107 protein-coding genes and 1 tRNA gene (2 of these 108 running past the window's edge) are annotated in these 114,248 nt (G+C 69.4%); 64 read left to right on the forward strand and 44 right to left on the reverse strand.

The window, feature by feature from the left end; translation table 11 throughout:
- A protein-coding gene (locus ACGFY5_RS01075; RefSeq protein ID WP_392715958.1) for a TadE family type IV pilus minor pilin crosses the window boundary here: on the forward strand, window positions 1–2 show a 2-nt sliver of it. 319 nt of this gene lie to the left of the window's left edge; a 2-nt sliver of its 321-nt coding sequence is all that appears in the window; the start codon falls outside the window, past its left edge; its stop codon straddles the left edge of the window (only 2 of its three bases are visible, at window positions 1–2).
- A gap of 86 nt (window positions 3–88) precedes the next feature.
- Window positions 89–424 (forward strand): Rv3654c family TadE-like protein, encoded by a 336-nt coding sequence (locus tag ACGFY5_RS01080; protein ID WP_392715960.1) that lies wholly within the window; start codon window positions 89–91, stop codon window positions 422–424.
- A 173-nt stretch (window positions 425–597) separates the two neighbouring features.
- Here the strand turns inward: ACGFY5_RS01080 and ACGFY5_RS01085 are convergent, their stop codons facing one another.
- From ACGFY5_RS01085 to ACGFY5_RS01105, 5 genes are read right to left on the reverse strand one after another with little or no spacing between them, the layout of a single operon-like run.
- The gene (locus ACGFY5_RS01085; protein ID WP_392715963.1) at window positions 598–933 is read right to left on the reverse strand and encodes a DUF4440 domain-containing protein; all 336 of its coding nucleotides are present in this window, start codon (window positions 931–933) and stop codon (window positions 598–600) included.
- A complete protein-coding gene (locus tag ACGFY5_RS01090) occupies window positions 930–2,315 on the reverse strand; it encodes a metallopeptidase TldD-related protein (RefSeq protein ID WP_392715965.1) in 1,386 nt (461 codons plus the stop codon). The genes ACGFY5_RS01085 and ACGFY5_RS01090 overlap by 4 nt, the downstream gene beginning before the upstream one ends.
- Window positions 2,312–3,832: a TldD/PmbA family protein gene (locus tag ACGFY5_RS01095; RefSeq protein WP_392715967.1), complete on the reverse strand. Its 1,521-nt coding sequence runs from the start codon at window positions 3,830–3,832 to the stop codon at window positions 2,312–2,314. Before ACGFY5_RS01095 ends, ACGFY5_RS01090 begins: the two co-directional genes overlap by 4 nt.
- A gap of 16 nt (window positions 3,833–3,848) precedes the next feature.
- A complete protein-coding gene (locus ACGFY5_RS01100) occupies window positions 3,849–4,553 on the reverse strand; it encodes a hypothetical protein (RefSeq protein ID WP_392715969.1) in 705 nt (234 codons plus the stop codon).
- A gap of 52 nt (window positions 4,554–4,605) precedes the next feature.
- Window positions 4,606–6,966 (reverse strand): DEAD/DEAH box helicase, encoded by a 2,361-nt coding sequence (locus ACGFY5_RS01105; RefSeq protein WP_392715971.1) that lies wholly within the window; start codon window positions 6,964–6,966, stop codon window positions 4,606–4,608.
- A gap of 130 nt (window positions 6,967–7,096) precedes the next feature.
- Here ACGFY5_RS01105 and ACGFY5_RS01110 point away from each other — a divergent pair, with 130 nt between their 5' ends.
- The 3 genes from ACGFY5_RS01110 to ACGFY5_RS01120 all read left to right on the forward strand — a co-directional run bounded on the left by ACGFY5_RS01110 (window position 7,097) and on the right by ACGFY5_RS01120 (window position 10,606).
- Window positions 7,097–7,435: an STAS domain-containing protein gene (locus ACGFY5_RS01110; RefSeq protein ID WP_392715973.1), complete on the forward strand. Its 339-nt coding sequence runs from the start codon at window positions 7,097–7,099 to the stop codon at window positions 7,433–7,435.
- A complete protein-coding gene (locus ACGFY5_RS01115; protein WP_392715975.1) occupies window positions 7,435–7,887 on the forward strand; it encodes an ATP-binding protein in 453 nt (150 codons plus the stop codon). Before ACGFY5_RS01110 ends, ACGFY5_RS01115 begins: the two co-directional genes overlap by 1 nt.
- 379 nt (window positions 7,888–8,266) lie before the next feature.
- Window positions 8,267–10,606, forward strand: a complete 2,340-nt coding sequence (locus ACGFY5_RS01120) for a sodium-translocating pyrophosphatase (protein WP_392715977.1) — start codon at window positions 8,267–8,269, stop codon at window positions 10,604–10,606.
- Between the two features lie 162 nt (window positions 10,607–10,768).
- Here the strand turns inward: ACGFY5_RS01120 and ACGFY5_RS01125 are convergent, their stop codons facing one another.
- From ACGFY5_RS01125 to ACGFY5_RS01135, 3 genes are read right to left on the reverse strand one after another with little or no spacing between them, the layout of a single operon-like run.
- Complete coding sequence (locus tag ACGFY5_RS01125) at window positions 10,769–11,146, reverse strand: response regulator (protein ID WP_392718591.1); 378 nt, start codon at window positions 11,144–11,146, stop codon at window positions 10,769–10,771.
- A gap of 56 nt (window positions 11,147–11,202) precedes the next feature.
- A complete protein-coding gene (locus tag ACGFY5_RS01130) occupies window positions 11,203–12,798 on the reverse strand; it encodes a CHASE3 domain-containing protein (RefSeq protein WP_392715979.1) in 1,596 nt (531 codons plus the stop codon).
- Window positions 12,795–14,039: a PP2C family protein-serine/threonine phosphatase gene (locus ACGFY5_RS01135; RefSeq protein WP_392715981.1), complete on the reverse strand. Its 1,245-nt coding sequence runs from the start codon at window positions 14,037–14,039 to the stop codon at window positions 12,795–12,797. The genes ACGFY5_RS01130 and ACGFY5_RS01135 overlap by 4 nt, the downstream gene beginning before the upstream one ends.
- A gap of 211 nt (window positions 14,040–14,250) precedes the next feature.
- Between ACGFY5_RS01135 and ACGFY5_RS01140 the strand changes: the two genes are divergently transcribed.
- The 5 genes from ACGFY5_RS01140 to topA all read left to right on the forward strand — a co-directional run bounded on the left by ACGFY5_RS01140 (window position 14,251) and on the right by topA (window position 19,949).
- Window positions 14,251–14,619 (forward strand): STAS domain-containing protein, encoded by a 369-nt coding sequence (locus ACGFY5_RS01140; RefSeq protein WP_392715983.1) that lies wholly within the window; start codon window positions 14,251–14,253, stop codon window positions 14,617–14,619.
- 95 nt (window positions 14,620–14,714) lie between these two features.
- Window positions 14,715–14,987, forward strand: a complete 273-nt coding sequence (locus ACGFY5_RS01145; RefSeq protein WP_392715985.1) for an STAS domain-containing protein — start codon at window positions 14,715–14,717, stop codon at window positions 14,985–14,987.
- 44 nt (window positions 14,988–15,031) lie between these two features.
- Complete coding sequence (locus ACGFY5_RS01150; RefSeq protein WP_392715987.1) at window positions 15,032–15,889, forward strand: GntR family transcriptional regulator; 858 nt, start codon at window positions 15,032–15,034, stop codon at window positions 15,887–15,889.
- Between the two features lie 119 nt (window positions 15,890–16,008).
- On the forward strand, window positions 16,009–16,848 hold the full coding sequence (locus ACGFY5_RS01155; protein WP_392715989.1) for a lysophospholipid acyltransferase family protein: 840 nt from the start codon (window positions 16,009–16,011) through the stop codon (window positions 16,846–16,848).
- 248 nt (window positions 16,849–17,096) lie between these two features.
- Entirely contained in the window at window positions 17,097–19,949 is a 2,853-nt protein-coding gene (topA, locus tag ACGFY5_RS01160) for a type I DNA topoisomerase (RefSeq protein ID WP_392715991.1), read from the forward strand.
- Between the two features lie 154 nt (window positions 19,950–20,103).
- Here the strand turns inward: topA and ppgK are convergent, their stop codons facing one another.
- Entirely contained in the window at window positions 20,104–20,841 is a 738-nt protein-coding gene (gene ppgK / locus ACGFY5_RS01165; RefSeq protein WP_392715993.1) for a polyphosphate--glucose phosphotransferase, read from the reverse strand.
- 445 nt (window positions 20,842–21,286) lie between these two features.
- On the opposite strand from ppgK, the gene ACGFY5_RS01170 reads away from it, so the two are divergent.
- Entirely contained in the window at window positions 21,287–22,210 is a 924-nt protein-coding gene (locus ACGFY5_RS01170) for an ADP-ribosylglycohydrolase family protein (protein ID WP_392715995.1), read from the forward strand.
- A gap of 33 nt (window positions 22,211–22,243) precedes the next feature.
- The gene (locus ACGFY5_RS01175) at window positions 22,244–23,152 is read left to right on the forward strand and encodes an alpha/beta hydrolase-fold protein (RefSeq protein WP_392715997.1); all 909 of its coding nucleotides are present in this window, start codon (window positions 22,244–22,246) and stop codon (window positions 23,150–23,152) included.
- Here the strand turns inward: ACGFY5_RS01175 and ACGFY5_RS01180 are convergent.
- The 3 genes from ACGFY5_RS01180 to ACGFY5_RS01190 are packed head-to-tail and all read right to left on the reverse strand — an operon-like array spanning window position 23,142 to window position 25,654.
- Entirely contained in the window at window positions 23,142–23,996 is an 855-nt protein-coding gene (locus tag ACGFY5_RS01180; protein ID WP_392715999.1) for a spermidine synthase, read from the reverse strand. The genes ACGFY5_RS01175 and ACGFY5_RS01180 overlap by 11 nt on opposite strands.
- A 9-nt stretch (window positions 23,997–24,005) precedes the next feature.
- Window positions 24,006–24,806: a hypothetical protein gene (locus tag ACGFY5_RS01185; protein WP_392716001.1), complete on the reverse strand. Its 801-nt coding sequence runs from the start codon at window positions 24,804–24,806 to the stop codon at window positions 24,006–24,008.
- 32 nt (window positions 24,807–24,838) lie between these two features.
- Complete coding sequence (locus ACGFY5_RS01190; RefSeq protein ID WP_392716004.1) at window positions 24,839–25,654, reverse strand: polysulfide reductase; 816 nt, start codon at window positions 25,652–25,654, stop codon at window positions 24,839–24,841.
- A 548-nt stretch (window positions 25,655–26,202) separates the two neighbouring features.
- Here ACGFY5_RS01190 and tmk point away from each other — a divergent pair.
- Both tmk and ACGFY5_RS01200 read left to right on the forward strand, forming a co-directional pair.
- Entirely contained in the window at window positions 26,203–28,344 is a 2,142-nt protein-coding gene (tmk, locus tag ACGFY5_RS01195) for a dTMP kinase (protein WP_392718593.1), read from the forward strand.
- Window positions 28,345–28,355: 11 nt separating this feature from the next.
- Window positions 28,356–29,543: a DNA polymerase III subunit delta' gene (locus ACGFY5_RS01200; protein WP_392718595.1), complete on the forward strand. Its 1,188-nt coding sequence runs from the start codon at window positions 28,356–28,358 to the stop codon at window positions 29,541–29,543.
- A gap of 29 nt (window positions 29,544–29,572) precedes the next feature.
- Here the strand turns inward: ACGFY5_RS01200 and ACGFY5_RS01205 are convergent, their stop codons facing one another.
- Window positions 29,573–30,772, reverse strand: coding sequence for an LPXTG cell wall anchor domain-containing protein (locus tag ACGFY5_RS01205; protein WP_392716006.1), 1,200 nt, complete (start codon window positions 30,770–30,772; stop codon window positions 29,573–29,575).
- Between the two features lie 236 nt (window positions 30,773–31,008).
- On the opposite strand from ACGFY5_RS01205, the gene ACGFY5_RS01210 reads away from it, so the two are divergent.
- Together ACGFY5_RS01210 and ACGFY5_RS01215 are read left to right on the forward strand one after the other, a co-directional pair.
- Window positions 31,009–31,842, forward strand: coding sequence for a stage 0 sporulation family protein (locus tag ACGFY5_RS01210; RefSeq protein ID WP_392716008.1), 834 nt, complete (start codon window positions 31,009–31,011; stop codon window positions 31,840–31,842).
- Window positions 31,843–31,937: 95 nt separating this feature from the next.
- The gene (locus ACGFY5_RS01215; protein ID WP_392716010.1) at window positions 31,938–32,462 is read left to right on the forward strand and encodes an NUDIX domain-containing protein; all 525 of its coding nucleotides are present in this window, start codon (window positions 31,938–31,940) and stop codon (window positions 32,460–32,462) included.
- A 224-nt stretch (window positions 32,463–32,686) separates the two neighbouring features.
- On the opposite strand, the gene ACGFY5_RS01220 is transcribed toward ACGFY5_RS01215, so the two are convergent.
- Together ACGFY5_RS01220 and ACGFY5_RS01225 are read right to left on the reverse strand one after the other, a co-directional pair.
- Window positions 32,687–33,064: a hypothetical protein gene (locus ACGFY5_RS01220; RefSeq protein WP_392716012.1), complete on the reverse strand. Its 378-nt coding sequence runs from the start codon at window positions 33,062–33,064 to the stop codon at window positions 32,687–32,689.
- A gap of 19 nt (window positions 33,065–33,083) precedes the next feature.
- Window positions 33,084–33,287, reverse strand: a complete 204-nt coding sequence (locus ACGFY5_RS01225) for a DUF1737 domain-containing protein (RefSeq protein WP_392716014.1) — start codon at window positions 33,285–33,287, stop codon at window positions 33,084–33,086.
- A gap of 108 nt (window positions 33,288–33,395) precedes the next feature.
- Here ACGFY5_RS01225 and ACGFY5_RS01230 point away from each other — a divergent pair.
- The 3 genes from ACGFY5_RS01230 to ACGFY5_RS01240 all read left to right on the forward strand — a co-directional run bounded on the left by ACGFY5_RS01230 (window position 33,396) and on the right by ACGFY5_RS01240 (window position 35,406).
- A tRNA-Thr gene (locus ACGFY5_RS01230) sits at window positions 33,396–33,469 on the forward strand.
- 157 nt (window positions 33,470–33,626) lie between these two features.
- On the forward strand, window positions 33,627–34,205 hold the full coding sequence (locus tag ACGFY5_RS01235) for a Uma2 family endonuclease (protein ID WP_392716016.1): 579 nt from the start codon (window positions 33,627–33,629) through the stop codon (window positions 34,203–34,205).
- A gap of 76 nt (window positions 34,206–34,281) precedes the next feature.
- Window positions 34,282–35,406: a Shedu anti-phage system protein SduA domain-containing protein gene (locus ACGFY5_RS01240; RefSeq protein ID WP_392716018.1), complete on the forward strand. Its 1,125-nt coding sequence runs from the start codon at window positions 34,282–34,284 to the stop codon at window positions 35,404–35,406.
- 14 nt (window positions 35,407–35,420) lie between these two features.
- Here ACGFY5_RS01240 and ACGFY5_RS01245 read toward each other — a convergent pair whose 3' ends face one another.
- The 4 genes from ACGFY5_RS01245 to ACGFY5_RS01260 all read right to left on the reverse strand — a co-directional run bounded on the left by ACGFY5_RS01245 (window position 35,421) and on the right by ACGFY5_RS01260 (window position 42,226).
- Window positions 35,421–38,528, reverse strand: coding sequence for a DUF3427 domain-containing protein (locus ACGFY5_RS01245; RefSeq protein WP_392716020.1), 3,108 nt, complete (start codon window positions 38,526–38,528; stop codon window positions 35,421–35,423).
- 132 nt (window positions 38,529–38,660) lie between these two features.
- Entirely contained in the window at window positions 38,661–40,427 is a 1,767-nt protein-coding gene (locus ACGFY5_RS01250) for a DNA methyltransferase (RefSeq protein ID WP_392718597.1), read from the reverse strand.
- 51 nt (window positions 40,428–40,478) lie between these two features.
- On the reverse strand, window positions 40,479–41,573 hold the full coding sequence (locus tag ACGFY5_RS01255) for a sensor histidine kinase (protein ID WP_392716022.1): 1,095 nt from the start codon (window positions 41,571–41,573) through the stop codon (window positions 40,479–40,481).
- Window positions 41,570–42,226, reverse strand: coding sequence for a response regulator transcription factor (locus tag ACGFY5_RS01260; RefSeq protein ID WP_392716024.1), 657 nt, complete (start codon window positions 42,224–42,226; stop codon window positions 41,570–41,572). The genes ACGFY5_RS01255 and ACGFY5_RS01260 overlap by 4 nt, the downstream gene beginning before the upstream one ends.
- A 126-nt stretch (window positions 42,227–42,352) precedes the next feature.
- Between ACGFY5_RS01260 and ACGFY5_RS01265 the strand changes: the two genes are divergently transcribed.
- Window positions 42,353–42,940 (forward strand): hypothetical protein, encoded by a 588-nt coding sequence (locus tag ACGFY5_RS01265; RefSeq protein WP_392716026.1) that lies wholly within the window; start codon window positions 42,353–42,355, stop codon window positions 42,938–42,940.
- A gap of 121 nt (window positions 42,941–43,061) precedes the next feature.
- On the opposite strand, the gene ACGFY5_RS01270 is transcribed toward ACGFY5_RS01265, so the two are convergent.
- Together ACGFY5_RS01270 and ACGFY5_RS01275 are read right to left on the reverse strand one after the other, a co-directional pair.
- Window positions 43,062–44,297: an acyl-CoA dehydrogenase family protein gene (locus tag ACGFY5_RS01270; RefSeq protein ID WP_392716028.1), complete on the reverse strand. Its 1,236-nt coding sequence runs from the start codon at window positions 44,295–44,297 to the stop codon at window positions 43,062–43,064.
- 42 nt (window positions 44,298–44,339) lie between these two features.
- A complete protein-coding gene (locus ACGFY5_RS01275) occupies window positions 44,340–45,164 on the reverse strand; it encodes a helix-turn-helix domain-containing protein (protein WP_392716030.1) in 825 nt (274 codons plus the stop codon).
- A gap of 89 nt (window positions 45,165–45,253) precedes the next feature.
- Between ACGFY5_RS01275 and ACGFY5_RS01280 the strand changes: the two genes are divergently transcribed.
- Window positions 45,254–46,279, forward strand: coding sequence for a phosphotransferase family protein (locus ACGFY5_RS01280; RefSeq protein ID WP_392716033.1), 1,026 nt, complete (start codon window positions 45,254–45,256; stop codon window positions 46,277–46,279).
- A gap of 307 nt (window positions 46,280–46,586) precedes the next feature.
- On the opposite strand, the gene ACGFY5_RS01285 is transcribed toward ACGFY5_RS01280, so the two are convergent.
- Both ACGFY5_RS01285 and ACGFY5_RS01290 read right to left on the reverse strand, forming a co-directional pair.
- Window positions 46,587–48,284, reverse strand: a complete 1,698-nt coding sequence (locus tag ACGFY5_RS01285) for a proline--tRNA ligase (RefSeq protein ID WP_392718599.1) — start codon at window positions 48,282–48,284, stop codon at window positions 46,587–46,589.
- Window positions 48,285–48,329: 45 nt separating this feature from the next.
- The gene (locus tag ACGFY5_RS01290; RefSeq protein ID WP_392716035.1) at window positions 48,330–49,298 is read right to left on the reverse strand and encodes a hypothetical protein; all 969 of its coding nucleotides are present in this window, start codon (window positions 49,296–49,298) and stop codon (window positions 48,330–48,332) included.
- 186 nt (window positions 49,299–49,484) lie between these two features.
- Here ACGFY5_RS01290 and ACGFY5_RS01295 point away from each other — a divergent pair, with 186 nt between their 5' ends.
- From ACGFY5_RS01295 to mgrA, 6 genes are all read left to right on the forward strand, one after another.
- Window positions 49,485–50,306, forward strand: coding sequence for a hypothetical protein (locus tag ACGFY5_RS01295; protein ID WP_392716037.1), 822 nt, complete (start codon window positions 49,485–49,487; stop codon window positions 50,304–50,306).
- A gap of 153 nt (window positions 50,307–50,459) precedes the next feature.
- Window positions 50,460–51,170, forward strand: a complete 711-nt coding sequence (locus ACGFY5_RS01300; protein ID WP_392716039.1) for a hypothetical protein — start codon at window positions 50,460–50,462, stop codon at window positions 51,168–51,170.
- Window positions 51,171–51,185: 15 nt separating this feature from the next.
- Entirely contained in the window at window positions 51,186–51,608 is a 423-nt protein-coding gene (locus ACGFY5_RS01305) for a hypothetical protein (RefSeq protein WP_392716041.1), read from the forward strand.
- Window positions 51,605–51,781, forward strand: coding sequence for a glycoside hydrolase family 2 protein (locus tag ACGFY5_RS01310; RefSeq protein ID WP_392716043.1), 177 nt, complete (start codon window positions 51,605–51,607; stop codon window positions 51,779–51,781). Before ACGFY5_RS01305 ends, ACGFY5_RS01310 begins: the two co-directional genes overlap by 4 nt.
- A 38-nt stretch (window positions 51,782–51,819) precedes the next feature.
- On the forward strand, window positions 51,820–53,271 hold the full coding sequence (locus ACGFY5_RS01315) for a purine-cytosine permease family protein (RefSeq protein ID WP_392716045.1): 1,452 nt from the start codon (window positions 51,820–51,822) through the stop codon (window positions 53,269–53,271).
- Entirely contained in the window at window positions 53,268–54,293 is a 1,026-nt protein-coding gene (gene mgrA, locus ACGFY5_RS01320; protein WP_392716047.1) for an L-glyceraldehyde 3-phosphate reductase, read from the forward strand. The genes ACGFY5_RS01315 and mgrA overlap by 4 nt, the downstream gene beginning before the upstream one ends.
- 107 nt (window positions 54,294–54,400) lie before the next feature.
- Here the strand turns inward: mgrA and ACGFY5_RS01325 are convergent, their stop codons facing one another.
- Window positions 54,401–56,446: an MMPL family transporter gene (locus tag ACGFY5_RS01325; protein WP_392716049.1), complete on the reverse strand. Its 2,046-nt coding sequence runs from the start codon at window positions 56,444–56,446 to the stop codon at window positions 54,401–54,403.
- A gap of 70 nt (window positions 56,447–56,516) precedes the next feature.
- On the opposite strand from ACGFY5_RS01325, the gene ACGFY5_RS01330 reads away from it, so the two are divergent.
- Entirely contained in the window at window positions 56,517–56,984 is a 468-nt protein-coding gene (locus ACGFY5_RS01330) for a MarR family winged helix-turn-helix transcriptional regulator (RefSeq protein WP_392716051.1), read from the forward strand.
- 46 nt (window positions 56,985–57,030) lie between these two features.
- Here ACGFY5_RS01330 and ACGFY5_RS01335 read toward each other — a convergent pair whose 3' ends face one another.
- The 4 genes from ACGFY5_RS01335 to ACGFY5_RS01350 form a co-directional block, all read right to left on the reverse strand.
- The gene (locus tag ACGFY5_RS01335) at window positions 57,031–57,681 is read right to left on the reverse strand and encodes a DUF4352 domain-containing protein (protein WP_392716053.1); all 651 of its coding nucleotides are present in this window, start codon (window positions 57,679–57,681) and stop codon (window positions 57,031–57,033) included.
- An 84-nt stretch (window positions 57,682–57,765) separates the two neighbouring features.
- Window positions 57,766–59,127 carry a PrsW family glutamic-type intramembrane protease gene (locus ACGFY5_RS01340; protein WP_392716055.1) on the reverse strand — a complete coding sequence of 454 codons (1,362 nt, stop codon included), beginning with the start codon at window positions 59,125–59,127 and terminating at the stop codon, window positions 57,766–57,768.
- Between the two features lie 52 nt (window positions 59,128–59,179).
- Entirely contained in the window at window positions 59,180–59,734 is a 555-nt protein-coding gene (locus tag ACGFY5_RS01345; RefSeq protein WP_392716057.1) for a hypothetical protein, read from the reverse strand.
- A gap of 41 nt (window positions 59,735–59,775) precedes the next feature.
- The gene (locus ACGFY5_RS01350) at window positions 59,776–60,537 is read right to left on the reverse strand and encodes a MerR family transcriptional regulator (protein ID WP_392716059.1); all 762 of its coding nucleotides are present in this window, start codon (window positions 60,535–60,537) and stop codon (window positions 59,776–59,778) included.
- A gap of 84 nt (window positions 60,538–60,621) precedes the next feature.
- Between ACGFY5_RS01350 and ACGFY5_RS01355 the strand changes: the two genes are divergently transcribed.
- From ACGFY5_RS01355 to ACGFY5_RS01365, 3 genes are all read left to right on the forward strand, one after another.
- Entirely contained in the window at window positions 60,622–62,430 is a 1,809-nt protein-coding gene (locus ACGFY5_RS01355) for an FAD/NAD(P)-binding protein (RefSeq protein WP_392716061.1), read from the forward strand.
- Between the two features lie 81 nt (window positions 62,431–62,511).
- Window positions 62,512–62,904 (forward strand): helix-turn-helix domain-containing protein, encoded by a 393-nt coding sequence (locus tag ACGFY5_RS01360; RefSeq protein ID WP_392716063.1) that lies wholly within the window; start codon window positions 62,512–62,514, stop codon window positions 62,902–62,904.
- 45 nt (window positions 62,905–62,949) lie between these two features.
- Window positions 62,950–63,357, forward strand: a complete 408-nt coding sequence (locus ACGFY5_RS01365; protein WP_392716065.1) for a hypothetical protein — start codon at window positions 62,950–62,952, stop codon at window positions 63,355–63,357.
- A gap of 13 nt (window positions 63,358–63,370) precedes the next feature.
- Here the strand turns inward: ACGFY5_RS01365 and ACGFY5_RS01370 are convergent, their stop codons facing one another.
- Both ACGFY5_RS01370 and ACGFY5_RS01375 read right to left on the reverse strand, forming a co-directional pair.
- Window positions 63,371–63,985, reverse strand: a complete 615-nt coding sequence (locus ACGFY5_RS01370; RefSeq protein ID WP_392716067.1) for a TetR/AcrR family transcriptional regulator — start codon at window positions 63,983–63,985, stop codon at window positions 63,371–63,373.
- The gene (locus tag ACGFY5_RS01375) at window positions 63,982–65,205 is read right to left on the reverse strand and encodes an acyl-CoA dehydrogenase family protein (RefSeq protein ID WP_392716069.1); all 1,224 of its coding nucleotides are present in this window, start codon (window positions 65,203–65,205) and stop codon (window positions 63,982–63,984) included. Before ACGFY5_RS01375 ends, ACGFY5_RS01370 begins: the two co-directional genes overlap by 4 nt.
- A gap of 84 nt (window positions 65,206–65,289) precedes the next feature.
- On the opposite strand from ACGFY5_RS01375, the gene ACGFY5_RS01380 reads away from it, so the two are divergent.
- Genes ACGFY5_RS01380 through ACGFY5_RS01390 form a run of 3 tightly spaced genes read left to right on the forward strand, consistent with a single transcriptional unit; the run spans window position 65,290 to window position 67,800 of the window.
- On the forward strand, window positions 65,290–66,081 hold the full coding sequence (locus ACGFY5_RS01380; protein WP_392716071.1) for an SDR family oxidoreductase: 792 nt from the start codon (window positions 65,290–65,292) through the stop codon (window positions 66,079–66,081).
- Window position 66,082: 1 nt separating this feature from the next.
- Complete coding sequence (locus tag ACGFY5_RS01385) at window positions 66,083–67,042, forward strand: zinc-binding alcohol dehydrogenase family protein (protein ID WP_392716073.1); 960 nt, start codon at window positions 66,083–66,085, stop codon at window positions 67,040–67,042.
- Between the two features lie 14 nt (window positions 67,043–67,056).
- Window positions 67,057–67,800 (forward strand): SDR family oxidoreductase, encoded by a 744-nt coding sequence (locus ACGFY5_RS01390; protein WP_392716074.1) that lies wholly within the window; start codon window positions 67,057–67,059, stop codon window positions 67,798–67,800.
- 105 nt (window positions 67,801–67,905) lie between these two features.
- Here the strand turns inward: ACGFY5_RS01390 and ACGFY5_RS01395 are convergent, their stop codons facing one another.
- The gene (locus ACGFY5_RS01395; protein WP_392716076.1) at window positions 67,906–68,418 is read right to left on the reverse strand and encodes a GNAT family N-acetyltransferase; all 513 of its coding nucleotides are present in this window, start codon (window positions 68,416–68,418) and stop codon (window positions 67,906–67,908) included.
- A 47-nt stretch (window positions 68,419–68,465) separates the two neighbouring features.
- A complete protein-coding gene (locus ACGFY5_RS01400; protein WP_051569607.1) occupies window positions 68,466–68,996 on the reverse strand; it encodes an inorganic diphosphatase in 531 nt (176 codons plus the stop codon).
- Between the two features lie 77 nt (window positions 68,997–69,073).
- On the opposite strand from ACGFY5_RS01400, the gene dacB reads away from it, so the two are divergent.
- The 14 genes from dacB (at window position 69,074) to ACGFY5_RS01470 (ending at window position 82,999) form a co-directional block, all read left to right on the forward strand.
- Window positions 69,074–70,474: a D-alanyl-D-alanine carboxypeptidase/D-alanyl-D-alanine-endopeptidase gene (gene dacB, locus ACGFY5_RS01405; RefSeq protein ID WP_392716079.1), complete on the forward strand. Its 1,401-nt coding sequence runs from the start codon at window positions 69,074–69,076 to the stop codon at window positions 70,472–70,474.
- A 40-nt stretch (window positions 70,475–70,514) separates the two neighbouring features.
- Window positions 70,515–71,600 carry a zinc-dependent metalloprotease gene (locus tag ACGFY5_RS01410; protein ID WP_392716081.1) on the forward strand — a complete coding sequence of 362 codons (1,086 nt, stop codon included), beginning with the start codon at window positions 70,515–70,517 and terminating at the stop codon, window positions 71,598–71,600.
- 4 nt (window positions 71,601–71,604) lie between these two features.
- A complete protein-coding gene (gene tilS, locus ACGFY5_RS01415; protein WP_392716083.1) occupies window positions 71,605–72,561 on the forward strand; it encodes a tRNA lysidine(34) synthetase TilS in 957 nt (318 codons plus the stop codon).
- A 68-nt stretch (window positions 72,562–72,629) separates the two neighbouring features.
- The gene (hpt, locus tag ACGFY5_RS01420; protein ID WP_392716085.1) at window positions 72,630–73,208 is read left to right on the forward strand and encodes a hypoxanthine phosphoribosyltransferase; all 579 of its coding nucleotides are present in this window, start codon (window positions 72,630–72,632) and stop codon (window positions 73,206–73,208) included.
- Between the two features lie 235 nt (window positions 73,209–73,443).
- Complete coding sequence (gene ftsH / locus ACGFY5_RS01425; RefSeq protein WP_392716087.1) at window positions 73,444–75,639, forward strand: ATP-dependent zinc metalloprotease FtsH; 2,196 nt, start codon at window positions 73,444–73,446, stop codon at window positions 75,637–75,639.
- Between the two features lie 26 nt (window positions 75,640–75,665).
- Window positions 75,666–76,277, forward strand: coding sequence for a GTP cyclohydrolase I FolE (folE, locus tag ACGFY5_RS01430; RefSeq protein ID WP_392718601.1), 612 nt, complete (start codon window positions 75,666–75,668; stop codon window positions 76,275–76,277).
- 23 nt (window positions 76,278–76,300) lie between these two features.
- Window positions 76,301–77,101, forward strand: coding sequence for a dihydropteroate synthase (folP, locus tag ACGFY5_RS01435; RefSeq protein ID WP_392718603.1), 801 nt, complete (start codon window positions 76,301–76,303; stop codon window positions 77,099–77,101).
- Complete coding sequence (gene folB / locus ACGFY5_RS01440) at window positions 77,098–77,460, forward strand: dihydroneopterin aldolase (protein WP_392716089.1); 363 nt, start codon at window positions 77,098–77,100, stop codon at window positions 77,458–77,460. Before folP ends, folB begins: the two co-directional genes overlap by 4 nt.
- Entirely contained in the window at window positions 77,457–77,963 is a 507-nt protein-coding gene (gene folK / locus ACGFY5_RS01445) for a 2-amino-4-hydroxy-6-hydroxymethyldihydropteridine diphosphokinase (RefSeq protein ID WP_392716091.1), read from the forward strand. The genes folB and folK overlap by 4 nt, the downstream gene beginning before the upstream one ends.
- A 6-nt stretch (window positions 77,964–77,969) precedes the next feature.
- Window positions 77,970–78,464, forward strand: coding sequence for a DUF3180 domain-containing protein (locus ACGFY5_RS01450; protein WP_392716093.1), 495 nt, complete (start codon window positions 77,970–77,972; stop codon window positions 78,462–78,464).
- Window positions 78,465–78,479: 15 nt separating this feature from the next.
- Window positions 78,480–78,764 (forward strand): hypothetical protein, encoded by a 285-nt coding sequence (locus tag ACGFY5_RS01455; protein WP_392716095.1) that lies wholly within the window; start codon window positions 78,480–78,482, stop codon window positions 78,762–78,764.
- 65 nt (window positions 78,765–78,829) lie between these two features.
- On the forward strand, window positions 78,830–80,074 hold the full coding sequence (locus ACGFY5_RS01460; RefSeq protein ID WP_392716097.1) for an ABC transporter permease: 1,245 nt from the start codon (window positions 78,830–78,832) through the stop codon (window positions 80,072–80,074).
- A 126-nt stretch (window positions 80,075–80,200) separates the two neighbouring features.
- On the forward strand, window positions 80,201–80,884 hold the full coding sequence (locus ACGFY5_RS01465; protein WP_392716099.1) for an ATP-binding cassette domain-containing protein: 684 nt from the start codon (window positions 80,201–80,203) through the stop codon (window positions 80,882–80,884).
- Between the two features lie 378 nt (window positions 80,885–81,262).
- Window positions 81,263–82,999, forward strand: a complete 1,737-nt coding sequence (locus ACGFY5_RS01470) for a hypothetical protein (RefSeq protein WP_392716101.1) — start codon at window positions 81,263–81,265, stop codon at window positions 82,997–82,999.
- A gap of 4 nt (window positions 83,000–83,003) precedes the next feature.
- Here ACGFY5_RS01470 and ACGFY5_RS01475 read toward each other — a convergent pair whose 3' ends face one another.
- Window positions 83,004–84,164, reverse strand: coding sequence for an NADH-quinone oxidoreductase subunit D (locus ACGFY5_RS01475; protein ID WP_392716103.1), 1,161 nt, complete (start codon window positions 84,162–84,164; stop codon window positions 83,004–83,006).
- A gap of 97 nt (window positions 84,165–84,261) precedes the next feature.
- On the opposite strand from ACGFY5_RS01475, the gene ACGFY5_RS01480 reads away from it, so the two are divergent.
- Together ACGFY5_RS01480 and ACGFY5_RS01485 are read left to right on the forward strand one after the other, a co-directional pair.
- Window positions 84,262–85,506: a cytochrome P450 gene (locus ACGFY5_RS01480; protein ID WP_392716106.1), complete on the forward strand. Its 1,245-nt coding sequence runs from the start codon at window positions 84,262–84,264 to the stop codon at window positions 85,504–85,506.
- A gap of 198 nt (window positions 85,507–85,704) precedes the next feature.
- On the forward strand, window positions 85,705–87,306 hold the full coding sequence (locus ACGFY5_RS01485; protein WP_392716108.1) for a Rid family hydrolase: 1,602 nt from the start codon (window positions 85,705–85,707) through the stop codon (window positions 87,304–87,306).
- Between the two features lie 40 nt (window positions 87,307–87,346).
- Here the strand turns inward: ACGFY5_RS01485 and ACGFY5_RS01490 are convergent, their stop codons facing one another.
- From ACGFY5_RS01490 to ACGFY5_RS01505, 4 genes are all read right to left on the reverse strand, one after another.
- Window positions 87,347–88,351: an SAM-dependent methyltransferase gene (locus tag ACGFY5_RS01490; RefSeq protein WP_392716110.1), complete on the reverse strand. Its 1,005-nt coding sequence runs from the start codon at window positions 88,349–88,351 to the stop codon at window positions 87,347–87,349.
- Window positions 88,352–88,413: 62 nt separating this feature from the next.
- Window positions 88,414–89,355 (reverse strand): ABC transporter permease, encoded by a 942-nt coding sequence (locus ACGFY5_RS01495; RefSeq protein ID WP_392716112.1) that lies wholly within the window; start codon window positions 89,353–89,355, stop codon window positions 88,414–88,416.
- Window positions 89,342–90,325 carry an ABC transporter ATP-binding protein gene (locus tag ACGFY5_RS01500; protein WP_392716114.1) on the reverse strand — a complete coding sequence of 328 codons (984 nt, stop codon included), beginning with the start codon at window positions 90,323–90,325 and terminating at the stop codon, window positions 89,342–89,344. Before ACGFY5_RS01500 ends, ACGFY5_RS01495 begins: the two co-directional genes overlap by 14 nt.
- Entirely contained in the window at window positions 90,322–91,506 is a 1,185-nt protein-coding gene (locus tag ACGFY5_RS01505; RefSeq protein WP_392716116.1) for an outer membrane lipoprotein carrier protein LolA, read from the reverse strand. The genes ACGFY5_RS01500 and ACGFY5_RS01505 overlap by 4 nt, the downstream gene beginning before the upstream one ends.
- 138 nt (window positions 91,507–91,644) lie before the next feature.
- On the opposite strand from ACGFY5_RS01505, the gene ACGFY5_RS01510 reads away from it, so the two are divergent.
- Both ACGFY5_RS01510 and ACGFY5_RS01515 read left to right on the forward strand, forming a co-directional pair.
- Complete coding sequence (locus ACGFY5_RS01510) at window positions 91,645–92,322, forward strand: response regulator transcription factor (RefSeq protein WP_392718605.1); 678 nt, start codon at window positions 91,645–91,647, stop codon at window positions 92,320–92,322.
- Window positions 92,319–93,737 (forward strand): ATP-binding protein, encoded by a 1,419-nt coding sequence (locus ACGFY5_RS01515; protein ID WP_392716118.1) that lies wholly within the window; start codon window positions 92,319–92,321, stop codon window positions 93,735–93,737. Before ACGFY5_RS01510 ends, ACGFY5_RS01515 begins: the two co-directional genes overlap by 4 nt.
- Window positions 93,738–93,806: 69 nt before the next feature.
- Here ACGFY5_RS01515 and ACGFY5_RS01520 read toward each other — a convergent pair whose 3' ends face one another.
- Window positions 93,807–95,336, reverse strand: a complete 1,530-nt coding sequence (locus ACGFY5_RS01520; RefSeq protein WP_392716120.1) for a DoxX family protein — start codon at window positions 95,334–95,336, stop codon at window positions 93,807–93,809.
- A gap of 223 nt (window positions 95,337–95,559) precedes the next feature.
- On the opposite strand from ACGFY5_RS01520, the gene ACGFY5_RS01525 reads away from it, so the two are divergent.
- The 9 genes from ACGFY5_RS01525 (at window position 95,560) to ACGFY5_RS01565 (ending at window position 106,183) form a co-directional block, all read left to right on the forward strand.
- A complete protein-coding gene (locus ACGFY5_RS01525; RefSeq protein WP_392716122.1) occupies window positions 95,560–96,495 on the forward strand; it encodes a Rossmann-like and DUF2520 domain-containing protein in 936 nt (311 codons plus the stop codon).
- Window positions 96,496–96,546: 51 nt separating this feature from the next.
- On the forward strand, window positions 96,547–97,425 hold the full coding sequence (panC, locus tag ACGFY5_RS01530) for a pantoate--beta-alanine ligase (protein WP_392716124.1): 879 nt from the start codon (window positions 96,547–96,549) through the stop codon (window positions 97,423–97,425).
- A 31-nt stretch (window positions 97,426–97,456) separates the two neighbouring features.
- Entirely contained in the window at window positions 97,457–99,103 is a 1,647-nt protein-coding gene (locus ACGFY5_RS01535; protein WP_392716126.1) for an L-aspartate oxidase, read from the forward strand.
- Window positions 99,100–99,951 (forward strand): carboxylating nicotinate-nucleotide diphosphorylase, encoded by an 852-nt coding sequence (nadC, locus tag ACGFY5_RS01540; RefSeq protein WP_392716128.1) that lies wholly within the window; start codon window positions 99,100–99,102, stop codon window positions 99,949–99,951. The genes ACGFY5_RS01535 and nadC overlap by 4 nt, the downstream gene beginning before the upstream one ends.
- 6 nt (window positions 99,952–99,957) lie before the next feature.
- Window positions 99,958–100,722: a type III pantothenate kinase gene (locus ACGFY5_RS01545; protein ID WP_392716130.1), complete on the forward strand. Its 765-nt coding sequence runs from the start codon at window positions 99,958–99,960 to the stop codon at window positions 100,720–100,722.
- Window positions 100,723–100,726: 4 nt separating this feature from the next.
- Window positions 100,727–101,365 (forward strand): TetR/AcrR family transcriptional regulator, encoded by a 639-nt coding sequence (locus ACGFY5_RS01550; protein WP_392716132.1) that lies wholly within the window; start codon window positions 100,727–100,729, stop codon window positions 101,363–101,365.
- Between the two features lie 27 nt (window positions 101,366–101,392).
- A complete protein-coding gene (gene lysS / locus ACGFY5_RS01555) occupies window positions 101,393–102,913 on the forward strand; it encodes a lysine--tRNA ligase (protein ID WP_392716134.1) in 1,521 nt (506 codons plus the stop codon).
- 111 nt (window positions 102,914–103,024) lie between these two features.
- Window positions 103,025–103,375: an Lsr2 family protein gene (locus ACGFY5_RS01560; protein WP_392716136.1), complete on the forward strand. Its 351-nt coding sequence runs from the start codon at window positions 103,025–103,027 to the stop codon at window positions 103,373–103,375.
- 276 nt (window positions 103,376–103,651) lie between these two features.
- Complete coding sequence (locus ACGFY5_RS01565) at window positions 103,652–106,183, forward strand: ATP-dependent Clp protease ATP-binding subunit (protein WP_392716138.1); 2,532 nt, start codon at window positions 103,652–103,654, stop codon at window positions 106,181–106,183.
- Window positions 106,184–106,284: 101 nt separating this feature from the next.
- Here ACGFY5_RS01565 and ACGFY5_RS01570 read toward each other — a convergent pair whose 3' ends face one another.
- Window positions 106,285–107,166 carry an A/G-specific adenine glycosylase gene (locus ACGFY5_RS01570; RefSeq protein WP_392716140.1) on the reverse strand — a complete coding sequence of 294 codons (882 nt, stop codon included), beginning with the start codon at window positions 107,164–107,166 and terminating at the stop codon, window positions 106,285–106,287.
- Between the two features lie 164 nt (window positions 107,167–107,330).
- Here ACGFY5_RS01570 and ACGFY5_RS01575 point away from each other — a divergent pair, with 164 nt between their 5' ends.
- Window positions 107,331–108,035 (forward strand): hypothetical protein, encoded by a 705-nt coding sequence (locus ACGFY5_RS01575; RefSeq protein ID WP_392716142.1) that lies wholly within the window; start codon window positions 107,331–107,333, stop codon window positions 108,033–108,035.
- A 38-nt stretch (window positions 108,036–108,073) separates the two neighbouring features.
- Here ACGFY5_RS01575 and disA read toward each other — a convergent pair whose 3' ends face one another.
- From disA to ACGFY5_RS01600, 5 genes are all read right to left on the reverse strand, one after another.
- Window positions 108,074–109,153 (reverse strand): DNA integrity scanning diadenylate cyclase DisA, encoded by a 1,080-nt coding sequence (gene disA / locus ACGFY5_RS01580; protein WP_392716145.1) that lies wholly within the window; start codon window positions 109,151–109,153, stop codon window positions 108,074–108,076.
- A 67-nt stretch (window positions 109,154–109,220) separates the two neighbouring features.
- The gene (gene radA / locus ACGFY5_RS01585; protein WP_392716147.1) at window positions 109,221–110,648 is read right to left on the reverse strand and encodes a DNA repair protein RadA; all 1,428 of its coding nucleotides are present in this window, start codon (window positions 110,646–110,648) and stop codon (window positions 109,221–109,223) included.
- 77 nt (window positions 110,649–110,725) lie between these two features.
- On the reverse strand, window positions 110,726–111,556 hold the full coding sequence (locus tag ACGFY5_RS01590) for a copper chaperone PCu(A)C (RefSeq protein WP_392716149.1): 831 nt from the start codon (window positions 111,554–111,556) through the stop codon (window positions 110,726–110,728).
- 119 nt (window positions 111,557–111,675) lie between these two features.
- Window positions 111,676–112,431 carry a UbiA family prenyltransferase gene (locus ACGFY5_RS01595; RefSeq protein ID WP_392716151.1) on the reverse strand — a complete coding sequence of 252 codons (756 nt, stop codon included), beginning with the start codon at window positions 112,429–112,431 and terminating at the stop codon, window positions 111,676–111,678.
- 71 nt (window positions 112,432–112,502) lie between these two features.
- Window positions 112,503–113,225, reverse strand: coding sequence for a hypothetical protein (locus ACGFY5_RS01600; RefSeq protein ID WP_392716153.1), 723 nt, complete (start codon window positions 113,223–113,225; stop codon window positions 112,503–112,505).
- A gap of 459 nt (window positions 113,226–113,684) precedes the next feature.
- Between ACGFY5_RS01600 and ACGFY5_RS01605 the strand changes: the two genes are divergently transcribed.
- Together ACGFY5_RS01605 and ispD are read left to right on the forward strand one after the other, a co-directional pair.
- Window positions 113,685–114,167, forward strand: coding sequence for a CarD family transcriptional regulator (locus ACGFY5_RS01605; protein ID WP_073254331.1), 483 nt, complete (start codon window positions 113,685–113,687; stop codon window positions 114,165–114,167).
- Window positions 114,157–114,248, forward strand: partial view of a 2-C-methyl-D-erythritol 4-phosphate cytidylyltransferase gene (gene ispD, locus ACGFY5_RS01610; protein ID WP_392716155.1) — the 5' portion only. The gene runs 643 nt beyond the window's last position; the window shows 92 of its 735 coding nt (coding positions 1–92); the start codon lies at window positions 114,157–114,159; its stop codon lies beyond the right edge, outside the window. The genes ACGFY5_RS01605 and ispD overlap by 11 nt, the downstream gene beginning before the upstream one ends.

Below are 114,248 nucleotides of genomic sequence, written 5' to 3' on the forward strand. Positions count from 1 at the left end.
GACCCGTCTCGCGTGGCAGCGTGCGATGGCTGCGGTCCGTTTCGGGTGGCTGCGGCGAACGGGTGCGAGTGCGTGGGGGAGTGCGTCGGTGTTGGGGCTCGGAGTGGGGTTGGCGTTGTTGATGGTCGGGCTCGGATTTCAGAGCGTTGGCTCGGCCGCCGTCGCCCGCCATCGTGCCGGGCTCGCGGCCGACATGGCCGCGCTCTCCGGCGCGCTGCACACCGCGGAAGGCGCGGCGGCAGCCTGCGACCGGGCCCGCGCAATCGCGGCGGCGAACGGCGCGACACTCATCGCCTGCGCGACGACCGCCACCGACGTCACGGTCACCACCGCGGTCACACCAACCGGCCCAGCCGCCCTCATCGGCCAAGCCACAGCCACCGCCCGAGCAGGCCCAACCATCCCACCCGCCCAAACCCCCTGATCCACCGCCGCCGCGCGCGCCCGCGCCCCTGCGCCGCGCCGCGCCGCGTCCGCGCCGCGCCGCGCCGCGCCGCGTCCGCGCCGCGCCGCGCCGCGTCCGTGCGGCCGTCCGTGGCAGGCGCCTGTGTCCGCGCGTCCGTGGGGGCGGCTGGGGCGCGCACGGCTCGGTAGGGGTCAGGTGTCTACTCGGCCGCCGAAGTAGACCTGGGTTTCTACCAGCTTTCCGTCCCGCACGCGGGAGACCTCCGCGTTGCGGTAGCGGCCGCTCTCGATCACGTACTCGTACAGCAGGAACACCTCGCCACCCCCGAGGTCCACGAGATGCACGATCTCCTGCTCCGAGAACCGATCCGCGGTCGGGAAGCACCGCTCCAGGAACGCGGCCTTGTCGATCTGGTCGTCCTGCGGACTCGTGAACACGTAGTCCTCGGCCAACAACGCCGAAGCTGCAGCAAGATCCTGCGCCCGGTATGCCGCCATCGAGGCACGCACGACGTCGAGATCGCTCATGACGCCGGCGAAACGCTGCTCATGTTGAAGTCCGGCACCCGCAACGCCGGCATCGCGGTCCGGTGGAAGTAGTCTCCCCACTCCCGCGAGAACGCTGGCCCCGTCGTCGAGGCACCCGTGAACCTCGACAACAGGTCCACCGGCGATTCGTTGAACCGGAAGTTGTTCACCGCACCGACCACCTCGCCACCCTCCACGAGGTACACCCCGTCCCTGGTCAACCCGGTCAGCAGCAGCGTCTGCGGATCCACCTCGCGGATGTACCAGAGACACGTCAGCAACAGTCCACGGTCCACACCGGCGACCAGGTCGTCGAGCCCACTCGACGCCCCACCGACCTCCATCACCAAGTTCCCGACCATCGGCGTCACCGGAAGCCCGGTGATCTCCGCGGAGCGCCGGGTCTGCATGAGCGCGGTGAGCGAGCCGTCCCGGATCCAGTCCGTCGGCTCGAGCGGCAAGCCGTTGTCGAACACGCTGCTCGTGCCCGACGACGCGTGGGCCAGGACGAACGGTGCCGACTGCAGTCCGGGAAGAGAGGGGTCCGAGCGCAGCGTCACCGGGTGCGGCGTCAGACGCTCACCCACGCGGGTTCCGCCACCCGGCCGGGAGAACACAGTGCGCCCCTCGTGAGCCGAGCGGGCGCTCATGTTCCAGTACGCGTAGATCATCAGGTCGGCCACCGCAGTCGGCGGCAGCACCGTGTCGTACCGCCCAGGCTCCAGGTCGATCCGCCGCGCGGACCACGCCAACCGCTGCGCGAGTGCAGCGTCCAGCGACGCGATCGACACGTCCGAGAAGTCCCGCGTCGCCTGGCCGACCCACGCCGAGCGGCTCAGGTCCGAGCCGATCTTGCCCGTGATCCCGATGTGCCCCTGCGGCTGGACGTGACGCAGCCGCAGCCCGGTCGAGGTGCCCAGGTAATAGGTGTCGACCTCGTGCTCCACGAACCCGTAGAGCAGCCGGTCGGCCCCGCGCGCGGCGCCGAACGCCTCGCCGAGCGCCGGTGCGATCGACGAGAACACGTCGATCGAGGTTTCTTCAGGAGCGAGATCCCAGTCCGGAGAGGTGCCCCCGGATACGAGGTCCTGCGCGTCGTCCGCCGCGCCGTTACCCCGCGCGGTCTCCTCCGCCGCCCGAACCAGAGCCTCCAGCTCGTCCGACGAAACCGACGTCCGCGACACCGCGCCGCTCGCCACCCCGGTGCCCACGCCCACCGTCGAGATCACGGTGATCGACCGCGACCGCATCACGCCGTTCGTCGTCAGCGTGTTCGTCGCCCACCGCAGATTCGCGCTGGTCGACTCACCGGCGATGACGATGCACCCGTCGCTCTTGGAGAGCGCCAATGCCTGTTCGACGAGATCCTGAGCCGTGGTCATCGCCCGCCCTCCTGCACCGTGTTGAGGATCGAGACGTCCCGGAACAGCGCGCTCGGGCAGCCGTGCGACACGGGCGCGACCTGACCCGGCTGAGCCTTGCCGCAGTTGAACGCTCCGCCGAGAACCCAGGTCGACGGGCCGCCGACGGCCTCCATCGAGCCCCAGAAGTCCAGCGTGTTGCTCTGGTAAGCGACGTCACGCAGCTGCCCCGCCAGGCGGCCGTTGCGGATCTCGAAGAAGCGCTGGCCGGTGAACTGGAAGTTGTAGCGCTGCATGTCGATCGACCAGGACTTGTCGCCGACCACGTAGATCCCGCGCTCGACCCCCGCGATCAGATCCGCGGTGGAGACGTCCGACGACCCGGGAGCCAGCGACACGTTCGCCATCCGCTGGATCGGCACATGTCCCGGCGAGTCGGCGAACGCGCACCCGTTCGAGCGGGACACCCCGAGCTGGGAACCGAGCAGCGCCGCCATCCGACGGTCCAGCTGGTAACCCACCAGGGTGCCGGTGCGGACGATGTCCCACGACTGCCCGGCCACGCCCTCGTCGTCCCAGCCGACCGTCGCCAGGCCGTGCTCGACGGTGCGGTCACCGGTGACGTTCAGGACGTCGGAGCCGTACCGCAGCGTCCCGATCTTGTCGGGCGTGGCGAACGACGTACCCGCGTAGTTGGCTTCGTAGCCGAGCGCGCGGTCGAGCTCGGTGGCGTGGCCGATCGACTCGTGGATCGTCAGCCACAGGTTCGAGGGGTCGACGACCAGGTCGTAGCGGCCAGGCTCGACGCTCCGCGCGGCCATCTTCGCTGCCAGCAGGGAAGGCAACGAAGCCAGCTCGGTGTCCCAGTCCCACCCGGTTCCGGTGAGGTACTCCCAGCCCCGGCCGGCGGGTGGGGCGATGCTGTCCATCGTCTCGAACCGGCCGCTCTCGGCGTCCACCGACAGCGCCTGGATGCTCGGGTTGATCCGGACGCGCTGCTGCGTCACGACCGTGCCGGCGGTGTCGGCGTAGAACTTGCCTTCGAGCACCTGGGAGAGCCCGGCGGTGACGTGGCTGATGCCTGCTGCCTCCAGGAGGCGCTGGGAGTACTCCGCCAGCAGCGCGACCTTCTCGGTCTCCGGCACGTCGAAGGGGTTGACGAGATACGAGGAGACCCACTGGACGTCCCGGTAGACCGGTTCGTCGGCCAGTTCGACCCGCTCGGTGCTCATCCGGGCGCTGACCTTCGCCACCTGCACCGCGGTCGAAGCCGCCGCGACGACCGCGTCGACGGTCAGATCGACGCCGGCGGCGAAGCCCCAGGCGCCGTCGTGGACCACGCGGACGGCGAACCCGACGTCTTCTCCGTCGTGGCTGCCTTCGAGGCGGCCGTCGCGCAGCGACAGCCCCTGCGAACGCAGCCGTTCGAGGCGGAAGTCCGCATGACTCGCACCGAGGTCACGGGCCCGCTGTAGGGCGGCGTCGGCGAGCACCGCGCGGGGCAGGGCGAGGAAACGCTGATCGATCTCGTGCGCCACTCGACTGACACTATCTCTAGTACGGACGCTGCCCGGGGTGCTGGGGGTTGTTCCCGTACGGGTCGTTGTCGGGATACGAGTGACCGCCGGACTGGTACACCGTTCCGGTCGAGCGCGGCGGCTCGTCGCGGTACGGATCGACGGTGGGGTACTCCTCGGTCTTGTGCTCACCCATCGTCGGGTAGGCGTCGGTGGGGGAGTTGTCCCCGCGGTACGGCTCCGGCGGCCGGTGGCCCTGTCCCGGGTACGCGTCGGGCGACGCCGGTGGGTACGGGTCGGGCTGGTGGCCCTCGGCGCGCGCCCGCAGCGCGGCGTCTTCCTGCCGTGCCGCCTCTTCCCGACGCTGTGCTTCGGCCCGCTCCCACGCGGCGAGCTCTTCCCGACGCGCGGCCTCGTGGTCGGGCTCGGGCTCCTGGCGGGGCCGGGCGTCCTCGGCCGGGTCGTGCTGGGCCGGATCGCGCTGGGCGTCCGCCAGGGCACGCTTGGCGGCCTTCCGCTCCCGGCGCCGACGCCGCGCGATCGCGAAGCCCCACCGGATGAGCGAGACGCCGACCATGAACAGGATCCCGATCGCGATCCCGATCAGGATCAGCGTCCGACCGTTGAGGTTCGGGATGTTCAGACCGAAGAAGTGGACATTGGCTGTGTCACCCGGCTGCAATGCCAGCCCCACCCCGAGGGCGATCGCCACTGCGGCGAGCAGCAGCCCCAGCAGAACCATGGTCCGCGTCCTCTCCGAATCAGCCCGGTCCCCGCGGCAACCGACCCGTCGGTCACCGAGGGTGTGACCCCCCGACCTGGAGGCCAAACGTACTCTGTCGGGGCTCGGCGCGCCGCACGCGGTCGACTACTGCTGTCAGCAACCTGACAGCACCCGCTTTGTCCAGCGGATCGTTGCCGTTGCCGCATTTCGGCGAGTACACGCACGAGGGGCATCCGGTCGCACATTCGCAGCCGGCGATCGCGTCCCGGGTGGCCGTGAGCCACTCGACGGCCGCCTCGAACCCCCGTTCCGCGAACCCCGCACCACCGGGGTGACCGTCGTACACGAACACGGTCGCCAGGCCCGTGTCCTGATGGGACGCGGTCGACAGGCCACCGATGTCCCACCGGTCACAGCTGGCCACGAGCGGCAGCAGCCCGATCGCCGCGTGTTCGGCGGCGTGCGCGGCCCCGCCGACGTCGAGAAGATCCAGGTCGGCGTGGGCCAATACCGAGTCGTCGAACGTGTACCAGACCGCCCGCGTACGCAGCTGCTGCGGCGGCAGGTCGAGCGGCTGCTCGTCGAGCACCTCGCCGGAGAGGATGCGCTTGCGCTGGAAAGACACCACCTGGTTGGTGACGTCGACGGTGCCGAAGCACAGCTGCACACCGGCGGCTTCGATCCGGTCTTCCTCCGACACCACGGAGAGGTCCGTGACGTCCTGCGACTGGGTGTACCAGTCCGGTTCCGCCCGGCGCACCAGCGCCACCAGGTCGTCCAAATCCAATTCTTCGACGACGAACGTCTCGCCGCGGTGCAGGTGCACGGCCCCCGTGTGGACGCTCGACGGCGCCGAGCCGGCGTCCACCGTGCCGAGCAGCCGCCCGGTCGAGGCCTCGACGATCGAGACCGGCTCCCCGCCCGTGCCGCGCAGATCCGCGTCCGGACGGCCACGGGAAGTCCAGTACCAACCAGCCGGGCGCCGCCGCAGCACCCCGGCGGCCACCAGGCCGTCCAGCGCGAAGCGGGCCGCGTCGCCGCCGAACAGCGGCAGGTCGGCCTCGGTCAGCGGCAGCTCGGCCGCCGCGCACGCCAGCTGCGGACCCAGCACGTAGGGGTTCGAGGGGTCGAGCACGGTCGCCTCGACCGGCCGTCCGAACACCGCACGCGGGTGGTGCACGAGGTAGCTGTCGAGCGGGTCGTCTCGGGCCACCAGCACCGCGAGCGCGTCCCGGCTGCCGCGCCCGGCCCGACCGGCCTGCTGCCAGAGCGACGCGATGCGTCCCGGGTAGCCGGTGAGCACGACGGCGTCCAGCCCCGTCACGTCGACGCCCAGCTCCAGCGCGTTCGTCGACGCCAGGCCGAGCAGCGCGCCGGAGCGCAGCGCGTTCTCCAGTTCGCGCCGGTCGTCGGCCAGGTAGCCGGCGCGGTACGCGGCCACCTGCTCGACCAGCTCGGGCACGGCCTCGGCCAGCGCTCGCTTGGCCCCCAGCGCCACGGCCTCCGCGCCCCGCCGGGAACGGACGAACGCCAGCGTCCGGGCACCTTCCGCGACCAGGTCGGCCAGCAGGTCAGCGGCCTCGGCCGTCGCGGACCGCCGGGTCGGCACGCCCCGCTCACCCACCAGCGGCGAGACGGGCGGCTCCCAGAGCGCGAACGTCGTCGCGCCGCGCGGCGAACCGTCATCGGTCACCGCCCGCACCGGCATGCCCACGAGCGAGAACGCCGACGTGCCCGGATCGGCCACCGTCGCGGAGGCCAGGACGAACACCGGGGCCGACCGGTACCGCGCGCACACCCGCCGCAACCGACGCAGGACGTGCGCCACGTGCGAGCCGAACACGCCGCGGTAGGCGTGGCACTCGTCGACGACCACGTACCGCAACCGCCGGAGGAACGACGCCCACGCCTCGTGCCGGGGGAGGATCCCGCGGTGCAGCATGTCGGGGTTGGTGAGCACCAGACGGCTGTGCGCGCGGACCCACTCGCGCTCGGAGTCGACGGTGTCACCGTCGTAGAGCGCGGGGCGGATGCCGCTGCCGAAGTCCAAGAGCCCGCGCAGCTGGTCGGCGGCCAGCGCCTTCGTGGGCGACAGGTACAGCGCCGTCGCCCGATCGTCGGCCAGCAGCGCCGTCAGCGTCGGCAGCTGGTAGGCCAGCGACTTCCCGGACGCGGTGCCGGTCGCGACCACCACCGACTCACCGGCGTGCGCGGCCTCCGCGGCCTCGACCTGGTGCGCCCATGGCCGCGACACGCCGCGCACCGCGTAGGCGTCGCGAAGCGACTGTGGCGTCCAGGACGGCCAGTCCACGTGGACGGCCGACCGCGCGGGCAGATGCTCGACGTGGGTGACAGGATCGGCCGTGCGGCCCCGCCGAATGCGCTGCAACCAGAGCGCGGGAGTGGTCTCGGCGGACAGCTGGGGGGACACGCAAGAACTGTGCCACGTATGTACGAACGCGCCCAACGCCCATTTAGCACTCTTCGTAATTGGATAATGACGGTGTGAGGCGTGGTTGAATCAGCACCGAGCTGGCCTTGGGCATCCTGGAGGGGTCTTCGTGGAGCTGTCGTTGACGACCCGGACCGTGGGACGCCACACGGTCCTCGCGGTCGGCGGTGAGATCGACGTCTACACCGCGCCGCAGCTCCGTGCGGAGCTGATCCGCCTCGCCGACGCCGGGTTCGCCCAGATCGTCGTGGACATGGAGCGGGTGGACTTCCTCGACTCGACCGGACTCGGCGTCCTGGTCGGTGCGTTGAAGCGGGCGCGGGCGGTCGGGGGCTCGGTCGAGCTGGTCTCGTCCCAGCCCAAGATCCTGAAGATCTTCAACGTCACGGGCCTGGAAAAGGTGTTCACCATCCATGCATCGGTGGATGAGGCGGTTGCGGCCGGTTGATGCGCACCGTGAGGTTGGCCTTCTCCCCGACCCCCGCGCACGTCCGTACGGCGCGCCTGGTCGCGGTGGCGACGGCGCGTAACGCCGGTGTGGCCGAGGAGATCCTGGACGAAATCAGGCTCGCCGTCGGTGAAGCCTGTTCCCGTGCGGTCGGCCTGCACGTTTCGCACAAACGATCCGAGCTGGTCGAAGTCGAGTTCACCGACGGGCCGCGGTTCGAGGTGGTGGTGCGCGATTCCGCGCCCGCCGATCAGGCGCTGCACGCCGACCTCGCGGTGACCAGCCCGTTCGTCGCCGGTCCCGCGTTCGCGGAGACCGAGTCCGAGGAGGAAGTCGCCGCCGGTGTCGGCCTGGCGCTCCTGACCGGCCTGGTGGACGACGTGACCGTCACCCCGGCGACCGACCGCGATGGCACGGTCGTCCGCATGACCTGGGAGAGCGCGGCCCGCTGAGCGCCGCCCTCAGCGGGCTCCAGGTTCAGACGAAGAGCTCGCGCCTGGCGGCGCTCTGACAGCAATCTCTTATTGCGGACGTTGGGTGCGATAGCACGCAGGAGTCACTTGCGGCGCACAGGGCTCAGAGGGCGCATTGCGCTCGCGTGCTACGGGTCACGCCTACGTTGCGTGAACGGATACGAGCGAACCGGATCGATTCCGACAGACTGGCCTTCGCGGCGTTAATGCCGGTCACGGTCAATGTGACTCATCTCGCACCGCAGGTCGCGATGCCACCTGTGGTCAACGTCACCTACACTCCCCCAATCCCGGCGGAGAGATCCCCCATCCCTGTTCGTTACTGCCGGGCCCTCAGCGCAGGTCTCTGGAGGACGCAATGGAACCGCCAATCCTCGCCATCGGCGGCGAGGGCGTGAACATCAGTGGCGACAACATCACTTACGTGGTGATTACCGCTGCTATCGCCCTAGTCGCTCTTGGCGTAGCCGCCGCCCTCGTGCGTGCGGTGCTCTCCGCCGGCCAAGGCACGGCGAAGATGCAAGAAATCGCCGCGGCGGTTCAAGAAGGGGCCTCGGCGTACCTGGCCCGCCAGTTCAAAACGCTCGGCATCTTTGTCGTCGTCGCCGTGATCCTCCTGTTCGTCCTCCCGGTTCCGGGCGACGACCTGGGAGTGAGGATCGGCCGCTCGGTCTTCTTCATCGTCGGTGCGCTGTTCTCGGCGTTCATCGGCTACATCGGCATGTGGCTGGCCACCCGGGCGAACGTCCGTGTCGCCGCGGCGGCCCGCGAAAAGGGCGGCGCGCCCGTCGCGGTGCGGATCGCCTTCCGCACCGGCGGCGTCGTCGGCTTCTTCACTGTCGGCCTGGGCCTGCTCGGCGCCGCGGTCGTCGTCCTGATCTACAAGGGCGACGCGCCGACCGTGCTCGAGGGCTTCGGCTTCGGTGCGGCGCTGCTCGCGATGTTCATGCGGGTCGGCGGCGGCATCTTCACCAAGGCCGCCGACGTCGGCGCCGACCTCGTCGGCAAGGTCGAGCAGGGCATCCCCGAGGACGACCCGCGCAACGCCGCGACGATCGCCGACAACGTGGGCGACAACGTCGGTGACTGCGCCGGTATGGCGGCCGACCTGTTCGAGTCGTACGCGGTCACGCTGGTCGCGTCGCTCATCCTCGGCCGGGTCGCGTTCGGCGAGGAGGGCCTGGTCTTCCCGCTGATCGTCCCGGCGATCGGTGTCGTCACCGCGATCATCGGCGTCTTCATCACCCGCCTCCGCGAGAGTGACAAGAGCGGGATGACCGCGATCAACCGGGCGTTCTTCATCTCCGCGCTGATCTCGGCCGTGCTGTGCTCGATCGCGGCGTTCCTGTACCTGCCCTCGTCGTTCGCCGACTTCAGCGGCGTCAGCGAGGCGATCGCCGCACACGACGGCGACCCGCGCCTGATCGCGGTCGTGGCAGTGCTCATCGGCATCGTGCTGGCGGCGGCCATCCAGCTGCTCACCGGCTACTTCACCGCGGTCGGCAGCCGTCCGGTCCGCGACATCGGCAAGACCGCGCTCACCGGCCCGGCCACCGTCGTTCTCTCGGGCATCACGGTCGGGCTCGAGTCGGCCGTCTACACCGCTCTGGTGATCAGCGCCGGCGTCTTCGGGGCGTACCTGCTCGGCGGTGGCGTCACCGTGATCTCGCTGTTCGCGGTGGCGCTGGCCGGTACCGGCCTGCTCACCACGGTCGGCGTCATCGTCGCCATGGACACGTTCGGCCCGATCTCGGACAACGCGCAGGGCATCGCCGAGATGTCCGGCGACATCGACGAGGCAGGCGCCCGGATCCTCACCGACCTGGACGCCGTCGGCAACACCACGAAGGCGATCACCAAGGGCATCGCGATCGCGACCGCCGTGCTCGCGGCGACCGCGCTGTTCGGTTCGTTCACCGACGCGGTGCGCACCGCGGCGGCCGACGCCGGCGAGGAGATCACCGGGGTCTACGCGGGCGTGCTCGACGTGGCCGACCCGAAGAACCTCGTCGGGCTGATCATCGGTGCGTCGGTCGTGTTCCTGTTCTCCGGCCTGGCGATCAACGCGGTGACCCGGGCAGCCGGCGCCATCGTGTTCGAGGTCCGGCGTCAGTTCCGGGAGATCCCCGGGATCATGGAGGGCACCGGCAAGCCGGAGTACGGCAAGGTCGTCGACATCTGCACGAAGGACTCGCTGCGCGAGCTGGCGACGCCGGGTCTACTGGCGGTGCTCGCGCCGGTGGCGGTCGGGTTCGGGCTCGGTGTCGGACCGCTGGGCGCCTACCTGGCCGGTGCGATCGCAACCGGCACGCTGATGGCGGTGTTCCTGGCCAACTCCGGTGGTGCCTGGGACAACGCGAAGAAGATGGTCGAGGACGGTGCGTTCGGCGGCAAGGGTTCTGCTGCGCACGACGCCACGGTGATCGGTGACACGGTCGGTGACCCGTTCAAGGACACCGCCGGCCCGGCGATCAACCCGCTGATCAAGGTCATGAACCTGGTCTCGCTGATCGTCGCGCCCGCCGTCGTCACGCTGTCGGTCGGTGCGGACGAGAACGTCGGCGTCCGTATCGCGATCGCGCTCGTCGCGACCGCGGTCATCGTCGGGGCGGTCGTCGTGTCCCGCCGCCGCCCGATCAGCATCGCCGAGGACGAGGAAGAGCCCGCGAAGGTTCCGAGCCAGCCCGTAGGAGTCTGACAAGTCGAAAGTGCCCCTCCCGCAAAGCGCGGGAGGGGCACTTTCGACGTTCTGACCTGGAGCCCGTTCAGGGCGACGCTGCCGACCGGGCGGAAGGGCGCCGCGTATAACTGATACTCAAGTCCTTCCGCCCGCTCGGCAGCGTCGTTCTGAACGGGCCGCTCACAAAGGTGGGAGGCGGACGACTGTTAGGAAGAAGTCGTCGACCTGGCGGACGACGCTGACGAACTGCTCGAAGTCCACGGGCTTGGTCACGTAGGCGTTCGCGTGCAGGTTGTAGCTGCGCAGGACGTCCTCTTCGGCCTCGGAGGTGGTCAGCACCACCACCGGGATCCGGCGGAGCACCTCGTCGGCCTTGATCTCCGCGAGCACCTCCCGGCCGTCCATCCGCGGCAGGTTGAGGTCCAGCAGCACGAGGTCGGGCGTCGGCACGCCTTCGAACTCACCCTCCTTGCGGAGGAAGAGCAGCGCGTCGACGCCGTTGTTCACCACGTGCAGCGAGTTGCGCAGCTTGTGGTCCTCGAACGCTTCCTTGGTCATCAGGACGTCGCCCGGATCGTCCTCGACGAGCAGGACTTCGATGGGTAGCGGCTCTGTCACGCGTTGCTCTCCATTCGTGCCGCGCCCACCCCGCTCGTCGCGGCCTCGAGCTCCGACGGTACCGGCAGGGTCCAGCGGAAAGTCGTTCCCCCTCCGGACGCCGCATCGGTGTCGAGCCAGATCCGGCCGCCGTGGTGCTCGATGATCTTGCGCACCATGGCCAGCCCGATGCCGGTGCCGTCGTACTGCTCCTTGCCGTGCAGACGCTGGAAGATCACGAAGACGCGCTCGGCGTACTGCGGCTCGATGCCGATGCCGTTGTCGCTGCAGGCGAACTCGAACGTGTCGTCCTTCTGCTCGACGGTGATACGCACCCGCGGTGACGCCATGCCGTGGAACTTGATCGCGTTGCCGATCAGGTTCTGGAACACCTGGGTGAGCAGGATCGCGTTGCCGTTGACGTGCGGCAGGACGTCGGTCTGGACGTCGGCGTCGCTCTCCTCGATCGTGCTGCCGAGGCTGGTGAGCGCCCGGTCGAGCACGTTGTCCAGCGCGACGTCCTCGAACTCACCGGTGGTGCGGCCGACCCGGGAGAACGCCAGTAGGTCGTTGATCAGCCGCTGCATGCGTTTGGCGCCGTCGACAGCGAAGTCGATGTACTGCTGACCCCGCTCGTCGAGCTCGCCGGAGTACCTCCGGGACAACATCTGGCAGAAGCTCGCGACCTTGCGCAGCGGCTCCTGGAGGTCGTGCGAGGCGACGTACGCGAACTGCTCGAGTTCGGTGTTCGAGCGCTGCAGGTCGGCGGTCTGGGCGGCCAGCTGGTCGGTCTGCTCCTTGAGCCGGTCCTGCGCGGCGACCGCGGTGGACAGCGCCGCCACCAGCGAGTGACGCATCGCGTCGACGTCGGCGGCCACCGCGGTGATCTCCTTCGGCCCGTCCACCGTCACCTTGTGGGTGAGCGAGCCGCTGACGACCTGCTGGGTCTCCGCTCCGATACGTTCCAGCGGCTTCAGGACCCAGCGGCCCAGTGCGCGCCACAGGATGAGTCCGGCGATCAGGACGCCCACCAGCGCGATCACCGCCACCGCGATCAGCGTTCTGATCGCCGACTGCAGGTCGTCGTAGATGCCGTTCCGGATGTCGGTGAGGTCGTTCTGGAACGCGGCGATCGCCTTGCGGACGGCGTCGAACAGTGCCTTGCCCTCGTCGTCGACGGTGGTCGCCGTCGTCCGGCCGGCCCGCGCCGCCGCGATCGCCGGGTCGGCGTACTGGCTCCGCCAGGCGTTGATCGCGCTGTCGACCCGGTCGAGGTCATCCTGCAGGCCGTCGTCCTGCGGAATCGAGTCGCGGATGGTCCGCAGGTGCTGCTGCTGGTTCTGCAGGCCGCTGGCGTACGGCTCGAGGAACGTGTCTTGCTTCGTCAGGACGTAGCCGCGGACGCCGGTCTCCTGGTCCAGCAGCGCGGACTCCAGCTGGTAGCCGGAGAGCCGGGCCGGTCCGACCCGGTCGAGCAGGTCGTTGTTGCGGTTGATGACCCGGCCCAGCGCGGTGGCGGTGAGCCCCGCGATGAGCGCGGTCAGCACCCCGACCACGATGAACGTCAGAACCAGGCGCCGCCGGAGCGTCCACTCGCCGTTGCGGGGCGTCATAGCGTCTCTCCCTCGGCGGCGTGCGAGAGCACGACCAGCGCGGCGTCGTCCGCCAGCGCACCGCCGTTGCGTTCTTCGACGGCATCCAACAGGGTCCCGGGCCAGCCGTCGGCGACCGGTAGGCCGGGACGCCGCTGGGCGATCAATTCCACCAGGCCCTCCTCACCGAGCCGATCCGTGCCGTTCCCGATGCGTGCCTCGAACAAACCGTCCGTGAACAGCAGCAGCGCCCACGACCGCGGCAGCGGCACCCGCACGGCGGGCCACTGCCCTTCGGGGAGGAATCCGAGTGCTGGGCCGCGCGGGCCCATCGGCATCTGCTCGACGCCCGGCTCCGCGACGACCCCCGGCTCCCCGACGAGAATGGGCGACGGATGCCCCGCCAGGTACATCTCGGCCGACGCGCGGTCGGGGCTGATCACGACCATGCAGACGGTCGCGAACGCGAACGGGCTGTGGCGCTCGCGGACCACCAGCATGTCGAGTACGGGCAGCATCCCGGCGGCTGAAACGCCGGACAGCACCAGCGTCCGCCACGCGATGCGCAGGCAGACGCCGAGCGCCGCCTCGTCCGGGCCGTGGCCGCTGACGTCACCGATCAGCGCGAACACGGTGCCGTCACGCTCGATCACGTCGAAGAAGTCGCCGCCGAGCAGCGCCATCCGACGACCGGGTCGGTACGCGTGGGCGAAGTGGACGTCGTCGTCGTGCAGCAGCGGCGTCGGCAGCAGCGCCCGCTCCATGCGCGCGTTCTCACTGGCGAGCATCTCTGCCTCGCGCAGGCGCAGCGCTGCCGAATCGGCGCGCTTGCGCTCGATCGCGAAGCGGATCGCCCGCGCGAGCAGCTCGCCGTCGACCTGTCCCTTGACCAGGTAGTCCTCGGCGCCGGCCGCGACCGCCTCGACTCCTCGGTGCTCGTCGGCCAGGCCGGTGAGCACGATCACCGCGGCCTGCGGTGCCAGCTCGAGGATCTTCGTCAGGCCTTCCATGCCGGTGGCGTCCGGCAGGTTGAGGTCGAGCAGCACGCATCGGACGCCCGCGTCGAGGGCCGAGGTGGCGTCGGCGAGGTTCTGCACCCAGGTGAGTTCGAACGCCACCCGCGCACCGGCGAGCAGCTCCTCGACCAGGAACGCGTCACCGTGGTCGTCCTCGACCAGGATGACCCGGACCGGACCGGCATCCGCCGGGTCGACCGGGCGCCCGCTCAGCCCGTGCGTGGGCGGGTAGGTGGCTGCGCTCACCCCAACTCCTTCATTCGGCGTCACCGAGGATAGGTCGGCGCCGGGTATACCGGGTCGGCCGGGCACAATGCGCGGACTCGCCACGATTTCCGGCCTCGTATCGATAAGCGTTCGCGGCGGCCGAAACGTAACCGCTCGGCGGGGAGTGGTTTGCTGACCCCGTTTTCTGGATAAGGACGACCGGACGGTCGTCGTCTTGGCGGAGGTTCGCGTGTCGTTGCAGGTGAGTGTGGAGCACGTGGACGGTGTCGCGCGCTGCGAGATCGTCGGTGAGGTGGACATGGCCACCACGCCGCAGCTGCGGGACGAGCTGCTGGGCCTGGTGGATGCAGGCCAGCAGTACCTGGTGCTCGATGTGTCCGGAGTGCCGTTTCTGGACTCCACCGGGCTGGGTGTCCTGATGGAGGTGCACCGCCGCTTGCGTGACAACTCGGGAGCGGTGGCGCTGGTCGGGGCGCGGCCCGCGCTCGTACGGCTGCTGACGATCACCAATCTGTCCCGCGCCCTGCCGGTGTACCGGTCGGTCGAGGACGCCTCCACGGCGGTGACGGAGTCCCCGGCGGCCGAGGTCACGGGGTGACTGGGCGATCTTCGGTCGCGAACGACGAGTCCACCGGGTGGGACAGTGCCGGACAAATACGGTGTGAACCCTCCCGGTTCGGTTACCGGATCGTAGTGGTGGGCGAAGTCGACCTGACGATGTCCGCGGAATGGGAACCGGTGTTCGCGATGCTCACCGACGGTGAGCCGGCGGACGTCACGATCGATCTCTCGGCTGCCACGTTCATCGACTCCAGCGTGCTCGGCACGTTCGTCCGGCTGCATCGGACGGTCTCCGCGCGTGACGCGGAGATGACGATGACCGGCGTCGAGGGTTCCGTCATGCGCACGATCTCACTCGCCGGTATCGATCGATTGATTCCGGTAGTTCCTGTATCGGAAACGTGAGTCGTTAAGATGGTATGTCCCTTTAGGGATGTTACGGTCCGCGCGTGCAGGCGGATGCCGCGTATGCGCGGTTGCGGGAGGCCATCGTCGACGGTCAGTACCCCGCGGGTGCTCGTCTGACCGAGGTGGAGATCGCCGAGACGCTCGGCATGTCCCGCACCCCGGTCCGGGAAGCGCTGCGGCGGTTGGCCGGTGACGGGTTGGTCCGTGCCTCCGATCGGGGGGTCATCGTGGATCTGATGGACGAAGAAGAGGCATGGCACGCCCGGACGGTGCGCGCCGCGCTCGACGTCCTGGTGGCGGAGCTGGCCGCCCGGCGGCAGAAGGCGGGCGAGGTCTCGCCGGCCGCGCTCCGGGCCGCCGAGGAGGCGGCAGCCTCCGCCCAGACTTACCTGGAGCGTGGCGACACCGACGAGGCCTACCGGCACGACCAGCGTCTCCACCGGCAGATCGCGGAGATCGCCGGCAACCCGGTGGCGCTGCAGATGCTCGACCGGCTCGCCGACCGACTGGAGGTCGCACGGCTCGCCGCCGCGGCCCGCGCGGAACGGGCCAGGGGAATCGAGAAGAAGGTGGAAAGCATCCACCTGGTGACGAAGGTCCCCGCCGTCGTCGGTGCTGCTCACTTCGATGGCGACGTTCTGAGCGACGTGAACGGGCATGCCGTGAACGGTGCGAACGGGAGTCACGGCGCTGGCGCCGACAAACCAGGCGCCGACGGTACGCCCGGCTCGGCGTCGACAAAAAAGAAGGGAAAGCGGGACGACGACGGGATGGGACGGCTGGCGGTGCCGGTGCTCTCGCCCGACCTGGCGGAAGAGCACCGGCGGTTGTTGGACGCGATCGCTGCCGGTCAGCCTGCGGCAGCCTGGCTCGCGGCGCGTGAACACGCTCACGGGTAGTGAACGGGAACCCCGGTCGGTTGTGAGCCGTTCATTCGGCGATAACCGGAGAGGTCGACGCCTTTCCTACGGTTCGGTAACCTACGGGTCCGTAGTAACCGAGGAGCAGAGGGCGCTGTATGGCCGAAATCGTGTACCCGCCGGTGATCACCCTCGCCAAGGCAGCCTTTGCCGGAATCCGGGTGAAGGTGGACGAGGTGGGCGGCGAGCACATACCGCGCACCGGAGGCGCGGTGCTGGCCAGCAACCACGTCAGCTACCTGGACTTCTTGTTCTGTGGCCTGGCGGCGCAGCCCTCGAAGCGGCTGGTGCGGTTCATGGCGAAAGAGTCGGTGTTCCGACACAAGATCTCCGGGCCGCTGATGCGCGGGATGAAGCACATTTCGGTCGACCGGGCGGCCGGTGCCGGCGCATTCGCCGCAGCGGTGAAGGCGCTGCGCGACGGCGAGGTCGTCGGGGTGTTCCCGGAGGCCACGGTCAGCCGGTCGTTCTTGCTCAAGGACTTCAAGTTCGGCGCGGCGCGGATGGCCGCCGAGGCCGGGGTGCCGCTGGTGCCGATGGTCGTCTGGGGTACCCAGCGGTACTGGTCGAAGGAAAATCCGCGCGATTTGACCCGCCGCAACAATCCGGTGCTTCTCCGGGTGGGAGAACCGCTGCACCCGACGACGTCGGACGACGCGGCCGAGGTCACCGCCGAGATGAAAAACCGGATGGCGGTACTGCTCGAGGAAGCGATCGAGAGCGACCCGTACCGGCCGACCGGCCCCGACGACAAGTGGTGGCTTCCGGCGTCCAAGGGCGGCACCGCGCCGACGCCGGAGGACGCCGCGATCCTCGAGAAAGCCGAGGTCGAGGAGCGGATCAAGCAGGCTCGCGCGCAGGCCCGAGTGGTCGCGGAGGCCCGCGTGAAGGCCCGCGCCAAGGCGAAGGCGAAGGCGGCCGCCAAGAAGAAGGCCTGACGCCGACTGTCGGGTACCCGCGCGGCTGACCCTGTGGATATGAGGGACTTCAGCGCCTCGGAGTGCGACCCTGGGAAACCTGTGTGCTGCGTCGCTACGGCCCGATCGGCCGCAGCGGTGTACCCGACCGACGGATGGGCGGACATCGAACGGCCACGTCCGCGCGTTACGTTTGACAGCGGACGCCTGCTGGGTTGCACACTGCCCAGCGGCTGTGTTCGACCGAGCCATGTTGACCTTGGAGATTCGTGAGCGCTCCCACCACCACCGCTGCCGCCGCCAAGCGGGGCCGGCGCACCGGCACCGCTGCCGGTGTCGACGGCCTGCGTCTGGTGATCGTCGAGTCGCCGGCCAAGGCGAAGAAGATCGCCGATTACCTCGGCCCCGGCTACGTCGTCGAGGCGAGCATCGGCCACATCCGTGACCTGCCTCGCAACGCCGAGGACGTGCCCGCGAAGTACAAGGGTGAGTCCTGGGCCCGGCTCGGCGTCGACGTCGACCGCGAGTTCGCGCCGCTCTACGTGGTGAGCCCGGACCGGAGGGCGCAGGTCAGCAAGCTGAAGCAGCTGGTCAAGGACGCCACCGAGCTCTACCTCGCCACGGATGAGGACCGCGAGGGCGAGGCGATCGCCTGGCACCTGGTCGAAGAGCTCCGTCCGACGGTTCCCGTGCGGCGGATGGTGTTCCACGAGATCACCCGGCCGGCGATCCTCGCGGCCGTCGCGAACACCCGGGAGCTGAACCTCTCGCTGGTCGACGCGCAGGAGACCCGTCGAATCCTCGACCGTCTGTACGGCTACGAGGTCTCGCCGGTGCTCTGGAAGAAGGTCATGCCCCGGCTGTCGGCCGGGCGTGTCCAGTCGGTGGCGACGCGGATCGTGGTGGAGCGCGAGCGCGCCCGGATGAAGTTCCGGTCCGCGGAGTACTGGGACATCCGTGGGCACTTCGCGCTTTCTGAATCGGTTCCTGGGGAGCCGAACGACTTTCTGGCGACGCTGGTGGGCCTCGACGGCGACCGGGTGGCCACCGGTCGTGACTTCGAGCCGACCACCGGCCAGCTCAAGACCGAGGTTCGTGGCGACGTCATCCAGCTCGACGAGGCGGGGGCCCGTGGCCTGGCCGCCCGGCTCGAGGGCGCCGCGTTCAAGGTCGTCCGGGTCGAGGAGAAGCCGTACCGCCGTAAGCCGTACGCGCCGTTCATGACCTCCACGCTGCAGCAGGAGGCCAGCCGCAAGCTGCGCTTCGCCGCCGAGCAGACGATGCGGGTCGCGCAGCGGCTGTACGAGAACGGCTACATCACCTACATGCGTACCGACTCGACGAACCTGTCGGAGACCGCGCTGACCGCGGCCCGCCAGCAGGTCAGAGAGCTCTACGGCGACCGGTACGTGCCGACCGAGCCGCGTCGGTACGCCCGCAAGGTGAAGAACGCCCAGGAGGCGCACGAGGCGATCCGCCCGTCCGGTGAGCACTTCCGGACGCCCGGCGAGCTGGCCCGCGAGCTGTCCAGCGACGAGTTCCGGCTCTACGAGCTGATCTGGAAGCGGACGATCGCGTCGCAGATGATCGACGCGGTGGGTCAGTCGGTGTCGGTGCGGCTGTCGGGCACGTCGTCCACCAACGAGGTGGCCGACTTCGCCGCGTCCGGCCGCACGATCACCGAGCCGGGCTTCCTGCGCGCCTACGTCGAGGACATCGACGAGTCGCACGAGGGTGACGACCAGACCGACGACTCCGAGCGTCGGCTGCCGCGCCTGGCCAAGGACGACCCGCTGACCGCGCACGACCTGCTCGCCGAGGGCCACAACACCCAGCCGCCGCCGCGCTACACCGAGGCGAGCCTGGTGAAGGCGCTGGAGGAGCTCGGAATCGGGCGCCCGTCGACGTACGCGTCGATCATGCGCACGATCCAGGACCGCGGGTACGTGTGGAAGAAGGGCGCCGCGCTGGTGCCGTCCTTCATCGCGTTCGCCGTGGTGCAGCTGCTCGAGCAGTACTTCCCGCGGCTGGTCGACTACAAGTTCACGGCGAACGTCGAAGAGGATCTCGACGACATCGCGGCCGGCGAGCGTCGCCGGGTCGACTGGCTCACCCGGTTCTACTTCGGGGCGGAAGAGGACGCCAACGTCCGCGAGGACAGCATCTCGCGGGCCGGTGGCCTCAAGCACCTGGTCGCGCTGAACCTCGGCGACATCGACGCGCGGGGCGTGAACTCGATCCCGCTGTTCACCGACGACTCGGGTCGCACCGTCGTCGTCCGGGTCGGGCGCTACGGGCCGTACCTGCAGCGGACGGCCGGGCCGGACGACGAGGGCGACCGGGCGTCGCTGCCGGACGACCTGGAACCCGACTCGTTGACCCCTGAGCGGGCCGAGGAGCTCCTGTCGGCGCCGCAGGGTGGTCGGGAGCTGGGGACGTCGCCGGTGACCGGTGAGCCGGTCGTGGCGAAGGCCGGGCGGTTCGGGCCCTACGTGCAGAGCGGCGAGACCACGTCGTCGTTGTTCAGCTCGATGTCGCTGGAGACGTTGACGCTGGACGACGCGTTGAAGCTGCTGTCGCTCCCGCGGACGCTGGGGGCGCACCCGGGCGACGGGGAGCCCGTCACCGCACAGAACGGGCGGTACGGGCCCTACGTGAAGCACGGCACCGAGTCACGGTCGCTGGGCTCCGAGGACGAGCTGTTCACGGTGACGCTCGACGCCGCGCTGGCGTTGCTCGCCCAGCCGAAGCAGCGGGGACGCCGGGCGGCACCGGCCGCGCCCCTGCGTGAGATGGGCGCCAACGACCCGGTGAGCGGTCAGCCGATGGTGATCAAGGACGGGCGGTTCGGTCCGTACGTCACCGACGGCGAGACGAACGCGAGCCTGCGGAAGGGCGATTCCGTCGAGGAGCTCACGAACGAGCGGGCGGCGGAACTCCTGGCGGATCGGCGGGCGCGCGGGCCGGCGAAGAAGACCACCCGCAAGAAGGCCGCGGCGAAGAAGGCACCGGCTAAGTCGTCGGAGGGTGCAGCCGCGAAGAAGACGGCCGCTGCGAAGAAGACCGCCACCAAGAAGAAGACGACTGCGAAGAAGGCTCCGGCCAAGGCCGCCAAGAAGTAACGCGTGAAGCCCCGCCCGGTTGGGCGGGGCTTCCGCATTCCTCACCGCCAGGGGATGGCGTCCTGGCACTTCGACTTGTCCCGAAGGTGTCGTCGTCACCGGCAGCTGCGTCAGCCCACAGCTGCCGGTCGGGCCGGGTCACCCCTTGGTGTTGCTACTTGACGGTTGCCGCCGCCATGGCCGCCCCGACGATGCCCGCGTTGTTCTGCAGCGCGGCCGGCACGATCTCGGCGTTGACCTCGACCTCGTGCAGCCACTTGTCGGCCTTCTTGCTGACTCCGCCGCCGACGATGATCAGGTCTGGCGAGAACAGCATCTCGAGGTGGCTCAGGTACTCGTTGACCCGGCTGGCGAACTTGCTCCAGCTCAGGTCGTGCTCCTCGCGGACGCGGTCGGACGCGCGCAGTTCGGCGTCCTTGCCGTGCAGTTCGACGTGGCCGAGCTCGGTGTTCGGCACCAGGTCGCCGTCGCGGAACAGCGCGCTGCCGATGCCGGTGCCGAACGTGAAGAGCAGAACCGTGCCCTGACGGTCACGACCGGCTCCGAACGCCATCTCGGCGACGCCGGCCGCGTCCGCGTCGTTCAGAACTGTCACCGGCCGGTGGGTCAGCTCGGTGAAGACAGTGCCGGCGTCGACGCCGATCCAGTCCTTGTTCAGGTTGGCGGCGGTCTTGATGACGCCGCGAACCACGACGCCCGGGAACGTGACGCCGATCGGTCCGTCACCGGGGAAGTTCTTCGCCACCTCGGCGATGACCGGCATCATGTCGTCCGGCGCGCCGCCTTTCGGGGTCTCCAGTCGGAACCTCTCGGCGGTCAGAGCGCCGGTGTCGAGGTCGACCGGGGCGCCCTTGATTCCGGACCCGCCGATGTCGATGCCCAGGATGGTCATGCCCGCCTCCTGCGTTCCGCTCTCCTACGGGATCTACCAAGATCGCCCGCTGCGGAAACGTACCGGGTCAGTCCGACCCTTTGCCGAGCGCGTCGGCGAGGAGCGCGTCCACGGCGGTGAGGGTGGGGCAGGCCCCCTGGCGGCCACAGGCGGCGCAGCGGCCGTTCGAGTCGGGCTGGTGTGCCTGCCAGAGCTGGACGCAACCGCGCCAGTAGGTCCGAACCCGCGCCTGCGGCGGGGGGTCAATCGGTGGCGGTTGCTTTTTGCTGTAACCGCTGTACGTCACGACTATCTCCCGGTGTTCACGGTAGTCACTCTTAGTCGTCCAGGGACTACCTCTGGCGACCGTCTCAGACTGATCACCCGTAACGCAAGTCGCGAACAGGGCTTACGGGTCTTATCGGTTGCTCAGCTCCAAAGGGGACGGCAGGGGTATCGTTGGATAGTGGACGATCGGATTGTCGGGACCTTGTTGGCTGCAGCCTGCGGGGATGCGCTCGGGGTGGCCTACGAGCCGTCGTCGGAGCCCAGGCCGGTCAACGGCAAGCCGGCGATGCTCGGGGGCGGCTTCGGCCACTACGCGCCGGGGGAGTACAGCGACGACACCCAGATGGCGGTGGTGATCGCCCGAGTCGCGGCCGACGGATCGGACCTGCGCACGGACGAGGCGCTCGACCGGATCGCGGCCGGGTTCGTCGAGGACTGGTACGGCGGGGGTGCGACCGACGTCGGCGCGCAGACGCGCTCGCTGTTGTCGCAGGCAACACCGGGTGGCGGCGCTGCGCAGCTCCGGAGGATCGGCGCGGAACTGCACGCCCGTTCCGGGCGCACGGCTGGAAATGGTTCGCTCATGCGGACGGCCCCGGTCGCGTTGCGTTATTTGGGCGACGCCAATGCCATGGTCGACGCCGCCCGCGCGGTGAGTGCGCTGACCCACCACGACCCCGTGGCCGGCGACGGGTGCGCACTGTGGTGCCTGGCGATCGACCACGCGATCCGTACCGGCGAGCTCGACGTCCGGGTCGGGTTGTCGCGGATCGACACCGACGGCTACTGGGCGGCGAGGATCGACGAGGCCGAAGCGCAGCCCGTGTCGGCGTTCGCACCGACGTCCGGTTGGGTGGTCGGGGCGTTCCAGGGTGCCTGGTCGGCGATCGTGTCCGGCAAGGATCTGCGGGCGGGGATCGTGGCCGCGGTCGACGGCGGCGGGGACACCGACACGGTGGCAGCGATCGCCGGTGCGCTGCTGGGGGCGGCGTACGGGGCTTCCGCGGTGCCTGCCGAGTGGCGTTCGATCGTGCACGGCTGGCCCGGACTGGACGCCGACGGGCTGGCGCAGCTGGCACTGAGGTGCGCACGGCGGGACTGAATTTGGACTATATGCCGCATTAGTCTGCTCGGTGTGGTGAGTAGACGGGCGGTACTGGGCACGGGGGTCGCCGGACTCGGGCTGTTCGCCGCCGGTGGCGTCGGCCTGGTCGGCACCGGTGTCGTGCCCGGTGAGTCCCAGCTGCGCCGCGCGCTCGGGGCGTGTGACGTCTACGCCCCGGAGCCCCGGACGGAGCCCGGCGACGTCGTCGGAGGGGAGTTCCGTTCGGCGCACCGCCGCACGACGGTGCGGTACCGGATCGCCTACCCGCCGGGCTTCACCGTCGGCAGTTCGCTCCCCGTCTGCCTGGTACTGCACGGGCACGGCGGCGACGAACGTGTGCTCGGCGCGGAGATCGCCCTTCCCGGTTATCTCGCCGACGTCGTCGCGGACGGCGTCCCGGCGTTCGCGCTGGCAGCGGCCGACGGTGGACCGCGCTACTGGCATCCGCGCGCCGACGGTGACGATCCACTCGGCATGCTCACCGACGAGTTCCTGCCGCTGCTGGCCGGCCGCGGGCTGCAGACCGGTGCCGGCCGCCGGATCGGGCTACTGGGCTACTCGATGGGTGGCTACGGAGCCCTGTTGTTCGCCGAGCTCAATGCCGCGAGGGTGGCCGCCTGCGCAGTTGGTGGCCCCGCCGTCTGGCGCACCTATGCCGACGCCCGGCGCGAGAGCGCGTCGGCCTTCGACTCGGCCGCGGACTGGAGCCGGTACGACGTCCTGACCTACGCGGCGGCGCTGGCGGGTGTGCCGATCCGGGTCGACTACGGCGTCCACGATCCGAACGCGGCGAACATGCCGGCGTTGAAGGCGGCCCTGCCCGACGCCCAGGTGCGGGAGGCGCCGGGCTGCCACGACGCGACGTTCTGGCGGTCGGTGGCCCCGAACGCGCTGACGTTCGTCGGCCGGGCCTTCGACCAGGTGCCGTTCAACGGATGAGATGCGGCGGCGGCGCCGGGGGCACCAGCGGCGCCTCGTCGGTCGTCACGACCGCGCCGGTGGCGAACCGTTCCAGTTCCGTCCCTTCGAGCACGCGGGTCGGCGCGACCGACCGTGCCAGCAACCGCGCCAGGTCGCCGGTGGGCAGCGGGGCGGGCGAGGCCATCAGCGTCAGGTTTCCGTAGCGGCGTCCCTTCAGGACCGGCGTCTCGGACACCAGCGCGACGTGCTCGAACGTCTCTCGCGCCGTCGCCACCTCGGCCCTGGCCAGCGCGAGCGGCGGCCCGTCGGTGACGTTCGCGAGGTAGAGGCCGGTCGGACGCAGCACGCGGGCGACATCGGCGATGAACTCGGTCGTCGTGAGGTGCGGTGGCACGACCGGCCCGATGAACGCGTCCCGCACGACGACGTCCGCGGAGGCGCTGTGCTGCCCGGCCAGCACGTCCCTGCCGTCGCCCGCCCTGATCCGCAGGCCCGGCCCGGTGCGGATGCCGAACACCTCGCGGATCAGCGCGATCAGCTCGGGGTTGTACTCGGCCACCAGCTGGCGGGCGCCGGGTCGCGTGGCGGCCACGTACCGCGGGAACGCGCAGGCACCGCCACCGATGTGCACGAAGTGCAGCACCTCGGCGTCGGGGGCGTGCAGGTCGACGGCGCGGCCCATCCACTGCTGGTACTCGAACTCCAGGTGGGTGGGGTCGTCCAGGTCCAGGTACGAGTTCGGGACGCCGTCCAGCAGGAGCATCCACCCGGAGTTCGTGTCGAGATCCCGGACGATCTCCGCGGTGACGTCAGTCAGCTGGAAGGTGCCGGGCGCAGGGCTCTTGTGCCCCCGTTTTGCCATGCCCCATTTCTAGCTGGTGGCGTTCCAGGCCGACGCGCGGACCGTGGACTGGCCGTTCGCGGTGGGCGCCGTGACGACCAGCACCACCATCTTCTGGGTGATGTCCTCGCCGATCGCCTTGTCCGACGAGGTCAGCACGCAGATCACTTTTGTGCCGTCGATGGCGATCGGGTTGTCGGCGGGGGCGTTCTTGATGCTGTTGGCGCACTGCGCCGGCCGGATCGTCGGACGACTCACGACAGCGGCGGTGACCCCGCCGACGAAATGCATCTGCGGTGTCCCGTAGCAGCCCATCCGCGGCTTGTAGAACAGGTCCGCGCGGGACGCGTCCGCATCGACCCGGGGCTCGTCCAGGTCGACGTAGCGGGTCATCGTCGAGCCGCAGGGCGGTAGCGTGAGCTGCAGCGCCTGGCTGCGGTAGGCCACGGAGTAGCCGGTGGTGCCGATCGTCGGGCCGGCGAACTGGTCGTCGGGGAGTGGTTGGCCCTGCATCGGAGCGACGGCCTGTCCGGACGGCGCCGGCTGCTGCTGGCCCTCCTGCTGCTGGTTCGCCTCGGACATTGCGACGATCGTCTGCAGGTCGGACATGCTCAGCCAGGTCAGCACGGCGACGCCGAGCGCCACGGTGGCGAACAGGGCGGCGACCCCGGCGAGCGCCATCGCAATCGGGTCGCGTCCGGACGGCTCCGGCGGCGCGGCGCGCTCGTCCGGGGGCTCGGCGAGCAGGTCGAGCAGTGGGGTGCCGGGCAGCGGAGGGTGCGGCCGGACCAGCCCGGGGTTGTGGTGCCCGTGCAGCGGGTCGGTGGGCATCGCTCCCCCAGGCGAATAGGTATAAACTACGCTTAAGTGACGTTACCAAAGCCGCTGGCTTCGGCCGAGTGCTGGCCCGCGTAGTGGACGCTGAGCCGGCTGAGAGCGCCGGAGGCGAGGAGCGCCACGCCGGCGCCGACAAGGGCTGGTTTCGCGCGACCGCCGAGCGTCGCAAGGGCGGCGCCGAGCGTCGTCAGGGCGGCCGCACCGGCCAGGAGACGACCGGCAGTGCCGCCGCGGAACGAGATGCCGGTCGAGCCCGGGGCCTCCCGGAGTCGAGCGGTGGCGGCCAACTCCATCGCCGCACCCGCCAGTGCGAGTCGCCGTGCGGGGGCGGGGTCGCCGCCGAGCGTCGCGAGCAGGCCAATTCCTGCCGCACCGCTGATGCCACTACCGGCGAACAGGAACGGCAGCTCGCGGTAGGCCTCGTGCCAGGCGGGCACCTCGGTGTCCACGAGCGCGACAGCGGTATATGTGCAGACCGCCGGTCCCAGCACGCCGGCTGCGGCGCCGGTGACCGTGGCCACGAGCCGCCAACCGGCCAGCTCGGCGCCGGCGGTCACGGTGGCCAGCCCGGCGAACGGCAGCACGAGCCACGTCCCCAGGCTGAGCGGGAAGCTGGGATCGGGGGCGCGTAGCCCCGTCAGGAAGCGTTGGGGTCGGCGGAGGTCGCGGGCCACGGCCAACACCGCGGCAGCTGCGCAGCCGGCCGCCGCGTACCGGGACGCGCACGACAGCCGCCGTTCGCCGGTCAGCTCGGCCAGCGCGGCGAGTCCCGCGGACGCGCCGGCGATGCCACCGAAGTAGAGGTAGGCCGGGATGTCCGGCGCTTGGCGTGCGGGCGTCACTCTGAGCGTTCGCCGCACGTAGTGACCGGGGACCGTCGACGGTCCGCCCGCCCGGCCTTCTCCCGCCATTGCCCGCCTCCAGAGCGTCGGCATCAACACCAGTTAGCCAATCGGAAGCATCAGCCGAAATTGCAGTGGAAATGCTGCGATAAGCGGCATACCTGCACGTCACTAGTCTGATCGGCCGATCGGGCGGACTGCGCTGACCATCTGGCGCCAATGACTGACCAGTCACCGCAGACCCTTCCGTCCCACCCGTCACTGAGGGTCGTGACCGCGCAGAATGGTGAGGACGAGCGCCGGGGCGGGCGTGCCATCGTCGTTACATCGCGTAGAGGAGTTCGAATGTCGTACAGCCCGCGTCTCGTTGTCCACAGCCTCGGGAGCACCTGGACTTAATCCGGCTCGGGCTACCTGGGCTTCGTTACGCTTCTCTTGCTGGAGCCCCCACGAAGCCAGGAGAAGTAGCCATCAGTGCGGACCCGGGCCCACCCGGCCCTCCCGAACCTCGGCCGTTGGCGGCTGACGAATCGCAGATCAGGGCGGTGCTGCGTAACCGGCCGTTCCGTCGGCTGTGGCTCACGTTCGGGCTGTCCAGCTTCGGTGACTGGCTCGGGCTCCTCGCCACCAGCCTGTTCGCCGCGGGTCAGGTGACCGGCCCGACCGCCAAGGGGCTCGCGTTCGGCGGCGTCGTGGTGGCGCGCCTGTTACCCACGATCGTGCTCGGGCCGCTCGCCGGGGCGTTCGCCGACCGGTTCGACCGGCGGCTGACGATGGTCGTCTGCGACCTCGTCCGGTTCGTGTTGTTCGCCTCGATCCCGCTGGTGGCCGTCGTCGGGTCCGCGCCGGTCGCGGTGGTGTGGGCGCTGGTGGCGACGTTCGTGATCGAGGTCGTCGGGATGTTCTGGAACCCGGCGAAGGAGGCCTCGGTTCCGAACCTGGTCCCGCGCGAGCAGCTGGAGGCGGCCAATCAGCTCAGCCTCATCGTCACCTACGGTGTCACTCCGTTGCTCGCCGTGCTCATCGGTGCCGGGCTCAACCGGCTGTTGCTGTCGCTCGTGCGCGATGACCCCTCCCGCCTTCGGCTTGATCCCAACGATGCCGCGCTGTACCTGAACGCGTTCACGTTCTTGGTCGCGGCCGTGGTCGTGTTCACGATCCGGGAGATCAGCACCGGCGAGGGCCGGTTGCGCCGGACCGGCCCGGCCTCCGTGCCCGAGCCGAGCCTGCCGACCGCCCTGCTCGACGGCTGGAAATACGCCGGGCGGACGCCACTCGTGCGCGGTCTGGTGCTCGGCATCCTCGGCGCTTTCGCCGCCGGGGGAGTGGTCGTCGGTGTCGGGCAGTTCTTCGCCCGCGGCCTCGGCGGCGGTGACGCGACGTTCTACCTGCTGTTCGGTGCGCTGTTCGTCGGCCTGGCCGGGGGGATGGGGCTCGGGCCGTCGCTGGTGCGGGGCCTCTCGCGGCGGCGCTGGTTCAGCGCGAGCATCGGGCTGTCCGGATTCGCGGTCGCCGTGCTGCCGTTCTCGCTGCACCTGTCGATGGCGATCCCGCTGACAGTGCTGGCCGGTGCCGGCGCCGGAATGGCGTACCTGGCCGGAACGACGCTGCTCGGCGCGGAGGTCCCCGACGCCATGCGCGGCCGGGTGTTCGCGTTCGTGCAGTCCACCGTGCGTGTCGTGCTGCTGCTCGCAATCGCTGTGTCGTCGCTGCTGGTCGGGGTGGGGGGTGGGCGGAAGATTCCGCTCGGCGCTTTCGACCTGGATCTGTCCGCCGCGCGGGTGCTGCTGTTGGTGAGTGGTCTGCTGGCGATCGTCGCGAGTGTGTTCTCATTCCGGGCGATGGATGACAAACCAGGTGTTCCGTTGCTCCGGGATCTGTACTCGACGCTCCGGGGGCATTCGCTGCCCGTGCCCGGCGACCGGTCCGGTGACGGGCTGTTCATCGTCTTCGAAGGCGGCGAGGGCGCCGGCAAGTCGACGCAGTCCCGGGCGTTGGCCGACTGGCTCGCCGGGCGTGGATTCGAGGTGGTGGCGACCCGTGAGCCCGGTGCGACGCCGCTCGGGCGCGAGATCCGGTCGCTGATCCTCGACCACCGTGACGACGCGCCGTCGTCGCGGTCGGAGGCGCTGTTGTACGCGGCCGACCGCGCGCACCACGTCGCCACCGTGATCCGGCCCGCGTTGGCGCGGGGTGCCGTGGTGGTGTGCGACCGGTACGTCGACTCGTCGCTGGCGTACCAGGGTGCCGGGCGGGATCTGGCCACCGAGGACATCGAGTGGCTGTCCCGGTGGGCGACCGCTGGACTGGTTCCCGACCTGGTGATCCTGCTCGACGTCGACCCGTCGATCGGTCTGACGCGGGTCGGCAACCGGGGGGCGGCCGACCGGTTGGAGGCGGAGTCGATCGACTTCCACCAGCGGGTGCGGCGCGCGTTCCTGGATCGGGCTGCCGCTGATCAGCGGCGGTACCTGGTGCTCGACGCGGCGACGTCGGCGGGGATGCTGGCTGATCGCATCAAGGTTCGGGTGGCGCCCCTCTTGAAGGTGCACCCCGACGTGAACGAGCCGCTGCCGCAGGGTCCGGCCGTCCCCGCGTCGGTCGCCGCGGCCGACGAGTCGGACGGCGGGACAGAGGGCGACGTAGGCTCCGAAGCTTCGGATGCCGGCTCTTCGACGGAGGTGCGATGACCACCGCTCTGGTGCCCGGCGTCTTCGCGGACGTCGTCGGGCAGGAAGAGGCCGTCACGGTGCTCGCGCGCGCCGCGGCCGCAGCTGGGCGCATCGTCGCGGGTGAGCCCGTACAGCCTGGCGAGATGACCCACGCCTGGCTGTTCACCGGCCCGCCCGGCTCCGGGCGCTCGGTAGCGGCCCGCGCCTTCGCCGCCGCTCTGCAGTGCCCACGCGGCGGCTGCGGGGAGTGCAACGAGTGCCACACCACCCTCGCCGGCACGCACGCCGACGTGCGCATCGTCGCCCCCGAAGGCCTCTGGATCAGCGTCAACGAGATGCGTTCGCTGGTGCTGCGCGCCGCGAGCTCACCCTCGGGCGGCCGCTGGCAGATCGTCCTCATCGAAGACGCGGACCGTCTGCACGAGCGGGCGTCCAACGCGTTGTTGAAAGCGATCGAGGAGCCGACCGACCGCACCGTGTTCCTCCTGTGTGCGCCTTCGGCGCACCCGGACGACGTGTCGGTCACGATCCGCTCCCGCAGTCGGGTCGTCCCGCTGCGGATGCCGTCGGCGGACGCCGTGGCTGGCCTGCTGATGCGCCGCAACGACGTCGACGAGACCACCGCGCGGTGGGCCGCGTCCGTCGCCCAGGGGCACGTCGGCCGCGCGCTGAGGCTGGCGCGCGACCCCGACGCACAGGCCCGCCGCCGCGCCGTCCTGGCGATTCCGCGCTCCCTCACCGGCATCGCGGCCTGCTACAACGCTGCGGCAGCGCTGATCCAGGCGTCGAACGAGGAAGCCGCAGCCGCCACGGAGGCGGTCAACGCCGACGAAAAAGCCGCATTGGAACGGGCGCTCGGTGCCGGCGGCACCGGCAAGGGCGCCGCGGCCGCGACGCGCGGCACCGTCGGCCAGATCAAGGACCTCGAGAAGAAGCAGAAGTCCCGCACCACACGCGTGCAGCGGGACGCACTGGACCGCGCGCTGGTCGACCTGGCGGCGTTCTACCGCGACGTGCTGATGGTGCGGCTCGGTGCGTCGGTGCCGCTCGTGCACGTCGACATCGACGAGATGGTCCGGGCCGCGGCGGCGAGGTGGGAGCCGGAGTCGATCCTCCGGCGCATCGAGGCCGTGCTGAAGTGTCGTACCGCGCTCGACGAGAACGTGAAGCCGTTGATCGCGATCGAGGCGTTGATGGTGACGCTGTTCGAAGGCTGAGCGGCTGCACGTTCCCGTCGAGCGCTGCGTCAGTGACGCCAGGCGCGGCGGGCGAATCGGATCAGCACCCAGCCCAGCGCGAGCAGGGCCAGGCCGATCGCCGCGATGAGCGGGAGGCTGGTTCCGGTGCGGGGGAGTGCCTCCTGCGGGGTGGCGACCTCCGACGGGCTCGGGGCCACCGGTTGCAGTGCGGCGCGCTCGGGCTCCGGGGACGCGACGTTCTCGCTGGGGGCCGCGATTTCCGGCTCTTCGTCCTGGCACGGCTCGCACGGCTTGCGGGGCTGGTCTTCCTTGCGGGGCTGGTCGGGCTTGCGGGGCTGCCCGAGGCCGCCGACCGGCACGTGGGCCGATACGTCGAGGTCGCCGATCGTGGCGTCCAGCAGGCGGTCCTCGCCGCCTACGATTTGCACGCGCACCGCCGCGGCCGTGGCGTCGACGCTGGTGTGGCCGACCCGCTCCCGGACCGTGCCGAGCCGGATCCGCACCACGCTCGTGCAGCAGCCCGGCCCGTCGAGCGGGACCTCGATGCTCTCGCCGGCTTCGTCGAGGCGGTAGCTGCGGCCCTGCGCCGCGGTCACCGCGACGATCGGCGGCACGTACCGGACGTCGGTGCGTTCGGTGCCGGCGGCGATCGCCATCAGCGACGGCGCACGGAGGAACTTGATCGTCATCTCGGTGGGAGCGCCGCGGAAGAGCGTGATCGCGGTGAGCTCGGCCTTCGCGGTGGTGCGGAGCCCCAGGGTCGGCTGTCCCTCGACGGCCACCAGTTGCGTCTGAGTCCGCGTCTGACTGCCGCGCCAGACGTGCATGAGCTCGTCGTCCGGACGCACGACCAGCTCACCGGGGCGCGCGAGCGCGGAGCTCAGGGCAATCGGGCCGTCGGGGCTGCCCCAGTTCGCCGTGGCGGTCAAGCGGCTGTTGCCCACGGTGAGGAATGGCAGGTCGACGCCGGAGCTCGACCGAGTCATCGTTCCCGACTCCTCGTCGTTGTCCCCGGCCCGACGCGTCACCGCGGCAGGTGGGGCGCCGGGCGGTCCGGTGATCTGACTGGCTCTCGCCGATGAACGTGGTGGTTCGTCGGCGTCGACCTCGGCGATCGAGGTGCCCAGCCGGAGTCCACTGAGTGCGGTGGCGTGCGGCCCGGCGTCAGAATTGGCCAGACGCAGCACGTTCGCAGACGCGCGGGCTGAATAGGACGTCTGCTCGACGTGGGCAGTATTGGTGCTCATGGTGCTTTGTCCGCCGGTATTGATCGTGACCACCCAGACGGCCGTGAGAGCCAATCCTGCCGCTCTGCGGGACCACTGGCGCATAAGGAACCCTGTTCTCCGGAGGGGACAGTACGGGCAAATCAACGACCGCTTTGAGCGCGTCGTGACGGTTGGTAGGCGGTAAGTGGCGTACTGTCTACTCTTTGCTGTCCGAATAGCCCCGCCTGTGGGGTAGCGCCCGGTACTGTGCGCTCATGGGGATGCTGTGCGCGGTGACTTTCGCCCGGTACGGCCGCCTCTACTACGCGGATCCTGGGTCTTACTCGCCGGCCGTCGGCGACTGGGTGCTGGTGGCCACTGACGACGGTGACGAGGTCGCGCAGTGCGTGTGGGCTCCACAGTGGGTTTCGGAGGAGACATCGGGGTTTCCGGTGCTGGCCGGCCTGGCTTCTGCTGCTGATCTATCGCGGGACAAGCTTCTGCGTCGGAAGAAGGCGCAGGGAAAAGTTGCCGCGAAGCGGCTGATCCGTGCGCACGAGTTACCGATGAAAGTGGTCTCCGTCGATCACGCTCTCGACGCCAATCGCACGACGATTTACTTCACGGCGCCGCATCGGGTGGACTTCCGATCGCTGGTCCGCGATCTGGGGGCGACGCTGGCGGCGCGGGTGGAGTTACGTCAGCTGAGTCCGCGGGACGCCGCGAAGGCGCAGGGCGGCATCGGGCCGTGCGGACGGGACCTGTGCTGTTCGACGTTCCTGACCGAGTTCGAGCCGGTGACGATCCGGATGGCGAAGGATCAGGATCTTCCGCTGAACCCCATGCGGATCTCGGGGGCGTGCGGTCGGTTGATGTGCTGTCTGAAGTACGAGCATCCGCTGTACGAGGCGTTCGCGGCGTCGGCACCTGCGGTCGGCTCACAGGTTTCCACGCCGTCGGGGGATGGGCGCGTAGTCGGTCGGTCCGTGCCGACTGACTCGTTGACCGTGCGGTTGGACGCCGATGGGTCGCGGTGTTCGTGCAGTCGTGCTGACGTGTGCGGGTCGCGGCAGGCGTACGAGGGTTCGTCGGCCGGCGAGGGGCGGTAGCGTCCGCGGATTGGCGGGATCCGGTCGACGGATGGACCGACGGCAGGACGGCTTCCTGGCAATCCGGGTGCAGCGACGTCCGGCAGGATGGGCACATGGAGCAGGTCGATACTCGAGTCGCGTATCAGAACCCCTGGCTGAGCGTCCGCGAGGACACCGTGCGCTGGCCGGATGGATCGACCGGTATCTACGGCGTCATCGACAAGCGGGACTTCGCACTGGTGGTGCCGTGGGACGGCGAGGGGTTCCACCTGGTGGAGCAGTACCGGTATCCGGTGCAGGAGCGGTGCTGGGAGTTCCCGCAGGGTGGGTGGCCGCCGGGGTCCGCAGGTGGGTCGGGGTTGTCTCTGGCGAAGGCGGAGCTGGCGGAGGAGACGGGATTTACCGCGGGCACCTGGACGCGGTTGGGGTATTTGCAGGCGGCGCCGGGTGTGATGAGCCAATGCTTCGACGTGTACCTGGCTTCGGACCTCGTGGCGGGGCCGCCGTCGCGGGAGGCGTCGGAGCAGGACATGCGGCAGAAGTGGGTGTCGGTTTCGTCTTTGGAAGAGATGATCCGCGCCGGCGAGCTGCGTGACGCGCACTCGATTGCGGCCTACGGGCTGTTCCGGCTGCGGTAGGAAGTTCGAAAGGTTTCGGGCGGTAGATAGGGGTCGAGTCGGGTCGGCGGTCGAGCGTCGCGGCCGTGGGTCGCGGTCGTGGGTCGCGGTCGTGGGTCGCGGCGGCCGACGGCGCCGGATCGTCAGTCGCGGCTGCGTGAGCGGGAGACGAGCACGATCGCCACGAGTAGAACGGCGATGATCCCTAACGCGGCGATGATGCCCTCGATCGGCATGTGATCCTCCTAGGAAATCCGGTGCGTTCCGCCGCACTGGGTCGCGAACGGCGTGCCGTCGGCGTCGAGCGCGTAGACCTCATAGCGGTCGCCGATCTGGAAGTCGACACCGCAGGCGTCTGAGCTGTTGTTCGTCTGGACGCTGATCGACGCTTTGACGTCGCCTTTGACGACCCTCTCGACCCGGAACGCGTAGGAGACGGGGTCCGGCGAACCTTCGTCGGGCTTCGGCCCCAGCTGTCGGGAGGCCGTGCCGACGAAGACGAAGTCGGCACCGGCCACGGCTTCGCTCGGCGTGAGCGGCGCGCAGTCACATGCCTGCGCCGGTGTTGCGGTCGCCGCGACGACTATCGCCGCTGCCGTTGCTACCCACGACCCCCGTCGCACCCCGTGTCCCTTCGTGCGTCTACGGACGTCGGTAGCGCCCCGCCGCGTAGGCCGGCAGGACTACTGCCTGAGCTACCAGCATGCGTTCGCCGTCGAATGTGATCGCCGGCGAGCCGTACAGCTCGTAGCCCTCGTCCAGTGCCTCGCTCACCCGCGCGGCTAGGTCATCCCCGTTCGGGGCAGTCAACAGAATGTAGCGGAGGCGTTCCGTAGTGTGGTCCATCCGGCGGCTCCTGGCCATGAGGGGATGTCTCCACGGTAGGCGGTGTTGGGTCGAGGACCTACCGATTCGGTCGTCGGGGCCGGACCCGCTACACTGAAGCCGCACGTTGCCGCCTTAGCTCAGTCGGCCAGAGCGACGCACTCGTAATGCGTAGGTCCCGGGTTCGATTCCCGGAGGCGGCTCCCTCTTGGCCCGTGCCAACGCCCGCAGCCTCAGGCTGGCGGGCCGTTCTTCGTCGGCGAGGTAATTCTGGTCCTGTGGACGACGGGCTCAGCCGCCATCAATACGGGTACCGTTTTGTCTGCCCCGTTGCCCGCCGAGCCGTTAGATGGAGGTCGTGTGACCCTCACAGAGAGTCGGCCCCAGATGCTGGTTGACGAGTTCGAGCGAATCGCGACTGCAGCGCAGCGTGAAGGCGTCAGCATGGAATTTCTCGGCGGGAAGTTGGGAGTTAAGGCCGTGCCCGACGGCGACCACGACGAAATCGTCCGCTGGGTCATGGAACGCTGCATGCAGCACCGTCCTGACCTGTGGCTTTACCCCGAGCGGGGATTGAAGGTCGAGACATACCGCAACGGCCACGCGAAGCCGGATGGCGCCCTTGCGCCGAAGGGGAGCTTCGCCGGTCAGGGCGAGTGGGCGGACGCCGATCGAGTCCTCATGGTGCTCGAGGTGACCTCGTACGACGCCGACACAGACAAGCGGGACCGTGAGCAGAAGCCACGCGCTTATGCCGAGACCGGTATTCCGATCTATCTGCTGATCGATCGCGAAGCGGGCGAAGTCCTGGTTTATAGCGCTCCGGAAGACGGCTTGTATACCACTCTCATCCGCCGGTCGTTCGGAAGGATCGCTGGGCTGCCTAAGCCGGTGGGAATCGAGCTTGAAACCGAGCCGCTCAAAGAGTGGATCCGGTAAGTATCGCGCTTGGAGCGCGATGTCCCTTCGTAGGTACATGATGTCGCGCCATGTATGAATGCTTGACTCCGCGGTCATGGTCGATCGCGTCTATGGTGAAATTCCTGGCTATCCACCTGGGAGCACTTTTTCGAATCGGATTGACCTGGCGAACTCCGGCGTGCATCGACCGCTCCAAGCAGGCATATCAGGCGGTAAAGATGGCGCCGACTCCATAGTCGTATCCGGCGGGTATATCGACGATGAGGACTATGGCGATGAAGTGGTCTATACCGGACAGGGTGGAAATCATCCAGTTACGGGACGCCAGATCGCTCATCAGCAGCTCAATAGGGGAAACCTAGGCCTGGTGCGAAGCCAAGAAGAGGGCCGGCTGGTTCGGCTTACCCGCGGCGCAGGTGGTGACCCTAGATACTCACCTCTCCATGGTCTCCGCTACGACGGCCTCTTCCGCGTTATGCATCACTGGTATGAACCGGGTATCGACGGCTACCGTATCTGGCGATTCCGAATGGTGGCGCAGAAGTCTGAACGGTCACCGCTCGGGATTGAGCTATTGAACGGCCGTTTACGCATAGTTTCAGAGCAGCCTGACGGGACGGTAAAGCTGGCTGGCTCGGCTGGACAAGTCCACAATTTGCTATACGTGGTAACCGCGCAGACTCAGCAATGGAGGAAGCGGGTAAAAGAATTAGAAGACTTAATCAACTCGCCACGAGTCCGCGAGCATGACCTACAGGTCTTCTTCGAACAGAACCCAGACTTTCTATTTGACGATCTTTACGAAAGTGCATATCCACAGATCGTGCTGCAACGCGACCATGAAGGTCCACTTATCCCCGACTTCGCATTGAAGCCGACCAACACAAACGCGCTATGCGACCTGTTAGAGATTAAACTACCGAAGGTAAAGCTCATAAGGGAGAGCCCTAATCGCGTCCGCTTGAGCTCGGCGATCATGGAGGCATGTGCCCAACTTCGCGAATATCGCGACTACTTCGAGGATCCCGAGAGACGCAAATCCGTTAGAGAGGAATATGGCCTCGACTTCTTTCGCCCTCGAATGATTGTCTTAATCGGGCATCGTCGATGGCATTCCGCGACAGATCTTCGAAAAGCCGAGACCGATGTCCCTAACCTATCGATCGTCACCTACGACGATATTCTCGAACGCGCGAGGGCGAGGCTGCGTCGACGATGACGGTGCGGCCTGCACTAGGTGGCAACAATAGACCAGGGCATGTACAAGTCGGTGGGAATGGGATGGTCAAGACACCACGTTATTGCGATGGGGCGGTCGCCTCGGTGCTCGACATAGCTGGCTGGTCCTAGGAAGTAATACGGCGCGGTGCCGTATTCATAGGTATTCTGCTCACGGACGAACAAGAGAATATTACGACCTTGACGGGAGTGTTCAATGTAGCGACGGCCGGTAGGGGAACTCAGTGAGGTTGTGGACTGTGTCTCCCAGTGAAAGAGAGACTGACTTATTGGATAGTCACGATACATAGTTGAGGGAGAAAACTTCTGTTCCGATTTGCGCAGTGTGATCAGGAAGGCATCTGCCATCCAATCAGGAGCCGTGAGAACGCCTTCGCGAAAATTGCTCGGTGGCCTATTGAGAGTCGCATGCCCTAGTGCTGCGAGGATCTCCTCTCGTTGGTAGCGAGCGTGAATTCGAAGCGGGTTGGCGGCCAGGTGTTCAGACAGCGTTTGGGGCACGTGCTGAGCGTCGTCCAAAGCCATCGCGATGACTTGCTGCAGCTCATGCCGAAATAGATCCTCGTTCCTCAGCGACGCGAGGCCGTCGTCGATAGTTTGGAATCCTCCCCCATTTGGGAAAATCGCATAGAAAAGCATTAGAGCGAACGGTTTATCATTTTCACTCAGGTCGCTGTAGCGGGAAGCGTCGTCGGCCAGGACCCGTTGGTAGGCCGATGCTCGGTCGGAGTCGTCGCAATGCGCCAATGCCCGCACCCGCTTGAGCAGAGATGTCTCTCTGGGGCTGGGGGGTTGGGTCATGAGACCCGCCCTCCGGCGAAGCTCGGTCCATGACTTACCGTCGCTGCGAACTACGTCGTTCAAGGAGAACCCGGACTCGCGAAGGAATTCACCGAGGGTGAGGTCACCGTAGGAGCGCAGCTCCTTAACCATCTCGTTCCATCTGCGACGCTGGAGTTGCCCGCGAAGATTAGCAAGCACGGCCTCCTGCGAACGCCTATCGAGCTGAATTTGGCATCCGGTGGGCAAGTATCGGAAGCCCTCCTCTATATCGCGCTCAAGTTCCCGGCGTGTTGCACCGGTGAGCGCGCGGAAGCGGAGATCAAATCGAAACTCTTTACGCTGGTGACCCACAAAGTCCAATACGGTGAGGACCGACTTACTAGCTGATTGCCGCAATCCTCGTCCCAGTTGCTGCAGGAAGACTGTAGCGCTTTCTGTGGGTCGCAGCAGGAGTATGGTGTCGATGTCCGGCAGGTCGATGCCCTCATTGAAGAGATCTACCGAGAAAATTACCGTGATGGTTCCGTCGCGGAGGCCGTCGAGCGCTTGGCGACGCATGACCTCGCTCGTCTGACCAGTGACCGATTGGGCAGCTATCCCCGCCTGTCGGAACACCTCGGCCATGTAGTCCGCATGGGCCACCGATACGCAGAACCCCAACGCCCGAGCTTCGCTGATATCAGAAATCTTATCCAAGAATTGAGTTATTACGAGGCGGGCGCGCTCAGCGTTGCCCGTAAAGGCCTCATCCAGATCGGTGGTGGAATATCCACCCCGCTGCCATTCTATCGTTGATAGATCCACGGAGTCAGCAATTCCAAAGTAATGGAATGGGCAGAGGAGGTCTGCTTCAAGGGCGTCCCATAGGCGGAGTTCAACAGCAGATCGACCGTCGAAGAAGCTTCGTACGTCAAGTCCGTCAGCTCGCTCCGGTGTGGCCGTCAGGCCGATCAGTTCTTTCGGCGCGAAGTGGTCGATCAAGCGTCGATACGTCGTGGCGTGCGCATGGTGGAATTCATCGATAACGACTACATCAAACGCGGTGGGCGATAGGTCGGCGAGCGTGATTGTGTTGAGAGATTGCACGCTTGCGAAAACGAAATCCCACCGTTGCGGCTTTACTCCTTGATAATAGGTTTCCCCGAAGTTTGGATCCCCGAGCACTTCACGATAAGTGCGAAGAGCTTGATCGAGTATTTCTGACCGATGCGCGACGAAAAGGAGCGACGGCCTCTTCTCGCCCGTAGACGGAGTCACGGTTCGGCAAAGATTGCGATAATCGAGCGCCGCTACGACCGTTTTACCCGTGCCGGTTGCTGCGACTATGAGATTGCGATGCCGATCGTGCACGGAGCGTTCAACGTTCAATGCATCGAGCATTTCCTGCTGAAACGGCTTGGCGCGAACTTCAAGGTTGGAAAGCGAGATCGTAACTCTGCCTCGCTTATCGATACCGCGCGCTTCTGTCAATGCCCTATCTAGCATCTCCCGATCGCGTGCAGGCTCGTAATGGACGAAGGTGGGGTCGGCCCAATACGATTCGAACGTGGCACGGAATTTTTCCAATAGCGCCGGCGTGGAGACTTGTGAGAGTCGAACGTTCCACTCGACGCCATCTATCATCGCCGAGCGCGACAGATTTGAAGATCCGACATATGCGGTATCGAATCCGGTTTTGCGAGTGAATAGCCAGGCCTTAGCATGAAGCCGGGTTCGGATCGAGTCGAACTGAATCTTTACGGTTGCACCAAAATCATTAACCAGCCGGTCTAGGGCATGCGGGTCTGTCGCGCCCATATAGGTGGTGGTGATGACCCTCAAAGGAACGCCGTGTCGGAGATTCTCGGTTAGATTTTTTTCGAAAAGGCGTAGACCGTGCCATTTGATGAAAGCGCATAGAAGGTCCACTCGATCAGCCGACTCGAGTTCGGCACCGATCTCAGAATTTAGGCCGGGCTCGTCCCGGCCATTGGTCAGAAGTGCCGCTGCTGACAATGGTATAGATGGCCGGCGTAGGGCTCGATGGTTGATTCCTGGGCCCTCGCTACGTTCGATCCGGCGGAGTTCGCGCGGACCCTCGGTAATCTCTTCATCGGGCCTGGCTTGAATTAGGCTGAGCAGCCTATTGACAAGAGCCACCCGCTCATGGGGCTGGCTCTGTTCCAGCCGTCGCTGAAGTGCCGTCCCGATATGCCGGGCGAGCGCCTCGGGCTGCTCTGCATCGCCTATGGGTGCTACATCGACCTCGAGCTCTCTGAGAGCTGACAGGGTCTGCTCTAGATCACGAGTGACGATTTCTTCGTATAGACCCTCATGCATGCTTTGACTCCCCGCGCTGGCGACCGATTAGCCGACTTGAGCCTATGCAGCGGAGGGAGGTGGCTGGGTTGCGGGGGATCTGAGGATGGGGTCTCCCTGGTCTGTCAGCCCGCGAGGAGGTGAGTGGGCGGCTCACACGGCGAGTGGGGCGGTGAGCTCGGCGTAGCGTTTGAGTAGGACCTCTTGACGCGAGCCCTCGTGCATGCCGAATAGGGCGTCGACTACGGCGTCAATTTCGCGATGGGATGAAACGAGCGCACTCGGCATTGTGTTCTGAGAGTACTGGGCGGCCAGGGAGGCGCTCGGGTTGCGGGCTACCAAGACGTTCCGGCCCGCTTGCGCGACGCGCAGTCGAGCGTCTGGACTCACCCGTGCGAGCGGGAGAGTATTCCAAACGACGGTGTTCGTGAAGCTTGGGTCGGACTTTATCCGGCCTCCGACGGTCCTCTGCCAGGTCAGGAATGCGGCCGACGAGATAAGCGCAAACAGGAACCCGTCCGGGTCCGGTGCGGTGAACAGCTTGATCGACGCGATCACGTCGGACGAAAGGTATCCCGCTGTCGCGTACGAGCGGTTGTCCGTGAAGGTCTGAGGGATGCCCAGGTACGGCACGGTGGGCTGGCGGCGCTCGTGGAAGAGGTGCGGCGTTGCGGCAGCGGCCCGGGTCGCGGGCTTGGGGCTGGAGAGACGAAGGGCGTGGACCGCTTCCAGGCGGGCGGCCAGGAGCGGTGATGCGTAGAGGGAGGACAGCGAAGCGCCCTCGAACCACAGGCACCAGCGGTCCAGCGCGTTGATCAGTTCTTCGCCGCCGTAATAAGGGCGCAGATAGGAAGAGGCGATCGGGTCCGCCGCCACCTCGGCGTAGTCGGAAGGCGAGACGGTCAGGTAGCCCCAGTCCACGGCCTTCGAGCCAGCCGTGACCGGAGGCAGATCGGGGGCGAGCGGGGTCCGGCGAGGCGTCACAAGGACGTCGGGGCCGTCGACCAAGTAGGCGTTGATGCTGGTCGGGGGCGACGAGCGTGTGAAGCCGACGATCACGCAATGCACCGCGGCGGCCGGCCAGGTGAAGGGGCGATGGGCGAATTTGATTCGCCAGCCGGCGTCGAAGACCGCTCCGAAGAGGGTGGGTACGCCCTGGCCATGCACGATCGAGTTCGTCGCCACGAACGCCCAGTCGCCCTCGCAGTAAGCAGCCGCCTTCGCAAACCAGCCGCTCACGTAGTCGAGTAGTCCGGAGTAACGCGGTCCCCAGACCGTTCGTAGGTCGGCGGTCTGCGACGAGCTCCGCTCCTTCGGTCCGAGGTACGGAGGGTTACCAGCCACGATCACTGACGACGACGGCTCACACACCGATGCCCAGTCCAGCGTCAGCGCATTGCCGACGACGATCGTCGCCGGTGGGCCGGGTGGCACCTCCACGCCGAAGCGTTCGGAGAATTCGCGATTGCATTCGCGCTCGACGATCCGCAGCGCTTCGGACGCCACGCGCGCCGCCCCCGCGTCCACCTCGATCCCGTAGAAGTTCTCCAGCCGCACCCTCGGCCAGAGTTCCGCGTCCCACCAGCCTGCCACGAAGTCAGCTGCCGCGCTCGCCCCGCCTACTGCCGCGCCCGCTATGGCCACGGCTGCACCTGCGGTGGCTGGTCGGGCCGCAGTCGGTTCGACAGCGGCTCGCAGTAGCGCGATCGCGTCCATCTCGAGCCGCCGCAACTCCCGATATGCGACGACCAAGAAGTTGCCCGAACCGCACGCCGGGTCGAGGAAACGAACCGCTGCGATTGCGTCCAAATCCCCTGAAGCGCGAAGGGAATCCAAGAACAGCGGACCCAACGTCCGCAGGACGATCGGCTCGGGTGTGTAGTGCTCGCCGAACGCGCGGCGCGCAATCGGATCCCGCATGGCCTGGTACGCCTCGCCGAGCGCCAGCGGATCCGCCTCCACGCTGACAGATTAAGCAGCCAGGGGTAATAACACCGTGACAACGAGGCCACCGGATGACCCAGGTGACGCCGAAACGCTGCCGCCATGAGCGCGAACCACTGCCTGCACGATCGACAGCCCGAGCCCCGCCCCGGAGCCCATCCGCTCGGTAAGCCGCCGGAACGGCTGGAACAGCCCGGGTACGAAATGCCGAGGAACGGCCGGTCCGGTATTGCGTACTTCCAGGTACGCAGCCCCCGACGCCACCCCCGTGAACACCTCCAGCGTCCCGCCCTCCGGCACGTTGTAGCGCAGACCGTTCTCCATCAGGTTCTGCACCATGCGCTCCAACAGCACCGGATTCCCGGTGGTCGGGGCTTCCTCCAGCTTGGGAAGCACGGTCACCGCCCCCGGAGAGAGCGAGTCGATCACGTGGTCGGCCAGGTCGGCCACATCGACGTGGAACCGCTCGCCGATGTTCCGCTCGGACCGGGCAAGCAGCAGAAGCCCGTCCACGAGCCGCTCGTGTCGCTCGTTCACCGCCAGCAAGGTCTCGGCCAGCTGCTGCACTTCGGGTGCAGGGCAAGACCGGTAGAGCGCCACCTCCAGCAACGCCCGGTTGACGGTCAACGGCGTCCGTAGCTCGTGCGACGCGTTCGCGATGAACTTCCGTTCGCCGTCGAAGGCGTGATCCAAGCGTTCGAGCATCGCGTCGAACGTGTCGGCGAGCTCTTTCACTTCATCCTGCGGTCCGTCCATCTCGATGCGTTCGTGCAGGCTGCTGGGTGCGTCGGCGATCCGCCGAGCTGTTTCGGTGACGCGGTGCAGCGGCTGCAGCATGCGTCCGGCGATCAGCCAGCCGAACGCGGTCGCCGCCACACCGACGATGATCAGCGCGATCCCGCCCTGGGTGAGGAGCGCCGACAGAGCGTCGTTCGCGGTCTCTTTGACGATTTCGGTTCGTGGCGTTTCGCCTGCCGGAGCAGCAACGCGGAGGGCCTCCCCGCCAGTCGGAAGACGCTGCGCGACCAGCACGTACGTGACGCCCAGCAGCAGGCTGCCAGCGAACATGAACAGCCCGCCGTAGACGAGCGAGAGCCGTAGCCGGAGCGTCAGCCTGTTCATGGAATGCGGTACCCGACGCCGGCTTCGGTGAGCACCACCGGCGGCTCGCCCAGCTTGCGTCGCAGCTTCAGGATCGTGAGCCGGACCGCGTTCGTGAACGGGTCTGCGTTCTCGTCCCAGGCCTTCTCCAGCAGCTGCTCGGCCGAGACCGGGGTGCCGTCGGCGCGCAGCAGCTCGGTGAGCACCGCGAACTCCTTCCGGGACAGCGGCACGTACCGCCCTTCGCGGAAGACCTCGCGGCGATGGGGGTCGAGTCGGATACCCGCTCGTTGCAGCACCGTCGGCGCGGCTGGGCGCGCGCGTCTGCCCAGCGCGGTGACCCGCGCGGCCAGCTCCCGAAATGCGAACGGCTTCGGGAGGTAGTCGTCCGCACCGATCGCGAGACCGGTGACCCGGTCGTCGATCTCCGCCGCCGCGGTCAACATCAATATGCGGACGTCCGGGTGCTGCTCGGCAACGGCGCGGCAGACGTCGTCGCCATGGACCCTCGGCAGATCACGGTCGAGCACCACGACGTCGTAGTCGTTCACGTCGACGCGTTCGAGTGCGGTGGCACCGTCGAGCGCGATGTCGACGGCGTGCGCCTCGCCGCGTAACCACTCCGCGACGGCGTCGGCCAGCAGCGACTCATCCTCGGCCACCAGGATTCGCATCACTCCATAGTGACCCCCCACCGCATTTCCTGGCCGTTTCCGAATGTGGAAACGGCCGGGAAGCGCGCCGATGGCTCCAATTCGAACGTGCGGACCGTCCGCACGTCGAACAGAGGAGATGAGTAGATGCGGCTCAAGTTGGGTCTGTTGGTGGGTGTGATGACCGTCCTGGCGTTGGCCGGTGGTGGGAGCGCAGCGATGGCGTCGGAGAACCCGCCCGACAGCGGTGAGGCCTCGATCGGAATCGCGAGCGAGCGGCCGTTCTCTCAGGCCGATATCGCCAAGTTCACGAAGTGCATGCGTGCCAACGGCATCCCGGACTTCGAAGCGCCAACGGTGACCCCGCCGAGCGGAGACGAGCCGGGACACGTCGAATCGAGGCTGCCGAAGGACGTCGATCAGGACGTCGTGCGGAAGGCGACCGAGAAGTGCGCTCCGGGCAGGCCGGCGAAGGCACGACCGGCCGACGTGAAGAAGCTCAAGCGCTACGCGAAGTGCATGCGTGAGAACGGCGTCGAGAACTTCCCGACGCCGAGCGCGGACGGCTCGTTGCGGCTGAGCAAGGACGAGATCGACCCGGAGAGCGACGAGTTCAAGGCGGCCGAGGAGGCCTGCGAGAAGTACCTGCCGGCTCGCCGGGTGAAGGCGCGTCACTCCTCGACCGGTGACAAGCCGATCGACGGCGTCCTGCACGCGCGTCCCGCAGCGGCGTAAGCGGCAGCGCCGGGTCGGCTCGCCCGGCCGCAGGGCGCGGCGACGTTGCGCTCACCTCTCACGAGCGGTGGTGCAGCTACGGAGCCGGGGGTCGTCCACCACGTGGACGACCCCCGATGTCTCAGAAGTTCCAGGCCGGGGGGAGCACCGGCTCCGAGCGCAGTTCGGCCTTCGCGATCGACCGCAGGTGCACCTCGTCGGGGCCGTCGAAGAGACGCATCGCGCGATGCCAGGCGTACATCCAGGCCAGCGGTGTGGTTTCGCTGACGCCGGCGCCACCGTGTACCTGGATCGCGCGGTCGATGACGTTCGTCGCCGCGCGGGGCACGGCGACCTTGGCCAGCGAGACCAGGTTCCGGGCGGCCTTGTTGCCGGACTCGTCGATCGTCGCGCAGGCGAGGTGACAGATGACCCGCGCCTGCTCGATCTCCAGCCGGGACTCGGCGATCTGCTGCTGGACGACACCCTGGTCGGCCAGCGGCTTGCCGAACGCCACCCGGGACTGGGCCCGCGCCACCATCAGCGCCAGCGCCCGTTCGGCCGCACCCAGCGCACGCATGCAGTGGTGGATACGGCCGGGCCCGAGGCGCGCCTGCGCCGCGGCGAAGCCGCCACCTTCCTCACCGATCACGTTCGTGACCGGAACCCGCACGTCGACGAACTCGACCTCGGGGTGACCGTGCTGATCCCAGTGGCCGAGCACGGAATGGTCACGCACGATCCGGACACCCGGCGTGTTCCGCGGCACCAGCACCATCGACTGCTGCCGGTGGGTGGGTGCGTCCGGATCGGTCTTGCCCATCACGATGAAGAACGCGCAGCGGGAATCGGCCGCACCACTGGTCCACCACTTGCGACCGTTGATGACGTACTCGTCACCGTCACGGATGATGCGCGTGCTGATGTTCGTGGCGTCGCTGCTGGCGACATCGGGCTCGGTCATCGCGAACGCGGACCGGATCTGGCCGGCCAGGAGTGGCTCCAGCCATTGCTTCTTCTGCTCGTCGCTACCCAGCAGGTGCAGCAGCTCCATGTTGCCGGTATCGGGCGCCTGGCAGTTGATCGCTTCCGGCGCGAGGTCGTTGACCCAGCCGGACAGCTCGGCGATCGGCGCGTACTCCAGCTGCGTGAGACCGGACTCGGACGGGAGGAAGAGGTTCCACAGCCCGAGCTTCTTCGCGGTCTCCTTCAGCCCCTCGACCACCGGTGGAACCTCGTGGTCGTCGGGACCGGCTCCGCGCCGAGCCTCGATGTACCGGCCCTCGGCAGGCAGCACGTGATCGCGGAGGAAGCCGACCATGCGCTCGCGCAGTTCCACCGCGCGGTCGGACGGTGCCGGGAGAGCTGTGGCGGTCATCTTGGCCTCCTGAACAGACCGATCGCTTGATAGGTCTGAACACTAACGGGTGGAGCGCACGAGGTCGAGAGCGAACTCGACGTACTGCGCCGCGACGGTGGCGGGCGGCGTGGGCCCGGTCGGGGACCACCAGCTGGGCAGCGCGGTGCACATCGTCACGACGGCCCGGGACGCCTCGTGCGGCAGCGGCGTCGTGAACAGACCTCGGCGCACGGCCTCGCGCACCTCGGCGTCGACCATTCGCTGCAGCCCGACGCGGAGTGCGGCGATCCGGCTACGGTCGGGTTCGTCGATGCTGCGCATCTCACTGGCGCCGATGAAGCCCAGTTCCCGCCGGTGGGTGTGGAACAACGCCAGGAACTCGACCAGGAGCTCGAAGCGTTCGACCGGCCCGTCACCCTCGGCGCGGGCGGCCTCGGCGCGGGTGATCAGCTCGTCCATCGTGCGGTCCATCAGTGCGACGAGCAGGTGCTGTTTCGTGGGCCAGTGGTGGTACAGCCCCGGTACCGACAGCTCGGCGCGCTGGGCGATGTCGCGGATCGTGGCGCCGTGATAACCCAGTTCGACGAAGGCGCTGAGCGCCCCTGCCAGCGGCGCCGGGAGGTCGAGCGGCGGGAAGTCGCGCCACGTGGTGTTGGCCGGTGTTGGTGCCGGGCCGGACGTCACCAGGATCTCGACGTCAGCCCCGAACAGGCTCGCGGCTGCGGCCACGCGGTCAGTGGTGATGCGGGTGCGGCCGTTCTCCACCGCGCTCCAGGTGCCGACGCTGACGCCAAGCGCCTCCGCGGTCGCGCGCAACGTGATGCCGGCGCTCTGCCGTGCCTCTCGCAGGCGGGCGCCCACGGCTTCGCGGTCAGCGGTTTCCACACGGCCTCCGATGGTCTTGACACGGTCACGCTACACCGGGCATGTTCATCTGAACAGATCGATCGATCGCTTCTGATCAGGAGATTGAAATGACTTCCGTGCCGGGTGTCGAGGTCTCTGCGCTGGAGGCTCACCTGCAGGCCGAGCTGCCCGGTCTGCTCGGCGGGCCGCTGAGCGTCGAGTTGGTGGCCGGTGGGCGGTCGAACCTCACGTACCTGCTCGGTGACGGCGTCGGGCATTGGGTGCTGCGGCGCCCGCCGCTCGGTCACGTGCTGGAGACCGCGCACGACATGGGGCGCGAGTACCGCCTGCTCAGCGCGTTGCATCCCACCGACGTGCCGGTACCGGAGCCGCTGCTCCTCGGAGACGCGGAGGTCATCGGGGCGCCGTTCTACGTCATGACGTTCGCCGACGGCGAGGTGCTGCGCACCCGCGAACAGCTCGAGTCGTTCGACGCGGTCGCGGCCACCGCCGTGGCCGACGGGCTGATCGACGTGCTGGCGCGCCTGCACCGGCTCGACCCTGCGGCGGTGGGCCTCGGTGATCTCGGGCGTCCGGTCGGCTACCTCGAGCGGCAGCTGCGCCGGTGGGGCCGGCAGCTCGACGCGTCCCGTACCCGCGAGCTGCCGGAGCTCGACCGTCTGCACGAGCGGCTCGCGGCGAAGCTGCCCGCGCACCAGGGCGCGGCGATCGTCCACGGTGACTACCGGCTCGACAATGTGGTCGTCGACCCCGGCACCGGAGCCATCGGCGCGGTGCTCGACTGGGAGATGGCCACGCTGGGCGACCCGCTCACCGACCTGGGGTCCACCGTCATGTGGTGGGACGGCATGCGCGGGCTCGACATCCCGGTCGCGTCCCTGCCCGGCGACATCGCGGCGTTCCCCAGCGGCACGCGCCTGATCGAGGGCTACCAGAAACTCACCGGCGCCGACCTCACCGACCTGCCCTGGTACCTCGGGTTCGCGCACTACAAGATGGCGGCGATCTTCGAGGGCATCCACTACCGGTCGCTCCAGGGCATGACCGTGGGCGAGGGCTTCGACCTCCTCGGCCCCCTCGTGGCGCCGCTCGCCGAGCGAGGCCACGCCGCTCTCACCAGCCGCGCGGTCTGACGCCCCACCCGCTGCGCCGCATGGCGCCCGCTGCACGGCGACGCGCCCGCCGTGCGGCGACCCGTCCGCCCTGCGGCGACCCGTCCGCCGTGCGGCCACCCGTCCGCCGTGCGGCGACGCGCCCGCCGTGCGGCGACGCGCCCGCCGTGCGGCGACGCGCGCGCCGTGCGGCGACCCGTCCGCCGTGCGGCGACGCGCCCGCCCTGCGGCGACGCGCCCGCCCTGCGGCGACGCGCCCGCCGTGCGGCGACGCGCGCGCCACGCCGGGCTGCGCCGCGCTGAGCCGCTTCAGGCACAGCGCGGCGCTTCAGGAGCGCACTAGCTCGCGCACGCGGGCAGTCACGGCGTCGAGGGCGACACTTTCGGTCTCGCCGCTCGCACGGTGGGTCAGCTCCAACGCACCGGCCTTGACCCCGCGCGAACCGACAGTCACCCGGAACGGGACACCGATCAGCTCGACGTCGGCGAACTTCACACCCGGCCGCTCGGCCCGGTCGTCGAGGATCACGTCGACGCCCGCCGCCTGCAGCTCGTCGTAGAGACGCTCCGCCGCGGCCACGGTCTCCTCGTCCTTCCCGACGATGACCACCGCGACCTCGAACGGCGCGATGCTCACCGGCCAGACGATGCCCGCGTCGTCGTTGTGCGTCTCGACGACCGCGGCCAGGGCGCGCTCCACCCCGATGCCGTACGACCCCATGATCGGCGTCACCCGGGTGCCGTCCGCACCCAGCACGGTCAGGTCCAACGCCTCGCTGTACTTGTAACCGAGCTTGAAGATGTGTCCGACCTCGATCGTGCGCAGCACCTCCAGCCCGGTACCGCACACCGAGCAGGGCTCACCGGCGACGACCTCGCGCAGATCGGCCCAGGAACCCACCGAGATGTCACGCGAGATGTCGACGCCCCGCAGGTGCACCTCGTCCACGTTCGCGCCGGTGAACATGTTGCTGCGGCCCTGCAAAGCGAGATCGGCCAGGATCCGCAGCCCCGAAACTCCGACCGCCCCGAGGCTCCCGGGCAGCGCACCCAGCGCCTCGCGAATCTCCTCCGGGTGCGCCGGACGCACGGATCGCGCCCCCGTGGCGTCCAACAGCTTCTGTTCGACGAGACCGTGGTCGCCGCGCATCAGCACCAGCGTCAGTTCGTCGTCGAGCAGGTAGACGAGCGTCTTGATCTGCCTGTCGGCCGGAGCGCCGAAGCCCTCGGCGAGGTCGGCGATCGTGCGTACGCCGGGGGTCGGGAACTGCTCGGGTGCGTCGGGCCCGGCCTCGTCGGACGCCGGCGAGATGCGCGACGTCGCCTTCTCGACGTTGGCCGCGTACCCGCAGGACGGGCACCGGACGATCAGGTCCTCACCGGCCGTCGACGGACACATGAACTCGACCGACGCGCTGCCGCCCATGCTGCCGCTGGACGCCTGCACCGCGACCGCTGGAATCCCCAGCCGCTCGAAGATCCGGACGTAAGCCGCCTGCTGCGCGTCGAACGCGGTGTCCAGCCCGGCCGCGTCCACATCGAAGCTGTACGCGTCCTTCATCGTGAACTCACGCACCCGGATCAGCCCGCTCTTGGGCCGCGGCTCGTCCCGGAACTTGGTCTGGAACTGGTACCACATCTGCGGCAGGTCCCGGTACGAACGCAGCTCGAGCGCGAGCGTCGTGAAGATCTCCTCGTGGGTCATGCCCAGCGCGATGTCGGCGCCCCTGCGGTCACGCAGGCGGAACATCTCGTCGCCCATGACGTCCCACCGACCGGTCTTCTGCCAGATCTCGGCGGGGTGCATCGCCGGCAGGGAGAACTCCTGCGCGCCGATCCGGCTCATTTCCTCGCGGATGACGTCCACGATCTTCGTGCGGACGCGCACCGCCAGTGGCAGCAGCGTGTAATGGCCGGCCATCAACTGGCGGATGTATCCCGCGCGCAGCAACAGTCGGTGGCTGACCGCATCCGCGTCCGCCGGGTCCTGACGCAGAGTCGGCACGTACAACCGTGACCAGCGCACCGGGGTTCTCACCTCTCCTTGGCCTTACTTGTGACCACAGGTTATTCAGTTCCGGCCCGCAAGGTCGATTCGGATGCCGTCACCGAGCGCGACGAGGTAGACCGCGTCGCCCCGACGCCACCGCTCGGGCAGCAGGAGATAGCCGTCCGGAGTCCGGGCGAGGAAGCGGAGGCCCTGGTAGCGGTACCGGTAGGCCGAGACGGCGGGGGTCGTGGTGGCCTCGGCCCAGGTTGCGCCGGGGAGCACCAGCAACTTGTCGCTGTACACGGTGACCGCCGGGCGGCTCGGTAACTCGTCGGAGAACGTCTGTGCGGCCTGGCGTCCGGTTTGGGCTCCATAGAGCGTGAATGCCCACAGGAGTCCGGTGCCGGCCAGCAACAGCAGTGCCGCACCTGCCAGCGCGTCGGTGGATCGCGCCTCCACCCGTCCGACACTCCGGGCGGCCGCGGCGGTGCCGGCGGCGACCACCAACAGGAGCGGTAGGCCGACGCCGAGTCGGCTGCCCCAGTCCGCGAACCGCAAATACAAAACAACGACTGCGATCGACGTCAGGCAAGTCGCCGTCCAGAGCAGGGTGCTGAGTCGACGCCGTTCCATCGTGGCCAGACGGTCGCGGAGGACTCTGCGGTACAGCTCGATCGCGGCGACCGTGAGGACGTTCAGCACGATGATGACGGGGATCGCGGTGGGTGGGCTACGCAGCACGTAGTCGGCCGAGGAGAGGCCGAGGATGCCTACGTCGACGCCGAAGTAGCGGAAGGTTTCGGCGGCGCGGATCCAGCCGAGGTAGTAGAGGACCGCGGTGATCGCGGCTAGTTCGGCCAGCGCAGCCTGGACGACCGACCATGCCCCGCGCTGTGGGGCGGCGGAGGGCGGTGGTCCGATGCGGTTCGTTGTCGCCCGGTTCGTTGTCGCCCGGTTCGTTGTCGCCCGGTTCGTTGTCGCCCGGTTCGTTGGCGTCCGGGTGGGCGGCGTGCGGGTTGTCGGTAGTCGGGTCGTTGCAGGGCGGGGCACCTGGGGTCGGGTGCGACGTCGACTCATCGGATCGAGCCCGATGGCGAGATTTCGCTCGCGCGGCGTCCACGAACGTGCGTTGGGGCGGCGCCGCCATCGGCGCTGCGCGGATTGCCAGGAAGCTGTTCGCTGAGTCGGGCGTCGCAGGACGATTTCCTGGCAGTTTGCGCGCTGCGAACCCGGCCGGTGGCCGTCGTCTCACTGGGTGCCGACGCCTCAGGACTGGGCGCGGGCGGATTGGGTGCCGGCGAACTGGGCTCCGGCGGGCCGGGCGCGGCTGGGCTCATCGCGGGGGAGTTCGGTGGCGGGGAGTTCGGTGGCGGGCAATTTAGTGGTGGGGTGATTGATGGCGGGCAGTTCGGTGGTGGGGTGTTCGGTGGTGGGGTGTTCGGTCCGGGGGTGTTGGGTCCGGGGGTGTTCGGTGCGGGGGAGATCGGTGCGGGGGAGATCGGTGCGGGGGAAACCGGTCCGGGGGAAACCGGTGCGGGGGAGATCGGTGCCGTGGGGCTTGGCGCGGTCGGGAGCGGATCCGGTGCCGGTGTCGGTGTGGTGGGGCTCGGTGGGACAGGGGTTGGCGTGGCCGGGCTCGCGGCTGGTTCGGTTGGGCGCCCCGTGGGCTCCGGCGTGGTCGGGTTCGGCGTAGTCGGGTCCGGTGAGGGAACGGTCGGTGAAGGCTCGGGCGCCGGGGCGGTGTCGAAGAGCCAGTCGCCCGGCACGATCGGTTGGGGAAATGGCGCCGGGGCGGCGTCCGAGAAGGACGGGCGCGCTACCGGCGGCGGGAACACCTGCGGCTCGTTACCGCCGCCCGGCGTCGGAGTCGGAGTCGGTGTCGGGATCGGCGTCGGTGTCGGCGATAACAACGCCGGGACCGGCGGCACGGGATCCGGTGCGCGTGACTCCCCACACCCCACCAACAGCGCCGCGCTCAATGCGATAACCGAAGCCCACCCGCGAAACCCGCCCATTCCTCACCCCAAGGGCGAGTATGGCGCGCTTTGTCTGCGTTAGCGCATGAATGAATGGTGACGCGAATTGATGTCGCGTACTCATGCGACTGCAGTCGGTGAGCGGGGCTGAGGCTCGGCCCGAGGAGCTAACGTGTGGCACTTGGAGTCCCAGGGATCACGGGGGTCCCGCGGACACTCACGAAGGATCGGTCACGTGCGAGCCGTACTTTCGGCGTTATCGCTGCTCGTCATCGGGTTGGGTTTTCTGGGATTCGGCGGGTGGAACTACTACGCCGGCACCACCGGGGAGAAGACGACCGCGGTGGTCGACCAGTGCACGAAGAGCTACGGCCGCAAGGGCCGGACCCGTACGACCTGCTACGGCACGTGGCAGGAAAACGGTGTGAGCAAGCGTGGCCAGATCGATGGGGTCGGTGACGACGACCAGGGCAAGTCGGTCGAGGTTCGCATTCATGACGGTGAGGCGTACGCGTTCAACTGGGTGGGGGTTCTGCTGCCCGCCGGGGTTGGTGGGTTCATGCTCGTCGCGGCGGTGTTCTGGGCGTCGTCCGCGTTCAAGGGCGGCGAGAAGCAGCCCGCGTGGCAGGGCGGTGCGCCGCCGCACCCACCGGCCTACGGCCGGCCGCCGCACCCACCGGCCTACGGCCGGCCGCCGCAACCCCAGCCCGGTCCGCCCGGCTACCCGCCACCTGGCTACCCGCGGCCCGGCTACCCACCGGCCGGATATCCGCAGCCCGCACCGCACCACGCGGCCTACCCACCCCCGGGCTACCCCCAGCCCGCCTACCAACCCCCACCGGGCTACGCCCCGCAGGGCTACCCGCCCCAACCGGGCCAGTACCCGCCTGCCGGCGGCTACCCGCCACCGGGCTACCCCCCGCCTCAGTATCCCCCGGCCCAATAAGCAGTTCAACGACGTGTGGCCCGGCTTCAGTGGTCGGTGATCGACCACGACCTCGTGCCGAAGGCCGCCTATCACTACCTGCGGCGTGCGTTCGCGCCCGTGCTCGCGTCGTTCCGAAGCGACGGCGACACGCTGGAGCTCTGGGTCAGCAACAGCGGTCGGGACCCGGTCGCCGGCTCGGCGACCGTGTCCCTCGCCGGGTTCGACGGCACCGTCGTGGTGCAGGCCTCGGTCGACGTGAAGCTCCAGCCTGGGGAATCAAATCCGGTGTGGACGCTCAGCGACGTGCCGTTGAGCGCGGACCGCTACGCATGGGTGGAAAGCGCCCTCTTCCCGTCGAACCGGTTGTACTTCGCCGAGATCAAGGACCTGCCGGTCAGCGGCGGTTCGCTCGACGTCGCCGCGCGGAGCGCACCGGGCCTGACACCGCACGGTTGACGATCACTGCGCGCGGTTTCGTCTACTTCGTCCACGTCCTGACGCCGAATCCTGGCGTTCGTTTCAGCGACAACTACGTCGATCTGCGCGACGGCGACTCGGTCATGATCGACGTCACCGGATTGGATATCCACAGCGATCCCGCGGCTCTGGAGGTGCGGCACCTGCGGTGAGACGATCGGCTGTCACCGGGTGAAACAAGGGGCGGGCGATGTCCGATACAGCGTTGAGCGTCGAGGCCAACGGCATCAACCAGATCGCGGAGAACGAACGGAAAGGCAGACCGCGGGATCTGTTCTGGCCGTGGTTCGCGGCCAACGTCTCCGTGCTGGGTGTCGCCTACGGCTCGTACATCCTCGGCTTCGCCATCTCGTTCTGGCAGGCGACGATCGTCGGCGTCCTCGGCGTCGTGCTCTCGTTCCTGTTCGTCGGCATCATCTCGATCGCGGGGAAGCGTGGCTCCGCGCCGACGATGACGCTCACCCGCGCGGCGTTCGGTGTCCGCGGCAGCCGGTTGCCGTCGCTGATCTCGTGGCTGCTCACCGTCGGGTGGGAGACGTCGCTCGTGGTCGTCGCGGTGCTGGCCACCGCGACGATCTTCGACCGGCTCGGCGCCGGCGGCGGCACCGCGACGAAGATCGTCGCGTTGATCGTGATCGTCGGGCTGGTCGCGCTCGGCGGCACGCTCGGGTTCAACCTGATCATGCGCGCGCAGAAGTGGATCACCTGGATCGCGGGCGTGCTCACGATCCTCTACCTGGTGTTCGCGGCGGACCACGTCGACTTCGGCGCGGTCAACGACCTGCCCGGCGGGTCCGCGGCGGCGGTGATCGGCGCCCTGGTCTTCACCATGACCGGCTTCGGTCTGGGCTGGGTCAACGCGGCGGCCGACTACTCGCGTTACCTGCCGCGATCCGTGTCGACGAGGGGCGTGGTCGGCTGGACCACGCTCGGGTCGTCGCTGCCCCCGGTGGTGCTGGTGCTGTTCGGCATCCTGCTGGCCGGATCGTCCCCGGATCTGAACGCGGCGATCATCAAAGACCCCGTCGGTGCGCTCACCACCATCCTGCCGACGTGGTTCCTGGTCCCGTTCGCGGTGGTGACGATCCTCGGCCTGGTGTCCGGCGCGATCATGGACGTGTATTCGTCGGGGTTGGCGCTGCTCAACGTCGGGCTGAAGGCGCCGCGCTGGGTGGCGGTGTGCATCGACTCGACGCTGATGCTGATCGGCGCGATCTACGTCGTGTTCTTCGCCAGCGACTTCCTCGGGCCGTTCCAGGGCTTTCTGATCACGCTCGGCGTTCCGATCGCGGCCTGGTGCGGCATTTTCATCGCCGACATCGTGCTGCGGAAGGCCGACTACGCAGAGGACGAGCTGTTCGACCCACGCGGGCGGTACGGGGACGTGCGGTGGCTGTCGGTCGGGTTGGTCGTGGTCGGTTCGATCATCGGCTGGGGCTTGGTGACGAACACGGCGGCGTCGTGGCTCGACTGGCAGGGGTACCTGCTCGGGCCGATCGGCGGCAAGGACGGTGATTGGGCGTTCGCGAACCTGGGTGTGCTCGTCGCGCTCGTCCTCGGGTTCGTCGGATACCTGCTGCTGGGACGGGGTGCGGTGCGCGCGCAGGAGGCGCGACCGGCTATGGCAGGCTCGCGAACATGAGTTATGAGGCTGACGCTGCTCGCTACGAACAGCAGCCGTACCGTCGGGTGGGCCGGAGCGGGCTGAAGCTGCCTGAGATCTCGCTCGGCCTCTGGCAGAACTTCGGCGACGTCAACCCGCTGTCGACGCAGCGCGCGATCCTGCGCCGGGCGTTCGACCTGGGCGTCACCCACTTCGACCTGGCCAACAACTACGGCCCCCCGTACGGGACCGCGGAGACCAACTTCGGGCGGATCTTCGCCGAGGACTTCACGCCGTACCGGGACGAGCTGGTCATCTCGACCAAGGCCGGGTACGACATGTGGCCCGGGCCGTACGGGGAGTGGGGGTCGCGGAAATACGTGCTCGCGAGCCTCGACCAGTCGCTGGCCCGGATGGGGCTCGACTACGTCGACATCTTCTACTCGCACCGGTTCGACCCGGAGACGCCGCTCGAAGAGACGATGGGCGCGCTGCACACCGCTGTCGTGTCGGGTCGGGCGCTCTACGCCGGCATCTCCAGCTACTCGCCGGAGCGCACCGCGGAGGCGGCGCAAATCCTGCGTGACCTGGGAACGCCGCTGCTGATCCACCAGCCGTCGTACTCGATGTTCAACCGCTGGATCGAGGGTCCGCTGCTCGACACGCTCGGTGAGCTGGGCGTCGGGTGCATCCCGTTCTCGCCGCTCGCGCAGGGGCTGCTCACGAGCCGATACCTGGACGGGATCCCGGAGGACTCGCGGGTCGCGCGGGAGGGGTCGTCGACGTCGTCGATGCTCACCGACGACGTACTGCGTCGGATCCGTGCGCTGAACGAGATCGCGTCCGGGCGTGGGCAGACGCTCGCCCAGATGGCGCTGGCGTGGGGGCTGCGTGACCAGCGCATCTCGTCGGTGCTGATCGGGGCGTCGAGCGTGGCGCAGCTCGAGGACAGCCTGTCGGCGACGAAGAACACCACGTTCAGCGGCGCCGAGCTCGCCGAGATCGACAAGTACGCGGTGGAGAGCGGCATAGACCTCTGGAAGCCCTCCTCTTCCGCGTAGCGGCCCGCTCAGAACGACGCTGCCAGGCGAGCGCGAAACCTTGAGTATTCACCTATACGAGGCGGTCTCGCGCTCGACTGGCAGCGTCGCCCTGAGCGGGCTCCAGGTCAGTGCGCTCGCGCCTGGCGGCGCTCGACAGACTTGGATGGCCACCAGAAATTGTCGTCGAGGAGCACTACTAGGGCGGGTACCAGGACGGTGCGGACCAGGAGGGTGTCTAGCAGGACGCCCAGGCCGACGATCACGCCGATTTCGGTGAGGGTGATCAGCGGTAGGACGCCGAGAACGGCGAACACCGCGGCCAGCAGGATTCCGGCGCTGGTGATCACCCCGCCGGTGACGGCCACCGCGGTGACGATGCCCTCGCGCGTGCCGTGCTGCAGCGCCTCCTCCCGCGCCCGGGTGACGAGGAAGATGTTGTAGTCGACGCCGAGCGCGACCAGGAACAGGAACGCGAGCAGCGGCACGACGGTGTCCAACGCCGGATACCCGAGCACGTGCACGAACAGGAAAGTGCTCGCTCCCAGCGCGGCGAAGAACGTCGCCACCACGGTGAGCATCAGCAGGATCGGCGCCACGATCGCGCCGTGCAGCAGCACGATCAGAACGATCAACACGACGCCGAGCACGAGCGGAACGATCACCTTGAGGTCGCGGATCGCGGCTTCCCGGGTGTCGAGTTCGGTGGCCACCGAACCGCCGACCAGCGCCCCGGTGGGGTCCAGCCGGGTCCGGAGTGCGCGGATCGCGTCGTAGCTCTCCGCGGTCGCCGGCGCTGCCTCCAGCGTGACGTCGACTTCGGCGAGCCGACCCTCCACCTCGCCCGGCCGTACCGACGCCACCCCTGGCGTGTCCTGCGCGATCCGGGTCACCTCCGCGACGCGTGCCGGACTTGTCATCACCGCGACCGGGTCGGTGGCACCGGCGGGGTAGTACCGCGCCAGCGCCTCGAGCCCGTCGACCGACTCCGCCTTCACCCGGAACTGCTCGGTCTGGCTGAGCCCCAGCCGGGCGTCGACCAGCCCCGCGGACAGAACACCGAGCAGCACCACCGAGAACGCGATCACCGCGACCGGCCGCCGCGCGACACCGTGCGCGACCCGTGACCAGGCACCGGTTCGCGCCCTGTCCTGGTCGCCGACCTTCGGCACGAACGGCCAGAACAGCCCGCGCCCGCAGACGACCAGCGCGGCCGGCAGCACGATCAGCCCGAACACGGCCGCGACGACGATGCCGACGGCACCGGCGAGACCGATCGCCCGGTCGTTCTCCAGGATCGCCAGCGAGAGTGTGAGCAGGCTCAACGTCACCGTGACCGCGCTGGCGACGACGGCACCGCCGCCCGAGCGCAGTGCCTTGCGCATCGCCTCGCGTCGATCGTCGGTAAGGCGTAGTTCCTCGCGGTAGCGCGCGATCAGCAGCAACGCGTAATCGGTTCCCGCGCCAAACACGAGGACGTCGACGATGCCGGTCGTGGACGGGTCGATGTTCAAGCCGGTCGCCCGGGACATCAGCGCGATCACCGAGTTCGCGACGACGTCTGCGGTACCGACCACCGCCAGTGGCACGAGCCACAGGATCGGGCTGCGGTAGGTGATGAGCAGAAGTGCCGCGACGACGCCCGCAGTGACGGTCAGCAGCTTGAAGTTCGCGCCGCTGAACGACGACGCGATGTCCGCCCGGAAGCCCGCTCCGCCGGTGACCTGGGCGGTGAGCCCGTTGGGGAGGTCCGCCGTCGCTTTGTCGCGCAGTTCGTTCACCCGGTCGATGACGATGTCGTTGTCGAGATCGGCGGCGAACGGGACCGCGAGGAGAGCCGCCGTGCGATCGGGGGAGTAGATCGGCGGCGAGATCCGGTTGCCGAGCGCCAGCGTCGTGAACGCCGCAGCGTCGGCCTCGATCGCGCTGGTGTCGGCCGGGGTGAGCGCCGCGCCGTCGCGGGCGTACAGGATCAGCGCCGGGTTCGTCTGCCCGCTCGGCAGCTGTTTCTGCAGTTCAGCGACTTTCGACGACTCGGCGGACGACGGGAGCGCCGCGGTCGGCTCATTGCTGTTCTCCGCCGTGCCGCCGAACGCGATCACCAGGCCGGACAGCAACACGGCCAGCAGGAGGACCAGCCAGGCGGACCGGCGACCGGTCACTATCTCGGGCATCGCTCTTCTCTCGATCGTTAAGTCTCTCGACCATCGAGAGTTTTCTGGATGTGGGGATAGTCTGCAACTCGTGGACAGGCGGGAGCGCACCCGGCAGTTGGGGCGGGAGCTGCGGCGGTATTTCGTGGAGGCGCGTCTGGTCACCCACGCGTTCGCTGATCTGCACGGGCTGCACGCCACGGATCTGCACGCGTTGATCGAGGTCATGGACGCGGAGGGGCGCGGGGATCCGGCCACGCCGGGCCGGTTGGGCGAGGCGCTGGGGCTCTCGTCCGGGGCGACGACCGCGGTGATCGACCGGCTCGAACGGCTCGGGCACATCCGGCGGGAAAGAACTGCGGGCGATCGACGTCGGGTGTACCTGCACTACGACGAAGAGGGCATGGCGCTCGCGCGAGAGTATTTCGGGCCGTTGCACGAGCGGATCTATCAGGTCGTGGGGGAGTTCACCGAGGAGGAGGTGGCGGTGGCGCACCGGTTCCTGACCGCGGTGACCGATGCGGCCGCGGAACACCGTCGCGCGGTGGAGGGCAGCTGAGGCGTGAACCCTGTGGTGGCGTATAGCCCACCACGGTGTGCAGGGCTCAGGTGAGGCTCACCGCGACGCTGCCGGCTGCTGCCGCGGAGCGGAGGCGGACCGAGTCGAGGCGCGAGCCTTTCGGGGTGTCGAACGCGATCACGCCGGTGACGCGGGCGCCCGGCCCGATCGGCGTCAGGAAGGTGCGTTCGGCGCCGTTGGCGTGGCGGGACGCCTCTGCGCTGCCGAGGTAGCGGCCGCCCGCGGTGGTGTAGGCGATCTGGTCGGCGGCGGTGAAGACCAATGCGCTACGGCTCAGGTTGCGGACGTCGAGTGTGACTACGCAGAAGTGGCCGCGGGTGGGTTGGCCGGCCGGGCCGGCGTTCGTTCGTACCTCTGGGACACCGCAGCGTTGGTCGACGACGCGGTATTCGAGGGCGCCGTGGCGGATGCGGGTGCCCAGTTGCGGGCCGGCGTTGCCGAGGGTTTCGACGAGGTGGTCGTCGGGAGGGGGTTGGGTGGGGGCTGCTGCTAGCAGTGTTGATTTTGTGGGGGTGGGTCTTGGGTCCGTGGACGGGCCACCGTCGACGATCCATAGTCCGACGCCGCACATGCCGAACAGGAGCACGCCGGAGATCCCTAGGGCGAGCGCAATCAGGTTGCTGCGGCGCTCCTTGGGCGGAGTCCAGTCGAATGTGGGTGGATCGAGTTTTTCCATGAAATTTACGGTAAGTAATGTTGCTGGAGTGATGTGATGTGACTCCAGTGAAATCGATCGCGTCAAGGCGCGGTCGGTGCGCGCCTAGGCACCCTGGGCCGGGCCGAGGATGTTCGCGCTGGCGGCGCGGGCTTCTTCGGCGGCTCGCTCGCGCACCTCCGCCGGCTCGACGCCCTCCGCAGTCGCCACCTCGGCGTCCGACTCAGCAGCGACGCTGCTCGCCGCGGCCGGCCCATCGCCGTCCTCCGCGGACCGCGCAGCAGGCGCCTTGGGCGCCGCCCCCTCCGCTGCCACGCCAGCAGCCTGCGTCCCAGCCTCCACGACCAGCGCGACGTCCTGGCCACCATCCGCACCCACCACGAACGGCGCATCCGCGCCAGCGGTGCTCGCGCCCGCGGCGCCCGCGGCAGTTGCGCCCGCGGCGCCCGCGCCGGCGGTGCCTTCGCCCGTTGCGCGGGCAGCACCCGCGCCGGCGGGGCTTGCGCCCGCCGTGCGCGTGGCTGTTGCGCCAGCGCCGGTAGCGCCCGTGCCTGCGGCTCGCGCGGCGGTCGCGCCGGCGGTGCTTGTGTTCGCTGGGCGTGGGGCGCCCGCGGGCGCCGCGCCGGCGGGGCTTGCGGTGCGCGGGCCGGCGCTCGCGGCTGTGCGTGGTGCATCCGCGGGGTCCGGGTGGCGTGTCCCCGCGGGGCGGGGTGCGACTGCGGGGCGGGGGAGGACTCGGGTGGGGACGCCTCGGCGGGACGTCGTGCGCAGGGTCACCCACCCCAGCAGCAGGGCGTTCAGCGCGGTCAACACCACTCGCGCAGGCACCCCGTGCACGCTCTCCCACAGCGCGTGCAGCGCCACGACCCCGCTCACCGCGAGCACCAACCGCCGCAACGCCCGCGCGTTCCAGTGCTCCTGCGCCGCCAACCACAGCGCCGACGCAGCGATCCCACTCCACGCCAGCTGCGAAGCCGGCGCCAACAACCCGCGCACGAGCACGGAATGGTCACCCGAAGTGAGCAGATACCCCAGGGTCTGCGCCACCGCGAACCCCGCACCCGCGGCAGCGCCCACCAGCAACCCGTCCGACGCCCGCCGCCCCAGCAGCCGGGTGGCCAACACCGCCAACGGCACGAGCAGGATCACCGACTCCACGACCAGCGACACCGCCACCGTCGCGACCGGACCCAACGAGACCAGCGCGGAATACCCCAGCAACCCGCTCAGAACCGACCCGAGCACCGCACCGACCACTGCCGACGCCACCACCGCCCACGTCGGCAGCGTGAGGTGCATCCCGCGGCACGCCGCATAGAACGCCGTCGGTGCGGTGACCACGCCGATCACCAGGACCGGCGTCACCAGCCCTGGTTCACCGGAAGCCGCCAGAATGCGTTCGCCCACGACAAAAGCGGCCGTGCCGATCGCCAGAACCGCGAGCCATAGGTCTCGACGCCACTGCATGTCCCAAATACTGACAAAAATGTCGGAACTTCGCCTTCCCGGAGCGCGGGTGTCACCGATTCAAATGAGGGCCCAGACCGGTCCCCGCCAACAACACCCCAGCAAGAGCAGGCTCCGAAGAGGAGTACCACCCGAGAATCCAGTCGGCGTACACCTCCCCGGCCGAGTAATACGGCTGAGGTCCGAAATCAGTAGGTACCAGGCGCACGGCCGGAGGCTCTCCCGTGGTGATTCGCACCGCGTCCGAATCACACACCGGCACCGATCGCGGCACGCTGCCACCCGGCGTCCACATCACCGACGCCGTCGCCGGGCCGTGCGTCGGGTTGAACAGACACGGCGGTCGGCCGGTCGGCGCGATCAGCCGACCGGCCTCCGCCAGCGCCTCGGTGGCCTGGAACAACTGCCGACCCGACGACCCGAACGTCTCCGCGTGCTGCGCCGCACGTAACAGCGCGGTGTTCACCCGGCCCGTACCGGCGCGCCCCCGTAACGACGCGATGTCCGCTCGCAGGACGCTGCTGACCCGCAACAACTCGTTACGACGGGCCTCGGCGTCAGCACCGACAGTCGCTTCAGAACCACTACTACGAGAAAACCACTTCACTCACTCGACGCTACGGGCCGCGCCGTGGCGCTTCTGTCGGATTACTTACCGGCGCGGGTTGCGTTGGCGTGAATCGCGTCGCGGATATACGCGGCCAGACCGGGACTCTCCGTGTCGTAGTTACGCGTGAACCGCTCGTCCTCGACGTACATCGTGCCGAGGCCGCGGTGGATGTCGTAGCCGCAGTCGTAGAACCAGCGCGTGATGTGCTGGCGGTGCTCCTCGGCCGCGTCCATCGCCTCCGGAGAGTCCGCCGGCACCCCGGTCGAGAACAGACGCGTGAACAGCGCGACGTTCGCCGCGGCCTCGTCCTTGATCGCCAGCCAGTCGTCCTTGGTGTACTGAGACGTCCGCTGCTGCGACTGCCGGTACGCGTCGGTGTCACCCCAGCGCTCGCGAACCTCGTCCTCGTACTGGCCGGGGTCCTGCTCGCCGAACACCTCGAACATCTCCTCGGGGTTGAGCGAAACGCCCATTTTTCTCGCCTCCATCGTTTTCTCGACGGCGGCGACCATCCGTTGCAGCTCCTCGATCTTCCCGGTCAGCACCGCGTGTTGTCGCCGCAGGTGATCGACCGGGTCGGACGAGCTGTCGTCCAGGATCGCCGCTATTTCTTCCAGTCCGAACCCGAGTTGTCGGTAGGCGAGAATGCGCTGCAGACGCTCCAAGTCGTCGTACGAGTACCGTCGGTAACCGGCGTTCGTCCGATCGCTGGGGGTGAGAAGCCCGATTTCGTCATAGTGATGCAGGGTCCGGACCGTGATGCTGGCTTCCTTCGCGACCTGCCCTACTGACCAACTCATGAGGAAGACGCTAAGGACTCACGCGACGTAAGGGTCAACCCCGAATTCTTCTGCCTACTATTCCACTAGGTGAAGGGGGCTCGAATGACCAAGCGACTCGTGGTGGTCGGCGCCGGTCCCGGTGCGACCGGCCTGCTCGAACGCCTGCTGGCCAGCGCTCCCGACTTCCTCGCCGACGACGACCTGCGGATCACGTTCGTCGATCCGCACCCGCCCGGCGCCGGCCGCGTCTGGCGGGCCGACCAGTCCCCGTTGCTCCTGATGAACTCGATGGCCGAAGACGTCACGATGTTCCCCGACGAGACGGTGCGGGTAGAAGGCCCGCTCGCGCCAGGGCCTGCGCTCGACGAGTGGGGCGCCCCCGGCGTCGAAGGCCGCTCGTTCGTCAGCCGGACGACCCAGAGCGGCTACCTCTCCTGGGTGTTCGACAGGGTCCGCGCCTCCGCGCCGGAGAACATCACCATCGAGGTGCTCGAGGACCGCGCGACCCGCGTCGAGGACGGCCCGAGCGGCCAACAAGTCCACCTGAGCAAGCACGCACCCATGGAGGCAGACGTCGTCGTCCTCGCCCTCGGCCACCTCGACGCCGAACCGACCGGCGAAGCGGCCCGGCTGGCGGCCTACGCCGAAGACCACGGGCTCACCTACGTCCCGCCCGCCTACACCGCCGACCTCGACCTCAGTGCCCTGAAGCCCGACCAGGACGTGCTCGTCCGCGGCATCGGTCTGGCCTTCGTCGACCTCGTCGTGCTGCTCACCGAGGGCCGCGGCGGCCGATTCGAGAACGGCAGTTACCTCCCGTCCGGTCGTGAACCGAAGATCCACGTCGGCTCCGGCCGCGGCGTCCCGTACCACGCGAAAACCGGCTACCGCCTCGTCGGCAAGCCCGCGCCGTACCCCCGCTTCTTCGGTCCCGAGCAGATCGACGCGCTCCCGGACACTCCGCTGGAGTTCCGCCGCGACGTCTGGCCGCTGATCGCCAAGGAGATCGGCTGGGGCTACTACCACGAGCTCTTCGCCGGGCATCCCGAGCGCACCACGCTGAGCTGGGACGAGTTCGCCGCGGCGTACGCTAGCGCCCCCTGGTACAGCCAGGCTCGCGTCGATCTGGTGGTTTCGGCAGTTCCGGCCGAAGAGGACCGACTCGACCTCGACCGGCTCGACCGTCCGTTCAAAAACACCACCTTTGTCGACGACGACGCCGTGCAAGCGGCGTTACGCGGTTACATCGAGGCAGACGTCGCCCGGCGGAACGACCAGTCCTACAGCGCTGACCTGGGCGCATTTCTGGCGCTGCTCTCGGTGTACGGCAACCTGCCGCGAGTGCTGGCCACCAAGCAACTGACCGGACGCAGCCAGGTCGAAGAGCTCGACGGCTGGTGGCACGGGTTCTTCAGCTTCTTCGCCAGCGGCCCGCCCGCGTTCCGGCTGGACCAGTTGCTCGCGCTGTCCCGCGCCGGCGTGGTCCGCTTCCTCGGGCCGGACGTCCGCTTCGACGGCGTCGACGGGCGGTTCCGCGCCTGCACTCTCGCGGTGCCCGGCAGCACGGAGGCCGACGCCCTGGTCGAGGCCCGGTTGCCGAAGCCGACGATCGTCGCCACCGCCGACGAGCTGCTGCGGAACCTGCTGGCGACGGGCCAGGGGATCGAGGAGGTCGTCGACACGGTCTCCACCGGGCGCTTGCGGACGAGCCGGGACTTCAAGATCGTCCGGAAGGACGGCAGCGAGCACCCGCACCGCTTCGCGCTCGGCTGGTACACCAGCTCGCGCGGTGCGGCGGCGTTCGCGAGGCCACGCACGAACGCGGCACCGTTCCGCATGGCCGACCAGGCGGCTCGTGCCGTGCTGTCCGCCTTGAAGGCAAGTGTGGGCAGTGCCACGGCCCAGTGCTAGCGGAAGTGCTTGCTGCTGGCTAGCGCTCCGCCTACGCTGGGAACCGTCGGAGGCCAGCGAGTGGTGAGGGGGAGCGTGGTCATGACCCCGCTCAAGTCGCCGCAGGACGCGGTCCGCTCACTCGGCGAGTTCATTCGCGAGCAGCGCAACGGTTCGCAGATCTCACTCCGGCAGCTGGCGAAACAGGCCGGTATCAGCAATCCGTACCTCAGCCAGATCGAACGAGGGCTTCGCAAGCCGTCGGCCGAGATCCTGCAGCAGATCGCGAAAGCACTGCGGATCTCCGCGGAGACCCTGTACGTCCACGCGGGGCTACTCGAGAGCCCCGAAGGGGTGCGCACCGACGCGGCCCCCGGCGTAGCGGCATCCGCGATCGAGGCGGATGAGTACCTCACCGACCGCCAGAAGCAGATCCTGCTCGAGATCTACCACTCGTTCCGTCGCGAGAACGAGGCCGGCGCGCCTTCTGCCTGAGCGCTGCCGCCTTGAAAGCCCCAAAACACGCAGGGAGTATTCGTCATGGCTACTGCCAAGACCGAGACCAAGAAGACCGGCAACACCGTCGAGGCCACCGGCGACGTGAAGTTCGCACTGCCGGACCCCAAGCGCGGCCTCTACAGCGCCGTCGGCGTCGCTGACTACGCCGTTTCGCAGATCCGGGCGCTGCCCCGCTACCAGGGCGTCGTCGTGGAAGCCCTGCAGAAGCTGCCGCAGCAGCTGCGCACGCAGCTGACCTCGACCTACAGCGAGTTCGCCGACCGCGGCGAGAAGGTCGTCTCCAGCATCCGCAAGGACCCGGCCACCCAGGAGGCCGTGGAGCAGGCCAAGACCGCGAAGTCGCAGGTCAAGGCCGCCCGTACGTCCGTGCGCAAGGCTGCGGCGGACACCGGCTCCGCCACCGAGAAGGCCGGCGACAAGATCGGCTGAGAACGTAGGCGGATCAGGGCAGGCGCTCGCCTGCCCTGATCCGTTCGAGCCCGAGCCAGATGAAGTCCACGGCCATCGTCTCGGCCCGCTCGCGCGGCACCTCGGGATGGTCCAGCCACCACGAGATCAGCGACATCAAACCGCCGGTCACGATCGGCGCGAACAGCGTGACCACCGGTTCGGCTGCGGCCAGCCGCGTCGGGTTGTTCCGTCGGTTCAACAGCATCAGATCGACGATGACCGCGCCCAGATCGTCGCGCAGACCACGGAGTTCGTCGCCGACCTCGGGCTTGTCGAAGTGCCGCACGATCACCGCCCATGCGCCCGGCTGGTCGATCGCGAAGTCGAACAAGGTCTTCGCGAGCGCCCGCATCCGGTCCAACCCGGGATCACCGGGGTTCGTCACCGCGTGCAGGCGCTGCGAAAGATCCTCCACGATCGACGTCGTGACAGCCGCGAAGAGCTCTTCTTTCGACTCGAAGTGCTGGTAGAGCAGTCCTTTGGAGACGCCGGCCGCGGCGGCGACGTGCTCCATCTGGGTCAGATGGAACCCGCGCCGCCCGAACTCGTCCAGTGCGACCGACAGGAGCTGTTCCCGGCGGGTCGCCGCGGTGAGCCGACGCCTCATTTACCGAGGTAGGGAGCCAGTTCGGTACGTGCGACCGACATGATGTGCACCTCGTCCGGACCGTCTGCCAGGCGCAGCGTCCGCAGGCCCGCGTAGGCGCGCGCGAGCGGGAAGTCGCCGCTGACGCCACCGCCGCCGTGCAGCTGGATGGCCTTGTCCAGCACGGCGGTCGCCATCTGCGGCACCACGACCTTGATGGCCGCGACCTCGGTGCGCGCGGCCTGGAAGCCCTTCTTGTCGATCAGCCATGCAGTCTTGAGCGTCAGCAGCCGTGCCTGCTCGATCGCCATCCGGGACTCGGCGATCCACTGCTGGACGACGCCCTGCCGGGCCAGTTCCTTGCCGAACGCGACCCGCGAGACCGCGCGGCGGCACATGGCGTCCAAAGCGCGCTCTGCCATGCCGATCGCACGCATGCAGTGGTGGATCCGACCGGGGCCCAGACGCTTCTGGGCCAGCGCGAAAGCGCTGTTCTCCTCGCCGAGCCGGTTCGTGACCGGAACTCGGACGTCGGTCAGCCGGATCTCGCAGTGGCCGTGCTGGTCGTGGTAGCCGAAGACGGACAGGTCGCGCACGACCTCCAGTCCGGGCGAGTCCATCGGCACCAGGATCATCGACTGCTGGGCGTACGTCGGGCCGTCGGGGTCGGTCTTTCCCATCAGGATCATGACCTTGCAGCGCGGGTCGGCGGCGCCGCTGGTCCACCACTTGCGACCGTTGATCACGTAGTCGTCGCCGTCGCGGACGACGCTCGTGCTGATGTTGCGGGCGTCCGAGCTGGCGACGTCCGGCTCGGTCATGCCGAAACAACTGCGGATCTCACCGTCGAGCAGCGGCTCCAGCCACTGCTTCTTCTGCTCGTCGGTGCCGAACAGGTGGAGCAGCTCCATGTTGCCGGTGTCGGGCGCGGCGCAGTTGATCGCCTCCGGCGCCAGCTGTGGCGAGCGGCCGGTGATCTCGGCGAGCGAGGCGTAGTCGGTGACGCTCAGGCCGTGGGCCGGGTCCTGCGAGTCCGGCAGGAACAGGTTCCACAGGCCGCGGGCACGGGCTTCGCGCTTGAGGTCCTCGACGATCGGCGGCACTTGGTGCGGCTGCCCGGCGGCGGTCAGCTCGTCGCGCTGGGTCTCGTAGACGGGTTCGGCCGGGTACACGTGCGAGTCCATGAACTCGGTGAGGCGCTCGATGTACTCCTGCGCCTTCGGGCTGGGATCGAAGTCCATGTGCGCTCCCTCATCCTCGAAGTGCTCCCTAAAGTAACCGACGAGTCAGTAAGTTAATAGGGGAGCCGAGCACGGGAGGTACTAATGGCCAAGGCAGCCTGGGTCACCGGCGGAGCAAGCGGCATCGGGGCCGCTGTCGCGCGGAGGCTCTCCGAGCAGGGCTACCGCGTGCTGGTCACGGACGTCGACGTCACCGGTGGTGAGCGGGTCGCGGCGGAGATCGGCGGGTTCTTCCAGCGGGTCGACGTGCGGGAACCGGGTGACAGCCTGGCCGCCGTCGAAGCGGCGACCCACGAGTTCGGCGGGCTCGACCTCGCGTTCCTCAACGCGGGAGTCGCGACCGGGTTCGGGCTCGAGGAAGGGTTCTCGCCCGAGGCCTACCGCCGCGTCATGTCGATCAACCTCGACGGCGTGGTCTACGGCGCGCACGCCGCGATCCCGGCGCTGAAGGCGCGGGGCGGCGGCGACATCGTCGCGACCGCGAGCCTCGCCGGTCTCACCGCCACGCCGTTCGACCCGATCTACGGCGCGAACAAGGCCGCGGTCGTCGGGCTGGTGCGGGCGCTGGGGCCGCTCTACGCCAACGAGAACATCCGCGTGAACGCGCTCTGCCCGTCGTTCGCCGAGACGGCGATCATCACGAATGTGCGCGACGCGCTGCTCGGCGCCGGTGTTCCGCTGCTCGACGTCTCGGACGTCGTCGCCGCGTTCGACTCGATCCTGGCCGGCTCCGGCACCGGAGAGGCCTGGTTCGTGCAGGTCGGGCGCGCGTCCGAGCCGTTCGCGTTCCGCAACGTCCCTGGTCCGCGTACCCCGGCCGGCGACAAAGCACCGTCTGCGGACGCGTCGGTGCAGGCGAACCTGGGAGAGGCCTGACATGCGCGCTATCCAGATCACCTCGTTCGGCGGCCCCGAGGTCCTGGTCCCGACCGAGTTGCCCGACCCCGTCGCGTCGGGTACTGCTCTTCTGCTCGACGTCGATCGCGCGGGCGTGAACTACGCGGACACCCACCAGGCGGAGAACTCGTATCTCTCCAAGTCGTCGCTGCCGATGGTGCCGGGTGCCGAGGTGGTCGGGCGCCTGGCCGATGGTCGCCGGATGGTGTCGCTGCTCGCCGGGGGCGGCGGGTACGCCGAGAAGGCGCTGATCGAGCCCGCGCTGTCGTTCGAGGTGCCGGACGGCATCGACGACACGACCGCGCTGGCGATGGTCGTGCAGGGTGCGTCCGCCTGGCTCCTGCTGCGGCGTTCGGCCGTGCTGAACCCCGGCGAATCCGTCGTGGTGCACGCGGCGGCCGGTGGTGTGGGGTCGCTGGCCGTACAGCTGGCTCGTGCGTGGGGCGCTGGACGCGTGATCGCGACCGCCTCCTCGGACGAGAAGCGCGAGTTGGCGCTCTCGCTGGGTGCGGACGTGGCGATCGATTCGCGTGCCGAGGACATGACCGCCGCGCTCCGCGAAGCCAACGGTGGCAAGCGCGTCGACGTCGTCCTGGACATGACCGGCGGACGGGTGACCGACGAGAGCATGAAGGCGCTGGCGCCGTTCGGGCGGTTGGCGTTCTACGGCATGGCCAGCCGGGAGCAGCCCAGCCCGGTACGGCTCGGCAACCTGCTGTCGCACTCCACCACGGTGGCCGGTATGTGGCTCGCGCACGCGTTCCTGCTACCCGGCGACGTGCTGCGGCCGGCGATCGCCGAGCTGTTCGAGATGGTTTCGAAGGGGCAGCTGCGTGCCGTTCCCGGCGGCGAGTTCCCGCTGGCGGACGCCCGGAAGGCCCACGAAGCACTGCGGTCCCGCAACACCGTCGGCAAGCTCGTTCTCGATCCCTCTCGTTGACAGGAGCCCAGTACGTGGACATCAACCTGGAAGGGCGCGTGGCCGTCGTCACCGGCGCCTCGCGCGGCATCGGCGCCGCGATCGCCAAGACCTACGCCGACGCCGGGGCGAAGGTCGTCATCACGGCGCGCAAGCCCGAGGGGTTGGCGGAGGCAGTCGAGGAAATCGGCGGTGATGTGCACGCGATCGCCGCCCACGCCGGCAAGGCAGAGGACGCCGAGCGCGTCGTCGCCGAGACGATTTCGAAGTTCGGCCGGTTGGACGTCCTGGTCAACAACGCGGCGACGAACCCGTACATGGGACCGGTCATCGACGCGGAGATCCGGGCCTGGGACAAGACGTTCGAGGTCAACCTGCGGGGTCCGCTCCTGTGGACGCAGGCCGCGTACCGCGGGTGGATGAAGGAGCACGGCGGCTCGGTCATCAACATCTCGAGCATCGACGGGTTGCGGCCGGGTGGGCCGCTCGCCATCTACGGAGTCACGAAGTCGGCGCTGGTGTTCCTGTCGCAGCAGCTCGCGACCGAGGTGGGGCCGAACGTCCGGGTGAACGTGCTGGCGCCCGGCCTGGTGAAGACGGAGTTCGCGCGGGCGCTGTGGGAAGGCGCCGGTGACGACGCCAAGTACCCCTGGCCCCTCCAGCGCCTCGGCCAGCCGACCGACATCGCCAACGCCGCCCTGTTCCTGGCCAGCGACGCCAGTTCCTGGACCACGGGCGCGGTGCTGACGGTCGACGGCGGCGGTACCTTCCGCGTCTGACCGACTGGTCCCGTTCCGGCGTGCGATGGCTCGCCCGAACGGGGCCACTCTCGAAGCGGTCCCGTTCGGGCGTGCCACAGCTCGCCGGAACGGGACCGCTTCGCGTTACGCCCGCAGTGGGCGGCGCATGGCACAGCGGGGCGCGAGCGCGTCCAGGCCCATGGCGATTTCGTGTTCGCGGGTTTCGCGCAGGCCCGGGGTGAGGTCGGCCTCGTCCAGATCGACGAAGCCGTACCGCCGGTAGAACGGGCCGTTCCACGGGATGTCGCGGAACGTCGTCAACGTGACGGCGGGGAACCCACCGCGGCGGGCCCAGCCGATCACCGCGGCGAGCAACCCGCGACCCAGACCTTGGCGGCCGAACGCAGCGTCGACCGATAACTGCGACAGGTGCGCCGCGCCGTCCACGGCGTCGATCGCCGCGAATCCGACCGGCGCACCCGACGGGCCGGGAGCAACCAGGACGACAGCGCATTTGCGCAGCTCGTCCGCGGAGACGTAGTCGGCGGGCATCGTGATGCCCGCCTCGGTGAAGGGGGCCTCGGAGGCCTTCTCGACCTCCGCGAGGCCTGCCAGCTCGTCATCACCGGCAGGTCGTACAGCGTCGAAAGCGGTCACCGAGGCATCATCCCGCGAACGCCCTCCCGCGCGCAGCGGGGTAAGGCTTACTCCGACGGCGGGTGCTCGTCTCCGGTGCCCGTGAAGGCGTCGTGACCGGCGTCGGCCGCGCGCTTGCGGGACAGCTCGATCTCGCGCTCGGCCTCGGCACGCCCCACCCACTGCGCACCTTCGACGGACTTACCGGGCTCGAGGTCCTTGTACACCGTGAAGAAGTGCTGGATCTCGAGCCGGTCGAACTCCGGCAGGTGGTGGATGTCGCGCAGGTGCTCCTGGCGCGGGTCGTTCGCGTGGACGCAGAGGACCTTGTCGTCTGGGCCCTTCTCGTCCTTCATCCGGAACATGCCGATTGCGCGGGCGCGGATCAGGCAGCCGGGGAACGTCGGCTCCTGCAGCAGGACGAGCGCGTCCAGCGGGTCGCCGTCCTGGCCGAGCGTCTCCTCGATGAACCCGTAGTCGGCGGGGTACTGAGTCGCCGTGAAGAGAATCCGGTCCAGACGGATACGCCCGGTCTCGTGGTCGACCTCGTACTTGTTTCGCTGACCCTTCGGGATCTCGATCGTGACGTCGAACTCCACGGGATGGGCTCCTCACCGGGTCGGGCACTGATTGCGACTAGTGTCTCGCAGGTCGGGAACCAGTCCTTGGGGAGGATATGCGGATCGGCCGCCACTCTGTGCTGTGGCTCACCCTCTGCTGGGTCCTCGCCGCCGTGCTGGTGGCAGACCTGCTGTGGTTCGTTCGCGGTGGTGCGAGCGAGGTGAACGGCGGGCGGGACGGGGTACTCGTCCCCGCCGTTGCCGCTGGACCGGTATTCACCGATCCACCAGCGGTTTTGACCCCTGACGACGACTCCGCGGAGCCGCCTACCGAGGCCGGACTGGCGACTGCGCTGTCCGCCCTGCTCACTGACCCCCGTCTCGGTTCCAGCGTAGCCGTGTCCGTGCGCGACGCCGAAAATGGGACCACTCTGTTCAGCAGAAATGCTGACACACCGGTCACTCCGGCCTCGACGACAAAGACCGTCACCGCAGCCGGGGTGCTCCTGGCTTACGGACCGGCGCACCGGTTGACCACGAAAGTGGTCAAGGGCGCTACGGAGAGTGAGATCGTGATCGTCGGCGGCGGCGATCCGACGCTCGCGTTCGGTAAGGAGATGAGTTACCCAGGGTCAGCACGGCTCGACGTGCTCGCCAAGGACGTCAAAGCCGCGCTGAAGGGCGCCCCGGTCACTCGGATCGTCGTCGACAGCACGCTGTTCAGCGGACCTGCGGCCGCTCCCGGGTGGGACAGCGACATCATCTCGGACAACTACTCGGCGCCGGTGAACGCGCTCACCGCGGACGGCGGGCGGGTGGAGCCGACCGCTGACCACGAGGGTCAGCGTGCCGCGGCCCCGGACAAGTTCGTCGGCCAGCGGTTCGCCCAGTTGATCGGCGCCGGCGGTGCGGAGGTCGTCGAGGGCAGGGCCGCGGACGGCGCCGAGCAGCTCGGCGAGTTGAAGTCACCGCCGCTCTCGCACATCGTCGACGCGATGCTCACCGAGTCCGACAACGTCATCGCCGAGTCGATGCTGCGCCTGACCGCCGTCAAAAAGGGCCTCCCGGCGACGTTCGACGGCGGCACCCAGGCCCGGAAAGCAGTGCTCGACGAAGCCGGCATCGACACGGCCGGGTACGGGCTGCGCGACGGCAGCGGTCTCTCCCGGCTGAACCGGCTCACCCCGAACCTGCTCACGTCACTGCTGGCCAAGGCCGTGGGGAACGGTCACCCCCAGTTGCGCACGCTGCTGGCCGGGCTTCCGGTGGCCTCCTACAGCGGCACGCTCGCCGACCGCTTCGGCGGCGATTCGGCGTCGGCGGGGGTCGGACTGGTGCGGGCAAAGACCGGGACGCTGTCCGGAGTGAGCTCGCTGGCCGGGATGACGGTCACGCTCGACGGCCGCATCCTGACGTTCGCCGCGGTGGCGAACGGTGTGCCGGACGGCGGCGGGGACAGCGCCGAGGCGGCGCTCGACCAGATCGCGGCGACCCTGGCCAAGTGCGGCTGCCGCTGACCGTTGGGCGGTACGTGCGATTCACCCGTACCGTGAAGAGATGACGCAGATGGTGGACTGGGATCTGGCGGTCTCCACCGCCGCGACGCTGACCGGTGGTGGCCCGCGGGTGAGCGTCACCGAAGCAGCCGACGTGGTTCTCGAGCTACGACGCCTGACCGATGTCGCCGAAGAGCACGTCGGCGCCTACACCGGGCTGTCGGCTGCGGTCGATCATCCGCCCGTGCAGGTCGTCGACCGCTCCGACTGGGTGCGGTCGAACGTCGAGGGCCTGCAGGTCGTGATGGACCCGGTCATCGAGAAGCTGCAGGCCGCCAGTCCGCCGAAGCCGGCGACGTTCGGACCGGTCGGTACCGCTGTGAAGGTCGTCGGGCAGAAGGCCACCGGCGTCCAGGTCGGCACGATCCTCGGTTTCTTCTCCAGCAAGGTGCTGGGCCAGTACGAGGTGTTCTCCGGTGCGCCCGGGCGGCTCCTGCTGGTCGCACCGAACGTCGTCGAGATCGAGCGCAAGCTCGGCGTCGACCCCACCGACTTCCGCCTCTGGGTGTGCCTGCACGAGGTCACCCACCGCACCCAGTTCACTGCCGTGCCCTGGCTGCGTGACCACTTCCTGTCCGAGGTGAACGCGTTCGTCGACGCCACCGACCTCGACCCCGACGCGCTCGCGGATCGCGTCCGCAACGGCATCTCGGCGCTCGCCGACGCGGTGCGGAACCCGGACTCGAAGGCGTCGGTGCTCGACCTCGTGCAGACGCCGGCGCAGCGGGCGGTCGTCGACCGTCTCACCGCGCTGATGACGCTGGTCGAGGGCCACGCCGAGTTCGTGATGGACGGCGTGGGGCCCGACGTGGTGCCGACCGTGGAGAGCATCCGGGCCCGGTTCAACCAGCGTCGGGCGGCGCGCAACCCGCTCGACAAGCTGCTCCGGCGGCTGCTCGGCATCGAGGTGAAGATGCGCCAGTACGCCGAGGGCCGGAAGTTCGTGGCCGAGGTGGTCGAGCGGGTCGGCATGGGCGGCTTCAACCTGATCTGGACGTCACCGGACACGCTGCCGCGCTCGTCGGAGATCAACGACCCGGACGCCTGGGTCGCTCGGGTCGTAGGCCCGACCGTGGCCGTGAACTAGCTCGATGGTCGGTCCGCCGCCCGCGGTCGCCGCGGTCCGGGTGGCGGTCCGGGCTTCGCTTCGGGACCTGCCGGCCGGGGCGTTGGTGCTGGTGGCGTGCTCGGGGGGTCCCGATTCCGTGGCGCTGGCCGCGGCTACGGCGTTCGAGGCGCCTCGGGAGGGGCTCCGTGCCGGGTTGGTGACCGTCGACCACGGGTTGCAGGAAGGCTCTTTCGAGCGGGCGGCCGATGTGACCGCCTGGGGTACGAAGCTCGGGCTCGAGCCGTCGGTGGTGGTGCAGGTTTCAGTTGGCGCCCATGGTGGGCCGGAAGCTGCCGCGCGGTCCGCGCGGTACGAGGCTCTCGACGCTTGTGCGTCGCAGCACGGGGCCGAGGCGGTGCTGCTCGGGCACACCGCCGACGACCAGGCCGAGACCGTGCTGCTCGGGCTCGCCCGGGGCTCGGGGGCGCGGTCGGCGGCCGGGATGGCGCCGGTTCGGGGCATGTACCGGCGTCCGTTGCTGGGGTTGCCCCGGCAAGTGGTGCACGGGGCGGTGGAGGACCACCCGGTCTGGCGGGATCCGCACAACGTCGATCCGGCGTACGCCCGGTCGCGGGTGCGGGCGCTGCTCCCGTCCCTCGAGGAGGCCGCCGGCGGTGGCCTGATCGCCGGCCTCGCCCGCAGCGCCGCCCTCCTCCGAGCCGACGCCGACCTCCTCGACGCCCTGTCCACCGATCTCCTCGCCCAGGCTGTTGCCAACGGTGGGCTCGACGTCGAGATCCTGGCCGGCGCTCACCCCGCGCTGCGCGGGCGAGTGCTCCGCCGGTGGGCGATCGAGCTGGGCGCCCCGCCCGGAACGCTGGCCGCCACCCACGTGGAAGCCTTGGACGCGCTGGTCACGCGCTGGCGCGGGCAAGGACCGGCGCACCTGCCCACGGGTATTCGGGTGCTGCGCAGCAGTGGCGTCTTGCGCCGCATTTGAGCGCCGCCAGGCGCGTTTGCGTCGCCCTGGGCGGCCCGCCCACCAAAGGGTTCCGTAGGGTGCGTGGGGTGACGAGCCCAGAGCTAGACGGCCCGTACGCGGGCGACATCGAGCGGGTGGTGGTCTCGGCCGCCGACATCCAGGAAAAGATCGCTGAGCTGGCCCGGAAGGTCGAGGCCGACTACCAGGCCGACACCGACAGCCCGCTCCTGCTGGTCGGCGTGCTCAAGGGTGCGTTCGTGTTCATGGCCGACTTCGCCCGCGCGCTACGGCACCCCGTCGAGGTCGAGTTCATGGCGGTGTCCTCGTACGGCTCCTCCACCACGTCGTCCGGCGTGGTGCGGATCCTGAAGGACCTCGACCGTGACATCGCCGGACGGCACGTCCTCGTGGTCGAGGACATCATCGACTCGGGGCTGACACTCTCCTGGCTGCTGCGCAACCTGGCCAGCCGCAACCCGGCCTCGGTCCGCGTGGTCGCGCTGCTCCGCAAACCCGACGCGATCAAGGTTCCGGTCGAGGTCGCGCACGTCGGATTCGACATTCCCAACGAATTCGTCGTCGGCTATGGCCTCGACTACGACGAGCAGTACCGCGGATTGCCTTTTGTCGGGGTATTGAAGCCCGAGGTTTACGGCGCTGCCTGATCGGAGAGGGGAACGGTCACAGGGGTTCACCCGTTGTCCCGGAGGCGGCTACCAGCCACCTGCACCACCGGTGGCTGCGGAGTACCCTCCGTAGATACGGGTCACCCAGTGCAGACCGGGTGAGCAACGAGTATTACGCCCGTCGAACCACCTGAAGTGCACACCGACACGCGCCTAATAGCCTGAGAATCGGGAGGGGCCGGGACTCTGCTTTTCGGAGCACCCCGCACGCAGCATGGAACGTACCCGCTTCATCCGCAGGCCCCTGGTCTGGATCATCCTGATGATCCTGGTCGCGCTCCTGTTGGGCTCACTGTTCACCGGCGATGGCGACTACAAGAAGGTCGATACATCGGTCGCACTGGCACAGGTGCGCGAGGGCAACTACAACAAAGCCGAGCTCCAGGACAAGGAACAGATCCTTCGCCTGGAACTGAAGAACGACTACCACGGCGACAAGAAGGTCGAGGCGTCGTTCCCGTCGCAGTCCGCTGACGACGTGTTCACGCTTCTCTCGGAGAAGTCCGAGGCCAACGGCGGTCCGTCCTTCAATACGAAGGTCACGCAAGAGTCGATCTTCGTGACGCTGCTGATCACCGTGCTGCCGATCCTGGTGGTCGTCGTCCTGCTCTTCCTCTTCATGAGCCAGATGCAGGGTGGCGGTAGCCGAGTCATGAACTTCGGCAAGTCGAAGGCGAAGCTGGTCAGCAAGGACACCCCGAAGACGACGTTCGCTGACGTCGCCGGCGCGGACGAGGCCATCGAGGAACTCCACGAGATCAAGGAATTCCTGCAGAACCCGGCCAAGTTCCAGGCGATCGGCGCGAAGATCCCGAAGGGCGTCCTGCTCTACGGCCCGCCCGGTACCGGTAAGACGCTGCTGGCCCGTGCCGTCGCCGGTGAGGCCGGGGTGCCGTTCTACTCGATCTCCGGTTCCGACTTCGTCGAGATGTTCGTCGGTGTCGGCGCGAGCCGCGTCCGCGACCTGTTCGAGCAGGCCAAGCAGAACGCGCCCGCGATCATCTTCGTCGATGAGATCGACGCGGTCGGCCGCCACCGTGGCGCCGGCCTCGGCGGTGGCCACGACGAGCGCGAGCAGACGCTGAACCAGATGCTCGTCGAGATGGACGGCTTCGACGTCAAGGGCGGCATCATCATGATCGCCGCGACGAACCGGCCCGACATCCTCGACCCGGCGCTGCTGCGTCCCGGCCGGTTCGACCGGCAGATCGCTGTCGACCGTCCCGACCTGGAGGGTCGCAAGGCCGTCCTGCGGGTGCACGCCAAGGGCAAGCCGTTCTCGCCCGACGTCGACCTCGACACGATCGCCCGCCGGACGCCGGGCTTCACCGGCGCCGACCTGGCGAACGTCATCAACGAGGCCGCGCTGCTCACGGCCCGGATGGACAAGAAGGCGATCACCAACGAGTTCCTCGAAGAGGCGATCGACCGCGTGATCGCCGGTCCGGAGCGCAAGACCCGGGCGATGAGCGCGAAGGAACTCAAGGTCACCGCCTACCACGAGGGCGGTCACGCGCTCGTGGCCTGGGCGTTGCCCCACTCCGCGCCGGTGCACAAGCTGACGATCGTGCCGCGTGGCCGCTCGCTGGGCCACACGCTGATCCTGCCGACCGAAGACAAGTACACCCAGACGCGGTCGGAAATGATCGACACGCTGGCGTACGCGCTCGGCGGTCGGGCCGCGGAGGAGCTCGTCTACCACGAGCCCACCACCGGTGCCGGCAACGACATCGAGAAGGCCACCGGCATGGCCCGCGCGATGGTCACCGAGTACGGCATGAGCGCCAAACTCGGGGCGATCAAGTACGGCACCAGCGACTCCGAGCCGTTCCTCGGCCGGGACATGGGCCACCAGCGTGACTACTCCGACTCGATCGCCGCTGAGATCGACGGCGAGGTCCGCGCTCTGATCGAACTCGCCCACGACGAGGCGTACGAGATCCTGAGCGAGTACCGCGACGTCCTCGATGCGATGGTGCTCGAGCTCCTGGAGAAGGAGACGCTGAGCAAGGACGACATGGCCCGGATCTGCGAGCGGGTGCAGAAGCGGCCGCCGATGTCGCCGTTCAACGGCTTCGGCAAGCGGGCGCCCAGCGACAAGCCGCCGGTCATGACCGCTGCCGAGGTCGCCGAGCTGCAGAAGAAGGCCGCCGACGAGGCGACCGCGCGGCTGGCGAACGGTGCCAACGGTCTGCGCACCAACGGTGGGGCTCACGCCGCTCCGGAGAACGACCAGCCCGGAGTGACGATCAACCCCGGCAGTGACGCATCGGTGCAGGCCCCGGGTGACCCGCTCCGCGACCCGCTGCCGCCGCAGAGCGACACGCTCGGCGGTCCGCCCACTCCAGGACAGGCCGGCTGGCCGGGAACGGGCCATTCCGGCCCGTCGGGGCAGGGAGATCTGCGCTGAGCACCGAAGCGGTCGCGTCCGACGCGCTGACGCCCGCTGGTGAAGGTGGCACTTCGGCGGAAGACGCCGTCGATCTGCCGCGGATCCAGCGGGCCGTCCGGGAGATCCTCGCCGCGATCGGGGAAGACCCCGACCGCGAGGGGCTCCGGGAGACGCCGGCCCGGGTCGCGCGCGCCTACGCGGAGATCTTCTCCGGTCTGCGCGTCGACCCGTCGACGGTGCTCACGACGGTCTTCGAGGAAGACCACGAGGAGCTCGTCCTGGTCAAGGACATCGAGCTCTACTCGACCTGCGAGCACCACCTGGTGCCGTTCCACGGCGTCGCGCACGTCGGTTACATCCCGGGTGAGGACGGCCGCATCACCGGGCTGTCGAAGCTCGCGCGGCTGGTCGAGGCCTACGCCCGCCGTCCGCAGGTGCAGGAGCGGCTGACGTCGCAGATCGCCGACACGCTGATGACCCAGCTCCAGGCGCGCGGCGTCATCGTCGTCGTGGAGTGCGAGCACCTGTGCATGTCGATGCGCGGCATTCGCAAGCCCGGTGCCCGCACCGTGACGTCGGCGGTCCGGGGCTGGTTCCAGCGCTCCCAGGCGGCGCGAGCCGAAGCGATGAGTCTGATCCTCGGATCAGGTCGGTGAACGCACCAGACCGTTGCCGCGTGATGGGCGTCCTCAACGTGACGCCCGACTCGTTCTCCGACGGCGGGCGTTACGAGAACCTCGACAATGCGATCTCGCACGCGTTCGAACTCGTCGCCCAGGGCGCCGACCTGATCGACGTCGGGGGTGAGTCCACCCGGCCCGGTGCCGAGCGGGTCGACGCCGACGTCGAGATCGAACGGGTCGTGCCGGTGATCCGCGAGCTCGCTTCGGCGGGCGTCGCCGTCAGCATCGACACGACCCGCGCGGCGGTGGCGGAGGCCTCGCTGAAGGCCGGCGCGACCGTCGTCAACGACGTCTCCGGCGGTCTGGCCGACGTAGGGATGGGTGCCGTCGTCGCCGACGCCGGCTGCCCGTGGATCCTGATGCACTGGCGCGGGCACAGCCGGCGGATGCAGTCGCTGGCCCAGTACCACGACGTCGTCACCGAGGTGCGGGACGAGCTCTCGGCGCGGGTCGAAGCGGCGGTGGCGGCCGGGGTGCGGCCGGAGTCGCTGATCCTCGACCCCGGGTTGGGCTTCGCGAAGACCGGCGTCCACAACTGGGAGCTGCTGGCCCGCCTCGACGTGCTGCAGGCTCTCGGTTTCCCGGTGCTGATCGGCGCGAGCCGCAAGTCGTTCCTGGGCCGCCTGCTGGCCGACGACGAGGGCAAGCCCCGTCCGGTCGACGAGCGCGAGGACGCCACGCTGGCGATCACCGTGCTCTCCGCGCAAGCGGGCGCCTGGGGTGTGCGCGTGCACGAAGTTCGGGCGAGCGTGGACGCGATCTCCGTGCTCGACGCGTACCGGAAGGCCGGGCAGTGACCCCTGACCGGATCGTGCTGAGCGGGCTCACGCTGACCGGCTACCACGGTGTCTTCGACTTCGAGCGCCGCGACGGACAGCCGTTCGTCGTCGACGTCGTCCTGGAGCTCGACACGCGCAAGGCGGCCGAGACCGACGACGTCACCGACACGGTGCACTACGGCGAGCTGGCCTCGCGGCTGGCGGAAGTCGTCACGGGTGAGCCGGTGAACCTGCTGGAGAAGCTCGTCGCGCGGCTCGCCGACGTCTGCCTGGACGACCCCCGGGTCTCCGCGGCAGAGGTGACAGTCCACAAGCCCAAAGCCCCGATCCCGCTGGACTTCGCCGACGTGGCGGTCACCATCCGGCGGTCACGATGACGAGCGCGGTTCTCTCGATCGGGTCCAATCTGGGCGACCGATTGGCGAATCTGGCCGGAGTGATCGCCGCACTCCCCGGCGCACGCGTCTCACCGGTTTACGAGACCGATCCCTGGGGACCGGTGCCCCAAGATGATTACTTGAACGCCATCGTGGTGGCCGAGGACGACGGCCGCGACGCGTCCGACTGGCTGTCTTTCGTCCGGGAGGCCGAGCAGGCCGCCGGTCGGGTGCGGGACGTGCGGTGGGGTCCGCGCACACTCGATGTGGACGTCGTGCAGGTGCACGATGTTCGCGGTGCGCCGGTGCTCTCGGACGACCCGTCGTTGACGTTGCCACATCCGCTGGCGTCGCAGCGCGCGTTCGTGCTGGTGCCCTGGCTCGCGGTCGAACCCGACGCGGTCCTCGCCGGGCACGGCGGGGTCCGTGAGCTCGTCGACGCACTGCCGGATGATGAACGGGGTACCGTCCGCCGCCGCGATGACCTGAGCTTGGAGAGGTGAACCGGAGTGACTCCGCCCCCCAGCCCGCCGACGCCGACCCCGCGGTTGACTCCGACCCGGCCCGGCAGCCTCGCGTTGGTCGTGCTGGTCGCATGTGTGGCTGCCTGGGCGCTGGCCAATCGGTTCTACGGCGACCTACCGATGTTCACGTGGTTCCCGGCGCTGACGCTGGCGCTGCTGGCGATCTTCGAGCTGATCGCCGCCCGCGCGACGAGGGCCCGGATCGATCGGCAGGAAGGCGCCGGACCGGTCGAGCCGCTGGCCGTGGCGCGGTTCGCCGCGCTGGCGAAGGCCTCGTCGCTCGGCGGCGCGTTGTTCGTCGGGCTCTACGCCGGCTTGCTGCTGTTCCTGCTCAGCGAGCGGGACCGGTTGGCTGCCGCCGCTGACGACCTGCCGGAGTGCACCGGTGGGTTGATCGCTGCCGTGCTGCTGGTCGGCGCCGCTCTCTGGTTGGAGCGGTCGTGCCGCATCCCGGATCCACCTGACGACGAAGAGTCCTGATCGAAGGATGTATCCATGAGCGACCTGGCCACCCTGGATGCGTTGTCGACCGAGGAGCTGCGCGAGCGCGCGTTCTCCCGGGCGCGTCGCCACGGGGACATCGGCTTCTTCTGGGACCTGATCCAGCGGCTGCCGAGCGCGCGGGAGACCGAGTCGAACGACGAGAGCCTCGGGACGGTCGGCAGCACGATCGAGGAGGCCGTCGGTCTCTGGCGTGAGCTGACCGGCCACCAGTACGGCGACTCCGAGCCGCTGATCCGTGCCGCGTTCATCGACTATCTCCTTGAACACCCCGAATAGGACGGGACGTCTACTCTCGGGGTGACGGGGGTCGGGGCGCAGTAGTGCGACCGAGGAGGTAGACGGTGCGAAAGCAGCAGAAGGACGATCCGGGGATCGACGACCGGGACGGCGGAACGCTGACGCTGCCCGGCCAGCACGAAGAGTCTTCGCCGGACTACGACTTCCGGGTCGCGGGGGAGGACACGCCCACGCAGATGCTGGGTGGAAACACGCCCCCGTACGGCGTCCCGGTGGTGCCGCCGTCAGCCGTGCCGCCGTACGAGCCGGCGGCGGAGCCGTCGCAAGAGCCGCCGTACGACCCGCCGTCGTATGAGCCGCCGACGTTCGGCGGGCCGTCGGCTGCTGCGCCCGAGCGGCCCGTCCGGGACCGGTTGTGGCCGCATCTGATCTGGGAGATCGTGCTGGCGGCCGCGGTCGTCACTGAGGTGCTCCTTGTCCTCGCACAGGACGACCAGGTCTTCAGCGGCGACGCCGGGCCCGCGCTGATGCTGTGGGTCGCGACAGCGATCCTGCTCGGCAGCGCGGCTGCCCTGTCGCTGCGCGGCGGTATGCCGAACATCGCGATCGGAGCGATCGCGATCGCCGCCGGTGCCGACTACGCCTGGCTGGTCGGCGCCGAGGGTCACCCGTTCGGCGAGGCGCTGGCGATGGCGCTGGCCGGAGGTGCGTGCGCCGGTCTGGTCATCGCGCTGATCAGCACCGCGTTCGGCGTCCCGAGCTGGGCCGTGAGCCTCGGTGTAGCGGGCGTGCTCTCCGGGGTCGTCCCGGCGTTGGTCGGGTACGACGCCCGCCCGGTCGGCAGCGAGACGCCGAACGTCTCCGTGTCGGCCGAGTGGTGGCTGATCGGCGCGGCCGGGATCTCGGTGCTCGGCGGCCTCCTGCTCGCGCTGCCCTCGTTCCGGCGGTTCGTCGGCCGGTCCCGCCCGACCGGTGACCCCGCGAAGCGCGTCGGGTTCGTGGCGTCGGTCGCGGCGGCGGGCGCCCTCGCCGGATCGGGTGCACTGGCCGCGTCCGCGGGCCTGCTGGACGCCGCGAACCGTGGCACCAGCGCAGGCGGATACACCGGGATGGCCGAACTCGCGATGGTGGGCTTCAGCGTCGCGCTGCTCGGCGGCGTGAGCGCGCACGGCCGCCGGGGTGGGATCTTCGGCGTGGTACTGGCCGCGACGCTGCTCGGGCTGGTGCGGTTGCACCTCGATCTGGTCGGTGCCGACAAGTGGCTCGGAGCCGTGATCTCGGGTGCGGCGATCATCCTGGGACTGGCTGTGACCCGTGTGATGGAGCGCCTGGGCCGACGTCCGGTTTGACCCCGACTGGTTACCGGAGCATGTCTTGCAAGTGGTGTGACGGTTACCACATACTCGGCAGCTGACGATCGTCCGCTCGGCGAGGGGGACCGGATGGCAGTGGCGTCATCATCCCTGGTACTTCAGTTGGCTGGCGTACGGGCGCGGCTCGGCCGGTCCGTCGTGTTGGACGACCTGACGCTGAGCGTCGAATCAGGACAGGTCGTCGTGGTCGTCGGGGGAGCGGGTGCCACGCTCTTCGACACCGTCTGCGGGTTCGTCCGGCCGGAGGCCGGTGAGATCACCTGGCGCGGTGCGGCGCTGCGTCCGCGCCCCCACCGGCTGACGACGCTCGGCGGTCTGGCCAGGACGCTGCAGGGCGTCGGCCTCTACGGCGGGCTCACGGTAGTGGAGAACGTGCTCGTCGGGGCCGCGGGAGTGCCGCCGGTCGCGGCGGTCCCCGCTGGGCGGCGCGGTGGCGTCGGGGTGGCGCTGCTGGGCGGTGCCCAGCTGCGGCTTCGCGGCGAGGAGTTACGCGAGCACGCGCGCGACTCGCTCACCAGGCTCGGCCTGGGTGACCACTTGGACGCGGAGCTCACGGCGGTGCCCGCGTCGCTGCACAACCGAGTGGTGCTGGCGCGTGCATTGCTCGTCGGCCCGGAACTGCTCGTTCTGGACGACCCGACGGCCGGCCTCGACGCGACGGAGGCGGCAGCGCTGGCCGGGATGCTCCGGCCGGAGGCCGGGTCGGACCGCGCCGTTCTGGTCACCACGAAGGACGCGGAATTCGCCGCGCGCGCTGCGGATCGGGTCATGCCGTTGGGTGGCTGAGTGCTGGAGGCTGAGCCGCAGGGTGGCGACGGTCACTAAAACAGTTGTCGACGGCAGAATCGCGCGTGGATTGCGAGGTCGTTAACAGCAGGGCGGGTCTTATTAATCACGCATAGTGACTTTTACCGTCGTCCACGGACCGCTGTAGTGGGTTCGTCGGGTTACCGTGGCGATGTGAATTCGCAGAGTGCGCGGTCATCGGAGCCGGTCGGACCGGTTGCGGACGGTGCCCCCTCGTCGACCGACGAGGCAAACTCGGGCGAACCATCCGCTGTGGACCTGAACGCTTCCGACAAGAAGGACGAAACGGCGGCCGAGGGGCCTTCCGAATCGCACAGAACTCGGACGCCGGGCGAGCGACTCGCTAACCTCGATCACATGCCGCCGCCTCATCTACCGCCCCCGGAGCGTGGGGAGAGCGAAAGTGCACCCACCCCGGGGTTCCGCCGACACGTCGGCAAGCTGTTCTGGGTCGGCGTCGCCATCGCTCCGCTTGCGGCATTGCTCCTGGTCCTCGGTAGTGGCGTCGGCCCGCTGCGTGCTGCCGCGGTGCTCGCGGTGTTCTCCGTCGTCATCATCGGTTTGAGCGTCGTGCTCCGCGACGACGCCGCGATGGTCAAGGACGACGTCGAAGAGCAGCTGCGCACCGAGGTCAGCCAACTGCGCAACGACATCGACTCGCTGCGCCGTGGTGTCGAGGTCTCGGTCCACCGCGAGCTCGAGCGGGTCCACCGCGAGCTGGAGGCCACCCGGCGTGACAGCGTGCTGCGTGCGGAGTCCACGCGGCTCAATCGCTTAACCGGTGCCTTACCGGCCGGGGAGGACGACTATCCGGTCGACTCGCGCGGCCGCGGTGACCGCCCGATGCGGGCGATCACCGCACCGGCGGACGGGGCACCCGGCGAGCAGGGTTACGACTGGTTCGGTAGCACCGAGGGTGAGGCCGGAGCCGGTCAGCGGCAGGAACCGATTCGCTACGGGGCAGGCACCTACGGCAGCGCCCGGCCCGCTGATCCGTCCGACACCGGTGACAACCCCGGGAACTGGCCCCGCCGGCCGGCGGAAGCCGAGCAGGCCGCGTCGGCGCGGCGCTCCGGCGGCGGCACGGAGTACGGGCGGCGTCGTCCCGACGCGGACGACAGCGCCAGCCGTTACCAGTCGTACCAGGCGAGCACGTACGGCTCCGGTGGCGGTAACACGCCGAACGAGCCGCGCAGCGGTGGTCGGCGTCGGGCGCCGGAGGAGGACTCCTCCGCGTACGAACTGATCGACTACGACGACGCTCCGCCGGCCTACACGCCGCAGCGCATCGACACCGGCGTCTACGGCTCGCGCACCGCGGGCGGCGACGACCGGTCGCGGGAGAACTCCGGCGAGCACGGCACGATCGACTACGGCGAGTTCTGGGACCGGTCCGGCGGTTCGTCCCGGTCCGGCAGGGAGTCGGCCAGGGGTGAGTCGGATCGGCGCGATGCCGACTCCCGCAACGCCGACTCCCGCAGCATTGATCCTCGCAACGCGGATCCGCGCAACGCCGACCACCGGAACGCCGACCCGCGGAGCGCGGGCGCGCAGGCCGAGGGGGCGCGCGAGGCCGACCGGCGGGACGGCGATCGCAGCTCGGCGAGCGAGTGGTCGTCCTGGCGCGAGAACACCAACAGCTGGGATTCCGGGAGCTACGGCTGGGACACCGGCTCGCAGCGCTTCAACAGCGAGGACCCGCAGGTGATCACCGGCGCGATCACCGGTGACGTCTTCGATGTGCCGTACTCGGTCGGTGGGCAGTCGCTCTCCGAGCCCTCGTTCGGGTCCGGAAACGGCTTCGCGGCCGGATCCGGCTTCGGCTCGGGCAACGGCTTCGGCGCCAAGCAGCGCTGGGACGAACTTCCCGACGTCGCACCCGCGCCGGAGTGGCAGCGCGGCTCCGACCGCTCGGGGCCGAACTCAACGGTCGCCGAGCCCTCCGCGGAGTTCGAACTCCCGAGCCTGGAACACCTTCCGCAGGCTCCGTCCGGCGGTTCCGACGACGAGGCCCCCGCACGTCGCTCGCGGCACGCGTCGATCGACGAGGACAGCGGTCCCCATTCTTCGTGGGAGCGCAGTCGGTCCTGGTAGACGATTACTTGTCGACGTCGCCCACGACGAAGAACATCGAACCGAGGATCGCCACCAGGTCGGGCAGCAGCGTGCCCGGGAGCAGCGTCGCCAGCGCCTGCACGTTCGCGTAGGACGCGGTGCGCAGCTTCAGCCGCCACGGCGTCTTCTCGCCGCGCGAGACCAGGTAGTAGCCGTTGATGCCGAGCGGGTTCTCGGTCCACGCGTAGGTGTGCCCCTCGGGAGCACGCACGACCTTCGGCAGCCGGACGTTGACCGGGCCACCCACCGTGCTCAACCGGTCCAGGCAGGCGTCCGCCAGGTTCAGCGAGACGTGCACCTGATCGAGCAGGATCTCGAAGCGGGCGTGACAGTCCCCGGCGGTGCGGGTGACGACCTCGAGAACCTCGGTGAGCTCGCCGTAGGCCAGGTACGGCTCGTCGCGACGCAGGTCGAAGTCGAGCCCGGACGCGCGGGCAACGGGCCCGCTTGCGCCGTAAGCTGCGGCGACGTCCTTCTCCAGGACACCGATGCCCACCGTGCGCGCGAGGAAGATGTCGTTCGTCCGGATGATCTTTTCGATGTCGGCCATCCGGCGGCGGACGTCGGCCACCGCCTGGCGGGCCCGTGACGTCCAGCCGGCCGGAACCTCCTCCTTGACGCCACCGACCCGGTTGAACATGTAGTGCATCCGGCCGCCGGAGGCCTCCTCCATCACCGCCTGGATCGTTTCGCGCTCGCGGAACGCGTAGAACATCGGCGTGATCGCACCGATCTCCAGCGGGTACGAGCCGAGGAACATCAGGTGGTTGAGGACGCGGTTGAGCTCGGCGAGCAGCGTGCGCAGCCAGGTGGCGCGGTCGGGCACCTCGATGCCCATCATCCGCTCGACGGCCAGCGCCACACCCAGCTCGTTCGAGAAGGCGGAGAGCCAATCGTGCCGGTTGGCCAGCATGAGGATCTGCCGGTAGTCGCGGACCTCGAACAGCTTCTCGGCCCCGCGGTGCATGTAGCCGATGATCGGCTCGGCCGAGACCACCCGCTCGCCGTCGACGACGAGGCGTAGCCGTAGGACCCCGTGGGTGGAGGGGTGCTGGGGGCCAATGTTCAGCACCATGTCGGCGGTGGCCAACCCATCCCCGGCCAGCGCAGTGGCGCCGCTGCCGACGCCTACGGTGAGCTCCACCTGCTCATCGTCCCAGAACGGCAGTTAGCGTGTTGGGATGACCGGTTCAGCGAATTCTTTTCGACCGACTCCTGCGACCCTCGTCCCGCCGACGGGGGTGCGTGAGGTCGAAAAGAATTCGTCGGCAGCTCCAGCGTTCGATCCTTGGTCGCCGGAGTTCGTCGCGTGGCCCTACGACGTGTTCGCCGATCTGCGTGCTCATGCGCCGGTCTGGCGGTTCGAGCGCACCGGGCAGTGGGTGATCTCCCGGCACGCCGACGTCGACGCGTTGCTGCGCGACCGCCGTCTCGGCCGGTCCTACCTGCACGTCGCCACGCACGCAGAAATGGGCCACGAGCCGCCCGCGGACCACCTCGAGCCGTTCTGGACGCTGAACAACAACGGCATGCTCGACCGCGAGCCGCCGGACCACACCCGTCTGCGACGGCTGGTCTCGAAGGCTTTCACGCCGCGGACGGTGGAGCGGCTGGCTCCGTGGGTGCGCTCGTACACCGACGGGCTGGTCTCCCAACTGCTCGACGCGGGTTCGGACGGGTCGTCGGTCGACCTGATCGAGACGATTGCCGAGCCGCTGCCGGTGGCCGTGATCGCGGAGATGCTGGGCATCCCGGAGGCCGACCGGCACCTGCTGCGGCCGTGGTCCGCGGACATCTGCGGAATGTACGAGCTGGCTCCGTCGACGTCGGCGCAGGAGAAGGCGGTGCGGGCCAGCGTCGAGTTCACCGAGTACCTGGTCGCGCTGGCGGCCGAGCGTCGCCTCCGGCCGGGCGACGACCTGATCAGCGCGCTCGCGACAGTGGTCGATGCCGGTGACCAGCTGACCGACCCGGAGCTGGTCGGCACCTGCGTGCTGCTGCTCAACGCCGGGCACGAGGCGACGGTCAACGTCACCGGCAACGGGTGGTGGGCGCTGTTCCGCAACCCGTCGGAGCTGGCGCGGCTGCGCGCCGGCGAGGTGGGGGTGGGCACCGCGATCGAGGAACTGATGCGGTGGGACACGCCGCTGCAGCTGTTCGAGCGGTGGGTGCTCGAAGACATCGAGGTGCACGGGGTCCGGATTCCGCGCGGGGACGAGGTCGCGTTGCTGTTCGGGTCGGCGAACCGGGATTCGTCGGTGTTCCCCGACGCCGCGCGGCTCGACCTGGGGCGGACGCCGAACCCGCACATCTCGTTCAGTGCGGGGATCCATTACTGCCTGGGGGCGCCGCTGGCCCGGTTGGAGCTCGGCACGTCGTTCGAGACGATGCTGCGGAGGGTGCCGGGCCTGTCACTCGCGGAGGAGCCGCGGTGGAAGGGCGGCTTCGTCATTCGCGGGTTGGACGCTTTGCAGGTCACCGTGTGACCACTGGGTCTGCGCATCGTCCTGTTCCGCCACGAACGAACGTCGACGCATCGTAGGGTGTCTGCCAACTCGGTTTGCCCCGGTGCGGCTTCGAAGCGGAGGATGTCCGCACCGGACGGAGCGTGGCCACGGTGTGGTGGCCCGAGGGGCGCGCAGACGGGTCAGGGAAGAGTCTCGAGAACGCTGGGACGGATAGGCGTGAGCTTCGGAGTGACCGACGATGTGGGTTCGAACGGCCGGCACCGGGCGCGCGACGCTGCCGATAATTCCGAGCTTCCCCGACGTCGTTCGCGTCGGGAGGCGTGGGACAGCCCACCGCCGGTCGGGGATTCGCGCCGACGTCCGGATCCGCTGACCGATCCGCTCGGGGCGTTGGAGTCGCCCTCGTCGGCCTCCTCGGCCGAGGAGCGGCAGTCGCGGCGGGAGCGGCGAGGATACGGCGAGGCGGACGAGGTACCGCCGGGCCGCTCGATGGGGCGGCGCGATGAGTCGGCGCGAGGTTCGGCCCGCCGAGGTCATCCCGACGAGGTGGACCGTCCGCGTCGCGTGCCGCAGCAGCGCCGTCCCGAGCTCGCCGAGGACGGTGGCCGCGTGTTGCCTCGGCGCCCCCACCGCACCCCCGAAACCGACGCCCCACCGAGCGACCGCCCCCGCCGCAGCCCCGATCTCCCCGACCGCCCCCGCGGCATCGCGGATACGGGCGATCACGCCCGGCGCAGTGGCGAGATCGTGGACCGGCCGCGGGGCATCGCGGATACGGGCGATCACGCCCGGCGCAGTGGCGAGATCGTGGACCGGCCGCGGGGCATCGCGGATACGGGCGATCACGTGCGACGCAGTGGCGAGATCGTGGACCGGCCGCGGGGCATCGCGGATACGGGCGATCACGTGCGACGCAGTGGCGAGATCGTTGATCGGCCCCGCGGGGTTGCGGACACCGGTGATCGGTCGCGTCGCGGTGCGGAGGCGGGGGATCGCCCGCGTGGCGTTGCCGAGACGGGCGACCGGATGCGGCGTAGCGGCGAGATCGGTGATCGATCCCGTGGGGTTGCGGATACCGGGGATCACCTGCGGCGGAGTGGGGAGATCGATCGGCCGCGGGGGGTTGCGGACACGGGGGAGCGGGCTCGGACGGCGGCTCGGGCTTCGGTTCCGGTTGCCGGGCGGGCAGTCGTCGGCGAGCCGGTTCGCCCCGAAATCGTGCGCCCCGAGACCGTGCGCCCCGAGGCCGTGCGCCCCGAGGCCGCGCGCCCCGAGGCCGCGCGACTCGAGGCCGCGCGACTCGAGACTGCGCGACTCGAGGCCGGGCGGGCCGAGCGCACCTCTGGGCGGGTCGCACCGGCCCCGGAGCACGCGCGGAGCTCGCGGAGTGCGCAGGCCGTGAGCCGGACACCGGCGGGCGAGCCGGACGCCGTCCGGCGGATCAACCCCTTCGACCTCCCCGAGCCGCGCGGCTACTCCCACGCGACGATCGCGAGCGGCCAGATCGTGTTCCTGGCCGCGCAGTCCGGCGTCGACATCGACGGCCGAATCGTCGACGGTGGTCTCGTCGCCCAGTTCGACCGCGCGGTGCAGAACCTGATCACCGCGCTCACCGCAGCCGGCGGCTCCCCTGAGCAACTGGTCAGCATCACCGTCCAGGTGACCTCGATCGACGACTACAAAGCCAACTCACGCCCGATCGGCCACGTCTGGCGCGCCCGCCTCGGCGGCCTCATGCCGGCCCTCTCGATCAGCGAAGTCCGCCGCTTCTGGGACCCCCAAGCCGAGATCCAGATTGCTGGGTGCGCGGCCCTTTGAGAACGACGCTGCCGAGCGGGCGGAAGGACTTGAGTATTACCTATACGCGGCGTCCTTCCGCCCGATCGGCAGCGTCGCCCTCAAAGGGCTCCAGGTCAAGGAGTTGACTGTCTTCGGCGTTCTGTGGCTGGAACAGCCACCAGAAGGCCCCTAGGCCGTCGGGGTCCAGGAGCTCGGCGGCTCGGGACGTTGAGCTCAGCGCGCGTAGGTAGCCCGCGGGGTCCGTGCTCGCCTGTTCTCGGGGCGGCAACCCTGCGGAGATGCCCAACGCGCGCAGGACGTCGCGCTGACGTCGCAGTGCGGCGCCGGGCGCGAGCGAGTCCATCGCCACGTGCGCGGTGAGATCGCAGGTCCCGTCCGGCACCGGCGGTACCTGGCGACCGTCGCGGTAGCCCGTCAGCGTCCCGCCTGCGGGCCGCGCATCCGACACGTGTCCGTAGTCGACGGCGACGGCGAGCCCGCGCCGCACGCGCCGTGCGGCCGCGGCCCACGCCACGTCGCGCGCCAGCCCGATCTCGGCCCGCTCGCCCGGCTCCCGAAGCGGCCACCACCGCTCCAGCCACGCGGCGTCGGGACCCGCCACGGCAGGGCCGAGGGACTCCGCCCCCGACGGCGACACGAGCACCACTCGGTCGACGCCCGCAGCGTCCCGACAAACCACGTCCAGCGGGACGTTGTCGAGCCATTCGTTCGCCACCAGTAGCCCGGTGACTTCCGGAACCTCGGCGGTCCACCGAAACCCGACCCCCTCCGGACGCGGCCCGCGCTCCACCGCGGTGAGCCGCAGCCGCCGCCCTATCCCCGAGGGCACCGAGAGCGCCGACAACAGCTCGCCGCCTCCGGCCCCGACATCGACGAGGTCGAGCGGATCGGGCCGCCCCAGCGCGTGGTCGACCCGCGACAGCAGCTCCCCGATCGCCTCCGCGAACAGGCCCGGAGCGGCATGCACCGACGTACGGAAATGCGCCGCCGGCCGATTGGCGAGATAAAACCCGCCCGGCCCGTACAGGGCTTCCTGCGCCGCTGCCCGCCACGAAACCGCCACGCGGGAACCCTATTCCGCGGCCGCCCCAGCGCGCCGCGGTGCGTGGCCAGCGCGCGAAAGCCTCAGGACGTGACGTCCTTCGAGGCGAAACGAGCCCACGCGGCGGAGCCGAACACCGCGGTCCAGACCAGCGAGCTGATCAACCCCGGCACCAACGCGCCGTACGTGATCGGATCCCGCAGCAGTTCGCCGAAATCCGTCCAGTACGTCGTCAGCAGGAACGGATGGATCACCTCGAGCTGCGGCACCGCGCCGAGGATCTGCGACGTGATCGTCGTGGCCACCACGGCGATCGTGGCGCCGATCGGCTGTTCGGTGAGCGTCGAGACGAACAGCCCGACCGCCACGAGCGCAACCAGGCACAGCGTCAGGTACACGCACACCATGCCGAGCCGGAGCAGCGCCTCGCCGAACCCGACCTGGGTGCCCGACAGCAACGCGGCCGGCCCACCGCCGAACAGCAGCAACCCGACGCCGGCCCCGGCCACCGCGATCACCAGCGTGCCGACGAACGTGTACGTCACCACCGCCGCGAACTTCGTCAGCAGCAGGCGGGTGCGGCTCACCGGCACGGTCAGCAGATATCTCAGCGTGCCGAGCGACGCCTCACCGGCGATCGCGTCGGCCGCCGTGGAGGAGACCGCCAGCGGCAGGAACAGCGGCAGCGCCACCGTCAGCGCGGTCAGCGCCACGAACAGCCCGTTGCCGTTCACCAGCGACAGGAACGCCGGACCGTCAGCACCGGCGCGCGGACCGGACCACCACACCGCCACCGCGATGACGACCGGCACCGCGGCGAGCATGGCCAGCGCGGCCTGGTTGCGCCGCCGCCCGAACATCAGCCGCAGCTCGGACCGCAGCAGCCGCCCGGTCGGACTCGTGCCCGATTTTTGGCCGGTGACCAGCGCCGGAACGTCGTCCGCAGCCGAGGCACGAGCCGGACGCAACGTCGGTACCGGCACGAACGCGCCGGGCACCAACGCGTACTGCTTAGCCGCTGACATCGAAGCCCTCCCCGGTGAGCCCGACGAATACCGATTCGAGGTCCGGAACCACCACGCGGAAGCCCTGGACCGGAACACCGTCGTACACCAGCGCTGCGACAATTCGATCCGACGGCAGGTCAGCGAGGGCGGCACTGACCCGGCGCCCACGCACCGCGATTTCGGGCAGCTCGAGTCGCTGCATCGTCGCGATCGCGTCCACCGGCCGTTCGGTCTCGACCTCGACGCGGGTCGCGGTGCCTGCGCGCAGCTCGGCCAGCGGTCCCTGCGCGACCAGCCGCCCGGCGTGCATCACCCCGACATGCGTGCAGATCTGCTCGACTTCCGCCAACAGGTGGGTCGAGAGCATCACCGTGGTGCCGGCGGCGGCGAGTTCCGCGATCAACGTCCGGACCTCGCGGGTGCCCTGCGGGTCCAGGCCGTTCGTCGGCTCGTCGAGGATGAACAGCTCGCGTGGCCGCAGCAGCGCGGCGGCGAGCCCGAGCCGCTGGCGCATGCCGAGCGAGTAGGTGCGGTACCGCTTGCGTTCCGCCGGAGTGAGGCCTACCCGGTCCAGTGCGGCGCCGATCCGTGCACGCGAGGTGCTCGGGTCGGCCGTGCGGTCCACGGCATCCAGACGGCGGAGGTTGTCGAGCCCGGACAGGTGCGGGTAGAACGCCGGCCCTTCGACCAGCGCCCCGACCCGCGGCAGGATCGCGGCGGCGTCCTCGGGCATCTGCCCGTTGAGCAGCCGGTGCGTGCCCGCGGTGGGGCGGGCCAGGCCGAGCAGCATCCGGATCGTCGTCGTCTTCCCCGATCCGTTCGGCCCGAGGAAGCCGAAAACCGCACCGGTGGGCACGGCGAGGTCGAGGTTGTCGACCGCTACCTGCCCACCGCGGAACTGCTTGGTCAAACCCGTGGTGGCGATCGCGTGCGCGTCCGCCGAAGCCCTCGAATGCCTCCGCGGACGCTCGACTGCGGGCGCTGTCACCGCGCTGCCGCCTGGTAGAGGCGCTCGGGATCGACGGCGCCGAACACGAGCCGACCGTCGTCGGTCAGCACCGCGCAGAGCAGGTCGGACTCGAGCAGGCGCCCGCTGCCCCAGGAGCCGCTCACCTTCGGCAGCATTCCGAGCATCGACTTCGCGCGGTCGTCGCTCGATTCGACGGAGTCCAGCCCGCTCAGGATGCCGACCTGCGTCCAGCCGGAGCCCACGACCGACAGGCGGTCCTTGATCGCCGGGTGTTCGGTGGCGGCGACGGGTTGCTCGGTGACCGTCGCGCCGGGCGGCGGCGTGAACGTGAACTGCGCCGGGTCGGGCGCGGAGAAGGAGACCTGGGTGAAGCCGACCTCGAACGCCGGCTTGGACGCGTCCCGCGCGTAGAGCCGGACACGCAGCGGCATCTTCTTCTCGGAGTCGATCGCCAAGCGAACCTGTCCGATGCGGCTGGCCTTGTCTTTGGGCTTCAGCACGAGTTCGTACGCGGCCCGGCCGGCGACCTTGGCGGTGCCGTCGGTGGTGACCTCGGTGGTCGGCGAAATCGCGGCCAGTGCCTGGTCGGCAGCCTCCTGCGGCGTGCTCGGCAGCGGGCTGCCCGACGGCTGGACCTTCTTCAGGTCCTCGTCGGTGAGCCGGGTGTGCGTCGCCTGGTTCTTCTGGCTGGACCACGTCCACACGTCGTTGCCGTTGCGGACGACGTCGGACTCACCGAGCGAACCGACCAGCGCGACCCGCTGCTTGTCCTCCCCGCCGTACCAGACACGTAGCGTGTGGGTGCCGGTCAGCATCGACGTGAAGTCCGAACTGCCCTGGGATCCCGCGGTGGAGAAGTTCGGCAGGCCGAGGTCGGACTTCTGGACGACGGTGCCCGACAGCGGCTGGGGAACCGCTGTCTGCAGATCGACGAGGAGCTCGGCGGCGGTGCGCGGCGGAAGCGCCGGGGAGGCGTCCGCGGCGGTGAGGAATCGGCTGACTCCACCGATGGCCACGGCCAGGACCAGCACGACGGCCGGGAACGCCCAGCGGAGGGACGGCCGACGCACGAACAGCGGCCGCCGGGGCGGCACCGTCGTGTCGGAGTTCCAACTCGAGCCACTGAGTACTTCCGGCTCCGAGTGGTGGTCCTGCGGGGACCGCTCGGGCGGCGGTGCCCCGGAATCCCGCGAAGACATGGCGAACACCTCTCGGTGGGCAGCGGTACAAGTTGATGCTGCTCGGTGCATGCTGAGATCGGGCTGAGACGGTGGGCACTCCTCAGGCTCTTCTCAGTGCTAATGACAACGCTTGCCACTATGCGCGAAGGGAAACAAGTGCGGGTACTGGTCGTCGAGGACGAGGTCCGGCTGGCCGGAGCGCTCAAGCGTGGCCTGCAGGCCGAGGGGTTCGTCGTCGACGTCGCCCACGACGGTCAGGACGGCCTGGAGCGCACCCGGCAGAACGAGTACGACGCGGTCGTGCTCGACGTCATGCTGCCCAAGCTCTCCGGCTACCGCGTGGTGCAGGCGCTGCGCGCGGACCGGAACTGGGTGCCGGTGCTGATGCTCTCGGCCAAGGACGGCGAGTACGACCAGGCGGACGGCCTGGACGCCGGTGCCGACGACTACCTGACGAAGCCGTTCTCCTACGTCGTGCTGGTCGCCCGGCTGCGAGCGCTGCTGCGCCGCGGCACGCCGGAGCGCCCGGTCGCACTGAGCGCCGGCGACCTCGTGCTCGACCCCGCGTCCAAGCGCGTGACCCGGGGCGACGTCGAGGTCACGCTGACCGCGCGGGAGTTCGCGCTGCTGGAGTACCTCATGCGGCACGCCGGAGAGGTCGTCAGCAAGGTCGAGCTGCTCGAACACGTCTGGGACCTCTACGACACCGGCGAGGCCAACGTCGTCGAGGTGTACATCGGTTACCTGCGGCGCAAGATCGACCAGCCGTTCGACCGCCGGGCGGTGACGACCGTGCGCGGAGCCGGGTACCGGCTGGAGCCGGACGGCGGATGAGCCTGCTCCGGCTACCGATGCGGTTCTGGTGGCGTGCCCGGCTGAGCACGCGACTGGTGGCGCTGGCCACCGCCGCGGTGGTGGTCGCGCTCGCCGTGAGCACGGTCGTGTTGGTGGTCGTGCTGAAGTCGTCGCTGGAGCGGGCGCTGGACGCGGCGGCCCGGCAGACCGGTGAGGACGTCGCCGCGCTGGTCACCACCGACAGCCTGCCCAACCCGATTCCCGCCGGCGGCACGACGGTCGTCCAGGTGATCGACGCGAACGGCGCGGTGCTGGCCGTTTCCTCGGGCGCCGACCGGCTCGTCCCGATGCTGCCGAAGGACGAACTTGCGCTGGTCAAGCGTGACCAGGAGCGGTACGAACCCGGTTACCGGTTCGGGGTGAAGGACGTCGTGCGGGTGGTCGCGGTCTCCGCCGGGGACAAGACCGTGCTGGTCGCGATCCCGGCCGGCGAGGTGCACGAGTCGGTCCGGGTGGTGCGGGTCGGGCTGTTGTCCGGCTACGCGGTGCTGCTCGTGCTGCTCGTCGTGCTCGCCTGGCGGATGGTCGGGGCCGCGCTGAGTCCCGTGGAGGCGCTGCGGCGTGGCGCGGAGGCGATCGCGTCCGGCGGGGCGTCACCGCCCCGGTCGGACAGCGGACGGTTGCCGCTGCCACGCGCCCAGGACGAGATCTACCGGCTGGCGGTCACGCTCAACACGATGCTCGGTCGGCTGGACGCCGTGCGCGCCCGACAGCGAGCGTTCGTCGCGGACGCCGCGCACGAACTACGCAGTCCGCTCGCGAGCCTGCGGACACAGATCGAGGTCGCGGAGGTGACGTCGGTCCCGGCCGAACCCGCCGACTTGTTGGCCGACGTCGAACGACTGACCCGGCTCGTCGACGACCTGCTGCTGCTCGCGCGCATGGACGATGCACCGGCTGGGGGGCACCCGGCGGCGCGGCGCCCGGCCGAGCCGGTGGAGATGGCGGTCGTCGTGGATGCGGCGGTCGGGCGGTCCGCGGGGGCGCGGGTGCCGGTGGAGCGCGTGGATCGGCCGGGTGCGGCGTCGGCCGTCGTCGAGGGTGACGAGGACGCGTTGACCAGGGTCGTGACGAATTTGGTCGAGAACGCCGCCCGGTACGCCGAGACGCGCGTCGAGGTGCGGGTCGGGGCCGCCGACGGGCGCGCGTGGTTGCAAGTCGTGGACGACGGGCCGGGGATTCCGGCGGCCGACCGGGAGCGGGTGTTCGCGCGGTTCACCCGGCGTGACGACGCTCGGGACCGGGACAGCGGGGGAGCGGGGCTCGGGCTGGCGATCGCCAGGGAGATCGTGCGGCGGCACGGCGGGACGATCGCGCTCTCGGACGCCTCGCCGCACGGCCTGGTGGCGACGGTTCGGATTCCGTTGTCGCTTCCGGGGGAGTCCGACGAATGATGGCGCCTCGACGTTGCGGCTCGGGCCTGAGCCGCAACGTCAAGGCGCCATCGAGAAGGTCGCTCCCGGTTACAGCAGGTGAGCGCCGAGGCTGGTGAGCATGGCGAGTAGTGCGATCCCGGCGGCGACGCACTGCACGGCGGCGCCGTTGAAGAACGGGATCCGGGAGTCGACGGAGTACCGGCCCGGGCCGGCGAGGAGCAGGCCCAGTGCGGCGCCGCTGAGGATGAGCGGTAGCTCGATGCCGTCGTGGCTGGCGAAGAAGCCGTTGCCGAGGTTGACGGCCACCATCGCGTTGACCGTCACGCCGATGATGCCGCCCGCGGCGAGCGGGGTGAGCAGGCCGGCGGCGAGGAACAGGCCGCCGAACAGTTCGCCGACGATGGCGGCGAGGGCGAACAGGGCGCCCGGGGCGTAGCCCAGGGCGGAGAAGCCGTCGGCGGTGGCGCCGAAGCCGTCGCCGCCGAACACGCCGAAGGCTTTTTGGGCGCCGTGGGCGGCCATGATCAGGCCGACGGCCAGTCTCATGACCAGGAGGCCCGCGTCGGAGACCGCGGCTGGGGTCTCGATCGTGAGCAGCGCGCTGGTGGAGCCCCAGTCGAGAGGTGCGGCGTGGCGTGGGCCCGCCCAGATCGTGCGGTTGGTTGTCGGCGGCGCGGCGTAGCTCAGGTCGAACGGACCGGTCGTCCGAGGCGGCGGCGCCGCCGGGTGCCGCGGCGGCGCGTGCCCCGCGCCGGGGTGCGCTTGGCCTGCGGCGGGGTGCGCTTGGCCTGCGGCGGGGTGCGCGTGGCCTGCGGCGGGGTGGGCCGGGCCCGGGTGCGCCGGGTCGGGGTTTGGGGCGCCGGGGTGTGGTGCGGGGCCTGGGGCCGGGTGGGTGGGGGCTGATTGGTCTGGTGGGGCGTGGGTGGCTGGGGGCGGCATGGTGGGGGGTGCGAGGCGGGGCATGCCGGCCGTCAGCGCGGCGGCTGTTGCCTTGGCTTCGGCCGGTTGAGTTCCACTCGGGGTCGAGATGATCGGGCGGCCGAGCACCGGCACGAACGGCTCGGGCTCCGCTTTCTTCACCTCCGGCGCCACCGCTTCGGCCACCGGAGCGGGCGGCTGACCCGCTTCGGGTGCCTCGGCGGTCCCAGCCACGACCGGCTCCGCGGCCGCCGGAGCAGCGGCGGCTGCGGCGCCGGCGGCTGCGGGAGCCGCGGAGGCCTCTGCAGTGGCGTCTGCGGACGCCGGAGCATGCGCGGCTGCTGCAGCATGCGCGGCTGCCGGAGCGTCGGCGGATGCCGGGGTGTGCGCGGACGCTGGAGTATGCGCGGACGCTGGAGCATGGGCGGACGCCGGAGGATGCGCGGCTGCTGGAGCATGGGCGGCTGCTGGAGCGTCGGCGGGTGCCGGGGTGTGCGCGGCTGCGGGGGTGTCGGGGGGTTCGCTGGGCTCGGGGGTGTCGTCGGGGGCGTCGGGGGAGGGGGGTGGCATGACGCTGGTCGGGGCCGCTACTACGGCGCTCCACAGTGCGTCGAGCACCGAGCGCTCCTCGAACACCGAGTGGTGTTCGGGCTCGGCGGCCCGTCGGCCGTGCCTGCTCGTCGTGGCACTGCGCGCCATGCAGCCTCCTCGGACCCGGCGGGCGAAGTCACTTTCACCCCATTAATAGATGAATACCCCAATTCCGGCAAGTGGTGTAATTCGCTCGTTGTAGTGCCGACAAACGTTGACACCGTTCGCCCTGCGGTAACGGTGTTGTGACACACCCGACACGGACTTCTCGGCGCATCCCAAACCCGCGCATACTTGCGCCGACCGGTACCGGAAGCCCGAGGACTGGATCATGGATCACGCGCAGAATTCGCCCTCTCCCGCCGAAAGGCCGGACCCCGCCGATCGGCCGGGACGCCTCACTGTCGGCCTCGTCGGCGCCGGCCGCGCGGGATCGGTGCTGGCCGCCGCACTGGCCCGCGTCGGGCACCGTACGGTCGCGGTCTCCGCGGTGAGCAGCGCCTCCCGCGAGCGCGCCGCGCAGCGTCTGCCCGGGGCTCCGATCGTTCCCCCGGACTCGGTCGTCGCGGCGGCAGATCTCGCGCTGCTCGCGGTCCCCGACGACGCGCTGGAACCGCTGGTCACGGGGCTCGCCGAGGTCGGCGCGTTCCGCCCGGGTCAGCTGGTCGTGCACATCTGTGGTGCGCACGGGCTCGACGTCCTGCAACCGGCGACGCGTGCGGGCGCCCTGCCCCTGGCCCTGCACCCGATCATGACGTTCACCGGCCGCGACGAGGACGAGAGCCGGCTCGCCGGGGTGCACTGGGGAGTGACGACGGTGCCGGAGCTGCGGCCGGTCGGCGAGGCCCTGGTCGTCGAGATGGGTGGCGAGCCGCTCTGGGTCGCCGACGCGCAGCGGCCGCTGTATCACGCGGCGCTCGTCGTGGCCGCGAACCACCTGGTCACGCTGATCAACGACGCGGTCGACCTGCTGCGCGCGGCCGGGGTCGAGCGGCCCGGTGCGGCGCTCGCCCCGCTGGCCGGTGCCGCGCTGGACAACGCGCTGCGTTCCGGCGACGCCGCCCTCACCGGACCGGTGTCGCGTGGGGACGCCGGCACCGTTGCCAACCACCTCGACGCCCTGCGCGGACGCCAGCCCAGCGCGGTGGCCGGTTACCTGGCCATGGCCCGCCGGACCGCCGACCGGGCCATCGCCGCCGGCCGCCTCGACCCCGCCGCAGCCGAGAACCTCCTGGACGTCCTGGGCGACCATTCAGCCGCCACCTAGCCCTCCCACGGTGGTGCTGCGATTAGCGTCGATATGAGCTTGGAGGGACAGATGAGCGCAGTACGGGTGCCCATCGTGGTCAACGAGCGCGAAGCGCTCGCGATCGAACGGGAGCGGGCGGACGGGCCCGTGGCGGTCGTGATGACGATGGGCGCGCTGCACGAAGGACATGCGGCGCTGCTGCGGCAGGCACGGGCGCGGGCCGCGACAGTCATCACGACGATCTTCGTGAACCCGCTGCAGTTCGGTCCGAACGAGGACTTCGACCGCTATCCGCGCACGCTCGAAACCGATCTCGAGCTGTGCGCGCGGGAAGACGTCGACATCGTTTTCGCGCCGACGGCGGCCGTGATGTACCCGAACGGGCAGCCACGGACGCGGGTCAATCCAGGGCCGCTCGGCGAGATCCTGGAGGGTGCGAGCCGTCCCGGGTTCTTCCACGGCGTGCTCACCGTCGTGCTCAAGCTGATCAACCTGACCAGGCCGGACGTCATCTTCTTCGGCGAGAAGGACTACCAGCAGGTCGCGCTGGTGCGGCAGATGGTGCGCGACTTCGATCTCGACATCGAGGTCGTCGGCGTACCGACCGTGCGCGAACCCGACGGGCTGGCGCTCTCCAGCCGTAACCGGTACCTGTCCGAGCCGGAGCGTGCCACCGCACTCGCGCTCGCGGCAGCTCTCCGCGCCGGCGCGGCCGCGGGCGGGAACGGGGCCCAGGCGGTCGAAGCCGCAGCGAAAGACGTACTCGGAAAAGCCGAGGGGCTGACGCTCGACTACGCCGTCGTGACCGCTCCCGACCTCGGCTCGGCGCCCGACGCCGGTGAGGCCCGTCTGATCCTCGCGGCGAAGGTCGGAACCACCCGGCTGATCGACAACGGCCCGGTGAGGCTCGCGTCACGGACCGAGCTACCGCCGTTCACCGGCAATTAGGCTGCCGGACGTGGATGTCCAACGGAGGACTGTGGGTGCTGGAAACACGATCCCGCGTCGCTTGCTGACCGCGTCGCCGGGCTGGACCGTCACCGCTGACGTCTGCGTGATCGGTTCCGGCGTCGCCGGGCTGTGCGCCGCGCTGCACGCGCGGGAGGCCGGCCTGTCGGTCGTCGTCGTGACGAAGGTCAACATCGACGACGGGTCGACGCGGTGGGCGCAGGGTGGCATCGCCGCGGTGCTCGACCCGCTCGACACCCCGGCAGCGCACGCGCAGGACACGCTGGTCGCCGGCGTGGGGCTCTGCGACCCGGCGGCTGTCGACGTGCTGACGCGGGAGGGGCCGGGGCGGCTGCACGAGCTGATCCGCGTCGGCGCGGAGTTCGACCGGAACACCGACGGATCGCTGATGCTCACCCGGGAAGGTGGCCATCACGCGAATCGCATCGTGCACGCCGGTGGCGACGCCACGGGCGCCGAGGTGCAGCGCGCGCTGCACGCCGCCATCCACCGCGATCCCGGTATCCGGCTGATCGAGCACGCGCTGGTGCTCGACCTGCTCACCGGTGCCGATGGCCGAGCCGCGGGCCTCAGCCTGCACGTGCTCGGCGAGGGGTCGGAGGACGGTGTCGGCGCGGTGCTGGCGCGGGCGGTCGTGCTGGCCACCGGCGGTCTCGGGCAGGTGTTCGCGTCGACGACGAACCCGGCGGTCTCCACGGGCGACGGCGTGGCGTTGGCGCTGCGCGCCGGGGCGGCCGTCACCGACCTGGAGTTCGTCCAGTTCCACCCGACCGCGCTGTACCTGGGCGCCAACGCCCCCGCCGGCCAGCAGCCGCTGGTGAGCGAGGCGATGCGCGGTGAGGGCGCCTATCTGCGCAACGCGGCCGGCGAGCGGTTCATGGTGGGTCGCCACGAGCTGGCCGAGCTCGCCCCACGGGACGTCGTCGCGAAGAACATCACGCGCGAGATGCTGTCGTCGGGGTCGGAGCACGTCTGGCTGGACGCCCGGCACCTCGGGGCAGACTTCCTGGAGCACCGGTTCCCGTCGATTCTGGCGCGGGCCCGGCAGGCGGGGATCGACCCGGTGAACGACCTGGTGCCGGTGGCGCCGGCGGCCCACTACGCGTCCGGCGGCGTCCGCACGGACCTGCAGGGCCGCACCAGCGTTCCCGGGCTCTACGCGTGCGGTGAGGTCGCCTGCACGGGTGTGCACGGTGCCAACCGGCTGGCGTCGAATTCGCTGCTCGAAGGCCTGGTGTTCGCCGGGCGGATCGGGCTCGACCTGGCTCGCGACCTGCCCGCGCAGGCCGATCCGGTCGACGTCGAGGGGTCCGGGCTCGAGCACTACGTGGTGTCGTCGACGGTGCGTGAGGACCTGCAGCACGCGATGGTGCGGGGCGCCGGTGTGCTGCGCTCCGCGTCGTCGTTGCAGTCGACGTCCGAGACGCTGGTGCAGCTGGGCGGCAAGCGCTCGATGGACCCGCGCCCGGTCAACTGGGAGGTCACGAACCTCCACACGGTCGCGACCGCGCTGGTCGCCGCTGCCTCGGCGCGCGAGGAGACCCGCGGCTGCCACTGGCGCGAGGACTTCCCCGACGCGTCCGACGAGTGGCGGGGACACCTGCTGGCCGCGATAGCGCCGGACGGGGCGCTCACCGAAACGTATGAGGCGATGTGAATCTCGATCCGGCCTGGGTGGCCGACGTGGTGGCGCGGGCGCTGGCCGAGGATCTCGGCGGTCCCGACGGCGTCGACGTGACGAGCGTGGCGACGATCCCGGCCGACCAGGTCGACGTCGTGGACATGGTGGCGCGTGCTTCCGGTGTGGTGGCGGGGTTGCCGGTGGCATTGGCGGTGTTCTCGTCTTTCGAAGGCGTTTCGGTCGAGGCGGTCGTCGACGATGGGGCGGCGGTGCAGCGCGGGGACGTTCTCGCGACCATCACCGGGCCGACCCGCGCGCTGCTCACCGCGGAACGCACGGCGCTCAACCTCATCTCCCGGGCCTCCGGGGTGGCGACCCACACCAGGCGCTGGGCTGACGCCCTCTCCGGCACCGGGGCGCAGGTGCTCGATACGCGGAAGACGACGCCGGGGCTGCGCGCGCTGGAGAAGTACGCCGTTCGGGCCGGTGGCGGCACGAACAAGCGGATGGGCCTGTACGACGTCGCGATGATCAAGGACAACCACAAGTTGGCCGCGGGGTCGATCACGGCAGCGTATGAAAAAGTCCGGCAGACGTTCCCGGACGTACCTGTGCAGGTGGAGGTCACGACGGTCGCGGAGGCGATCGAGGCGGTGACCGCCGGGGCCACGTTCCTGCTGCTCGACAACATGGCGCCGCCGCTGCTGCGTGAGGTGGTCGCCGCGGTCGGTGGCAAGGCCGAACTGGAAGCCACCGGAAACCTGACGCTGGACCGCGCCCGCGAGTTCGCCGAGACCGGCGTGAATTATCTGTCGGTCGGCGGGCTCACGCATTCGTCGCCGATTCTCGACATCGCGTTGGACCTTCGACCCCGAGAGGCGTAAAAGACGGTGCTGCTGACCATCGACGTCGGTAACACGAACATCGTGCTCGCGACCTTCTCGGGGGAGAAGCTCGTGCACTCGTGGCGGGTTCGGACCGACAGCCGGATGACCGCGGACGAACTCGCGCTCATGTTCCGCGGCCTCCTGGAGACCGAAGCCGTGCAGATCACGGGCGTCTCGGCGTGCTCCACGGTGCCGGCGACGCTGCGCGAGCTGCGCACGATGCTGGACAAGTACTACGGCGACATCCCCACGATGATCATCGAGCCGGGCGTCCGGACCGGGGTGTCGATCGTCATGGACAACCCGAAGGAAGTCGGCTCCGACCGCATCATGAACACGCTGGCCACCCACCACTTGTTCGGGGGTCCGGCGGTCGTCGTCGACTTCGGTACGTCGACGAACTTCGACGTCGTCGGGCCGGACGGCGCGTTCCTGGGTGGCGCGTTGGCGCCGGGCATCGACATCTCGGTCGACGCTCTGGCGGCGCGCGCGGCGCAGCTGCGGAAGGTCGAGCTGGTGCGGCCCCGGTCGGTGATCGGGAAGAACACGGTCGAGGCGCTGCAGTCGGGGATCATCTACGGCTTCGCCGGTCAGGTGGACGGGATCGCGCGGCGCATGGTGGAGGAGCTCGGCGGAGCGTCCGCTGTCGTCGCGACCGGTGGGCTGGCGACGCTGGTGATCGGCGAGTCCCGCGAGATCACCCACCACGAACCGAACCTGACGCTGATCGGCCTGCGCCTCGCGTTCGATCGGGCTGCGGCACGCTGAGCACATGGCAGAGGACACTCGGCGTCGATTGATCGACGGCGCGATCGAGACCGTGCGCCGCAACGGCATCGCCGGGACGTCCGCCCGGACGGTCGCGGCGGCCGCCGGCGTCAACCAGGCGCTGGTCTTCTACCACTTCGGGAGCGTCGCCGACCTGCTCGGCGAGGCTTGCCGGGTGGCCACCGCGGAGAACGTCGAGCTCTACCGGGAGCGGTTCGACGGGATCCGTGACCTGCGTTCGCTGTTGGGGTTGGGTCGGGAGCTCCACGCCGACCAGCGCGACCGGGGCAACGTCACGCTGCTGGGCCAGATGCTGGCCGGTGCGCAGGGCGACGAGCGCCTCGCCACGGCCACCCGCGAGGCGATCGGGCTCTGGGTCCGCGAGATCGAGGCGGTGCTCCGCCGCGTCGTCGCCGGTTCGCCGATCGAACCGGTCGTCGACGTCACCGGGCTCGCGCACGCGGTCTCCGCCGCGTTCGTCGGCATGGAGTTGTTCGAGGCGGTGGACCCGGCCGGGTCCACCGGAGCGCTGGACGCACTCGACCGCCTCGGGATTCTGCTGGAGGTGGCCGATGACCTCGGCCCGGTCGCGAGTGCCGCACTCCGCCGCCGGATCCGCAGCGCGACCGCCGGTCAAAACTGATCGTCAGGGGTCGATAGGCTTTGGCACGTGACCGAGAACCCCACCGCTCCCGATACTGATGGCGACGCGTTCGACAGCGACGTGCCGGAGCAGGTAAGGGTGCGGTTGGAGAAGCGGGCCCGGATGCTCGCGGAGGGCGCCGAGCCGTATCCGGTGGGATTCCCGCGGACGACGACGCTGGCCGCGATCCGTGACCGCTACCCCGATCTCGGCCTCGACGAGCACACCGGCGAGCGGGTTTCGGTCACCGGGCGGGTCATTTTCATCCGCAACACGGGAAAGCTGTGCTTCGCGACTCTCCGTGAGGGCGACGGCACCGAACTGCAGGCGATGCTCAGCCTGGCCCAGGTTGGGGCGGAATCGCTGGAGCAGTGGAAGTCCCTGGTCGATCTCGGTGATCACGTCGGTATCGAAGGTGAGGTCATCACCTCTCGGCGTGGTGAGCTGAGCGTGTTCGCCGATCGGTGGATTCTCACGACAAAGGCGCTCCGCCCGCTGCCGGTCGCGCACAAGCCGATGGGCGAGGAAACTCGAATCCGGCAGCGATATGCCGATCTGATCGTGCGCCCGGAAGCCCGCCGGATGGTGGAAGTGCGTACCGAGACGGTACGTGCATTGCGGGATTCCCTGAACCGTCGGCAGTTCCTCGAGGTCGAGACGCCGATGTTGCAGGCAGTACAGGGCGGTGCCGCGGCACGACCGTTCATCACCCATTTCAACGCGTTCGATCTCGACGTGTACCTTCGCATCGCGCCCGAGCTCTTCCTGAAGCGTTGTGTGGTCGGTGGTATCGAGAAGGTTTACGAGATCAATAGAAACTTCCGCAACGAAGGTGCGGATTCCACGCACTCGCCGGAATTCACCATGCTCGAGGTGTACGAGGCCTACGGCGACTACGACACGATGGCCCGGCTGACTCGGGAGCTGTACCAGGAAGCGGCCACCACCGTGTTCGGCTCGACGCTCGTGGAGCGCTTCGACGGCACCGAGATCGACCTGGGCGGTGAATGGCAGACCGCGTCGCTGTTCGAGCTCGTGTCCGCGGCGGTGGGCGAAGAGGTCACCCCCGAGACGCCCGTCGAGACCCTGCGCGACTACGCGGAGAAGCACGGTATCGCTGTGAATCCACTGTGGGTCCACGGCAAGCTGGTGGAGGAGTTGTTCGAGGCGCTGTGCGAGGACAAGCTCGCCGGGCCGATCTTCGTGCGCGACTACCCGCTCGACACCAGCCCGCTCACCCGTCCGCACCGGTCGCTGCCCGGCGTCGCCGAGAAGTGGGACCTCTACATCGACGGTGTGGAGCGCGGCACCGCGTACTCCGAACTGGTCGATCCGGTGATCCAACGGGAAAAGCTGGTGGCCCAGTCGGCGCTCGGCGCCAAGGGCGACGTCGAAGCGATGCAGTTGGACGAGGACTTCCTGCGGGCACTGGAATACGGCATGCCGCCATCCGGCGGAATGGGTATGGGTGTGGACCGTATGCTCCAGGTGTTCACTGGTCGGGGCATCCGGGACACGATTCTCTTCCCGTTCGTCCGGCCCGTATAAGGCGCGGTCCGGTTACCGAGCGTTTCTGCGATACTGGGTATTGGCATTGCGGTCGTAGCCGTGATTGTATTTAGCCGTACCCAGTTTTTCTGGTGATCCGGGAGGAATTTCGTGGCGCAGAAGGTGCAGGTGCTTCTCGTCGATGACATCGACGGAGGCGACGCAGAAGAGACGGTCTCGTTCTCGCTCGACGGCGTGTCTTACGAAATCGATCTGTCTGCGAAGAACGCCGCGACGCTGCGCGATGCGGTTGCGCCTTACGTCGGCGTTGCTCGTAAGGCCGGCCGGGCACCAGCCACGAAGGCCGCGGCCGCCACCCGGGTTCGTTCGTCCGGTTCCACCGCGACTGCTGATCGCGAGCAGAACCAGGCCATCCGTGAATGGGCGAAGAAGCGCGGATTCAAGGTTTCCGATCGCGGTCGCATCCCGAGCGACATCGTGAAGCAGTTCCACGCCAGCTGACTTTCCCCAGTAGCTCCCCCTGGTCGGTACCCCGCGAGCGTCGCCCGGGCGCGACGTCCGTAATCTGCTGGTAGCGGCAGATACGGTTGTTCGCTCTCAGCGGACAGCTGGTCGGAAGCGATACTTCGGCTTCACCGTTGTAGGAACTGTGGTCGTACTTGATCCGGTCCCCATGGCGGGTGGCCGGAGGTCACCACCCGACTACAGTGGTGGGACGGACGCCATCAGGTGTTCGCGACCACACGGTGCTCACCGGCACGTGAGGAGCAACGAGGGATGTTCGAGAGGTTTACCGACCGCGCGAGGCGTGTTGTCGTCCTGGCTCAAGAAGAAGCCCGGATGCTCAACCACAACTACATCGGCACCGAGCACATCCTGCTCGGCCTCATCCACGAGGGTGAGGGCGTCGCGGCCAAGGCGCTCGAGTCCCTGGGGATCTCGCTGGAGGGTGTCCGCCAGCAGGTCGAGGAGATCATCGGGCAGGGGCAGCAGGCGCCGAGCGGGCACATCCCGTTCACGCCGCGGGCCAAGAAGGTCCTCGAGCTGTCGCTCCGCGAAGCGCTACAGCTGGGCCACAACTACATCGGCACCGAGCACATCCTGCTCGGGCTCATCCGCGAGGGTGAGGGCGTGGCCGCCCAGGTCCTGGTGAAGCTGGGGGCAGACCTGAACCGGGTCCGCCAGCAGGTGATCCAGCTGCTCTCGGGCTACCAGGGCAAGGAGCCGGCCGGCTCCGGTGCCCCGGCCGAAGGCACGCCGTCGACTTCGCTCGTCCTCGACCAGTTCGGTCGCAACCTGACGCAGGCCGCGCGCGAGCAGAAGCTCGACCCGGTCATCGGTCGGGAGAAGGAAATCGAGCGGGTCATGCAGGTGCTGTCCCGCCGCACCAAGAACAACCCGGTCCTGATCGGCGAGCCCGGCGTCGGCAAGACCGCCGTCGTCGAGGGCCTCGCCCAGGCCATCGTCAAGGGCGAGGTGCCCGAGACGCTGAAGGACAAGCAGCTCTACACGCTCGACCTCGGCGCACTGGTCGCCGGGTCGCGCTACCGCGGTGACTTCGAAGAGCGCCTGAAGAAGGTGCTCAAGGAAATTCGCACCCGCGGCGACATCATCCTGTTCATCGACGAGATCCACACCCTGGTGGGTGCGGGTGCCGCCGAGGGCGCGATCGACGCCGCATCGATCCTCAAGCCGATGCTGGCCCGGGGTGAGCTGCAGACGATCGGCGCCACCACGCTCGACGAGTACCGCAAGTACGTCGAGAAGGACGCCGCTCTCGAGCGCCGGTTCCAGCCGATCCAGGTCGGCGAGCCATCGCTGGCGCACACGATCGAGATCCTCAAGGGTCTGCGCGACCGGTACGAGGCGCACCACCGGATCTCCATCACCGACGGTGCCCTGGTCGCGGCCGCGACGCTGGCCGACCGGTACATCTCCGACCGCTTCCTTCCGGACAAGGCGATCGACCTGATCGACGAGGCCGGCGCCCGGATGCGGATCCGGCGGATGACCGCGCCGCCGGACCTTCGCGAGTTCGACGAGCGCATAGCCGGCGTCCGGCGCGAGAAGGAGAGCGCGATCGACGCGCAGGACTTCGAGAAGGCCGCGTCGCTGCGCGACAAGGAGAAGCAGCTGCTGGGCCAGAAGGCGCAGCGCGAGAAGGAGTGGAAGGCCGGTGACCTCGACGTCGTGAGCGAGGTCGACGACGAGCAGATCGCCGAGGTCCTGGCGAACTGGACGGGCATCCCGGTCTTCAAGCTCACCGAAGAGGAGACCAGCCGTCTCCTGCGCATGGAGGACGAGCTGCACAAGCGGGTCGTCGGCCAGGAGCAGGCGATCAAGGCCGTCTCGCAGGCCATCCGGCGTACCCGGGCCGGCCTGAAGGACCCGAAGCGTCCCGGTGGTTCGTTCATCTTCGCCGGCCCGTCCGGTGTGGGTAAGACCGAGCTCTCGAAGGCGCTTGCCGAGTTCCTGTTCGGTGACGAGGACGCGCTGATCCAGCTCGACATGTCCGAGTTCCACGACCGGTACACGGTGTCGCGTCTGGTCGGTGCCCCTCCCGGCTACGTCGGGTACGACGAGGGTGGCCAGCTCACCGAGAAGGTGCGCCGCAAGCCGTTCTCCGTGGTGCTCTTCGACGAGGTCGAGAAGGCTCACCCGGACGTCTTCAACACCCTGCTGCAGATCCTCGAGGACGGTCGTCTCACCGACGGCCAGGGCCGCATCGTCGACTTCAAGAACACGGTGCTGATCCTGACCTCGAACCTGGGTACCCGCGACATCGCCAAGGCCGTGTCGCTCGGCTTCCAGGCGGGCAACGACACGTCCAGCAACTACGAGCGGATGAAGCTCAAGGTCCAGGACGAGCTGAAGCAGCACTTCCGTCCGGAGTTCCTCAACCGTATCGACGACACGATCGTGTTCCACCAGCTCACCGAGGACGAGATCGTCGAGATCGTCGACCTCATGCTGGCGCGTGTCGACACGGCTCTGAAGAACAAGGACATGGGGCTCGAGCTCACCGACGGCGCGAAGAAGCTTCTCGCCGCCAAGGGCTACGACCCGGTGCTGGGCGCGCGGCCGCTGCGTCGCACGATCCAGCGCGAGATCGAGGACACGCTGTCGGAGAAGATCCTCTTCGGCGAGCTGGCCGCTGGCCAGATCGTTCTCGTCGACGTCACCGGCACCGACGAGACCGACCGCACCAAGGGCGAGTTCACGTTCGCCGGCGCGGACAAGCCGGCCGAGATTCCGGACACCGTGACCGCGGAGATCGCGTCCTCCGGTGAGGCTCCGGCCGCCGAGTAAGTCGTCTGATCAAAGGGCGGGCCGCTTCGCGGCCCGCCCTTTGCTGTGCCGCTGAGCGCTGCACGTTCTGGACCCCTATACGGGCACGGAACGTGCAGCGCTCAGCGGGCGCCGGGGAGGGCGTAGCGGCCGTCGGGGAGAGGGTCGACGAGGCCGTCGGTGACCAGCCCGTCCAGAGCGCGTGCGCGCTGCACGGGCTCGTGCCAGACGATGTCCAGTGCCGCCTGCGGTACGGGGCCGTCAGCGTCGCGCAGGACGGCCAAGAGACGCCCGCGTACCTGGCGGTCGGTGCCCGCGTACCCCTGGGGGCGCTTCACCGGACCGTCGTAGGCCGGTTTGCCGGCGCGCAGCCAGGCGCAGTCGGCGACGACCGGGCAGTCGGCGCAGCGCGGCGAGCGCGCGGTGCAGATCAGCGCGCCCAGCTCCATCACCGCGACCGCGTACCGCGCGGCCACCGCGTCGTCCGTGGGCACCAGCGGCTCCGCGAGCGCGAGATCGCGTGCCGCGGAACCGGGCGGGGAGTCCGCGACCCCCGTGACGACCCGGCTCAGCACCCGCCGGACGTTCGTGTCGACGACCGCGTGCCGCTGGCCGAACGCGAACGACGCCACGGCCCGTGCCGTGTACGCCCCGACGCCCGGCAGTGCCAGCAGCGCGTCGAGATCGGTGGGCAGCTCGCCGCTGTGCCGGGACGTGATCGCCACCGCGCACTCGTGCAGACGCAGGGCGCGGCGCGGATATCCCAGCCGCCCCCACATGCGGACGGCCTCACCCGGCTCGTCCGCGGCCATCGCGGCCGGAGTGGGCCAGCGTTTCATCCACTCCTCCCAGGCCGGGAGGACGCGTGACACCGGCGTCTGCTGGAGCATGATCTCGCTGACCAGAACGCCCCAGGGGGTGGCGTCGGCGGTCCGCCAGGGGAGATCGCGGGCATTCTCGCCGTACCAGTCGAGCACGAGGGCGGCGAAGCGGGTGGGGAGCATCGGATCAGATGGTATTTGACGCCGTGAATCGCGGCGCAGCCAGCGGCAGCGGCCATGACACTTCGAATTGGACGCTTTGAGCGTGTGATTGTCTCCACGTCAGGTTGAGACCTGCGGCGCGCCGTCGCACGCGAGAAGCCGAGGGGCGATACCGTTCGGACACCATGAACTGGACGGTCGGACCCCACCCATCCAGCGTCTACTGGCGTCGGCGCCTGCTTCTCATCGTGCCGGCCCTGTTGATTCTGCTCGTAGCCGCGTCATGCCTGATCACACGTGGATCAGGCACGGACGAGGCGCGCCTGGCAGGCGTGCCGTCAGCCAGTGCCGCCTCACCCGCCGCGGGCGCGAGCCCCAGCGACCCCGGTGAATCCGGCGTCGGCTCGGCCGGCGCGTCACCGAGCCAGGAATCGCCCGACTCGGCCACCGCCGCGCCGCAACAGCCGGCCGGCGGCTCGACGTCGGCCGCCGCGGCGTGCCCGGACTCGGCGCTCACGCTCACCGCGGTGCCGTCGGACGGCGCGGTGCGCATCGGTGAGTTCGCGTCGATGCGGCTGGTCGTGAAGAACACGTCGAACGCCGCCTGCCGCCGCGACTTCGGCTCGAAGGAGCAGGAGCTGAAGATCCTGTCCGGCAAGACCCAGGTGTGGTCGTCGGACGACTGCAGCTCGCGTGCGGACGCCGCCGCGTCCAGCGTCGACCGCAAGATCGTGCCCGGCGAGACGCTGAACTACTTCATCAAGTGGGGCGGCACGACGTCGTCGAAGAACTGCGTCACCGGCGCCCCGGTGAAGTCCGGCAATTACCAGTTGGTGGCCCGCCTGGGCACGCTGGAGAGCAAGCCGGCGCCATTCACCGTCTCTCCGTAACAACGGCCGGTGGAGCCCGCCCTGGACGGGCCGTGCACTCAGACGTAGCGCTCGAGGATTGAGCTTTCGGCGAGGCGGGAAAGGCCCTCGCGCACCGAGCGGGCGCGCGCGTCGCCGACGCCCTCGACCGCGCGTAGGTCGTCGACCGTCGCGCCGAGCAGCTTCTGCAGGCCGCCGAAGTGCTCCACGAGCCGGTCGATGACCGCACCGGGAAGCCGGGGCACCTTGGCGAGCAGCCGGTAGCCACGGGGACTGACCGCGCCCTCGAGCGCGTCGGCGGTGGCTGGGTAGCCGACGCCCCGCGCGACCAGCGTCAGGTCGAGCAGCTCGGTTGCCGACAGCCGGTCGAGGTCGTCGAGGACCTCCTCGACCGACCGGTTGCGGCGCCCGGAGGGCAGGTAATCACGGATGACCAGCTCACGGTCGGCGTCGACGCCGGCCATCAGCTCGTCGAGCTGAAGCTTGAGCAGACGCCCGTCGGTGCCGAGCTCGATGACGTAACCCGCGATCTCGTCGGAGATGCGCCGCACCATCTCGAGGCGCTGGGTGACCGACATCGCGTCGCGGACGGTGACCAGGTCTTCGATCTCCAGCGCCGAGAGCGTGCCGGCGACCTCGTCGAGGCGCAGCTTGTAGCGCTCGAGCGTGGCCAGCGCCTGGTTGGCCTTGGAGAGGATGGAGGACGTCTCGTCGAGCACGTAGCGCAGGCCGCCGACGTAAAGCCCGATGATGCGCATCGACTGGCTGACCGAGATGACGGGGAACCCGGTCTGGCGGGACACCCGCTCCGCGGTGCGGTGCCGGGTGCCGGACTCGATGGCGGGAATCGACGAATCGGGCATCAGGTGGACGGCGGCGCGGACGATGCGCGAGCCGTCGTTGGACAGCACCAACGCACCGTCCATTTTCGCCAGCTCGCGCAGCCCGGTCGGCGTGAACTCCACGTCCAGCGGAAACCCGCCGGTGGAGATCGAGTCGACGGTCTTGTCGTGCCCGAAGACGATCAGCGCGCCGGTGTTGCCGCGCAGGATCCGGTCGAGCCCGTCCCGCAGGGAGGTACCCGGTGCGATCCGGGCGAGCGTCTGTCGGAGCTGCTCCTCGCGCTCCGTCCCCACCACGGCTGTACCTCCAGGCATCTGATTCTCCGGCAGTCTACGGTCTCAGGGTGCCCCCACTGGGCAAGGCTCACCCCTGCGGTGCCGACGCCGCTTCGGACAGGCTACGCACCTTCTCGGAGAACGCATGCCCCAACGCGGCCCGCAGGTCGTCGACCTCGGTGACCGCGATGCCTTTCGGCTTCCGTTCGACCGAGCCGGACGGAACCAGGGCCCGGCGGAACCCCAGCCGTGCGGCTTCGGCAAGCCGCCGCTCGACCGCACCGACCCGCCGGACGTCGCCGGACAGGCCGAGTTCGCCGATCGCGACCAGGTCGGGTGGCAGCGCGTAGTCCCGGGCGGCTGACGCCACGGCCAGCGCGACCGCGAGGTCACCGGCTGGCTCGGTGATCTTGGCCCCGCCCACGGTGGCGGTGTAGACGTCACGCTCGTGCAGCTTCACCCGGCCCCTGCGCTCGGTGACCGCGAGCACCATCGCCACCCGCGCGGAGTCGAGACCGCTCACGGCCCGGCGGGGGTTGGCCAGGTTGCTGGGTGCGACCAGCGCCTGCACCTCGGTCAACATCGGCCGGACGCCCTCCAGCAGCACCGCGACGCAGGTGCCGGGCACGGCCTCGGTGTGCCGGGTGAGGAACAGGCCGGACGGGTCGGCCAGGCCGCGGATGCCCCCGTCGAACATCTCGAAGCAGCCGACCTCGTCGGACGGGCCGTAGCGGTTCTTCACCGCGCGCACCAGGCGCAGCGTCGAGTGCCGCTCGCCTTCGAAGTGCAGCACGACGTCGACCAGGTGCTCGAGGACGCGCGGCCCGGCCACGTTGCCGTCCTTGGTGACGTGCCCGACGAGAATCGTCGCCATGTTGCGCGCCTTGGCCGACGCGATCAGCGCCGCGGTGACGGCCCGGACCTGGGTGACGCTGCCCGGCGCGCTGTCGAGCGCGGGGGAGGAGATCGTCTGCACCGAATCCACGACCAACAGGCCGGGTGACACCGCTTCGACGTGCCCGAGCAGCGCGGACAGATCGGTCTCGGCGGCCAGGTAGAGCTGGTCGTGCACCCGGTCGGTGCGGTCGGCACGCAGCCGCACCTGGGCCGCGGACTCTTCACCGGTGACGACGAGCGCGGGCGCGACCCCACCGGCGGCGTAGCGGTGGGCGACCTCGAGCAGCAGCGTGGACTTGCCGACGCCGGGCTCACCGGCCAGCAGCAGCACCGCACCGGGGACCAGGCCGCCGCCGAGCACGCGGTCGAGCTCGTCGACACCGGTGGGGCGGGCCTTGGCCGCGCGGACGTCGATCTCGCCGATCGGGCGCGCGGGAGTGGTGACCGGGCCGGGGCCGACCTGCTGGAGCGCGACCGGACCGGCGCCCACCTCGTCGATCGTTCCCCAGGCCTGGCACTCGGGACAGCGACCGACCCACTTGGGGACGGTGAGGCCGCACTCGGTGCACCGGTAGGCGGGCCGATCGCGGTTCGCCTTGCTGGCGGTGCGGGGTGGCATGGGCGCAACCCTACGAGGGCCGTACGACAAAAGACGGCGGGTGCCACTGGCACCCGCCGTCTCCCGATCGAGCCCGACTACTCGGTGTGGGCGTCCTTCTCTTCGTTCGAGTGCTCGCCTTCTTCGCCCGGGGCGTGGGTGATCGAGGTCCGCGGCAGCGGCGACTCCGGCGGCGCGAACGGCACGTTCACGGTGACGGCGCCGCCGTTCTCGAAGGTGAGCGTCACGGCAACGGTCGCCGCCGGGTCGAGCGCCTTGGTGATGCCGACCAGGACCAGCTGCGGGCCACCCGGCTGCAGCGGCACCGCGCGCTTGGCCGGGACGTCCAGCGGCAGGGAGGCAGCGGCGCTGGCGGTGGCCAGCGGCGAGTTCACGACCGGCGACGGGGTTCCGCGCGACGGGGCGGGGCTGGGCTGCCCGTTGCTCAGCGTCGGCGTGGGAGTTCCGGTGACCACGGCGCCGGACGGCGACGGACCATCGGAGACGGAGGCGCCGGCGGACGGCGACACCGTCTCCGACACGGCGGCCGACGGCGTCTCGGTCGGGCCGATCGTCGCCTGGGCGCCCTCGGGCACCTCCTGCAGCACGACCGAGCCCGCGATGTCGCTGCTCACCGACGTCAGCGTGTCGCCGGTGTTGCCGTTGTTGATCAGCGTCAGCTGGAGCGGCACGTTGCTGCCGGCCGGCCAGCTGAAGCCCTCCGCGGGGAAGGACACCACGACGTTGCGGACCGCCACGTCGCCGGCGGCGGCGTCGACACCCGGGATCGCAGCGACCTTGATCGCCGTCTCGGCGACCTGGCCGGAACTGCAACCGGTCAGCGCGAACGCGCCGACGACGCCTAGCGTGACCAGGGTTCCGGCGCGGCGGCCGGTGCCCCCGGCCGACCGAGTGGTCCAGCGGCTCACGGTGGTTCCTCTCTGGCCTCCGGGTATCTACGTTGCGTAGACCGCTATAGCGTAGTGTCTGGCCGGTTCGCGCTCGCGCATCGGGTCCGTGTGCCACGCCGACGAGACGGATTACCTGCTCAGAGCGTCGAGCCGCTCAGCAGCAGCAGGACGACGTCGCCCACAGCGCTGATCAGCACCGCGCGGAAGAGCGTCCGGGAGCCGGGTCGCCGGCCGAGCGCAGCCCCTCCCGCCAGCGCCACGGCCGTGGCCGCCAGGATCGCCCAGGCGAGTCCGGTGGGTGGCCCGGGTGGCCCGACTGTCAGCAGCACCGCGACCAGCGCCATCAGCCCGGCCGCGATCGTCTCGCTCGCGCTGCGGCCCAGCCGGTGCGGCAGCCCGCGGATCCCGGTCGCCGCGTCGTCCTCGAGGTCGCTCAGCACGTTCGCGAAGTGCGCACCGGCTCCCAACGCAGCGCCCGCCGCCAGCAGCCAGGCGGGCGGCCACGGGTGCCCCGGCAGGGCCAGCGTGACGAACGCCGGTGCCGCTGCGAACGCGAGCGCGTACGGCAGCGCGGAGAACGGCGTCGCTTTCAACCGGGCGTTGTAGGCCAGCGCGCACACCACCGCGACCAGGTGCACCAGGCCGGCGCGCCAGCCGGAGAGCAGGGACAGCGGAATGCAGGCGACGCCGGCGACCACGGCCGCCGTGCCGACCACCGACCGCGCCACCTCACCGGTGGCCACCGGTTTGTCGGTACGGCCCACCGTCGTGTCGCGCTCGGCGTCGAGCCAGTCGTTGCTCCAGCCGGTGGTTAGCTGGCCGGAGAGCACGGCCAGCGCCACCGCCACCATCCCGGGGGCGGAGCGGCCCGCGGTGGCGGCGAGCGCCGTCACGCCGACGGTGACCACCGCTGCCGGTTCCGGATGGCAGGCTCGGACCAGGGCCCACGCCGTGGACGGCCGGTTCAGCGGATCGTCAAGGCGGCGAGCTCGGGTCTGAGCTGGAACGGGTCACCGATGTCGGCGGCTATCCGTCGGATGCGCCCGTCGGTACGGATCAGCACCGCTGTCGGCCCGGTGGCCGAGACGCCGGCGATCAAGGCTCTGGTGGTGCCGGCGGGGTCGGCCAGCGAGATGAGGCGTCCGGCGGGAAGGCCGGCGATCAGCGTGACTGCTTGCTTACTCTCGGTAACCCAGACGACGGTCAGCTGCGTCTCGTCGGTGGCCGTCACCAGCTGATTCCGCACTGCCGCGCAGGTGGTGCACGCCGCGGGCGAAATCAGGATCACCGCCGGGCGGAACTCGCGCAGCGACGCGTTCCGCCCGCCGTCGCCACTCAGCGACAGCGCGGGCACCAACCCACCGGCCACCCCCACGGCGACGCTCGGGCTGGCGAGCGGTTCGCGCCGTGGCGGGCGGGCGGGCTTGGGCAGGACGATGACCATCAGGCTGCCGATCGCGGCGACCAGGAAGAGGATCAGCGCGCACAGCGGCCCGGACATCCCCGGGCGCCGCAACCAGCGACGACGTCGGCTCAGCGGTTGGCGGGTGGCTAGTTCGGCTTGAACGGTCGCGATCTCGTCGGCCAGGTCGCGAAGGTCGTCGGGAACAACGATGGTGCCCCACTCGGGCGGCAGGCCGCGGATCTCCCCGTCGGCCGGATCGTCACTGCCAGGTCGGCGGCTCATCGGCGCCTCCACCACGCTCGACCTCTACTGTGACCGACGGCTCGACAGTGCGCCACCTCACTCCCAAATCGCTGTGGAAAACCTTTGGGGGCCGGGTGCGCCTCGGTCGTTCGCGTCGGTCCCGCGTCCGCCGTTCGGCTCGACCTGTGAACCGGCACCTACGGAATCCGTAGTCAGGGGTGAACGGTGTTGCCCGTCAGGGTGTTCAACCAGGGGTTTCGGAGCTGCTCCCAGGGTTGCGGCCCATCTCACATGCGGGTCTCGCCGGAACCCGGTTCCGTCCTTTGTGCGGAGCCCGGCAACCGACGATGACCAGCGCGTGAATCAGGTCGAGGGTGCGGCTGTCAAGCTTCCAAGAGTTTTGTCACGTCCCCTGACCTGCGGTTTCAGTGGGCTAGACCATGCCCGATCGCGGTGACGCCGTGTTATCCTTGACACAGCGAAAGGGGTTTCCGACTCATGACTTTCACCGTCGGCGAGACCGTTGTGTACCCCCACCACGGGGCCGCTCTCATCGAGGCCATCGAAACCCGAACGATCAAGGGTGTCGAAAAGCAGTATCTCGTCCTGAAGGTCGCGCAGGGCGACCTCACTGTTCGCGTCCCTGCTGAGAACGCTGAAATCGTCGGCGTCCGTGAGGTGGTGGGCGAGGAGGGTCTGGACCGGGTCTTCCAGGTTCTCCGCGCTCCCCACACCGAGGAGCCCACCAACTGGTCGCGTCGCTACAAGGCGAACCTCGAGAAGCTCGCCTCCGGCGACGTGAACAAGGTGGCCGAGGTCGTCCGCGACCTGTGGCGCCGTGACAAGGAGCGTGGCCTCTCCGCCGGAGAGAAGCGCATGCTCGCCAAGGCTCGTGACATTCTCGTCGGCGAACTCGCCCTCGCCGAGGGAACCGGTAAGGACGACGCCGAGCAACTGCTCGACAAGGTCCTTGCGTCTTAGTTCCACACAGGACACCGTAGCGCTCGTCCCGGCCGCCGGCCGGGGCGAGCGTCTTGGTCCTGGGGCCCCCAAATCTCTTCG

Origin of the sequence: Cryptosporangium sp. NPDC048952, from assembly GCF_043197895.1 — a bacterium.
Classification (GTDB): Bacteria; Actinomycetota; Actinomycetes; order Mycobacteriales; family Cryptosporangiaceae; genus Cryptosporangium.

Excerpts from the sequence above, each read along its gene's own strand:
- ACGFY5_RS01085 (WP_392715963.1), bottom strand. The coding sequence starts at position 933 with ATGAGCGATCTCGACGTCGTGCGTGCCTCGATGGCGGCATACCGGGCG.
- ACGFY5_RS01090 (WP_392715965.1), bottom strand. The coding sequence starts at position 2,315 with ATGACCACGGCTCAGGATCTCGTCGAACAGGCATTGGCGCTCTCCAAG.
- ACGFY5_RS01100 (WP_392715969.1), bottom strand. The coding sequence starts at position 4,553 with ATGGTTCTGCTGGGGCTGCTGCTCGCCGCAGTGGCGATCGCCCTCGGG.
- ACGFY5_RS01115 (WP_392715975.1), top strand. The coding sequence starts at position 7,435 with ATGCGCACCGTGAGGTTGGCCTTCTCCCCGACCCCCGCGCACGTCCGT.
- ACGFY5_RS01120 (WP_392715977.1), top strand. The coding sequence starts at position 8,267 with ATGGAACCGCCAATCCTCGCCATCGGCGGCGAGGGCGTGAACATCAGT.
- ACGFY5_RS01125 (WP_392718591.1), bottom strand. The coding sequence starts at position 11,146 with ATGACCAAGGAAGCGTTCGAGGACCACAAGCTGCGCAACTCGCTGCAC.
- ACGFY5_RS01130 (WP_392715979.1), bottom strand. The coding sequence starts at position 12,798 with ATGACGCCCCGCAACGGCGAGTGGACGCTCCGGCGGCGCCTGGTTCTG.
- ACGFY5_RS01155 (WP_392715989.1), top strand. The coding sequence starts at position 16,009 with ATGGCCGAAATCGTGTACCCGCCGGTGATCACCCTCGCCAAGGCAGCC.
- ppgK (WP_392715993.1), bottom strand. The coding sequence starts at position 20,841 with ATGACCATCCTGGGCATCGACATCGGCGGGTCCGGAATCAAGGGCGCC.
- ACGFY5_RS01180 (WP_392715999.1), bottom strand. The coding sequence starts at position 23,996 with ATGGCAAAACGGGGGCACAAGAGCCCTGCGCCCGGCACCTTCCAGCTG.
- ACGFY5_RS01185 (WP_392716001.1), bottom strand. The coding sequence starts at position 24,806 with ATGCCCACCGACCCGCTGCACGGGCACCACAACCCCGGGCTGGTCCGG.
- ACGFY5_RS01205 (WP_392716006.1), bottom strand. The coding sequence starts at position 30,772 with ATGAGCACCAATACTGCCCACGTCGAGCAGACGTCCTATTCAGCCCGC.
- ACGFY5_RS01210 (WP_392716008.1), top strand. The coding sequence starts at position 31,009 with ATGGGGATGCTGTGCGCGGTGACTTTCGCCCGGTACGGCCGCCTCTAC.
- ACGFY5_RS01215 (WP_392716010.1), top strand. The coding sequence starts at position 31,938 with ATGGAGCAGGTCGATACTCGAGTCGCGTATCAGAACCCCTGGCTGAGC.
- ACGFY5_RS01225 (WP_392716014.1), bottom strand. The coding sequence starts at position 33,287 with ATGGACCACACTACGGAACGCCTCCGCTACATTCTGTTGACTGCCCCG.
- ACGFY5_RS01240 (WP_392716018.1), top strand. The coding sequence starts at position 34,282 with ATGGTCGATCGCGTCTATGGTGAAATTCCTGGCTATCCACCTGGGAGC.
- ACGFY5_RS01245 (WP_392716020.1), bottom strand. The coding sequence starts at position 38,528 with ATGCATGAGGGTCTATACGAAGAAATCGTCACTCGTGATCTAGAGCAG.
- ACGFY5_RS01250 (WP_392718597.1), bottom strand. The coding sequence starts at position 40,427 with ATGCGGGATCCGATTGCGCGCCGCGCGTTCGGCGAGCACTACACACCC.
- ACGFY5_RS01255 (WP_392716022.1), bottom strand. The coding sequence starts at position 41,573 with ATGAACAGGCTGACGCTCCGGCTACGGCTCTCGCTCGTCTACGGCGGG.
- ACGFY5_RS01260 (WP_392716024.1), bottom strand. The coding sequence starts at position 42,226 with ATGCGAATCCTGGTGGCCGAGGATGAGTCGCTGCTGGCCGACGCCGTC.
- ACGFY5_RS01265 (WP_392716026.1), top strand. The coding sequence starts at position 42,353 with ATGCGGCTCAAGTTGGGTCTGTTGGTGGGTGTGATGACCGTCCTGGCG.
- ACGFY5_RS01270 (WP_392716028.1), bottom strand. The coding sequence starts at position 44,297 with ATGACCGCCACAGCTCTCCCGGCACCGTCCGACCGCGCGGTGGAACTG.
- ACGFY5_RS01280 (WP_392716033.1), top strand. The coding sequence starts at position 45,254 with ATGACTTCCGTGCCGGGTGTCGAGGTCTCTGCGCTGGAGGCTCACCTG.
- ACGFY5_RS01315 (WP_392716045.1), top strand. The coding sequence starts at position 51,820 with ATGTCCGATACAGCGTTGAGCGTCGAGGCCAACGGCATCAACCAGATC.
- mgrA (WP_392716047.1), top strand. The coding sequence starts at position 53,268 with ATGAGTTATGAGGCTGACGCTGCTCGCTACGAACAGCAGCCGTACCGT.
- ACGFY5_RS01325 (WP_392716049.1), bottom strand. The coding sequence starts at position 56,446 with ATGCCCGAGATAGTGACCGGTCGCCGGTCCGCCTGGCTGGTCCTCCTG.
- ACGFY5_RS01335 (WP_392716053.1), bottom strand. The coding sequence starts at position 57,681 with ATGGAAAAACTCGATCCACCCACATTCGACTGGACTCCGCCCAAGGAG.
- ACGFY5_RS01340 (WP_392716055.1), bottom strand. The coding sequence starts at position 59,127 with ATGCAGTGGCGTCGAGACCTATGGCTCGCGGTTCTGGCGATCGGCACG.
- ACGFY5_RS01350 (WP_392716059.1), bottom strand. The coding sequence starts at position 60,537 with ATGAGTTGGTCAGTAGGGCAGGTCGCGAAGGAAGCCAGCATCACGGTC.
- ACGFY5_RS01355 (WP_392716061.1), top strand. The coding sequence starts at position 60,622 with ATGACCAAGCGACTCGTGGTGGTCGGCGCCGGTCCCGGTGCGACCGGC.
- ACGFY5_RS01360 (WP_392716063.1), top strand. The coding sequence starts at position 62,512 with ATGACCCCGCTCAAGTCGCCGCAGGACGCGGTCCGCTCACTCGGCGAG.
- ACGFY5_RS01365 (WP_392716065.1), top strand. The coding sequence starts at position 62,950 with ATGGCTACTGCCAAGACCGAGACCAAGAAGACCGGCAACACCGTCGAG.
- ACGFY5_RS01370 (WP_392716067.1), bottom strand. The coding sequence starts at position 63,985 with ATGAGGCGTCGGCTCACCGCGGCGACCCGCCGGGAACAGCTCCTGTCG.
- ACGFY5_RS01375 (WP_392716069.1), bottom strand. The coding sequence starts at position 65,205 with ATGGACTTCGATCCCAGCCCGAAGGCGCAGGAGTACATCGAGCGCCTC.
- ACGFY5_RS01380 (WP_392716071.1), top strand. The coding sequence starts at position 65,290 with ATGGCCAAGGCAGCCTGGGTCACCGGCGGAGCAAGCGGCATCGGGGCC.
- ACGFY5_RS01385 (WP_392716073.1), top strand. The coding sequence starts at position 66,083 with ATGCGCGCTATCCAGATCACCTCGTTCGGCGGCCCCGAGGTCCTGGTC.
- dacB (WP_392716079.1), top strand. The coding sequence starts at position 69,074 with ATGCGGATCGGCCGCCACTCTGTGCTGTGGCTCACCCTCTGCTGGGTC.
- ACGFY5_RS01410 (WP_392716081.1), top strand. The coding sequence starts at position 70,515 with ATGACGCAGATGGTGGACTGGGATCTGGCGGTCTCCACCGCCGCGACG.
- tilS (WP_392716083.1), top strand. The coding sequence starts at position 71,605 with ATGGTCGGTCCGCCGCCCGCGGTCGCCGCGGTCCGGGTGGCGGTCCGG.
- ftsH (WP_392716087.1), top strand. The coding sequence starts at position 73,444 with ATGGAACGTACCCGCTTCATCCGCAGGCCCCTGGTCTGGATCATCCTG.
- folP (WP_392718603.1), top strand. The coding sequence starts at position 76,301 with ATGGGCGTCCTCAACGTGACGCCCGACTCGTTCTCCGACGGCGGGCGT.
- folK (WP_392716091.1), top strand. The coding sequence starts at position 77,457 with ATGACGAGCGCGGTTCTCTCGATCGGGTCCAATCTGGGCGACCGATTG.
- ACGFY5_RS01455 (WP_392716095.1), top strand. The coding sequence starts at position 78,480 with ATGAGCGACCTGGCCACCCTGGATGCGTTGTCGACCGAGGAGCTGCGC.
- ACGFY5_RS01470 (WP_392716101.1), top strand. The coding sequence starts at position 81,263 with ATGCCGCCGCCTCATCTACCGCCCCCGGAGCGTGGGGAGAGCGAAAGT.
- ACGFY5_RS01495 (WP_392716112.1), bottom strand. The coding sequence starts at position 89,355 with ATGTCAGCGGCTAAGCAGTACGCGTTGGTGCCCGGCGCGTTCGTGCCG.
- ACGFY5_RS01505 (WP_392716116.1), bottom strand. The coding sequence starts at position 91,506 with ATGTCTTCGCGGGATTCCGGGGCACCGCCGCCCGAGCGGTCCCCGCAG.
- ACGFY5_RS01515 (WP_392716118.1), top strand. The coding sequence starts at position 92,319 with ATGAGCCTGCTCCGGCTACCGATGCGGTTCTGGTGGCGTGCCCGGCTG.
- ACGFY5_RS01520 (WP_392716120.1), bottom strand. The coding sequence starts at position 95,336 with ATGGCGCGCAGTGCCACGACGAGCAGGCACGGCCGACGGGCCGCCGAG.
- ACGFY5_RS01525 (WP_392716122.1), top strand. The coding sequence starts at position 95,560 with ATGGATCACGCGCAGAATTCGCCCTCTCCCGCCGAAAGGCCGGACCCC.
- panC (WP_392716124.1), top strand. The coding sequence starts at position 96,547 with ATGAGCGCAGTACGGGTGCCCATCGTGGTCAACGAGCGCGAAGCGCTC.
- ACGFY5_RS01550 (WP_392716132.1), top strand. The coding sequence starts at position 100,727 with ATGGCAGAGGACACTCGGCGTCGATTGATCGACGGCGCGATCGAGACC.
- ACGFY5_RS01565 (WP_392716138.1), top strand. The coding sequence starts at position 103,652 with ATGTTCGAGAGGTTTACCGACCGCGCGAGGCGTGTTGTCGTCCTGGCT.
- ACGFY5_RS01570 (WP_392716140.1), bottom strand. The coding sequence starts at position 107,166 with ATGCTCCCCACCCGCTTCGCCGCCCTCGTGCTCGACTGGTACGGCGAG.
- ACGFY5_RS01575 (WP_392716142.1), top strand. The coding sequence starts at position 107,331 with ATGAACTGGACGGTCGGACCCCACCCATCCAGCGTCTACTGGCGTCGG.
- radA (WP_392716147.1), bottom strand. The coding sequence starts at position 110,648 with ATGCCACCCCGCACCGCCAGCAAGGCGAACCGCGATCGGCCCGCCTAC.
- ACGFY5_RS01600 (WP_392716153.1), bottom strand. The coding sequence starts at position 113,225 with ATGAGCCGCCGACCTGGCAGTGACGATCCGGCCGACGGGGAGATCCGC.
- ACGFY5_RS01605 (WP_073254331.1), top strand. The coding sequence starts at position 113,685 with ATGACTTTCACCGTCGGCGAGACCGTTGTGTACCCCCACCACGGGGCC.